Source organism: Paenibacillus aceti (assembly GCF_003614185.1).
Classification (GTDB): Bacteria; Bacillota; Bacilli; order Paenibacillales; family Paenibacillaceae; genus Fontibacillus; species Fontibacillus aceti.
Window position 1 is genome coordinate 3,974,463 of sequence record NZ_KZ987724.1, and the last position, 86,595, is coordinate 4,061,057.

Annotated in this window: 72 protein-coding genes, 1 pseudogene and 3 riboswitches (1 of these 76 cut by a window edge); of the genes and pseudogenes, 21 read left to right on the plus strand and 52 right to left on the minus strand. The window is 49.5% G+C overall.

Going from position 1 to position 86,595, the window contains the following annotated elements:
• Together BFJ94_RS17840 and BFJ94_RS17845 are read left to right on the plus strand one after the other, a co-directional pair.
• Positions 1–21: the 3' end of a helix-turn-helix domain-containing protein gene (locus tag BFJ94_RS17840; RefSeq protein WP_162944263.1), read on the plus strand. It extends 669 nt beyond the left edge of the window; the window shows 21 of its 690 coding nt (coding positions 670–690); its start codon lies off the left edge, out of view; it ends in the stop codon at positions 19–21.
• A 20-nt stretch (positions 22–41) separates the two neighbouring features.
• Positions 42–896, plus strand: coding sequence for an IS3 family transposase (locus BFJ94_RS17845; protein WP_120462979.1), 855 nt, complete (start codon positions 42–44; stop codon positions 894–896).
• Between the two features lie 378 nt (positions 897–1,274).
• On the opposite strand, the gene BFJ94_RS17850 is transcribed toward BFJ94_RS17845, so the two are convergent.
• From BFJ94_RS17850 to BFJ94_RS26330, 15 genes and pseudogenes are all read right to left on the minus strand, one after another.
• Positions 1,275–2,453: an NAD(P)/FAD-dependent oxidoreductase gene (locus BFJ94_RS17850; RefSeq protein ID WP_120463868.1), complete on the minus strand. Its 1,179-nt coding sequence runs from the start codon at positions 2,451–2,453 to the stop codon at positions 1,275–1,277.
• Positions 2,454–2,503: 50 nt separating this feature from the next.
• On the minus strand, positions 2,504–2,944 hold the full coding sequence (locus BFJ94_RS17855; RefSeq protein WP_120463869.1) for a DUF1641 domain-containing protein: 441 nt from the start codon (positions 2,942–2,944) through the stop codon (positions 2,504–2,506).
• Positions 2,945–3,242: 298 nt separating this feature from the next.
• The gene (gltC, locus tag BFJ94_RS17860) at positions 3,243–4,160 is read right to left on the minus strand and encodes a glutamate biosynthesis transcriptional regulator GltC (RefSeq protein ID WP_120463870.1); all 918 of its coding nucleotides are present in this window, start codon (positions 4,158–4,160) and stop codon (positions 3,243–3,245) included.
• A 480-nt stretch (positions 4,161–4,640) separates the two neighbouring features.
• Complete coding sequence (locus tag BFJ94_RS17865) at positions 4,641–4,883, minus strand: hypothetical protein (RefSeq protein WP_120463871.1); 243 nt, start codon at positions 4,881–4,883, stop codon at positions 4,641–4,643.
• A gap of 2 nt (positions 4,884–4,885) precedes the next feature.
• Complete coding sequence (cydC, locus tag BFJ94_RS17870) at positions 4,886–6,676, minus strand: thiol reductant ABC exporter subunit CydC (protein WP_120463872.1); 1,791 nt, start codon at positions 6,674–6,676, stop codon at positions 4,886–4,888.
• The gene (gene cydD, locus BFJ94_RS17875; protein ID WP_120463873.1) at positions 6,673–8,409 is read right to left on the minus strand and encodes a thiol reductant ABC exporter subunit CydD; all 1,737 of its coding nucleotides are present in this window, start codon (positions 8,407–8,409) and stop codon (positions 6,673–6,675) included. Before cydD ends, cydC begins: the two co-directional genes overlap by 4 nt.
• A gap of 2 nt (positions 8,410–8,411) precedes the next feature.
• Positions 8,412–9,425 (minus strand): cytochrome d ubiquinol oxidase subunit II, encoded by a 1,014-nt coding sequence (gene cydB, locus BFJ94_RS17880; protein ID WP_120463874.1) that lies wholly within the window; start codon positions 9,423–9,425, stop codon positions 8,412–8,414.
• Positions 9,415–10,815: a cytochrome ubiquinol oxidase subunit I gene (locus BFJ94_RS17885; protein ID WP_120463875.1), complete on the minus strand. Its 1,401-nt coding sequence runs from the start codon at positions 10,813–10,815 to the stop codon at positions 9,415–9,417. The genes cydB and BFJ94_RS17885 overlap by 11 nt, the downstream gene beginning before the upstream one ends.
• A 234-nt stretch (positions 10,816–11,049) precedes the next feature.
• Positions 11,050–12,708, minus strand: a complete 1,659-nt coding sequence (locus BFJ94_RS17890; protein WP_120463876.1) for a hypothetical protein — start codon at positions 12,706–12,708, stop codon at positions 11,050–11,052.
• Positions 12,701–13,495, minus strand: coding sequence for an ABC transporter ATP-binding protein (locus tag BFJ94_RS17895; RefSeq protein ID WP_120463877.1), 795 nt, complete (start codon positions 13,493–13,495; stop codon positions 12,701–12,703). The genes BFJ94_RS17890 and BFJ94_RS17895 overlap by 8 nt, the downstream gene beginning before the upstream one ends.
• A 244-nt stretch (positions 13,496–13,739) precedes the next feature.
• Complete coding sequence (locus BFJ94_RS17900) at positions 13,740–14,492, minus strand: iron ABC transporter ATP-binding protein (protein WP_120463878.1); 753 nt, start codon at positions 14,490–14,492, stop codon at positions 13,740–13,742.
• Entirely contained in the window at positions 14,489–15,553 is a 1,065-nt protein-coding gene (locus BFJ94_RS17905; RefSeq protein ID WP_120463879.1) for an iron chelate uptake ABC transporter family permease subunit, read from the minus strand. The genes BFJ94_RS17900 and BFJ94_RS17905 overlap by 4 nt, the downstream gene beginning before the upstream one ends.
• The gene (locus tag BFJ94_RS17910; RefSeq protein WP_120463880.1) at positions 15,550–16,566 is read right to left on the minus strand and encodes an ABC transporter permease; all 1,017 of its coding nucleotides are present in this window, start codon (positions 16,564–16,566) and stop codon (positions 15,550–15,552) included. Before BFJ94_RS17910 ends, BFJ94_RS17905 begins: the two co-directional genes overlap by 4 nt.
• A gap of 19 nt (positions 16,567–16,585) precedes the next feature.
• Positions 16,586–17,632 (minus strand): siderophore ABC transporter substrate-binding protein, encoded by a 1,047-nt coding sequence (locus tag BFJ94_RS17915; protein ID WP_120463881.1) that lies wholly within the window; start codon positions 17,630–17,632, stop codon positions 16,586–16,588.
• A 100-nt stretch (positions 17,633–17,732) separates the two neighbouring features.
• Positions 17,733–18,054, minus strand: a pseudogene (locus BFJ94_RS26330) (iron chelate uptake ABC transporter family permease subunit); the annotation flags it as partial.
• A gap of 380 nt (positions 18,055–18,434) precedes the next feature.
• Here BFJ94_RS26330 and BFJ94_RS17925 point away from each other — a divergent pair.
• Complete coding sequence (locus tag BFJ94_RS17925; protein ID WP_120463882.1) at positions 18,435–18,566, plus strand: DUF4023 domain-containing protein; 132 nt, start codon at positions 18,435–18,437, stop codon at positions 18,564–18,566.
• Between the two features lie 159 nt (positions 18,567–18,725).
• Positions 18,726–18,899 carry a hypothetical protein gene (locus BFJ94_RS25445; RefSeq protein ID WP_162944323.1) on the plus strand — a complete coding sequence of 58 codons (174 nt, stop codon included), beginning with the start codon at positions 18,726–18,728 and terminating at the stop codon, positions 18,897–18,899.
• An 84-nt stretch (positions 18,900–18,983) separates the two neighbouring features.
• Here BFJ94_RS25445 and BFJ94_RS26090 read toward each other — a convergent pair whose 3' ends face one another.
• The 3 genes from BFJ94_RS26090 to BFJ94_RS17935 are packed head-to-tail and all read right to left on the minus strand — an operon-like array spanning position 18,984 to position 20,657.
• Entirely contained in the window at positions 18,984–19,394 is a 411-nt protein-coding gene (locus tag BFJ94_RS26090) for a DUF6081 family protein (RefSeq protein ID WP_268238212.1), read from the minus strand.
• The gene (locus BFJ94_RS26095) at positions 19,369–19,710 is read right to left on the minus strand and encodes a DUF6081 family protein (RefSeq protein ID WP_268238211.1); all 342 of its coding nucleotides are present in this window, start codon (positions 19,708–19,710) and stop codon (positions 19,369–19,371) included. The genes BFJ94_RS26090 and BFJ94_RS26095 overlap by 26 nt, the downstream gene beginning before the upstream one ends.
• Positions 19,711–19,730: 20 nt before the next feature.
• The gene (locus tag BFJ94_RS17935; RefSeq protein WP_120463883.1) at positions 19,731–20,657 is read right to left on the minus strand and encodes a prenyltransferase; all 927 of its coding nucleotides are present in this window, start codon (positions 20,655–20,657) and stop codon (positions 19,731–19,733) included.
• A 242-nt stretch (positions 20,658–20,899) separates the two neighbouring features.
• On the opposite strand from BFJ94_RS17935, the gene BFJ94_RS17940 reads away from it, so the two are divergent.
• Positions 20,900–21,403, plus strand: coding sequence for a hypothetical protein (locus tag BFJ94_RS17940; RefSeq protein WP_120463884.1), 504 nt, complete (start codon positions 20,900–20,902; stop codon positions 21,401–21,403).
• Between the two features lie 43 nt (positions 21,404–21,446).
• Here BFJ94_RS17940 and BFJ94_RS17945 read toward each other — a convergent pair whose 3' ends face one another.
• Positions 21,447–22,397: a 1,4-dihydroxy-2-naphthoate polyprenyltransferase gene (locus tag BFJ94_RS17945; RefSeq protein ID WP_120463885.1), complete on the minus strand. Its 951-nt coding sequence runs from the start codon at positions 22,395–22,397 to the stop codon at positions 21,447–21,449.
• Positions 22,398–22,591: 194 nt separating this feature from the next.
• On the opposite strand from BFJ94_RS17945, the gene BFJ94_RS17950 reads away from it, so the two are divergent.
• Genes BFJ94_RS17950 through BFJ94_RS17960 form a run of 3 tightly spaced genes read left to right on the plus strand, consistent with a single transcriptional unit; the run spans position 22,592 to position 27,734 of the window.
• The gene (locus tag BFJ94_RS17950) at positions 22,592–25,315 is read left to right on the plus strand and encodes a putative bifunctional diguanylate cyclase/phosphodiesterase (RefSeq protein ID WP_120463886.1); all 2,724 of its coding nucleotides are present in this window, start codon (positions 22,592–22,594) and stop codon (positions 25,313–25,315) included.
• 34 nt (positions 25,316–25,349) lie between these two features.
• Complete coding sequence (locus tag BFJ94_RS17955) at positions 25,350–26,366, plus strand: LCP family protein (RefSeq protein ID WP_162944324.1); 1,017 nt, start codon at positions 25,350–25,352, stop codon at positions 26,364–26,366.
• 6 nt (positions 26,367–26,372) lie between these two features.
• Complete coding sequence (locus BFJ94_RS17960) at positions 26,373–27,734, plus strand: glycosyl hydrolase family 28-related protein (RefSeq protein WP_120463888.1); 1,362 nt, start codon at positions 26,373–26,375, stop codon at positions 27,732–27,734.
• 618 nt (positions 27,735–28,352) lie between these two features.
• On the opposite strand, the gene BFJ94_RS17965 is transcribed toward BFJ94_RS17960, so the two are convergent.
• The 13 genes from BFJ94_RS17965 to BFJ94_RS18025 form a co-directional block, all read right to left on the minus strand.
• On the minus strand, positions 28,353–29,771 hold the full coding sequence (locus BFJ94_RS17965; protein WP_120463889.1) for a sugar transferase: 1,419 nt from the start codon (positions 29,769–29,771) through the stop codon (positions 28,353–28,355).
• A 3-nt stretch (positions 29,772–29,774) separates the two neighbouring features.
• Positions 29,775–30,893, minus strand: coding sequence for a glycosyltransferase (locus BFJ94_RS17970; RefSeq protein WP_120463890.1), 1,119 nt, complete (start codon positions 30,891–30,893; stop codon positions 29,775–29,777).
• Positions 30,859–32,142, minus strand: a complete 1,284-nt coding sequence (locus BFJ94_RS17975) for an O-antigen ligase family protein (RefSeq protein ID WP_120463891.1) — start codon at positions 32,140–32,142, stop codon at positions 30,859–30,861. The genes BFJ94_RS17970 and BFJ94_RS17975 overlap by 35 nt, the downstream gene beginning before the upstream one ends.
• On the minus strand, positions 32,139–33,224 hold the full coding sequence (locus BFJ94_RS17980; protein ID WP_120463892.1) for a glycosyltransferase: 1,086 nt from the start codon (positions 33,222–33,224) through the stop codon (positions 32,139–32,141). Before BFJ94_RS17980 ends, BFJ94_RS17975 begins: the two co-directional genes overlap by 4 nt.
• A gap of 21 nt (positions 33,225–33,245) precedes the next feature.
• Positions 33,246–34,622, minus strand: coding sequence for a polysaccharide deacetylase family protein (locus BFJ94_RS17985; protein WP_120463893.1), 1,377 nt, complete (start codon positions 34,620–34,622; stop codon positions 33,246–33,248).
• Positions 34,623–34,625: 3 nt separating this feature from the next.
• Positions 34,626–35,939, minus strand: coding sequence for a lipopolysaccharide biosynthesis protein (locus tag BFJ94_RS17990; RefSeq protein ID WP_120463894.1), 1,314 nt, complete (start codon positions 35,937–35,939; stop codon positions 34,626–34,628).
• A 9-nt stretch (positions 35,940–35,948) separates the two neighbouring features.
• Positions 35,949–37,076 (minus strand): DegT/DnrJ/EryC1/StrS family aminotransferase, encoded by a 1,128-nt coding sequence (locus BFJ94_RS17995; RefSeq protein WP_120465296.1) that lies wholly within the window; start codon positions 37,074–37,076, stop codon positions 35,949–35,951.
• Between the two features lie 6 nt (positions 37,077–37,082).
• The gene (locus tag BFJ94_RS18000) at positions 37,083–37,667 is read right to left on the minus strand and encodes an acyltransferase (RefSeq protein WP_120463895.1); all 585 of its coding nucleotides are present in this window, start codon (positions 37,665–37,667) and stop codon (positions 37,083–37,085) included.
• A 48-nt stretch (positions 37,668–37,715) separates the two neighbouring features.
• A complete protein-coding gene (locus BFJ94_RS18005; RefSeq protein ID WP_120463896.1) occupies positions 37,716–39,053 on the minus strand; it encodes a nucleotide sugar dehydrogenase in 1,338 nt (445 codons plus the stop codon).
• A gap of 23 nt (positions 39,054–39,076) precedes the next feature.
• The gene (locus BFJ94_RS18010) at positions 39,077–40,084 is read right to left on the minus strand and encodes a Gfo/Idh/MocA family protein (RefSeq protein ID WP_120463897.1); all 1,008 of its coding nucleotides are present in this window, start codon (positions 40,082–40,084) and stop codon (positions 39,077–39,079) included.
• Between the two features lie 40 nt (positions 40,085–40,124).
• The gene (locus BFJ94_RS18015; RefSeq protein ID WP_268238210.1) at positions 40,125–40,766 is read right to left on the minus strand and encodes a YveK family protein; all 642 of its coding nucleotides are present in this window, start codon (positions 40,764–40,766) and stop codon (positions 40,125–40,127) included.
• A 507-nt stretch (positions 40,767–41,273) separates the two neighbouring features.
• Positions 41,274–42,683, minus strand: a complete 1,410-nt coding sequence (locus BFJ94_RS18020) for a glycosyl hydrolase family 28-related protein (protein WP_162944326.1) — start codon at positions 42,681–42,683, stop codon at positions 41,274–41,276.
• 68 nt (positions 42,684–42,751) lie between these two features.
• Positions 42,752–42,842, minus strand: a riboswitch (cyclic di-GMP riboswitch).
• Positions 42,843–42,996: 154 nt separating this feature from the next.
• The gene (locus BFJ94_RS18025) at positions 42,997–44,169 is read right to left on the minus strand and encodes a glycosyltransferase family 4 protein (protein WP_120463900.1); all 1,173 of its coding nucleotides are present in this window, start codon (positions 44,167–44,169) and stop codon (positions 42,997–42,999) included.
• 230 nt (positions 44,170–44,399) lie between these two features.
• Here BFJ94_RS18025 and BFJ94_RS18030 point away from each other — a divergent pair, with 230 nt between their 5' ends.
• Genes BFJ94_RS18030 through BFJ94_RS18040 form a run of 3 tightly spaced genes read left to right on the plus strand, consistent with a single transcriptional unit; the run spans position 44,400 to position 47,670 of the window.
• Positions 44,400–45,332 carry a GNAT family N-acetyltransferase gene (locus tag BFJ94_RS18030; protein ID WP_162944327.1) on the plus strand — a complete coding sequence of 311 codons (933 nt, stop codon included), beginning with the start codon at positions 44,400–44,402 and terminating at the stop codon, positions 45,330–45,332.
• A 21-nt stretch (positions 45,333–45,353) separates the two neighbouring features.
• The gene (locus BFJ94_RS18035) at positions 45,354–46,733 is read left to right on the plus strand and encodes an NAD-dependent epimerase/dehydratase family protein (RefSeq protein WP_120463902.1); all 1,380 of its coding nucleotides are present in this window, start codon (positions 45,354–45,356) and stop codon (positions 46,731–46,733) included.
• Between the two features lie 4 nt (positions 46,734–46,737).
• A complete protein-coding gene (locus tag BFJ94_RS18040; RefSeq protein ID WP_120463903.1) occupies positions 46,738–47,670 on the plus strand; it encodes a GNAT family N-acetyltransferase in 933 nt (310 codons plus the stop codon).
• Positions 47,671–47,747: 77 nt separating this feature from the next.
• On the opposite strand, the gene BFJ94_RS18045 is transcribed toward BFJ94_RS18040, so the two are convergent.
• Together BFJ94_RS18045 and BFJ94_RS18050 are read right to left on the minus strand one after the other, a co-directional pair.
• Entirely contained in the window at positions 47,748–49,133 is a 1,386-nt protein-coding gene (locus BFJ94_RS18045; protein ID WP_120463904.1) for a sensor domain-containing diguanylate cyclase, read from the minus strand.
• A 240-nt stretch (positions 49,134–49,373) separates the two neighbouring features.
• Complete coding sequence (locus BFJ94_RS18050) at positions 49,374–49,895, minus strand: hypothetical protein (RefSeq protein ID WP_120463905.1); 522 nt, start codon at positions 49,893–49,895, stop codon at positions 49,374–49,376.
• Positions 49,896–50,105: 210 nt separating this feature from the next.
• On the opposite strand from BFJ94_RS18050, the gene BFJ94_RS18060 reads away from it, so the two are divergent.
• Both BFJ94_RS18060 and ald read left to right on the plus strand, forming a co-directional pair.
• Entirely contained in the window at positions 50,106–50,852 is a 747-nt protein-coding gene (locus tag BFJ94_RS18060) for an SDR family NAD(P)-dependent oxidoreductase (RefSeq protein WP_120463907.1), read from the plus strand.
• A gap of 236 nt (positions 50,853–51,088) precedes the next feature.
• Entirely contained in the window at positions 51,089–52,207 is a 1,119-nt protein-coding gene (gene ald / locus BFJ94_RS18070; RefSeq protein ID WP_120463909.1) for an alanine dehydrogenase, read from the plus strand.
• A 199-nt stretch (positions 52,208–52,406) separates the two neighbouring features.
• On the opposite strand, the gene BFJ94_RS18075 is transcribed toward ald, so the two are convergent.
• The 4 genes from BFJ94_RS18075 to BFJ94_RS18090 form a co-directional block, all read right to left on the minus strand.
• Entirely contained in the window at positions 52,407–53,015 is a 609-nt protein-coding gene (locus BFJ94_RS18075; RefSeq protein ID WP_120463910.1) for an alpha/beta hydrolase, read from the minus strand.
• The gene (locus BFJ94_RS18080; RefSeq protein WP_120463911.1) at positions 53,015–53,959 is read right to left on the minus strand and encodes a ring-cleaving dioxygenase; all 945 of its coding nucleotides are present in this window, start codon (positions 53,957–53,959) and stop codon (positions 53,015–53,017) included. The genes BFJ94_RS18075 and BFJ94_RS18080 overlap by 1 nt, the downstream gene beginning before the upstream one ends.
• A gap of 111 nt (positions 53,960–54,070) precedes the next feature.
• On the minus strand, positions 54,071–54,469 hold the full coding sequence (locus BFJ94_RS18085; protein WP_120463912.1) for a DoxX family protein: 399 nt from the start codon (positions 54,467–54,469) through the stop codon (positions 54,071–54,073).
• 100 nt (positions 54,470–54,569) lie between these two features.
• Positions 54,570–55,010 carry a MarR family winged helix-turn-helix transcriptional regulator gene (locus BFJ94_RS18090; protein ID WP_120463913.1) on the minus strand — a complete coding sequence of 147 codons (441 nt, stop codon included), beginning with the start codon at positions 55,008–55,010 and terminating at the stop codon, positions 54,570–54,572.
• Positions 55,011–55,757: 747 nt separating this feature from the next.
• Between BFJ94_RS18090 and BFJ94_RS18095 the strand changes: the two genes are divergently transcribed.
• Entirely contained in the window at positions 55,758–56,963 is a 1,206-nt protein-coding gene (locus BFJ94_RS18095) for an MFS transporter (protein ID WP_120463914.1), read from the plus strand.
• 97 nt (positions 56,964–57,060) lie between these two features.
• Here the strand turns inward: BFJ94_RS18095 and BFJ94_RS18100 are convergent, their stop codons facing one another.
• The 5 genes from BFJ94_RS18100 to BFJ94_RS18120 form a co-directional block, all read right to left on the minus strand.
• Entirely contained in the window at positions 57,061–59,583 is a 2,523-nt protein-coding gene (locus BFJ94_RS18100; RefSeq protein WP_120463915.1) for an ABC transporter permease, read from the minus strand.
• On the minus strand, positions 59,580–60,287 hold the full coding sequence (locus BFJ94_RS18105; protein WP_120463916.1) for an ABC transporter ATP-binding protein: 708 nt from the start codon (positions 60,285–60,287) through the stop codon (positions 59,580–59,582). The genes BFJ94_RS18100 and BFJ94_RS18105 overlap by 4 nt, the downstream gene beginning before the upstream one ends.
• Before the next feature lie 106 nt (positions 60,288–60,393).
• Positions 60,394–61,440: a sensor histidine kinase gene (locus BFJ94_RS18110; protein WP_120463917.1), complete on the minus strand. Its 1,047-nt coding sequence runs from the start codon at positions 61,438–61,440 to the stop codon at positions 60,394–60,396.
• A complete protein-coding gene (locus BFJ94_RS18115; RefSeq protein ID WP_120463918.1) occupies positions 61,437–62,129 on the minus strand; it encodes a response regulator transcription factor in 693 nt (230 codons plus the stop codon). The genes BFJ94_RS18110 and BFJ94_RS18115 overlap by 4 nt, the downstream gene beginning before the upstream one ends.
• A 106-nt stretch (positions 62,130–62,235) precedes the next feature.
• Entirely contained in the window at positions 62,236–63,846 is a 1,611-nt protein-coding gene (locus tag BFJ94_RS18120; RefSeq protein ID WP_120463919.1) for a bifunctional metallophosphatase/5'-nucleotidase, read from the minus strand.
• Positions 63,847–64,393: 547 nt separating this feature from the next.
• Here BFJ94_RS18120 and BFJ94_RS18125 point away from each other — a divergent pair.
• The 4 genes from BFJ94_RS18125 (at position 64,394) to phnE (BFJ94_RS18140) (ending at position 67,867) form a co-directional block, all read left to right on the plus strand.
• Positions 64,394–65,374, plus strand: a complete 981-nt coding sequence (locus BFJ94_RS18125; protein WP_188831433.1) for a phosphate/phosphite/phosphonate ABC transporter substrate-binding protein — start codon at positions 64,394–64,396, stop codon at positions 65,372–65,374.
• 119 nt (positions 65,375–65,493) lie between these two features.
• A complete protein-coding gene (gene phnC / locus BFJ94_RS18130) occupies positions 65,494–66,267 on the plus strand; it encodes a phosphonate ABC transporter ATP-binding protein (protein WP_120463921.1) in 774 nt (257 codons plus the stop codon).
• Entirely contained in the window at positions 66,264–67,067 is an 804-nt protein-coding gene (gene phnE / locus BFJ94_RS18135) for a phosphonate ABC transporter, permease protein PhnE (RefSeq protein ID WP_120463922.1), read from the plus strand. Before phnC ends, phnE (BFJ94_RS18135) begins: the two co-directional genes overlap by 4 nt.
• Positions 67,064–67,867 carry a phosphonate ABC transporter, permease protein PhnE gene (gene phnE / locus BFJ94_RS18140; RefSeq protein ID WP_120463923.1) on the plus strand — a complete coding sequence of 268 codons (804 nt, stop codon included), beginning with the start codon at positions 67,064–67,066 and terminating at the stop codon, positions 67,865–67,867. Before phnE (BFJ94_RS18135) ends, phnE (BFJ94_RS18140) begins: the two co-directional genes overlap by 4 nt.
• Before the next feature lie 91 nt (positions 67,868–67,958).
• On the opposite strand, the gene BFJ94_RS18145 is transcribed toward phnE (BFJ94_RS18140), so the two are convergent.
• The 6 genes from BFJ94_RS18145 to BFJ94_RS18170 all read right to left on the minus strand — a co-directional run bounded on the left by BFJ94_RS18145 (position 67,959) and on the right by BFJ94_RS18170 (position 77,122).
• Positions 67,959–68,951 carry a LacI family DNA-binding transcriptional regulator gene (locus tag BFJ94_RS18145; protein ID WP_120463924.1) on the minus strand — a complete coding sequence of 331 codons (993 nt, stop codon included), beginning with the start codon at positions 68,949–68,951 and terminating at the stop codon, positions 67,959–67,961.
• Positions 68,952–69,038: 87 nt separating this feature from the next.
• The gene (locus BFJ94_RS18150) at positions 69,039–72,401 is read right to left on the minus strand and encodes a GH36-type glycosyl hydrolase domain-containing protein (protein WP_120463925.1); all 3,363 of its coding nucleotides are present in this window, start codon (positions 72,399–72,401) and stop codon (positions 69,039–69,041) included.
• A 123-nt stretch (positions 72,402–72,524) separates the two neighbouring features.
• Positions 72,525–74,132: a type 2 periplasmic-binding domain-containing protein gene (locus tag BFJ94_RS18155; protein WP_120463926.1), complete on the minus strand. Its 1,608-nt coding sequence runs from the start codon at positions 74,130–74,132 to the stop codon at positions 72,525–72,527.
• Positions 74,133–74,461: 329 nt separating this feature from the next.
• Complete coding sequence (locus BFJ94_RS18160; protein ID WP_120463927.1) at positions 74,462–75,364, minus strand: carbohydrate ABC transporter permease; 903 nt, start codon at positions 75,362–75,364, stop codon at positions 74,462–74,464.
• A gap of 19 nt (positions 75,365–75,383) precedes the next feature.
• Positions 75,384–76,343 (minus strand): ABC transporter permease, encoded by a 960-nt coding sequence (locus tag BFJ94_RS18165; RefSeq protein WP_120463928.1) that lies wholly within the window; start codon positions 76,341–76,343, stop codon positions 75,384–75,386.
• Positions 76,344–76,363: 20 nt separating this feature from the next.
• On the minus strand, positions 76,364–77,122 hold the full coding sequence (locus tag BFJ94_RS18170; protein WP_120463929.1) for an alpha/beta hydrolase: 759 nt from the start codon (positions 77,120–77,122) through the stop codon (positions 76,364–76,366).
• 510 nt (positions 77,123–77,632) lie between these two features.
• On the opposite strand from BFJ94_RS18170, the gene BFJ94_RS18175 reads away from it, so the two are divergent.
• Positions 77,633–78,544, plus strand: coding sequence for a serine hydrolase domain-containing protein (locus tag BFJ94_RS18175; protein WP_120463930.1), 912 nt, complete (start codon positions 77,633–77,635; stop codon positions 78,542–78,544).
• Positions 78,545–78,607: 63 nt separating this feature from the next.
• Here the strand turns inward: BFJ94_RS18175 and BFJ94_RS18180 are convergent, their stop codons facing one another.
• Complete coding sequence (locus tag BFJ94_RS18180) at positions 78,608–80,890, minus strand: glycoside hydrolase family 65 protein (RefSeq protein ID WP_120463931.1); 2,283 nt, start codon at positions 80,888–80,890, stop codon at positions 78,608–78,610.
• 111 nt (positions 80,891–81,001) lie between these two features.
• Between BFJ94_RS18180 and BFJ94_RS18185 the strand changes: the two genes are divergently transcribed.
• Complete coding sequence (locus BFJ94_RS18185; RefSeq protein ID WP_120463932.1) at positions 81,002–81,751, plus strand: helix-turn-helix domain-containing protein; 750 nt, start codon at positions 81,002–81,004, stop codon at positions 81,749–81,751.
• Positions 81,752–82,006: 255 nt separating this feature from the next.
• Here the strand turns inward: BFJ94_RS18185 and rlmN are convergent, their stop codons facing one another.
• The gene (gene rlmN, locus BFJ94_RS18190; protein WP_120463933.1) at positions 82,007–83,074 is read right to left on the minus strand and encodes a dual-specificity RNA methyltransferase RlmN; all 1,068 of its coding nucleotides are present in this window, start codon (positions 83,072–83,074) and stop codon (positions 82,007–82,009) included.
• 275 nt (positions 83,075–83,349) lie between these two features.
• Positions 83,350–83,441: riboswitch (cyclic di-GMP riboswitch) on the plus strand.
• A 106-nt stretch (positions 83,442–83,547) separates the two neighbouring features.
• A riboswitch (cyclic di-GMP riboswitch) is annotated at positions 83,548–83,635 on the plus strand.
• A gap of 84 nt (positions 83,636–83,719) precedes the next feature.
• On the opposite strand from rlmN, the gene BFJ94_RS18195 reads away from it, so the two are divergent.
• Positions 83,720–84,385: an anthrax toxin lethal factor-related metalloendopeptidase gene (locus tag BFJ94_RS18195; RefSeq protein WP_120463934.1), complete on the plus strand. Its 666-nt coding sequence runs from the start codon at positions 83,720–83,722 to the stop codon at positions 84,383–84,385.
• A gap of 73 nt (positions 84,386–84,458) precedes the next feature.
• Here the strand turns inward: BFJ94_RS18195 and BFJ94_RS18200 are convergent.
• A partial coding sequence (locus BFJ94_RS18200) for an S-layer homology domain-containing protein (protein WP_205571034.1) occupies positions 84,459–86,595 on the minus strand: 2,137 nt, incomplete at its 5' end.

Genomic DNA, 86,595 nt, shown 5'->3' on the forward strand with positions numbered 1-86,595 from the left:
CGGCGACGAAATACACGTTAACCTTAGTTCGACATGTAGACTTGTATCAAGCCATCCAAGAACTGCACTCGGAGAAAGGCTACGCCATCACAAAGCTGTGTAAGCTAGCTGGAGTCGCTAGGTCTGCCTATTATAAATGGCTGAAATGGAAGCCATCCACCAGAGAACTTGAAATGATTTCACTCGCTAAGGAAGTAAAGCTGCGCTATGACAAGAGAAAAGGAGCACTCGGATACCGTCAAATCCGCACCCAATTAAACCGAAAACTCAAGAAAAATTACAACAAAAAGCGTTACTATCGAATCATGTGTGCTCTTGGATTGAAAGCAGTCATTCGCAGGAAACGACCCAACTATGTGAAAGCTTCAGAAATTCATGTAGCGGAAAATGTAATGAACCGTGAATTTCAAGCAGATGCTCCTAATATGAAGTGGTGTACCGACGTTACAGAATTGAAGTACGGGAACGGTCGTAAAGCCTATCTGAGTGCTATTCTCGATGTATACGATAACTCTATCGTCTCATGGGTGTTAAGCCCCTCCAACAACAATAAACTCGTCATGGATACGGTGAAGAAAGCCTACTGTAAGAATTCGGGGGTCACTCCACTTCTTCATAGCGATAGAGGCTTCCAATATACCTCACATGAGTATAATTGGCTCCATATAAAATACGGATTTATGAAAAGCATGTCTCGTGTAAGCCGATGCTTGGACAACCAACCTATTGAACGATTCTGGGGCACTTACAAATCAGAAAGCTATTATCTTACAAAGCACGATACCTATGAAGACGTCCTCAAAGACGTTAAGGAATATATTCATTATTACAACAACTATCGCTATACAGAGTGTTTGGATGGCTTGTCACCTAACGAATACCGACGTGCTGCATAATGAAAAAAACTCAGCTCGGTTTAACCGAGCTGAGGAATGCAAACTAACTATTTTGTTTTTTACACTGTCTACTTGACAGGGAGCACTTCAAATCACCCCTGGCGGTCCTTTTTGAGATATAAGTGCTGATATGCAACTATTTTCTCCGTTTAGCCTTTAGACAGAACATATAATTGCAATTATACAACTATCCGCGTGGTTTCTGCCCTGATTTGAGTTTATATCCAGAAATAGTTGTACATCTGCATCTATTTCCTGATGGCGAGAACATTCCCCACGGAATAAGTGTATTTCTGCAACTAAGCGCAATCGTATCACTCTCTGAACAGCTCAAAAAAGCTCTGATCCAGACAGAAAGTCCGAATCAGAGCTTCATTTTTAATAAGCCAAAGCGTCCAAAGATTTGATATGAGCCAGATAACGCATATTGCTGGCTTCCTTCATCAAGGTTGCTGGCAATCCGCGCAACGCAGTGTTGTTGCCGCCGATCGTAGCTACCGCATCCTTGCGGCCCAGGCTAGCGAGTGTACCGGAATTCACCGGATGGAATTCTTCGAGATGCTTGCCGATGATATAGGCATAGAGGTTATAGCCAACCAATTCTCCCATTTGCCAAGCATTCTGGGCAGTTGGGGCATATGGACGTCCGTCAGGGCCGAAGCTTACAGCGCTATCACCAACTACGAATACATCCTGGTGGGAAGTAGATTGCAGGTACTCATTAACAGTGGCGCGGCCACGGTTGACTTCCAGGCCTGATTCGCCTACCAGCGGATTTCCTTGAACTCCGCCAGTCCATACGAAGGTGTTAGCTGTAACCTGTGAGCCGTCCTTCAGGTCGATGACGTTACCTTCTACTTTGGTAACCGGGAGACCTGTCAGGAACTTAACGCCGCGTGATTCGAGGCTAGCTGTTGCGCGCTTGATCAAGTCTTCAGGCAATACGGGAAGGATCTTCGGACCTGCTTCAACGAGGAGCAGCTTGATCTCCTTCGGATCAACACCGTATTTCTTGGCAAGGGCAGGGAGTCCGTCAGCGATTTCGCCGACTAGTTCAACCCCTGTTAATCCGCCGCCGCCGATCAGAATCGTAGCGTCTGCTTCATTCTTTGACTTCGCATATTCCGCGATTTTGCTCTCAATATGACGATGGATGCGGTTCGCATCATTGGCGGATTTCAGCACCATGCTATACTGATCTAACCCAGGAATGCCGAAGTAAGCAGTCACGCTACCCAGACCAACGACAAGCGCATCATAGGAAAGTGTTGTTCCATCGGACAGCTTCACTTCTTTATTGTCTACGGAGAATTTCTCAACCTTGGCGATGCGAAGATCGATATCCTTGTCCTTAAAAATCTTATCCAAAGGCAACGCTACAGCGCGCTCAGCGATATTGCCTGCTGCCAGACGGTGCAGCTCAGTAATGATCTGATGCGTTGGAAATTGATTCACTACAGTAACCCGTGCTTCCGATTGTTTCATATATTTGCGAACGGTTAAAGCGCTAAGAACACCGCCATAACCGGCACCTAAGATGACGATATGTTTTGACATGACTCCGTCCTCCGTTCTTGCATATTAGTTTATATTTTTATATAAGAATTTTATTTTTGTTTATTACGTTCCCCAGAGACTTGCAGATAGGCATTAAAGAAACGGAAGATCTTCTGAGCTTCAGGATCTTTAAGCATTTTGAGCAAACCAAATAAACCGATAACTTCCTGGCTCGCATCTGCACGATCCTTGGCTTCGATAACATTGGCGGCGATGTGCTTCACTTTGTCTTTTACAGGTCCCGCAATTTCTTGAATAGCTCCAACCGTATCATTCTTGAGAACCTCATCTGTAGCTACAGACTTGGCAAAATCATAGGATTTCGTCATCACATTAACAAGCTCAGTCAACTTTGGAAGCTGCTGCACCAAGGCCGTCAAGGATTCCTGAACCTCAGGAGTAAGCAGTTGATCGGTAATATCCCGTCCACCCTGATTTGACGATACTTGTGTCTCTTGTTCAGACTTCGTTTCTGTGATCGCTTCTGACATAGCTGATTCTCCTTTGCAATAAGCATAATGCTTGAAATTTGGGGATAGTTTCGAGGCCCCCATAGCCCCCTTACTTAAGAAAAGTTAGTGAAAAACTGAACAATTCCTCACATTGAACACCCAAAATCAATTTTACCACAATTTCAATAAAAAAAGTCATTAAGTTATGAACTTAATGACAAATATCACTGTATTTATTCTGCGTTAATGAATTAGACATATTCCACACCCTAATATCCGGGATTGGAGGAAGTATTTAATGTAGAGAAAGCGAGCGCCTCCCATAACTCAAAACAGCTTAAAGTAGCTCCAAGCCCTCCTCAAAACCGAACATACCAAATTCATTTTTCAGAAACTCATAGAATAGCTTCTCGGTCGGCGGCAGCTCGCGATTGGCCGGAATAATGACACCGACATCCCGGGTTACTACCGGCTCGATCACAGGTAGAGTCATAATCGTCGAAGCCAGATGCTCATTCAGGGCGATCTCCGGCAATACAGTCAACCCCATCCCTGCGCCTACCAGACCTTTGATCGCATCCAGATCATCTCCCTCGAATGCCACCTTCGGCTTAAAGCCCAAGTCAGAGCAAGCGTCCACCACGATTTCCCGCAGAATGAAGCCTTCCGGGAACAGCACGAAATAATCATCCTTCAGTTCGCTAAGTCGGACAGCGTTCCGATCAGCCAGTCTATGATCCGCTGGCAGCATAGCCACGAATTTCTCCTGGAACAGGACCTCGCTCTTGATCAGCGGCTCATGCTGCGGAACCGGGCCTATGATCGCCAGATTCATATCCCCCTTGACCACTGACTCCACCAGTTCCTTATATGAACCATGCTGCAGCTGGAAATGAACCGCCGGATAGCGTTCCCGGAACGCCGATACAACCTTGGGGATCATCTGCGCCGCTAAACTGCTGGGAAAGCCGATGCGCACGGTACCGCGTTCGGGATCAAGATATTCGTTGATCTCCTGCTGCGCATTCTCAATCACCTTCATTAACTGCTCCATATGGGCCAGGAACAGCCGGCCAATGGGCGTGAGCTTCACCTTACGCCCTTCATGAATGAACAGATTAACCCCCAGCTCCGATTCCAGCTTGAAAATTTGCCTACTTACCGCGGATTGCGATACATGCAGCACATAAGAAGCCTCTGTCACATGCTCCAGCTTCGCTACCTCGATAAAGTACTGAATCTGTCTTAGTTCCAAATCCCCTCACCTCCGAATAATTGCCGTCCTGCCTCACTTATATCATGACTCTTCATCCGCTTGATGATGAATGGTTAACCTTCCTGGCTATAATTAATCCCCATTATATCGGCTATACAGTAGAAGTGGAAGCGAATAACCCTTTAATTGATACCGTGCGTGACTTCATCTATTTGGGGTAGTCCACCTTCTAACGAAACTTCAGAACGCTATTTACTCCCAAAAGGGGGCCGCGCAAATCTAACGAAACACCATAGCGCTATTCGAGCCAAATTGAGGTGTTAAGCTACTACTGAGGTCAAATAACGTTACCCTGTTTCGTTACATTTTGTGGAGGCTCTTTTAAGTGCGAATAGCGATACCACGTTTCGTTAGAGTGCGCCGGGAGGGAATTCCTGCAAATATGCAGGAATTCTGCCTGCCCTCCGCCCTCTAATGGTAAATTCCTGCGATAATACAGGCTTTTACTCCGTATAGGCCTCATTTCGGCAAAAACAGCAAAAAAGCCTGCAGATTCGCAAGCTTTTGCTGAGAACAGACCGTTTCGCCTTCAAAAGCCTGCATATTTGCATCTTTCAAGTTCATTCGACGACAGGGCAGCGCGCAAATAAGCCGTAAGCGGAACATCGCTCCACTTACGGCATTTGCGGCATTTGCGGCATTTGCAACACTTACAGGCAGGCACTTACGGCCACTTAATACTTGAAGCCTCAGAAGGCTCATATTCATACCTCTGGCCGATCCAGCCGGTACAGATTGCGATAGCGCGGCTCGCGCTCCATCAATTCAGCATGGGTTCCGCGCATAATGATGCGGCCATGCTCCATGAAGATGATCTCATCCATCTGCTCGGCACCGACCAGATGATGCGTCACCCAGATCAGCGACTTGCCTGCCGTCGCTTGGAAGATCGTGGACAGCAGTGCCCGCTCGGTCCGCGGATCGAGCCCTACCGTCGGCTCATCGAGGATGAGCACCGGCGTATTCTGCAGCAGCACCCGCGCCAGCGCGATACGCTGCCGCTCTCCGCCGGAGAAGCGCTGCCCCGTCTCACGCATCGGCGTGTTCAGCCCCTCTGGAAGCGAGGCGATCAGCTCGCCCATCCGTGCCTGCTCAGCCGCTCGCAGAATCTCCTCCTCGCTCGCCTCCGGGCGGCCCAACAGAATATTGTTCGCCACCGTCGTGTCGAACAGATGCGGGCTTTGGTTCAACACCGAGATAAGCTTCGGGATGTCGTCACCATAGTCAGCGGCGGCGCGGCCGTTAATCATGACAGACCCCTCCGTCGGTGCCAAAGCCCCCTGAATCAGCTTGAGCAGCGTGGATTTCCCCGCCCCGCTGCGACCGATGATGGCGATTCTCGACCCCTGCGGGATATCAAGAGATACGCCATCTACCGAATTCGCTCCGGCTCCGGCTCCGTCTTCGCCATAAGCGAACTTAACCTGATCCAGCTGCAAATGAGCATAGTCAGCTATGGCAGAGGGGACCCCCGCAACTAATGTCCCGGAAGCTCCTCCAGCCGCACTATTACTGTCTCCCGAAGTCTCACCCTGACCCTCCATCCGGGTCAGCCGCTCCAGTGATTCCCTATACTCCGGAATACGCTCGATCGCATCGGATACCGGCAGGAAGGCATCAGCAAGCGGAAATACTACGAGCACAAAAGCTGCGATCAAGGTCGGATCGATGTGACCCGCCGACGACTGACCGCTGGACCAATAGATCATCGCCACAGCAGCAAGCCCCACCACGAGCTGGCTGATCAGCCCTCTCCACCTCGACCATACATGCAGCTTATACTCCTTGCGGGCGACGGCCGCCTCAGCCTGCTCATATTCATCCAGGAAGTCATGATGGCGACCGCTAATGACCCAATCACTGATTCCCATTACTGCATCCGTCAGCTGTTGGTACAGACCGTTGCGGTCACGTTTTACCTCCGCATTGGTCCTTTGGGTCAGCTTCAGTGAAATATAGGGGAGCACGACGACAAGAATCAGAATATACAACGCAGCTAACAGCGCAAACGTCACATCGAACACGCCCAGCGCCACGACAACAACGGCATACAATACAATTGATACCAGGCTCGGGAACACGGTACGGATATAGACGTTCTGAAGCTGCTCGATATCATCGGCAAGCGCTCCAAGAATATCCCCTGTCCGGTAGCGCGAGCGGATGAATAGAGCCTGCGGCTCCAGCACCCGATACAGGCGAACCCGCATCCGTGATAATATGCGCAGCACCGCATCATGGCCGACCAATCGCTCCACATAGTGGATGACAGAACGCCCGATCCCGAACGCCCGCACACCGACAATCGGTACATACACAAGCAGAATGTTGTACGGCATGGTGGATGACTTCGTGATCAGATAACCGGAGGTGAACATCAGCATCGAAGCTGTCAGCAGGGTCAATACACCCAGGATCAAATACAGGGCGAATCGGCCGCTGTACAGCCGAAAATACGGTGTAATCCAACCTCTATCGGATAGACTCTCCCTCATGAAATCCCCTCCTGCTGCGAAACCATCAAATGATAATACGCACCCTGATCCTTCAATAATTGCTCCGGCGTACCATATTCAACAACTCGTCCCTGATCCATCACAATAACCTGATCCATCTCCTGCATCCAGTGCAGACGATGGGTAGCCAATATGACCAATTTATGTGCAAACAGAGGGAGCATTGTCTCCTTTAGTTCGTATTCCGTCTCAATATCCAGATGAGCCGTCGGTTCATCCAGCAGAATGACCGGCCGCTCGCTCAGTAATGCCCGGGCCAAGGCCACGCGCTGCTCCTGACCACCGCTCAGGGGGCGACCGCCACCGCCGATCGGCTCTTCCAGCCCCAGCGGTAATTCAGCAATCAGCCCGCCTAGCCCCGCAGCATCAGCCGCCTTCGCCACATCCTCCATAGATGCCTCCGGCCGATTGAAGCGGATATTGTCCGCCAAGCTGCTGCTGAAGATATACGGCTTCTGTGGAATATACGTGATCAAATCCCTCCACCCGGAGGCGCTTAGATCACCTAATGTACAGCCATTAAGCTCGAATGTCCCGGAGGTCGGACGCAAGAAACCGCCCAATACATCGATCAGCGTCGATTTGCCCGCGCCGCTCTCACCGATAATTCCAATTTTACGGACACCGCTAAAGGTCAGGCTCACATCCTCCAGGGAGGCGCGGCCCGCTTCTTCATACTTCATGCCTACCGAATGGAGAGCCAGCTTGCTCTCCCGATTCCAACTAAAATCAGCATCGGCAGGGACTTCCGCCGCTTTAGCGAATTCCTGCTCGGCTTCACGAATAATACTCTCCATCGCTTCTCCAGCTTCCTTGCCATCCAGCGTCGCATGATAGTCTGCGCCAACCATACGCACCGGCAGGAAATATTCCGGTGCCAGAATCAGCACCGTTAGGCCGGTCAGCAAGGTCATTCTCCCATCGATCAAGCGCAGACCGAGACTGACAGCGACCGAAGCAACCGACAGCATCGTGAAGAAATCGAGCGCGAACGAGGACAGAAAGGCAACACGAAGCGTACGCATCGTCGCCGAACGATAGGAGTTGCTGACTCCGTCGATCGACTCGATATGCGTCTTGCTGCGCCCTAGGAATTTGAGCGTCTCAAGACCTCGCAATGAATCCACAAAGTGATTCGACAGCATTCTGTACGACTCCCATTGCCGATCCATCTGCTTGCGTGCAGCTAGACCGATCAGAATCATGAAGATGATCAGAATCGGCATCGTTACGATCAGAATGATCCCGGAGGTCACATCCAATGTGAATACATAGGCCAAAATCAAAACTGGCGTAAGCCCGGTACCCAGCATCCGCGGCAGGAACAGCTCCAAATATTTACGGAACTTGGCCACGCCCTCCAGAATCAGGGTGACCAGATTGCCCGTGCCTTCCCGGCCGGCAAACCTCGGCCCAAGCTCGAACAGCTTGGACAGCACCTGCTCCCGAAGCGCACTTCCAGTACGCTCAGCAAAGCGGAAGGCGAGCTTCTGCTCGACCAATGCACATAGTTGGCGTACGGTAAAAGCAAACAGGAACAAGCCGACTGTTCCGGCCTGTTCCTGTAGCTTGGCGCCGGCGAACAGAGCGGATACCGCCTCTGCAAGCCATTTTGCCTGCAATATAATCGCTATCGTCTGAATAAAGGTCAAGCCGGCCATTAAGCATAAGACCGGCTTGATTCCTTTGAACTTCATTAATCCTTTACCCATAATTAATACTCCAAATGCTCCTTCTCGTGAACGCGCTTATGGAACACGAAGTAGCTCCAAATTTGATAAGCTAATACGAATGGAAGCAGCGTAAGTGCCACGATCGTCATCACCTTCAACGAATAGTTCCCGGAGGAAGCCGTATAAACGGTCAACGAGAAGGCTTCGTTAATCGAGCTGACCATAACGCGTGGGAATAGTCCCACGAACACGCCAGCGATCGAGAGAGCGATCAAGGTTCCTGTCATGCCGAATGCCCAGCCATCTCTCTGCTTGGACATGAACCATCCAGCCAAGAGGAAGGCAACGAGACCAACGACAGCTAGCAGAACCAGCGGCAAGCCGCGTACTTCAAACACATCTGTCTGGAAGTAAGTCATTACTGCAAAGATGACGAACAAGGCAGCCAGCGGAATTAACATCGTATGAGCCAGCTTACGGGCTCGCTTCTGTAGATCCCCTGTTGTCCGCAGCGAAGCGAACAGCAACCCATGCACCAAACATAACACAACTACTGTAATTCCGCCAACCAGTGTATAGAGGTTGACCATATCGAACAGACCTGCCTTCATCTCCATCTCGCTATCGATCGGCAAGCCCTTGAGCAAGCCGGAGAATACGACACCGAGCAGGAATGGTGGCAACAGGCTACCTAAGAAGATCGCCATATCCCAAGTGTTCTTCCACTTGGTGTTATCCACCTTACCGCGGAACTCAAACGCGACGCCACGGCCGATCAGTGCCAGCAGCAATACGACGAGCGGTGTATAATAGCCGCTGAACATCGTCGCATACCAGTTCGGAAAAGCTGCGAACATCGCGCCACCGGCGGTTAGCAACCAAACTTCATTAGCGTCCCAGAATGGGCCGATCGAATTAATCAACACCCGGCGCTCCATATCATTCTTGGCCAGAAAGCGAGTGCTCATACCAATACCGAAGTCAAAGCCCTCCAGGAAGAAAAAACCGATGAACAATACGGCGACCAACACAAACCAAAGCTCATTAAGAGACATGGTATCCCTCCTTAGAGAATGGATCGATCGAATGGCTATCATCGGTACCCTCCGCATAAGGGCCTTTTTTAATCGTTTTGACGAATAGATAGACCATCGAAGCTGCAAGCACAGTGAAAATAGCGGTAAATGCGATGAGCGAGAACAGGAGCTGCCCTGATGTTACACTTGGCGATACGCTGTCCTTCGTCTGCATCAATCCGAAGACCGTCCACGGCTGACGACCGAATTCTGTCATAACCCATCCTGCCGTGTTCGCAATGAATGGAAGGGAAATTGACCATAACATGAGTCTGTAGAACCAAGTATTTTTATTATCCAGTTTCTTGCGCCATGCCAGATATGCCCCGTACAGTGACAGCACGATCATCAGCGACCCTGCCGCTACCATGATGCGGAAGCTCCAGAATGTAGTGCGCACTGGTGGAATGTAATCCCCAGGACCATAAGTTTGTTCATACTCTGCCTGCAGCTCGTTCATCCCCTTAACTTCACCGGAGAAGCTGCTGTAAGACAGGAAGCTGAGCATATACGGAATTTTGATCTCAAAAGAATTCTCGCCCGTCTTCGGGTCGATATGTGCATAAACCGTCCATGGAGCAGGATCACCGCTCTTGCCCCACAATCCTTCGGAAGCGGCCATCTTCATCGGCTGGGTCTTCACCAGGTACTGAGCCTGTTGGTGACCATACAGCGCCGTCCCGAGGGAAGCGATCAAACCGACGATCACGCCGAGTTTGAATGATTTCTTGAAGAATTCCATATCTTTGCGGCGCAGCATCTTATAAGCGCTGATCCCGGCGATCATGAAAGCGCCTGTAGCAAATGCGCCCAGTACCGTATGCGGGAATTCTACTAACAACTGTCCATTCGTAATCAGAGCGAAGAAGTCATTCATTTCTGCACGCCCATTGACCATTTCAAAACCAACCGGACGTTGCATAAAGGAGTTAGCAGTCAGAATCCAGAAGGCTGATACAGTCGTTCCAATAGCGACGAGCCAAATACATAGCAAGTGAACTCGCTTCGACAATCTCTCCCACCCGAAGATCCACAATCCGATGAACGTGGACTCCATGAAGAAGGCGAATAAAGCTTCCACCGCGAGCGGGGCACCAAATACGTCACCAACAAAACGCGAATAATCGGACCAGTTCATCCCGAACTGGAACTCCTGAATAATCCCGGTAACAACACCGACGGCAAAGTTAATGAGGAACAGCTTCCCCCAGAATTTTGCCATGCGCTTGTATTCTTCTTTTCCCTTGACTACGTACATCGTCTCCATGATTGCAATCAGAAGAGCCAGGCCGATAGACAGCGGAACGAAGAAGAAGTGAAAAATTGTCGTCACCGCAAACTGAAGTCGTGCAAGCACTAACGGATCCATAATTTTTCTTCCCTACTTTCATTCAATTTAACTTAATGTGAATTCTAGCACGGAATTTAGAAAGTGAACGTTCAAAATTTAATAATTTTGTGACGAGAATCACATGATAAAAATCACAAAAATAATTTTAGTGCATAAACGCTGTAGTGGCGCGGGTTTTGGGACTCTCTTCCAAATTGTGAAACTTTTTTGACGGGGCTTGATTTAGGGCAGATTACCTGCCCTTCCCCAAGTTTAATTCTCCACCCGACGAGTCAGTCGCTTGAAGATCTTACGATTCGGATGCCATACCAGGAAATTGAGCAGGATCAGCACCATCGTATACGCATATACCCCATAATTAATAAACGTCATAACAAAATGCAGGACTCCGAAACCACCAAGCAGCAGTATTAACGGAAGAACCCTCAGCCCTTCATTCTGGATCGCATCAAATGGTTGAGAGAAAGGCAAATTTCTATGCAGGAACGCATAGCAGATTACCGTATATAGCAGCAGACTCAGCCCGGCAGTCACCAAATCCAGAATGATACCCGAACCAAAAATGAAACTGAATATTACACTCTGCACAAGGAACAGCGGCAGAATCAGCCGAACAATCGCAGCGATTAGGGCCCCTCTATGAACCTCTTCATAATCGCTGATGGGCAGAGTTTTATAGATCCAGGAGGCTTTATACTTATTGGAATACTGCAGCATCATAATGATTGTGGAGATCATCGCTCCACTGAAATAGATAAACAAATACTTCGGCGATCCCTGTAGCCCCTTCAGTCCATCGTCAAATCCGGAGGTGAACAGAAATAAAAACGGAAATATGATCGAAAAACCGAGGATCGGATACACCTTAAGCTTGAAATCTCGCTCATTTCCCATCAACGACCAGGCTAACCGGAAGAATCCTCTCTCTTGCGAGCCGGAACAGAATATACGGGATAGACCCTGCAGCAGTCTTCCTTTGCCCCTTACAGGTCTGCCACCCGGATCAGCCAGCTTCTGCAAGTGTCGTTCCATCGATGGCATCAGCCGGATATAAATTATAAAGGCCAGCAGCGGAACCGCGATCCCAAACAATGAGAATACGGTGAGGATCGGCTCCCCATTGCGATGCAACAGGCTCTCAAATGGAGCCGCAAACCAGGCCGGAATGATGTAAAGCTGATACCATTTGGGCTGGAATGTGACATGAAAATCGATAAGATTAAACATCCGGATTAATAATTGATACCCTATCGTCATGACGATAGTAAGACCGATCTGAACGTAATTGATAATATCCTTCAGCTTCTCACCATCGAAAAATTTAAGCACGGTAAGATAGACTAGAGCGGTGAGCGCCACGACCAGCAAGTCCATAAAGATCAGTTCAACAGCAAAAATAAGAAAGAAGAGGATTCCATGACGGATCAGTCCGGTAATTAGCGGCACAACAGCGATGGCCCCCGTCAGCATGATCAAGTAAATACATACATGCATCGTCTTGGCCATGGTCAAGGTACGATGATTCACCGGCTTGGTCGCAAGTATATTACGGTCCCGAATATCCAGCAGTACAGATGAGAAATCGGAAATCAATGAGGTCATCACAATGAACATCAGGACCCCGAAGGTCAAGCTCATTTTAAAAAAGTAATTGTCCCCGAGCCACATAAACGCAGAGCAGAATACACCAAAAAGTGCATAGATCCACAGTGATTTTGCAAATTGATTGTGATCCTCTGCATTCTGATCATCGCTTCTCTGTTTGCTTTTCCCCACGATAGTAGGTACTCTCCGCGCATCCATCGTCAGCTTCACCTGCAGTATGCGCCGCATCACGGGATAATCGACACCGAACCTGGAGAATAACCCCCGGAACCGATCCAGCACGCGCAAAGCAATCGGCTCAGTCATGCGCTTCACCTCTTACAATAGCTACAAACTGTTCAGCGATCTGCTTATGTTCATTAAACCCGGTCAATTGATTGAATATTTGCTCCAGCGAGCCTTCCTGGCTCTTCTCCTGTAGCTCTGCGAAGCTACCATCGGCAACGACCCTCCCGTCATCGAGCAGAATGATGCGATTGCTAATCTTCTCGACCACGTCCATCATATGGGAGGAATAGAATATCGTCTTGCCTGAGGCCGCCAGCAATGCGAGAACTTCCTTCACAACCATCACACTGTTCGCATCCAGACCACTCAGCGGCTCATCCAGGAAGAGAATATCCGGATTATGTAACAGGCTGGATATGATCAGGACTTTCTGCCTCATGCCCTTGGAGAAAGAAGCGATCCGATGGTCGAACACTCGTCCCATACCGAAACGATTCATTAACCCCTGCGCCTTACTCTCCGCATCATCCGTAGATAGACCGTATAATTCGCCTATGAAGGTCAGGTACTCCCTGGCCGTAAGCGTATCGTATATCTCGGCGATCTCTGGCACATATCCGATTTTGCGCTTATATTCCACGTCCTCTCCATCTGGGCTCTGGCCCATAATACGGACTTCCCCCGTAAAATCACCGACCAGTCCCAGCATGATTTTGACCGTCGTACTCTTGCCTGCGCCATTGGGTCCAATATACCCGATAATTTGCCCTGGATAGACATCGAGATCAATCCCGTTCAGGACAAATCGATCTCCGTATCGTTTGCGTAAATCCCGAATTGTTATGATCGGCATTACATTGTTCATCGCTTCATCTCCTTCAAAATCGTATTGGAGGGATCGCTCCACTTGGATCATTATGCTAGATTAACGTTCTTGATCCATTCTTGCTTCACTATATCATGACTTCAGATCGTTTCGTAGGAGAGAAATTGCATCATAAAGTTGGTTGTATAGGTATCGTGACCGGGATACAAGCAAAAAAACCACCGACAGTTGTCAGCGGCTCTTCCCGATCTAGTTATCCATTTATTCAAATAGCATTGTATTTCTAATAAATCGCTATTGGCCCATAAGGACCTTCGATAATCTCTATTTTCGTTTCAAAAATATCTGTCAAAATTTCTGGATCCATAACCTCTTCTACTGTTCCAAAAGCGGCAATTTGTCCATTTTTCATAGCACAGATTCTATCGGAATATTTGGCTGCAAAATTGATATCATGCATAACCGTCAGGATTGTTCTTCCAAATTCATCAGCAGCATGCCTCAAATGCTCCATCATTTGAACAGAACGAGCAACATCCAGATTATTCAGCGGCTCATCCAAAAGTACATATTCAGTCTCTTGGCACAAAACCATGGCCACATATGCCCTTTGCCTTTGACCACCAGAGAGCTCATCTAAATATCTATTTTCCAGATCAGTCAGGTCTAAAAAATCGATATATTTAGAAATAATCGCTTCATCCTCTTTAGTTAATCTTCCCTTTGAATAAGGAAAACGTCCAAATCCAGCTAGTTGTCTTACAGTCAACCTTGTTACAAAATGATTTTCTTGTCGCAAAATGGTCACGATTTTTGCTAAGTCTTTTGATTTAGATTCAGAAACATCCATATTAGCTACCCTAATTTGGCCTTCATCTATATTCAAGAGTCTTCCAATCATCAAAAGTGTCGTCGATTTTCCAGCACCATTGGGTCCAATTAAAGAAGTAAAACCGGCCTTTGGTATTTCAATATTCAAAGGCCCTATGCTTACTTTATCGCTATATAACTTTCTAACATTATCAATCTTTATCATAGAGCCCTCTTCCTTAAAATCACAATTAGGAATATTATTCCGCCAAACATCTCAATAATAACTGAAACTACCCCTTGAGCATTGAATACATGATACATTAAAAAGTATGCACCTGTTAGTATCAAAAAACCTATAGCAAGGGCCATAGGAAAAATATATCTGTGATCATAAGTTGGCGCCGCTTGATAACTCAAAGTTGCAACTAAAAAACCAAAGAAAGTAAGTGGTCCAACCAACGCCGTTGAAATGGACATCAGAATAGAAACTAATATAAGCGTATAAATGATACTAGATTGATGTTTAACTCCAAAAGAAGTAGAGACATCCTTACCCAGGGATACCACATTTAATTTTTTGGAATTAGCAAGAAGCAATATTGCCACAATGATTACCATTGGAATTACAATAGGAAAATAGGCAGAATCCGCATTATTGACAGAACCAAACAATCTTGCCTGTAAAATATCAAACTCGGAAGGCGAAAGAAGTCTTCTCATAAAAGTTGACACAGAGCTCAGCCCGGTTCCAATAATAATTCCAACCAAAAGCATAAGTTGCAGATTTCCATACTTTCCAGAAAGCAACCATCCATAAAGGATTAAACTCATTAAAACCATAACGATAACTTGAAATAAAAATGATCCAATACCACTAAAATTGATCAATGCACCAGCACCAAAGAAAAATATTGTACTAGTATGAATTGTTGAATAAAGTGATTCAAAGCCTAAAAGTGAAGGAGTTATGATCCTGTTATTCGTAATCGTTTGGAAAGCAACGGTCGATAAACTCTGACAAATTGCAGCAATAATCATGGCTACCAGGGCTACGATCCTTCTCATAACAACGGGGATAAAAGAAGGTGAATCTACTGGAACCGGATTGTTATAAATTAAAAGTCCATATGAAGAAAGGACGCCCAAAGCAATCAATGTTATCAGCAAAATCCAATAAGTTGTTTCTTCTTTCTTAGAACGAAAGGCTCTAGCTGATCTATTTACATTATGAAGGCTAGAATCGATTCCGACATTTTCAATACGTCTATATTCCAATGCGTTCATCTTAGCCTCCTTGTTTTCCTCTGTCTCAATAATATAGTAATAAATACGACTGCCCCCACTGTTCCAAGGATCAAAGAAACAGGTACTTCAAAAGGCATTATAATGGTTCGAGAAATGATGTCACAAACCGTTATAGTCCCCATACCTATCACACATACCCAAGGCAAATTACTCCTGAGATCATCTCCTCGAAACATGGAAACAATATTGGGTACTATTAGCCCTAGGAAAGGTAAGTTTCCAATAACAGCTGCAACAATTCCGACTGCAATAGAAATAAGAGCGGTACCCAAAAGAACGATTCTATTGTAATTTACCCCAAGACTTGTTGCGACATCTTCCCCTAATCCGGCTAAAGTCAATCGATTAGCAAAAATAAAAATAAGAAAAGTAACTATAACAATTAGCCATAAATATTCATATCTTCCAACTTGGACTGCCGCAAAAGAGCCTACAAACCAATTTTGAATATTTTGCGTCATTTGAAAAAGGAGTCCCATAAAAGTGGAAACTGCAGAAATGACTGCTCCAAGCATCAGTCCAATAATCGGGACAATTAAAGACGAACGGAGCTTAACTCTTCTTAAAAATAAAAAGAAAATCATCGTGCCTATAAAAGAAAAAATAATTGCACCGGTCATTCTTAAAACTAAAGTTGGGGCAGGAAATAATAAATAAACAAGAAGAAGTCCTAAGCCTGACCATTCAATAGTTCCTGTTGTGGTAGGTTCGACAAAACGATTCTGTGTAACAAGTTGCATTACGAGTCCTGCCATAGACATGGCGGCTCCAGTAAGCATTAGTGCCGCTGTTCTTGGAACACGAGTAATGAAAAACATATTTATTCCATCCTCTTGTCCGCGTATATCATAAACTCCAGTAAACAATGATATAATGCCTAAAATAATAACAACTATAATCGTGAATATAAAAGGTTTTGTCCATATTCTATTGTGGTTATAAAGCTGGGGTTGAGAATTTTTCTCAACCCCGGCAATTATATTTTTGGGCACTATGTTATACTCCTTTAGACTACTTAGTTAAAGTCTTTGCAAGGTTCTCAAACAACTCTAAATAAGTTTGGATTGATTCATTGGTGTAAGTGTCATTTGGTGCATAAACGATCTGTCCTTTAGAAACAGCAGTTACCTTTTGAAGAGCAGGTGAATTATCAATAACATCCTTAGCAGGAACGGCATCAGATGCAGAAGATATTGCAGCATCACGATCTAGTACAAAAATCCAATCCGGATTACTTTGTGCAATAGCTTCAACAGAAACCTCATCACCTTGATGATCTGAAGAAGAACCGTCAACTTCTAATGCTGGAGTCCATCCAAAAATTTCATACATCGGTCCCCAAACGCGTCCAGAATGAGGAGCTGAAAAACCAATATTTCCACCAGAAACTACAACACTCATCACTTTATCTGTTCCGTTATAGGCAGACTTAGCATCTTCGATAGCTTTATCGAAATCAGCTATCAATTGTTTAGCTTCTTCATTTTTATCAAAAATTTGCCCTAAAGAAGTCGTAGCATCCTTAAGTCCATTTACTAAGCTTTCTCCAGGGGCATCAGATTTCTCAGAAACATCAAAAGAAAGATCAATCACAGCTGCATTAGGCACTAATTTTTTTATATCTTCATAATAGCTAGCAAATCTTTGACCGACAATTACAAGTTCAGGGTCAGCCGCTGCTATAATTTCAAGATTTGGTTCACGGTGATTTCCGATATTTTGAACAGAATCATCACTTACATATGGTGAATCCCCAGGCATAACATCCTTTGGAACAGCCACTAATTTAATTCCCCAATCCGCTAAAGTTTCAAAAGTTCTATTATCCAAAGCAACTACATTCTTTGGGCTTACAGGAACAGTGACAGTTCCATGGGCATCAGTGATTTCAACCGTTGAAGGTTTCTCAGGCTGACTCGATGACGCAGCAGCTTGATTTGTCGTAGCAGGTTCATTTGCCGCGGCTGGTTTATTATTTGAGGTCGAGCAAGCTGATAAGACTAAAGCAAAAATAGCAAACATGGCAACTGTTAATTTTAAGTAATTAGATTTTCTCATAGATCCTCCTAAGATATAAGCTTAATATTATTGAATTAATGAAATTAATAAATATCTATATTATGTTTTATGTGCTTTTTATGCAGCTGGCCGCTGACTAGTCTTTGAATTTCAGGCGGCTTAGAATTTTCATGAATGTAAATGTACCTACCAAAGAGCATGCAAAAAATACTCGTCTTCAACAGCGACCCCGCTGAATTAACAGTAACAGAGACACCATAATACCGAAGTTGACGGAATCTCCCGTACCCGCCGTAGTCGGGATACAAATTTGTTGCGGGTGAACTGCTGCATAATGAGGCCGACGACGCTCATACTGACACCGGCGATCACGATGCTGATTAATCGGGGAACCCGACTGATCCGCAGAATCTCCCATGTTCACGATCAAACCGGAATATATCCGGCGGTGAGATATCCTTCTTCATCTCTCGTCCTTACTTCCCTTCCCCTGGCCTGGAGGAAGTTCAAGTTAATTCTGCCGGCAAGACAGACGAATTGATAGATCAATAATGATAATCATTATCATTATCATTCAGACTAAATTATACGTGTACCTTTTTCACATTGTCAACCATTTTAAATTTAATTCTCTTATAATTCTTGGAAAAATCGGCTATGACCCTTTCTAGATTCCCCTTGGCCCGGTCGGCTTGAAGCAGCGAAACCCGGCAGCATGAAATGCAGGAAATTGAGGCATAGTAACGTCTGAAGCCACTCTCTAAATGGTGCTTGTTCCAAAAAGTCTGTTTTCAGTGGACTTTTGGGACTACCTCTACTTTCTAAAGGAGGATCGTTGTACATGGACAATACCCATGAATTCGTTGAGAAGCTGCACGACAAGCAGGCCAAGGACGAGGCGGGAAAACGGCGCCAGGGCAAAGGAAATCCCGCAGGCAAGCTGGCCAGCAAGAAACATAGCACGCAGAAATAATGCATCCGCGCTAACGAAACTCCGCAAAATTGCAGGCTTTCTCACCGGGCATGAGTGACTTAAAGTGCAGACCTTGGCACGGTATAAAAACAGACCCTATAGCAGACGCTAACTAGCAATAAGCATTCTTAGCTTTATGATCTGGAGGTGAACCGCAGTATGGCGAAGAAAGATCGGCGGGCTGGCAACGGCAGCAGTAATGGCCAGAATGCTTCAACAGGAAATGGCGGCGAGGGCGGAGCTGGACGGCTCAGCCAGTTCAAGAACCATTCCAAGGATGGCAAGGGGACTTCGGATGGTTTCATCTCGGGAACTGACAAGTTCCGGGGATAGATAGGAATCGTAGTGCAACAGCAAAAAGCCGCTAATCGCAATCAACTGCGAAGCGGCTTGCTTGTGTCTGCTGTACTTGCTTCCTTACTCCTTTATCGTCACCGTTATTGGAGAATACTCGGCAATGACCGTCTGCCCATGTACGGACACACTGCCCTCCGGCGAGATATCCTTCTCCGTCATGATGCCAAGAGCGATGGTGAAACGATTGAACTTGACCGGTACACCACTCTCCCGGCGCACCTCTGCCCCGTTCAGATAGAAGATGACCTCATCCTGGGCACGGTTATAAGTGATTTTATAAGTGTTAAATTCACGGGCCTTGAAGTCCGTATCCTCCTTAAACACACAGAAGTATTTCGTCTTGTCACTATCCGGCACTTTGACGCCGGGGAAGGGCAATACCGCATATACACTGGCATATTTATCATTGCCGGCGAAGAAGTCCAGCGCCGCTCCTGTCGTGAAATCAAGCAGGTTCAGCGATACAGCCATCGTAAAGGTCACCCGGCGTTGTATTCTGTGTACGGGCGCGGATTTGCAGCTCGAAGCTGACCTCGCCTTCCTCCGGTACGACGACATCCTCAACTGAATAATACATATGCTTGGCATTATCGAGAATTTGGACTTGATCGTTCTGACGGCTCAGTGGAGCGCGGACATACAGAATCCCGTTGCGTACAATCACTACAGCCTCGGGCTCACGATACTCCCAGAATGAACCGTCGGGCAGCGGGAAGCCGCCTATTTTCCAGACCTGTCCTTCATTCAGAATCGTATGAAAATCACCAAATACCTTTTGTTCTTCCATTAAGCTCGTCTCGCTTTCTCTTAAAATTGTTGGATAATACCTTGAATCAGCAGAGTTACGATCATGACCAGTCCACAGCGGACCGAGGCCTTCTGCGAAGCCCCCATTAGCGGCAAATAGGCCGTAGAAGGATTATGGTCCTTTAATCTGCCATAGACTTGATATAGCGGCACTGCCGTTAACAATCCGACTAGGGAATAGAGCGGCAATATTCGTACAGCTACACAGAGCACGAGAAAGGCGTAAGCAAGGATCAAGAGCATTTTAGAAAAAGCCAACGCCCTCTTCTCCCCCCACACGACGACCAATGTGTTCTTCCCCGCTTGCTTGTCCGCCTGCCAGTGCAGGAAATGATGGTTAAATAATAGCAATGTCGTCAATAGCCCGATCGGCAGCGACAACAGCACCGAACGCAAGCTCAAATCTCCTGTCTGAACATAATACGAGCCCATAATAGGCATAACGCCAAAGGATAGCAGAATCGCCAGCTCGCTCAGACCTTTCCCCCTGTAACCAAACTGGATCGGTGGGGCTACATAGAAATAAGCGATCAGCCCGCCTAATACCGAGAATATGAGAATAGGCCAACCGCTGAGAATACTTAGCACGATACCGCAAAATACCGCCAGACCAAGCAACGACCAAGTGATGGTAGCGAAGGTCTTCTCGGACATCGTTCCATTCGACAGGAAGCCGGAATTGGTCGAGATGACCTCGGGGGTACGATGGGCAACGTCATCCGCCCCACTGCGATAATCCCATAAATCATTGACCATATTCGAGAACAGATGCGCCGCACCTGCGCCAATTAATGTAATTATGAAAAGCCCCGGATGAAAGACTCCCTTCCATACATAAGCTCCAAGCGCTCCAAGGAATACCGGAACCAGCATGACGGGAATTACTTTGAACCGGGAGGCCTTCTTGAATTTTGTCCATTGGCTCACTAGCCACTTCACGCCCCTTCCACAGTTGCATGTGATATTTATCACACTATCCATTATACACCTTTTCACCAAGAGTGATAGTGGTAAAATCGTTCATCCGACAACTAGACTAAAGTCTAGATTTTTTCTTCCCCCGAGACCGAAGTAGGGCTTGCATTTTTGTGATACGATGTTACCAGATTATATTTTGAGTGTATGTTCAAAAAAACGAACTACCTATCGAAAGGACGGAAATCAATAAAATGAGTAAGAAATCATGGATTGGTCCGCTACTTATCCTGCTCGGGATGTACTTGCTCTTCTTTCGCAGAGAAGCGGTCAGCGCCGGTACCCTGTTCGGGCAATTCTGGCCGACGATGTTCGTGCTGCCCCTCGGCTTGTTCTTCCACTGGATGTACTTCTCTGTAACCAATCGCAGAGCAAGCGGGCTGTTGATCCCAGGCGGCATTCTGTTCACCGTTGGCCTCGTCTGTCAAGTCTCCACTCTGTTCGATAGCTGGCAGTACCTGTGGCCAGGCTTCATCCTTGCTCCAGCCGTCGGACTATTCGAGTTCTACTGGTTCAGTAACCGTAACAAGTACCTGCTTATTCCGATTAACATTCTGGCTGGACTGTCCTTGCTATTCTTCGCTGTTTTCTCGCTAGGGGCACTGTACAACCGTATGATCTTCGGACAACCCGTATTAGCCATCGCCCTCGTGGTCATCGGCGCAGGCATTATGATTGCACCAAAAAAGCGGATCTAGTCTGATCCGCTTTTTTGTATTCTGTACCCCACTAGGGGCAGTGTTAAATTTGGGTCATAAAGATAGCCACGGTTAGAACCGCAATCCTCGCTGCATTCATCATGATGAAATTTTTGACCGCCAATCCGAAGGTGTGCTGCTTCGTCTGCTGCTGTGTGAACCGCTGGATATTCTTATTAATCGGCACTAGCGTAACCAGAACCAGCAGGCAGAGCAGCGGGTTCACCCCCACGAAGAACAGCACGAGCAGATCCACAAAAGCCGCATAATACATCAGCTTGAATAGCACTAGTGCATTCGCCTTCCCGATATAAACCGGCAGCGTGTAGCGTTTGTTCTCAATGTCTTCCTCAATATCGCAAATATTGTTGGCCAGCATAATGTTCGCGATGCCGAGGATCGCCGGAATCGATACCAGAAAGATGAGTATGACTTCAAGCAGATGCACCTGAAGCACAGCGATCCCCCCCTGCAGCGTCAGAGAGGCCAACCGATCCCCGGCCTGGATATACGCTGAGATGAACATGATCACAAAGCCCATGAACAAGCCCGAGAAAATCTCCCCAAGCGGCATTCTCGATATAGGAATCGGCCCGAAGGAATATAGAATTCCGACCGCGAACGAAAGTCCCCCGAGCAGCAAAATAAGCAGGTCTGTCCGCAGGAAAAGTACGATCCCCGCACCAACCGCAATCAGCAGCAAAATGCAGAGCAGCAAGAGAACCCGCGTCGGTTTCATTTTATAGCTCACAATCGGATTATGAACCTCGTAGCCGTAGCCGTGCTTTCGGGCTGCTTTTTTATAGTCATAGTAATTATTCAGCGCTGTCGTCGCCATGTCGAAGCTGAGCAAGGAGAACAACATGAGCAGGAAATGCTCTACATGGAACTCGTGGAATCGAAAGATAGCGTACACGGTACCGAACAGGAACGGGATCATGCTCGCCGTCTTCGTCTTGATTTCTACCAATTGCATAAATTTCTTAATCGCCATTAGATGTCATTCCTTTAAGAGGTTTTGAAAAATATAGGTCTCTCGACAGTTTTCCTGCCTATTCAATCGTTCATACAACAATTTTTCCGAGTAATTTGATGATGATGGAGGATATTTCTGTAAACGTGTAGAAATTAAGTTAGGTGTAAATCTCCTATTTTTCCACTAATTACTGTTCCATAGGGGGCAACTGAATGAAGCAAAGGAGATCAAAGAGCCTGCTTCTCGTCATCACTTACCTGGCTGGCCTCGGACTAGCCCTATATTGCGAGTCGCATGAGCTGCATCTAATTTTCAGCATTTCGTTGTCATTTACGAACGTCATTCTATTACTCATGCTCCGTTGCTTCGGGAATATGTATGGCCTTGCTGCCGCTGTGCTTGCATACGGAATGTCTATAACCATGTGGGATAAGCCCTATATCGTCATTCTATCCCTACTTGAGCTTGTAGCCATCAGCCTGTCCCTAACCTGGAGCAAGAGAGACCGGATGTTACGGACAGACGCCCTGTTCTGGCTGATCATCGGCATCCCTGCGATCTTCCTGACTTATTGGGGCCTATACCATAAGGTTGGCATCGAGCTGTGGCTGCTGATCACGATCTCTGTCACCAACGGGCTGTTCAATGTCATGTTCGCCGACATCATCTGGAAGTACCTGCCCAAGCGTTGGCTCCGGCCGGGAATTTCCTTTCGCAACGAGCCGCTGTTCTTTAGAAAAGTATTATTTCATATTATCATTGTATCGATTGCACTGCCATTCCTGATATTCATTCTGAATAATAGCTGGAGCAGCTATGCTTCAGTATCGCAATATTCCTACAAGCTTGCAACCAGCACAGCCAACTCGATAGTCAAGGAATTGACAGCATTGCGGCAGACGAAGGGCCAGCCGTTATCCTCAGCGGAGTATCAGAGCTATATTCAAGGACTGATGGATCAACCTGTCACAGGCAGCTATTATGAGATTGCGATCACTACCCAGAACGACTCCCTCATCGCCTCCACCCATGAAATGAATCTGTCCGGGAGCTCCCGGCCGTACGGCATCAACTCGCCTCATCGACTGGATCAACCTGATTTCTATCTCCATGTTCCGACCTACAAATCTCGAATCCTGCCGGTTCAAGGATGGTCCGAAGCCTCTTATGTATACAAAATGCCGCTGAATACACTGGACGCATTGCAGTTACTGATCTGCGTTCCGATGAAGCATGATCAGGAGCTGATCTACAAGCATTTCCTGAGCCAGTTCCTGATCCTGTTACTGTTCGTCATCTGCGGCTCGACGATCGGGCAGTGGCTGAATAACCGACTGCTGCGCGGATTGACCCAGCTCGCTACGCTGACCACGGATCTGCCCGATAAGCTGTACACCGTGCAGAAGATCAAATGGCCCGAGAGCTCGATATACGAAATTCGCTCGCTAATCCATAACTTCAAATACATGTCCGGCAACCTGATTCATATGTTCCAGGATTCCCTGAAGAACACGCAATTGCTGGAGGAGCAGACAGCCCAGTTGCTGCAATCGGAGAAGAAGCTGCATCATCTGGCCTATTATGATGAATTGACCGGGCTGCCGAATCGGCTGCATTTCCAGGAATATATCAAGACGCTCGGCCTGGATAAACCTCCTGATCCGCCGCTTGACGAATCCAGCGACTCCCCGGCCTTCGCCGTGATGTTCGCCGACCTGAACCGCTTCAAGCAGGTGAACGACACGCTCGGGCATGCCATCGGCAATGAGCTGCTGCATGATATAGCCCGGCGCTTCACCAGAATTGTATCGGAGCAATGCAAGGTATTCCGGCTTAGCGGGGATGAGTTCCTGTTCATTCTGCATTATGAGCATATTTCCGATGTGCAGCAAATCGCCCAGAAGATCTGCGATATCTGCGAAGAGCCGTTCGAGATTAACGGAAGAGCGCTCTATATGTCGGTCAGCGTCGGCATCAGCGTGTATCCCTTCGATGGAGACGATATCGATATCGTCATGCGCAACGCCGACATTGCGATGTATGTTGCCAAGGAGCAGGGCGATGGACTGTATCATTTCTACGACAGTCTGATTGAAAATCAGCGCGAAGAGAATATGCGGCTGGAGAACGAGCTGAAGAACGCCCTCCTGGAAGAGCAATTCAAGCTCTATTACCAGCCCAAGATCGATGCGATTACCGGTGAGATCATCGGAGCCGAGGCCTTGATCCGTTGGCTGCATCCCGAGCATGGCATGGTCTCACCAGCCAAATTCATCCCGCTTGCCGAGAATTCCGGAGTGATCCTCGACATTGATGAGTGGGTACTGGAGGAAGCCTGTCGTCAGAACAGAAGCTGGCAGCTTCAAGGGATGCCGCATTTTCCGGTCGCTGTCAATATATCGGCCCGTCATTTCTATCAGAGCAATCTCATCCCGACCATTACCCGCATTCTAGAGGAGACCGGACTGGAGCCACGCTATCTCCTGCTGGAAATTACGGAGGGAACACTGATCAAAAATGTGGAATACGGCGTACGGATGATGGAGGATCTGAGGGCGATGGGCATCCATATTTCCATGGATGACTTCGGAACCGGCTATTCTTCGCTTAGCCAGCTGGATCGTCTGCCGATCAGCGAAATGAAGCTCGACCGTTCCTTCATCCAGGGTATAACCCAGGACAGCCGGAAATCATCGATCGTACGCGCTGTAATTGAGCTTGGCCATCATATGGATCTGAGGATCGTAGCCGAAGGGATCGAGTCGCCTGAGGAACTGAAGTATCTGACTAAGCTGGAATGCGATCAGCTCCAGGGTTATCTGTTCAGCAAGCCGCTGCCGGAGCCGAAGTTCACCCGCTTCGTGCTGGAATGGGACAGTACCACTATAAATGCCGTCCAATCCTCCCAGATCAATACTTCAGAAAGCTCGGCTTAAAAAGAATCCATCGGTAAGGGAGGTCTGCTATAGCATGAAATTCGGCCATGTGAGGATCAAGCGGAGGTATGTATATCTGGGAGCAGCCCTGCTGCTCCTTCTCGGGGCGGGCCTCTATATATATTGGCGCTTCGAGCCCTCCGCCCATTTCAAGCGCACCGATATTCCCATACTGGCCACTCCTGAAGCAGATCTGCCTTCAACTGGCCCGCAATCCGGGGTAACAAAGCCTGGGTCCCCCCAGACTCCCGCTAAGGCCAATGATTCATCCCGCCAGCACAGCTTCAATATCTTGATCCTTGGGACGGATGCCCGCAGCCAGGAGCTATCCCGGACTGATGTCATCATGCTCGCTCACGTGAATCCTGACCGCCATACTGTCAATCTGATCTCCATCCCCCGCGACACCCGGGTTCATATCAACGGGGTAGGCTATACCAAGATCAATCATGCCCATGTTCTAGGGGAAATGAACGGCGGCGGCACCCATTCCGGCACTCAGGCTACGATTCAAGCTGTCAGCAATCTGTTCTCGAGTTCCATCAATTATTACATCAAGACCGATTTTGAGGGCTTCGAGCACTTCATCGATACGCTCGGCGGACTGGATGTCTATCTTGAGCAGCCGGTCAAGCTGACTTATGGACATAAGACCTTCCCTGCCGGAGATAATCATCTCAGCGGCGCCGAAGCCCTGGATTTGGTGCGCGAGCGCAAATCGCTGCCTGGAGGGGACACCAGCAGGCAAGCCAATCAGGCTATGGTGCTGAAGGAAATCGTCCGCACTGTCATCAAGCCTCAGAACCTCAAAAGCCTCCCTTCCCTGATCAGTCAGGTAAGAGAGGATATTCTCGACACGAATTTAAGCGACAACGACATGATCAGCCTGGCCTGGATGGTTCAGGAGGTGAAGGAGGACGGGTTCCAGTATGTGCAGTTGCCTGGCTACAACGGCAGAGCGATGGACCCTCTGGTCAAATCCGAGCTGTATTATTGGATGCCGGATATGGAAGAATGGGCTACATCTTCACAACATTTATTGGAGGATTAAAAGAAAATGAAACGATCTGTTCTTCGCAGTAAACTTTTTTCCATGCTACTCATCACGATCATCTGCTCTATCATTCCCGGCAGCGTACTCGCTGCCAAAGATGCCAAGAAGCCAGCCCCCTACAAAATTAATGTGAAGGATGTCGGGGCGATTGGAGACGGGGAGACGAACGATACTAAAGCCTTTATAACCGCTCTGAAGCTGGCAGCAGACAAGCCTGGAGGGGGGACTGTCATCGTTCCCAAGGGACTCTATTTGATAGATTTGGATGAGCCGCTCCGAGTCGGCAGCCATGTCCAGGTTATAGGTCAGGGAAGCCCGGAGCTGAAGTTCGTCAACCTCACCTCCTCTGCCTCCTTTGGCTATGAAGCTTTCTGGGTTGCGGGACAGAATATCGTCATCGATGGTATCCATATTAATGGCAATGAGAATCTGATTCGTGGAATCGGCGTACATACCGGTTCACGGAATGTAACGATAACCAATTCCTCGATCAAGTACATCACCCAGTCCGACAACCCGGCTGATCCGCAGTATCATGCTCTGATCTCCGGAATACTGATCTACGGCAACACGGAGAATATCACGATTAAGCAGACCCGAATCTCTAACATCTCCGCGATCCATAGCAATCCGATTGCCCGGGGTATTCTGGTGTGGAGCGAACCGGAGCAACCCTACGCCCGCAACGTGAAAATTCTCAACAATACCTTCTCCTACATTACCCCTCGTGAAGATGCAGATGCCATCTACTTCGATAAGCCGCCTGCAGGAACTGACAAGTCGAACTCACTTATCCAGGGCAATCGCATCCACCATGTGGCGAAGAGGGGAATCAAAATCGCCGCACCCGGCATTTTGGTCAAGAACAACCATATCACGAACACCTATAACGGAAATAATCCCTATCTTTTCCCGGTACAGGATCGGATTCCGCAGGATATGTTCTCAGCTATCTCTGTCTATGCCAGCCATGTAACGGTGATCAATAATCAGATCGATGGCGTCGGTAGTTATTACTCCGCGATCGAAGCCGATATGGGGAGTCTGGCGAATATCGTGATCGAGAATAACAAGATCTCCAATGGAACCGAAGCCAATCTGGCCGAGACGAACGGAATCCGCCTGGGCAGCATCCGCAACTTCAAGGTGAATAACAATACGATTTCCAATATGCGTTCCGGCATCTTCTCACCGATCAGCCAGGAGCAGGTCGGCAGTATCACAAATAACACCATCTCCAACGTCGAGCACGGAATTCTGTTCCTGGCCCCGACGATACCTTATACCGCATCGAAGGTGAAAGTGCAGAATAATAATATCGACGCGCATCAGGACCATATTCTCTCCTTGGATAACCTGGACTGATCCTGCGGCATTGGGACTTGGAACTTGGGAGTATGAGTTCATTGTAATTCCTGCAAATATGCAGGTATTTAGCAAATACCCCCGACTGAAAGAGTAAATTCCTGCGTAAATGCAGTTTTTTTCTCCAGACTAGCTCGATACCAGCCCAAGTAGGGGATAAGCCTGCACTTTTGCAGGAATTTACTCAAAACAGGGAGTTTCAGGTGTGAAAGCCTGCAGATTTGCAGGCTTTTGCAAAGCCCGGGTGAGTCTCCCGGCGCTGGCGCCGACGCTCTAACGAAACACCATATCGTTATTCCCCCGAAATCAGCACCAACTCAATTCTAACGAAACTGCGTATCGCTATTGGAGTGAAAAACCGCTGTTTGCCCCTTTTCTGCCACAATAGCGATGCCTAGTTTCGTTAGATTTTGAAGTCGCCCCTTTTGCCGCAAATAGCGTTACCTAGTTTCGTTATAATTCAGGGCAGCCTGTGTTGCGCGTTCCCAAAGCCATATACAGAGCAATAAAGCAACGAAATCTGTAATCATAACCACCCGGCTGGTTTTTTTGTTTCCCACGCTTCGCGTGCTCAACAGGCTAAAGCCTACAAAAAAAGCAGCAGCGCATCCCGCGCTGCTACTCACTCACCGCCGCTATTTCAAGCTCGGCGTCCTGCAGATACTGCTTCACATCGACGGGCGCCGCAGCTTCCGTTGTCTCCATACCCTTGGATTGATCACGCCTCAGCACAACCCCGATTGTCTGCACGATAATCTTCAGATCCATGATAGGTGAATAGTTCTTGATATACATCATGTCATATCGTAATTTATCCGAAGGGTTCGTCGTATAATTGGCCATCACCTGGGCCAGTCCGGTCAGCCCCGGCTTCACCATTAATCTGTACGTGTAATGAGGCATCTCCTGCTTGAACTGCTCTATGAAATAGGCCCGCTCCGGCCTCGGCCCGACCAGACTCATCTCGCCGCGCAGCACATTGATCAGCTGTGGAAGCTCATCCAGCCTCGTCGCCCGGATGAATTGCCCAAACCGGGTAATTCTCGCATCACTGGCCCCAGCTAACACAGGCCCCGTATGTTGCTCGGCATTATCCACCATGCTGCGGAACTTCAAAACCTTGAACTCTCGCCCATGCAGTCCTACCCGCTCCTGCGTGAACAGCGCCTTGCCCGGAGAGGTCATAGGGATGATCAGCCACATGAGCAGCATTAACGGCGAGGCCAGGATGAGCAGCAGCGAGGAGATGGCAATATCGATGCATCGCTTCACCGAGCGCTCCCAGAGCGTCAGCTCAGGAGGCATCAGCGAATAGACCATCATATCATCGATCTGCTGCATCTCGGCTTTCATTAAATAGAGCTCATAGAAATCGGGAATCAGCAGCACCTCGATATTCCGCTGTCCAGCAGCCTGAATCAGCTCTGTCTTGACCTGATCGGCAATATCCGGCCCGAACATCAGCACATCGATATCCTCCCATAAGGAAGGCATCTGCTCACGTTCCTCTCCGGTAACGATCAGTACCCGCTGAATGCAGAACCATATTTGTCCCTGGCTTAACACCTTGCGCAGCGTCGTGAGTGAGGATGCCTCAGTATTCATCACGAGCAGCACCCGCTTCTTGCCGAAGCCGCGAATTTGAATGGAGAATAACAGCAAGCGCAGACTGAAGGTCAGCAGCACCTGAGTAAGAAAAGCGATAATGACGACGGTACGAGGCAAGCTGAATGTGCCAAGCCAATAGTTCAGTACAATCAATTCTGCTACGAAGACCACATGCGCGCCGATCAAGTTGAATAGCCACTTCGTCGGCTTCTGCCGCCCGGCGAAATCATATAGATCGAAGAAATAGTATGTAACGGCCGTAAACAGGCCTAACCAAGGTGCATATTGAAAGAAGGATTGCCATTGCTCCTGAGGGACATTCCCCTGAAATTTCAGATTATACGCCAGCAGGTAGCTAACATAAATAAAAAGGCAATCCAGGATTAATACGATAACCTTCGAGCCGCTTAGACGGATTAACTTAATCACTGTTCATACCCCCGGCGATATTCCCTTTAGTTCGTATATTCGAGTCCACTGTGTCACAATAACCTCCATATCGAAGCGTTCACTCACATGCTTACGAGCCTGTTCACCCATAGCTGCAAGCTCTACAGTGGATAATGACATCATTTCCAGCATCCGGTCGCTTAACTGCTGGCTATCCTCTGGCGGAACCAGCAGACCTGATACGCCATCCAGCACAGCTTCCCGATTGCCTCCGACATCGGTCACGACCATCGGCAGGCCGCTGGCCGAAGCCTCCAGCAGCACCATCGGGAAGCCCTCCCATTGCGAGGACATCACATAGGCATCCGCGAAGCGCATCAGCGCCGGAATGTCCTTGCGCAGACCGAGAAGTTTCACTTGATCCTCTATTCCAAGCTCACGGCATTGCTTCTCCAACGCAGGCCGCTCCGGACCCGTACCTGCTACCAGCAGTACGCTACCAGGATATTGCTTCAACACCGCTGTGAACGCCGCGAACAGATTCGGATAGTCTTTCTCCGGCACAAGCCGGCCGACCGCCAGCCATACGAATGAATCAGCAGCTATCCCTAATTCATCGGCTAACCACTCCTTGTCGCGCCCCTGTCCGAAACTCCCCAGCGTAATCCCATTGGGCATAAATTTGATCTTATGTCTCGGAACCACTTTACGCTCAACGTATTGTCTGACCGCTTCCTCACTGACATTGGTCGTCAGCTCACAGAGCGGATCAGTCATACGATAGAGCCATTCTCGTAATTTACCCCCTTCATTTACATTGTGAGCGGTACAGATCAGTACCGGCATCTTCACGAACAGCCTCGTAATTCGGGCCAAAATATTGGCATGAACCAAGTGACTATGCACGACATCAGGCCCGAATTCCTTAATGATCTGCCGCAACCGAAGTATGCCCCGCGGATCGGGCACACCCTTCGCCATTCCAAGCGAACGAACCTCCACCCCCAATTCACCTAGCTCCTCCAGATAAGCCTCCGGCTCGACCATGCTGACAACCAGAGCCTGATGTCCCCTGGACCGGAAGCCTCTGCACAGCTGGACCACCTGATTCTCGGCTCCGGCGTAATTAAGCCCGGTGAGAATGAACAGAATTTTGAGCATGCTCCTCTCTGACCTCCTTATCTTGTTCCGGGGCGAGTGCGCATGCTAAGAAGGCAAGCAGCAGATACTCGAAGTTGAAGCCCATATCCCCGCTTAACAGCGCTGTTCCCAGCGTTTGAATGAGCAATACAGCTAGAGCGATCAAGAAGCGAGCCCTTATGAGAGAGAAAATATAGGCCAGGAACCACAGTCCGAAGCCGATAATCCCCAGCTCACTGGCAATCTCCAGCACGAGATTATGAGGAAAATCCCGGGCTAACGGCGGCGTCACGCTCCCCAAGCCTGCACCGAGGAAAGGATGGTCATTCCATCGTTCTAGCGACTTGGACTGCAAATCGAGTCGGCCGATATAATTGTCATCCCCCGTCAGCTGGCTGCGGTCAAAAAATATCGTAAACCGGCTGCTGCTAATCCATGCCCCCAGCTCTGCCGAATATTGGGCGGCCACAATCCCACCGATACCTATCGCGATAAAAAAGCCAATCACATATCTCTGCAAATGCAAGTGTTTAATCTCACCGCGTCTATATTTCCTGAACAGGACGAAGGCGAGCGCGAGGCCGTTGGCGAGCACGAAGGCAGCGACCGGACCGCGGGATTGCGTAGCGAATGCAGATGCGGTGGCAGCGGCTATCGTAATGATCCTAAGCGGCCAAGGAATCCTGCTGCCCCAAAGGCAGACGGTGATCGTAATCAGCGACAGTCGCGCATTGAAGATCGGGTTGCTGTTTGGCAGCGACAATCTGCCCGGATACAGCTCCGAATATTCACCGAATAGGAGATGCGCCAGCGCAAAGGCCAAGCCGAACAGCGCCAACACCGTCCAGGAGAACCTGCGGTATTTTTTGTAGACAATATAGGCATATAGACCGGGAATCACGGCGCGGATAGCCAATATGACAAGCTTGTTCAGCCCCGCCGATCCTGGCTCCGTCCACATCATGCTGGTTAGACCATAGAGGAACCATAGCCCCCATAGCCACACGCCCTGATCCTTAAGCAGCACCTGCGCCTCTCTTCCTTTGCTGAACCAGGCGATCACCGCTGGCACGAAGGGAACAGCGAGCAGCAGGAATAGAGCATTACCGGGCACCGCTAATTTATAGAAGTATCCGAACATGTCAAAATAAAGGCCGAACCCGATAATATAAGCGGCGTCAAACTTCACGTTGGAGCTCAGCATGTATTGAAGCAGGAACAAGCCTGCAACTGCGAACAGTATCAATAGCAGCACCAAATGCAGACTCATCTCCGGCCGCCTTCCCGAACCATCCGCTCCATGTAGCGCACCCGCTCGGCCTCTTTAACCGCAGTATCCAGATGACTGATCTGGGCCCGTTCTACCCGGGAGCCGCGCCAGGCTGCAACGAAAGCCTCGATTTCCTCCCTGACAGCTGCGATGCTATCCGGCTCGTTCCGCAGTTGAAGGATGAAGGGAACCGGCTCGGGGAAATCGGTATCCTTGTAGCCGATCACCACAGGCAGACCATAAGCCAGATACTCCCTTACCTTAAGCGGAGAAGCTTCCCCCATCTGCTTCCGGTATAAGGCCAGTGTCCCGATGGCGACATCCGCCTGGCGCATCAATGGCTCATATTCACTGCGCATCAGATTCCCATGAAAGACCATATTGTCAGGAGCTGGACCGTCCAGATGGGAGGCGTAAATGCCGACAAGATCGAAATGCCAATCGGGCCGGGCCGCAGCCAGCTTGGCGATCTCATCAACCCCATGCCAGGACTGACCATGCGTACCTATGAAAATAACCCGGATCCCCTCTCTCTTCTCGACCGGAGACGGCTCAACACCGGACAGATCCACCCCGTTCCCGATGATGATCTTATCGCGGACATACTTGCTGAAATGGGCTTCATCCGCCATCTCGGCGCTCACGAACACGAAGCCGGAAGCCGCCTTAAGCACGGCAGACCGGGTCAAACGGTGATACCCGTATCGGAATTTGCCACCAGCCCGCATCTCTGGCAGATCATTCGTATTCACTTCAAGCACCGAAGGAATTTGCCTCAGCAAGGCGGGCAGGCCAGGGTAATACAAATCATACCGATGGTACAGCACATCCGGCTCCCATCGTCTTACCTCGGCCAGCAGTCGGCGAAAGTCTGTAAATCGCCGCAGGCCTCCCCGATAGGACTGCACCTGCAAGGGGATACTCTTAAACTCCCTGTTCCAATCCGGCTCCCAATGGTGTGTATACAAGAACAGGCTCACCTCATGACCAAGCTCGGACCATGCGGTGACCTGGCTGAGCACCTTCTTGAACACACCGCTGCTCGGCCCTTCATTCCAATGAATCAGATAGGCGATCTTCATCTTGTTTCCTTCCTAGTCCCGTTATTTCAGCTCTTCAATACAACGTTGGTATACCTTGCGGTCTAACGTGCGCACCAAGCGACTATTATGCCATAGCAGCGTGAAATCTCCTGCATATTTAACGCATTCCCGATAGTAACGGCCTATCGTAGCGAAGGCCTCTTCCTCGGTTATATGCGGAGTCTCAAGCACCGTCAGCTCCATCACAATCAGCGGACGCTCGCGGAGCTTAAGCGATTGCCCGGTACGCAGATTAAATACCGGGTATTCATAGCAGGTGCCGCAGCGAAAGCCCGGTCGGTCCGCGCATCCCAAGGTGCTATCATACTGCAGACCGGCATCCTCCCAGCCCTGCCATGTATCCGGAGCCTGCCATCTCAGGAAATGCTGGCGTCCTCCCCACTGCTCCTGATGAATTCCGGCCAGTTCAGCCTGCTGTCGCAGCAGATGGAACTCCCGTCTGATCTGCTGGGGAGACAGATACGTACGATAGCTGGGATGCAGGCCGATCTCATGACCGCGTTCATGAATCTGGATCATCAGGTCATGAATCTCGAGATCATCCATCGCATAGTTCCCGTCGACTCCGGGCTCCGTCTGCTCCGTAATAAAGTAGAAGCTGCTGCGCAGTCCCGCTTGTTCACTAAGCCCCATGATCCAGTCGAATGTGTTGAACGGGTCTCGCTCCAGCGTCGCCACCCTTGAGCCGATCATTCTCGCTTTGCGTACCGCAGCTTCTAACTGTCGCCGTTTGAGCACATCGCCAAGGCTCTCCTTGGCGATGCTGAGATTGCTGCGCCGCATGGCGAAGAACGGGTAATCGACATCATGGCTGATCAGCTTGCGGCTCGCGCGCGGCTTCCTGTCCAGCTCCGGCCACAGCGACTCCAGCATCCTCCACAGCAATTCGGTGTATCGGTTCACGATCGGTTCATCGAGGAAGCCCTCCTGATAGGCCAGAGATTGCACGGAGGGGAAGCGATCATGATGGTCACGCTCCTGACTGACCACTTCCTCGTATCGGGTCAGCATGAAGAAGCAACTGCCGAACAAATCCAGGCTGCAATGGATGATCGGCTGCTCCAGCCGCAGCTGCTCCAGCGGAGGCTCACCATGCCCATAAATGACAGGCAGGCGGGTCTCCATGCCCTCCACTTCCAGCCTGGATAACGGCCTTGCCGGAAGGGAGGCAGGCTTAAGCCATTCTGCTTCACTCTTGGACAGCAGCACATCAGCCAGCACAAGCCGATGCTCGCTTCCCCCGGACAAGGTGATCTCTATATCATTGCGATCCTTGAATTCAATCAAATAGTGGATGCCCAGAAATTCTTCGAGCAGCACTCTGCAAATGTACTCCCGTTCTGCAGGTCTGGTTAATGGGCAACTGATCCTAAGCATCTCTTAACCTCCCTGTTCCACTTCCTGTTCAGCGGCGTAATAACGGTATTTCTGCACGGCGGCCCAGGACAGCCCTAGATGGATTAAATAGCCGATAGTAGAGGCGAGGCCGTACACCAATATGCTGGTGCTCGCACTCTGCCCCGTATAATAGGATAAGAGCAAAGCCCCCAGCACGATCAAGACCCGGGCAATCTCCCGGTATAGATGTAGATCCTGCCTCTCCATCACATCGATGGTCGAGCCTACGGAATTCGCCACGAACTGACTCAGATACATAATGCCAAGCAGCCGGACATAATTCCCTGCGTTGGCCCATTCCGCACCGAATAGCGTAGAGAACATCGAAGGGAGCAGAATGACCATGACGAATATAATCGCTAGACCAACCAGAAAAATATTCCGCACCGTTTTGATAAACAACGGATACAGCTTATGTCTGGCATGCAACATGTACTCGGACGATTCCGACAGATACACCTTCGTCACCGATGTGGTAATCAAGGTCATCGGCGAACCGAGGATACGCTGACTGAGAGCGAACCATCCGGCGACCTGCGGACCATAGAAGACGGCTAGCAGAATCGTCGGCAGATAGATGCCGAGACTATTCAGCATATTAGATGCCAGGGACAATTGAGGGAACCGCCGATAGCGGTAGGCGCTCTCCCTGAGATCTTCCCAGCTAACGTGAATCTCCTGATGTTTAACATCCCGGCGCCATAATCTCCACTGCGGGATCAGTCCGCCCAATCGACCCAGCACATCGCCGATAATGAGACCCGAGGGCCCCGGCAGCAGACGGGCCAACGCCAGCTGTGAAGAGACCAGGGTAATACTCTGCGTATATTTGGTGCGCGAAAGTTGTCTGAAATATTTTTTGCGGACGGACCAGCCATTGAGAATTTGATAGAAACCGGCACAGAGCAGGCTGATGATAAAATAAATAAAATACCCTCCGATATCCGCTTCCTTGGTCCATACAGACAATGGGTGAGCGAGGAAGTACACGCCCACTCCGCCCACGACGCTTACCGCGACACAAATCCGCAGGGATAGGCTTAACAGACTGCTGGCCATATGATCCTCTTCTGGCAGGGTGATTGCATTCTCATAGGAGAAGGACACGAGCATAAGCATGATGGAAATGATTGAAGTATACATAGAATACACGCCGTACTCGGAAGGACTGTAGAGGTGGGTGATGAACGGCAATGCGATTAGAATAATAATTTGACTGATTATGGTCCCGCTGGCCAAGACAACAACATTACGAAAAAATCCATCCAGAGATATGCGTCTGATATATTTCCACATAGATTTGATTTATGACAGCGACGCCCTGATTTTGTCAGCGATATATCGTTGGGTGGAGACCTCGATCTGCGGCCAAATCGGCAGAGACAATACCTCAGATGACAGGGACTCAGCGACCGGCATACTTAGATTCATCGACTGATAGACAGGCAATTGATGAACCGGAAGCGGATAATAGATCATCGTGCTGATCCCCTCCGCCAGTAGCTTAGCCTGTAATTCATCCCGCCTGGCGTGCAGAACGCGAATCGTATATTGATGGTAGACATGCTTCGAGTAGTCTTCTTCTACCGGCAGGACGATGCCTTCGATTCCCTCCAGCAGCTGTCGATAACGCTCCGATGCCTGATGACGGCCCTCGTTCCAAATATCGATATACGGGAGCTTCACGCGCAGGATCGCCGCCTGAATCTCATCGAGTCGGGAGTTGAAGCCGATCAGCTCGTTATAATACTTCTTCTTCGAACCATGGGTACGCAGCATCGCTGCAAGCTCCGCTAAACCGGGATCATTCGTCGCGACCAGTCCGCCATCACCATAGGTGCCAAGATTTTTGGACGGAAAAAAAGAGAAGCAGCCCATATCGCCAATCGTTCCGACCTTGCTCCCCTTATATTCGCCGCCAAACGCCTGCGCGACATCTTCTACTACGATCAAATCCCGCTGCTTCGCAAGCTCCATGACAGGGTCCATGTCGATCGACTGGCCGAATAAATGAACCGGAATAATCGCCTTTGTCCGCTCCGTTATGGCTGATTCAAGCAGGGATATGTCCATATTGTACGTACCCGGGTCCACATCGACGAACACAGGCACAGCGCCCACCCGGCTGATCGCCTCAGCCGTAGCGAAGAAGGTGAACGGCGTCGTAATGACCTCATCTCCCTCGCCGATCCCGCAGGCCAGCAGGGCGATCACCAATGCATCAGTGCCGGAATTCAAGGCGATGGCATAATCCACCCCTAGGTATTCCGCGGCTTCGCGTTCGAAGTCTTTGACATTCTGGCCCATAATAAAGGCGCCGCGATCCAGCACCGCTTCAATCGCACTCATAAGCTGCGGCTTCAAGGTTTGAATCTCATGGCTCATGTCCAGTACAGGGATTCTTCTAGGAACAGCTATCTCTCTAGGGTCCATTCTCATCTACACTTCCTTCGCTATTCTTACTGTCTCTTCTATCATTTCATATTTTCGTCCGCATTCCGGACAAGCGGCCACCTGATCACGAAAAGCAAGGGACAGCCCGCACTGGCATACCCATCCGATCTGCCGGGCCGGGACCCCTGCGACCAGGGAATAGGGAAGCACATCCTTGTTCACAACCGCACCGGCTGCAATAAGCGCCCATTCGCCAATCGTCACGCCGCAGACCACGGTGGCATTGGCACCGATGGATGCGCCGTATTTAACAACCGTCTTCTGATAATCATTGCTCGTATTCCGGGGAAAAGCGGAACGCGGTGTGCGCACATTCGTGAATACCATGCTCGGACCGCAGAATACGTAATCCTCCAGCACAACCCCTTCGTATACAGAGACATTGTTCTGAATCTTCACGCCGTTGCCTATGGTCACCTGAGAGGCGACATAGACGTTCTGCCCCAGGCTGCAGGCAGATCCAATGCTGGTTCTGGATGAAATATGTGAGAAATGCCAAATCTTCGTATCTTGCCCGATCCTTGCTCCCTCGTCAACAATCGCCGTTGGATGCACCCAGTATTCGCTCATCGCCTTGTCTCCTGGTTCTATTTTTATAGGGGAATGTAACTCTCTTACTTAAAGTAGATGGTAGTTTTCGGGTTTAGAATGATGGATCATCACATTGCGCGTATCGAACAGACTATGGCAGGTACGGCCGATCAACTCGTAGTCAAAGCGAGTATGATCCGTTGCGATCACGGCGATATCCGCCTCCTGCAGGCGGGATTCTGTCAGCTCGACCGTCTCATAGTTGCGACCGCGATACTTGAAGGAGGTAATGTGAGGATCACTGGCCCACACGGTTGCCCCCCGCTCTTCCAGCAGTTCGATCATCTTCAGCACCGGGGATTCCCGGTAATCGTCGATATCCTTCTTGTAGGCGACACCGAGAATATACACGGTAGACCCGTTAATCGGCTTCTTGTTCAGATTCAGGATCTCTGCGATCTTCTGAACGACAAACTCCGGCATCGCATTGTTAATCTCACCGGCAAGCTCGATCAGGCGGGTATGATAATTGTATTCTCGAGCCTTCCAGGTCAGATAGAAGGGATCGATTGGAATGCAGTGCCCGCCCAGGCCCGGCCCGGGATAGAAGGCCATGAATCCGTAGGGCTTGGTCTTGGCCGCATTGATCACTTCCCATACATTGATGCCCATCCGACTGCATAATACCGCCATCTCATTGGCGAGTGCGATATTGATATGGCGGAAGGTATTTTCATATATTTTCTCCATTTCGGCGACAGCTGGGCTGGACACGGTATGCACCTCACCATCCAGTACATGACGGTACAATTCCATCGCCACCTGCGAGCAGGCTTCCGTTACTCCCCCGACGACCTTGGGGGTATTCTTCGTATTGAAGGATTGATTACCGGGGTCGATGCGTTCAGGGGAGTAGGCCAGGAAGAAGTCCTCGCCGCAGACCAGTCCTGTCGATTCCAGGATCGGCCGGACCAGCTCCTCGGTCGTCCCCGGATATGTCGTACTCTCCAGCACGACAAGCATACCGGGATGCAGATATTTGGCGATCTCGCGCGTAGAATTCTCAACATAGCTCGTATCTGGCTGCTGGTATATATCCAGCGGGGTAGGCACGCATATAGCAACGGTATCCACCTCGGATATAAAAGAATAATCATCCGTCGCCCGCAGTTGGCCCTTATCGACCATCGTCCTTAAATCCTCATCGATCACATCGCCGATATAATTGAATCCACTGTTGACCATGGCCACCTTCTGCTCCTGAACATCGAAGCCGATTACGCGATATCCGGCCTTGGCTTTCTCTACGGCGAGCGGCAGTCCCACATAGCCCAGGCCAATCACACCGATCACCGCCGTCTGATTTCCCAGCTTCTTCAGTAATTCTGCGCTGTGCTCCCGAGTCTTGATCGCTCTTTCGTTCATACAGCTCCTCCCATCCCTTTAGCTTAACTGCTCACCTTGGTTTCCTGACTGGCGATATCGGTGACGAGCCCGACGGCTCTTCGCCCATCCTGTAATGTAATCGTCGGCTCCCGATGCTCCGATAACGCTTGAACCATGTCGGCTATAATGCATTGATGCCCTGGTATGCCGAATGGGTCTTGATCGATCTCTGCTATTATCTGTCTGCTCTCCTCCTCAGTCATGGAGGCGAATTTCCAATGCTTGATCCAGTTGGCCGTCTTGCCGCCGATGACGACATAGCCAGCCTCTCCGAACACGGCCAATGATTCCTCTAAATTATGCTCATACACGGTTGTGCATGCTTCGACCGTCCCTAACAGGCCTTGGTCAAAGCGAAGTACAGCTACTGCGGTATCCTCCGCTTCGATATTTCTGAGTCGGGTATCTACGAACGCCTTCGTCTCTGTGACCGGACCGAACAGCCACAGGAGCAGATCCAGGCTGTGAATAGCCTGATTCATCAGCACCCCGCCATCCATCGCCTTCGTTCCTCGCCATGCCGCCTGATCATAGTAGGTCTGCCCCCGGTTCCAGCGCACTGCAGCACTAACGTGACTGAGCTTGCCGAAGATCCCCTGATCCAGCGCAGCCTTCAACCGCTGCATCGCCGGACGATAGCGGTTGGGATGCACTACTGTCGCTTTGACCTCATTCCTGGCGACTGCGGCTATCATCTGATCCGTGTCTTCCAGGGTCAGTGCCAGCGGCTTCTCGATGACGAGATGCTTCCCCGCATGGGCCGCTGCGACCGCCAAATCCACATGTAAGCCGCTCGGTGTGCAGATGCACACAACGTCGATCATGGGGATCTGCTCCAGCATATCCGTCATTGATGTGAAAACAGGCACCTGCCAAGTTAGGGCCAGCTCAGACAGCCGGGCCTCGTTGGTATCGCATAGAGCGGCCAATGCAGCGCCTTCGGTACGGGCGATCGCCTCGAGATGCTTGCCTGCAATATGCCCGCAGCCAACAATTGAAAAATGGATCATTCCTACTCCTCCGCTTATATCATTTCGTCTATTTTCGGGTTTATATCGATTCAGTTTCGCTATTTATATGACGATGAGAACGTCTGCGAGAACCCCTCCTATGATCTAAATAAAGAACCACGATCAGCCCGGCAAAGAGGCCGATAAAACCACCGATCGCCAGATTAAGCATCTTGCGCGGACTTACCGGAATCGATGCCTCCTCCATATTGGCATAATCCAGTACGATCACATTCGCATTGGGGACGATCACTGTCGATTTCTCGATGAAAGCATTGGCGAAGCTGTTGGCGATATCTACAGCCTGCTGTGGATGCTCATGTCTGGCATATAGCTTAATGACGAGCGTCCCCGGGTCGGTCCTGACACTGATCCGCTTCAGAAGTCCATGCGCCGTCTCCGATGTGTTCAGCTTCAGCTTCGCTTCCGTAGCAATATAGCGGCTCTTGATCGCATTCTCGTATGTCTTCGTCAAGGCCTGGCTGGCCAGGAAATCATTGTATGTCCCTGATTCCGCCGAATCCAGGGTCGCTACCAGACTGGCGCTAGCTTGATATTGCGGTTCGGCCATTGAATTCATCAAAAAAACGCCCCCCACACAGACTAGAAGCGTAATTAAGAAGGCGATCATATGGTTCCGTACGGATTTAAGTAGATGGAAAATATCCAAACGCAATTTCACCCCATATCATGAATTATATGTCAAATAATGAAGAATAGTGTCGAATAGGTAAATTATCATCCTATTGGCACTTTTATATTAACATAAATTGAAAATGTGTGAAGTATTTTTTCATTCATTTTTGTAAATTTTTATGAAAGAGGCATAGGATTGCGCTTTTATCCCTTTGGGGAGTGGTTTGAGCCATGCCAGTGCAATCGTGCTGGAGCAATATAGGTGCTTATATGCAACTAAATGCTCCCTTTATGCGAAGAAAAGGGAATATAACTGCAGTTCTACAACTATTCGGATGAGTTCCCCTGCGATCAGAGCTAAATTTGGAAAATAAGTGTATATCCGCATCTATTTTCGGATTCCAAGCGGATCTCCCCCGGAATAAGTGTATTTCTGCAACTAAGCGGCGGCATATATCGGTGCATTAAGGGGATTATCAGCATTCAAAAAAGAGCCTCCCTGACAGCACTGCTGCTGCCCGGGAAGCCCTCGCATGATCGAAGCTCCTATACGTTAACTAGAGGACATTTCTACAACCTCTACATTTACATTCGACTTGGCCAATAAAATAGGGTCCGACTTACTCTTCACACTATTGTCCTTGACGACGATATCCTTCTGAACACAGTGATCGAGATAGGTGGACAGGTCGATGCCGCCCTTCGTGGTCTGAATGCGATTGTCGGCGATCGAGCCGTTCTCGGCATTATGCCAGGTCCAGATCCCCTTCTCCGCGTTCTCGATCGTGTTGGAGGAAATCGTAAATTGCTTCGTATTTCCCACCCGGATGGCTGTAGTTCCCACCACCCGGCTCTTGGGGCCCATTTTGATCTGATTGCCCTCCACGGTCACATTGCTAACGAGCTGTGAGACGCTCACCTCAATCGCCGCGTAATAGCTTCCATCCCCGCCGATCGTATTGTTACGGATCGTATTGTTAGAGCTGTATACGCTGATGGCGGAATACATATCGGGAGCGGGTTTGCCCTTGTCCTTGCCTTTGTAGAAGTTGTCATTCAGATAGGAGTTGGTGATTCGGTTATTCTCCACAGTTATTCCTTGCGCATATATCTTAATAGCTCGCTTGGCATTGTGGTCGAAGGTATTGCCTGCGATCCGGCTGTTCGTGTTCATGCCCTGGCCCTTATCCAGATTCGAGTCCTCGTAGTAAATGCCATCCCCATCATCCGCCGGACCGATATGGTGAATATGAGAATTAGTAATCGACACCTGCGCTGCCGCCTTCTCACCAGAGCCCCAGGTAGTTGTAACGTAGATCCCTCTTGAAATCAGGCTGCCCGAGGTTAGATTAACGGCCGATATATTCTTCACTTCTGTAGCATCGATCTCGATCTGATTCGTATTCCCATACACGACGATTCCAGATACGACACCGATATAATAATCGCTACCCGGATTACTGTTATGCGTTGCATTCGCGACAATGCTCTTGCTAATCTTCACCTTGCTGCTGCCCCCGCCGATAACGAGCACGCGGTTCACAGCCATATTCCCGTCCAATGAAATATTGCGGATCTCAATCTGACTTCCCGTCGCCCGCATCATTTCCCAGCCGAAGCTACGCTTGCTGGCCTGGATGACCGAGCTTGTCCCATCGCCGATAATCGTCGTATTCCCTTCAACGGTCAACGTCTTCTCCGGGTTCACAGAGTAGGTGCCTGCCGGAAAATAGACCTGCCCCCCGCGGCCAGCCGCTGCATCCAGTGCCTGCTGCACAGCAGCTGTATCATCGGTACTCCCATCTCCTCTGGCCCCATAATCCTTCACATTCAATACTTTGCTGCTAGCGGCAGCCGAGATCGTCGCCACATGGCCAGACAACGGAAAGAGAAGTCCGCAGACTACTATAATCATCAAAACTATGAAAATGAATCTTCTAACCAACAGATTTACCATCATCATCACTCCAAAGGACAAAAAATAGAAGATCCCTCGTCTCAGGACAGGATCTTCTATTTATCCTGAGAACCTTCGGGAACTGGCTGGCATGTGAGGGATGATCTTCACGAAGCCCCTATAGCTTTGCGTCCCGCGCTTTCACGCGGTTTGCCGTTTCGTAGTTCTCTTATTCAATTCAGAGCTTGATAGATTCATAGCTTTCAAGATTATAGTATGCTCTCTAGCATATGTTGGATTAATCATCGTACGGATACGTAAATATTAACATATTATTTCATATTCTGTAAATCTATTAAATCTAAATTCACATCTGCACTCATAGATCCAATCCCTGCCGCTCGCTTAGCACTACCTTGCCTACATCCCATTGCCTAGTCGTATTCGTATATATCGGGATCATCTCGTCAAGCACATAGTCTACAGAATAATGTTCGATCAATCGGCCCCGATTTGCACCGAGATCCGCCCGCAGTTGGGGCTGATTGTACAGCTCCCAGATACGCTCAGCGAATATGGACGCATCATCCAACCCGACCAGGAAACCGTGGACGCCCGGCTCAACCAAATCCCGATTGCCCCGCACATCGGTCGCTACTACAGGTAATCCGGTAGCGATCGCCTCCATAATGTTAACTGGCAGCCCCTCCTGTCTGCTGGAAGAGACGGCGAGATCCGCCAGAGCATAGATCTGCTCCATATCCGAGCGATGACCGAGAAAGGTCACGATATTATCCAGCCCCAGCCGCTCGGCCTGCTCCCGATAATCCGCTTCAAGCTCCCCCTGTCCCGCAAGAAGCAAGCGAAGCTGCGGAATTCGCGCGCTCAACGAGGACACAACCTGTAACAGGTATGACTGATTTTTGCGGCTCGACAGCTCGGCGGCATAGATCAGGACGAACTCATCTGCGCCAATTCCGTGCATGACGCGCAATCTGTCCCTCTCCTGCCGCCCGACCGGCTTATACTTATCGAAGTCAACACCGACACCATGCACGTAAGCAATCGCCTGGGCCTTGAAGCGGCGCTCCAGAGCCCGGTTGTAATCCTCCGTGTTGATCGTGATCAGACAATCGGTATAGCAGGATAGATATTTCTCTACGGGGTAATAGAGTAGCCAGTACAATGGGGAAGCACCCTGGAAGAAATGAAAGCCGTGGGCAGTATAGAGAAGTCTTGTTCCTCGACGGCGCGCCTGCCTGGCCGCGAGGCGGGTCAGCACTCCCCCCATCGGGGTGTGGCAGTGAATAATATCGTAGTCATGCTGGCGGATCAGGCTCTTCAACTGCCGGTACGCCCGCCAATTATCCAGCTTAAGTGGAGATCGATGAATAGGAATGTCGAACTGCTGGTCCACATAGGGAATCTGCTCCACTCCGTTGCTGGCTGCATGAACCTCCCATCCCTGCTCCTGAAACCAGCGCAGATAGGGCAAATGGAACGCCCTTAAATGAGAAACTACTTTAGCGCAGAACAATACTTTTTTGGACAAATGGTATCCACTCCAACCTCGTTTTTATAGTACGATTTCGCGTGGAGTCTAGTTGATTATGACTAGAATATATCAATGTTAATCCATAATTACAATAAAAACCAAGTTGGAACAAAAATTGCATGACTTGCTTTCTAATGTTTGCTATATTGTTCATAGATAATTTCAGAAAAATTTCAGCTCAACATCTACAGTCAACCTCGCCACTTCACTTATTCAGGAGGAGTTGTATGGGAAATTTCCTGCAGGAGAACGAGATGCTGACTCGATGGGCTCAATTCAATCAGGAGAAATGGCGATGCACCGCCGAGATCCTTAAATTCCAGAGGCCTGATTCAGAAGCTTATATCGAGAGCCTGTTCTTCTTCAATCACAAGGGTAAGCTCTTTTTACCACCGCTTAATCCTTTTCATCCTACCCTCTTTCACCCTACACCAACGGACAAGCCTTACCGCATCAATGAGCAATGGCAGCAGCTGGCCTTGCAGATGGTCGATGAAATCGCCAGAAATAGCGGAGCTGCAAGCTTCATTCTTCCGCCGAGCATTACCGACATCCGTCCTTTTCTACGGAGAGGATTCAAAGCCAGTGTCAGATATACATATCAACTCAGCCTGCCCTATTCATCGGAGGATGCCAGCCCCAAAATACGCGGCAGAATCAAGAAAGCGAATCAAACTGGCTACAGAACAGCATTAACGCAGAATATGAGTGAGGTGCACCCCTGTCTGGTTGCGACCGAGGAGAGAAAAGGGTTTCAACATGATCTTACCCTGGAGGATCTTCATCTGCTGCAGGAATTGTTGGGAGAGAGCAATTTCCGCTGCTATGTCTGTTATTCGCCTGAAGGTGAGGCCGTCAGCGTCCATATTGTCATCATTATGGGAAAAGACTGGTCTTTTATCTGGGTAGCCGGGAGCAAGACAGCTCATTTAAAAAACGGCGTAGTTCAGCAGTGCCACCATTATGCCTTCGAGGACCTGAGCCAGCTCGGTATAGAGAGCATTGACATGGCCGGGGCCAATATAGCCTCTGTCGCCGAAGCGAAGTCGGGCTGGGGCGGGGAGCTTGTCCCTTACTACCAGATCCGGCTGCCGATCTTCATGGAAACCTACCGTGCTTGCCGCAATTGGCTGACCTTTAACAAAAAACAGAAAATATAGTATTTTGGGAGGAATCATCTGTTGAAAGTACTTGTCACTGGAGGTTATGGCTTTATCGGCTCTTTTGTCGCGGCCAGATTCTATCAGGAGGGGCATGATGTCATTATTATCGATAATATCTCCACCGGCCATGTGAAGCATGTTGAATTTCCGCACACTTCATACATTATCGATGTCGAGAGCCCCCATTGCGCATCCATATTCACTGAGCATTCTATCGATATCGTCGTCCATTTGGCGGCACAGATCAACATCGTCACTTCTATGGAGGACCCCTATGCGGACACGAAATCGAATATCCTGGGGTTAACTAATATGCTCCAGCTCGCGGCCAAGCACAAGGTCAAGAAATTCATCTTCGCTTCCTCAGCAGCGGTCTACGGCCTGACCGAAGCGATCCCCCTCACCGAGGATCTGCCCTGCAGACCGATCTCAACTTATGGCATTAACAAGCTGCTGGGAGAATATTATTGCAGTAAATGGAGCGAGCTCTATCACCTGGACACGCTATGCTTCCGTTTCGCAAATGTATACGGCCCGCGACAAGGTCTCATCGGCGAAGGCGGCGTCATATCCATCTTCATGGGGCGGATCATCGGCGGTCAGAGCCTGACTCTCTACGGCGATGGTGAACAGACCCGCGACTTCATCTATGTAGAAGATGTAGCCGATGCGATATACACCGCCAGCCAGTCCCCGCTGACAGGGATAATGAATTTATCAACCAACACGGAACACTCGGTCAACACGCTGATCCAGGTATTATCCGGATTACATCCGCTATCAGGTATTCATAGAGCCGAGACACGCTCCGGGGATATATTCCGATCCGTGCTGGACAATAGCTTGCTGCATAGATCGCTGGACTGGAAGCCATGCTTCTCCCTGGAAGAAGGGCTGAGCAGAACTTATGAGTGGTTTGCCTCCTCAGCGGCCCTGCCGACTCCGGTATTTCACAGCGAGGCAGCCGCCACCAGCACACAGCCTAGCCTGAACGAAGCCCATATTGAGAATGAGCTGTTAAATTCCTCCCGATCACGACATATCCGCAGCTTGTACATGAACCAGAATGAGCATTATTTGGAGGGTTCTCCTGTTTTAAAGCCCCAAATCTTCAGGGCCGTCCTCTATTCACGCGAACGAGCCAAACAGAAGTTCAATACTGATTATACGATCCTTGAACTGCTTCATATGCCCCATAACCAACTTGAAGAGCTCCATATTATAGATTCACATTTACGTGAGAACGATTATATCGGGCTCGATGAGACAGAGGCGCCGCAGATTTTATTATCCAATGCCTCATCGACAGAGGCGGCCCATGTCGTCAACCGCCTTGAGCGGCATGGAATAGCTGCCCGAATACGATTCAGTTCAGATCAGGAGGAAGAGGTAGATTAATAGAATGATAGAACCATCCGCGCTAATCCGATGGGCGGAGTATAACCGCCGGAAATGGAAATGCAATGCCGAGTTGCTCCGATTCCAGCCTCCCAAATCCGAGGACCTTTACTGTGACTGTATGCTATTCAGCAAGCATGGTCGTTTTTATTTTCCACCTCAGAATCCTTACCATCCTGTCCTATTCCATTCGACACCGACGAGCAAGCTATACAGGACGAACAAACAGTGGCATGAGGTCGCCGAGTTAATGATCGATCATTTAACGAAGCTAAGGGGTCACGTATCCATCACTCTACCACCGGATATTACCGATATTAGACCCTTCACCTGGAGAGGGTTCCTAGCGGAGATCCGCTATACCTATATTCTAAGTCTCCCTTACTCGATCAACCTGGCCGACAAAGCGATCCGCAATAAGATCAAGAAGGCCCATGCCAACGGCTATCATTCCCAGCCGACGGACAATATGGAGCATGTGTATCAATGCCTGATTGAGACGGAGAAAAGAAAGGGCTTCAACCATCAGATCTCGGTAGCCGACCTGGAGCTGGCAAGAGAGATTTTGGGCGAGGACAGGTTCCGCTGCTATATCTGTTACTCGGAGAGCGGCGAGCCGGTCAGCGCGAACGTGACCCTGCTCTTGGATGCCGACCGGGCTATCGGCTGGGTAGCCGGCACGAAGACAGCTCATCTGTCCAACGGCGTTGTCCAGCAATTACAGCTCCTGGAACTCGAGGATCTCGCTTCCCAAGGGATCAAGTCCTTTGATTTCTGCGGCGCGAATATCGCGTCCATATCAGAGTCAAAGGCGGGCTGGGGCGGAGCCCTGAAGCCTTATTATGTAGTCAGGAAGCCGGTATTCAAGGACATCCTTCGCTCCGGCCGGGATTGGCTGAAGTTCGGACAAAGGCCATCCGGAAGCTCGGATCCATAGCTTCATGAAGTTTTTTAAACGGAAACAAGCCTCTCTCACCATATCTCTGGTGGAAGAGGCTTGAATTGTCTCTAGCTTCATATAGGGGATTGATCGACTGAATATCTGCAGCGCCCTTTTCGCTTCGCTTCATACATCGCTTCATCCGCCTTGCTGATCATCTGCTCCAAATCTCCACATCCGTCTGGAGAGTAGTGGATACCGATGCTGGCTGACGCATGCAGCTGATGCTCGTTGCAATGGAATGGCTCGGACAGGCTGGCATTAATCCGCTCGGCGACCTTCCTGGCCAGATTCTCATCGCTATTCACCAGCAGAATCAGGAACTCATCCCCTCCGAGTCGACAGATCAGGTCACTCTCGCGGATTTGCCGGGATAACCGCCTGGCGATCTCCTGCAGCAGCCGATCTCCCGCATAATGTCCATATGTATCGTTGATGCTCTTGAAATTGTCCAGATCGATGAACATTAACGCTATACTTCCGACGCTTTCATTGATATATTGCTGGAGCCTCATATGAAAAAAAGCGCGATTGGGTAGTCCCGTCAAATCATCATGATAGGCCAGGTACTCCATGCACTCTTCACGCTCTTTGCTATCCGTAATATCAATGATCACCCCTTCGAGCTGGACAAGATGACCGAGCTCATTCAATTGCGGCGTGCCACGAACCTGAACCCAGTAAATTTCCCCATCGATATGGCGCAGTCGGCATTCCAAGAGGACCTCTTTTCTCCGCATAATCATCTCCTTCTGCGAGTGCTGGACTAGCGGTATATCCGCCGGATCAACCAGCTTGAGCAGGGTCCGGAAGTCGGTAAGCGCCTCCGCTGGCAGTCCTGTCAACCGTCTAATCCCTGGCGACAGAATAAGCTGAGAGGAACCGAGGTCATAGACCCAGGCGGTGATATCGATGCTCTCCAGAATATGATTGATGCTCGTAAGTCCGCGCTCGGATTTGCTCCATCGGCCCTTTATGAAATGGATCAGCACCCAGGAGAAGACCACCACATACAGGACGAACATCGCTACGTAAATCATATTATTGTGCTCCGAGCCCGCAGCCATCCCCGCCCGGCGCAAGACAGCGAACCAATAAATCGCGGTGCTTAGATACAGAAGGCTTGAGAATAATACAATGCGGATATCGAGATAGATCAAGCTCACCAAGAGAGCGATACTAAGCAGAATGAAGCTGTACGGACTCAAATAAGCGGCGGATAAGGCTAGGATGAAAACATAGGGGGAGCATACCATGGAAATCATGGTGAGCACGGGATAGCGTCGTCCCAGCACAATCAGAAGCAGCACGCTACCCAAGGCGACACTCACGGGCAAGGGCAAAGCGGAGATATCTCCCCTCGCTATGAAATGGACCCCCAAGGATATAAGATAGAAGCCGCATAATATTTTTAACAATACTTCATTTTTGGAATGAACATCATGCACTCTGCTCATCATTCAATCCACGCTCTCCCAAAAAAATAGTTAAAAAGAACTAGTCCATCTATTTTCCATATTACACCTTCCACATCGATATAGATACCATTTCCTGCGAAATCATCCTCTATTCCTTTCATTCCAGGGTAAGGTCTACCCTCTAATGGAAACTTGTCATGATCCAAGGCCGAGACTTAAGTCCCTGAGCAATAAAAGAAGACCGCAAGCTTGCGGTCTTCTTCCATTTATAGAACCTTGATCTTAAGGAATATATTGCTGAACGATCGAAGTGATCTGTCCATCCTCAATCGTAATATGATACGGGAAGTTGCTAAGATCGATGATGTCACGTTGCCCGAACTTGGTTATCAATTTGTCGAGGCTGATCGGCTCATTCCAGGATATATCGCTATCGATCCCGTTACGATCATAAATTTGCATCAGCACCTCTGCGTGAGCAGCAACAGGATAAGTCACCAGAGTCTCATCATCATTTACGATATAATAATCATCCAATGGCCCGTCGATCCCAGCGTCCGGCTCGTATTTCGCAAAAGCCTCTTTCGCAGCTTCCCCTTCATACCAATCAATCGGGTCCACTACGGCCTGAACGCCATTTCCGTCCGCGCGGAGCTCATGGATGTAGACTGTCTCAGACTGGATGCCAGGCTTGGCAGTATACGGTCTATATGCGGGCTCTGCAGCCTCGGAATTCGATGCCATCGAGGACGACATCACCACAATCAGCAGCAGAGGAATCAGTAATAATGTTAACTTCTTCATGTTCTCATCCCACCCTTTTTCCAGTTCAAAAGAAAATACAACTTTTATTACCTTTATTATATTACCTACACGCAAAAAAGGATCACAACAAAGTTAAAAGGGATGACAAAATCTTAATTCTAAAAAAATTAAAGAAATTTTTTATCATATTTGGTACATTAGTATTAGTTCTTAAGATACATATACAAAATGGTAAAGGAGATCTTCAGCATGAGCAGTAAACAGTCTCATAATAAGGTTGCCCTCATCACAGGGGCCAGCCGGGGAATTGGAAAGGCGATCGCGCTTGAATTTGCCAAGGCCGGCATCCACGTCCTGATCAACTATTACGGTGATGATAAAGAAGCGATTGAGGTCAAGCATCAGGCGGAAGCCTATGGTGTCCAGGCAGAGATATTCCATGGCGATGTCAGCGATCGGCAGCAGGTAGAGCAAATGTTCAAGGAGCTTGACCGTTTATTCGGCCAGATCGATATTCTGGTGAACAATGCCGGCATCGCCAAGACCGCCAAGATCACCGAAATGACCGACGAGGAGTGGGATCAAATGATCCGCATCCATCTATACGGCGCCTTCTACACGTCACGTGAAGCGGCCCGGCGGATGCTGCCGCTCAAATCGGGCAAGATCATCAACGTCACCTCCGATCTGGCCAGCCAGGGGGCAGCGGAGCTATCCCATTACGCTGCGGCCAAAGGCGGAGTAACTGCTCTGACCAAATCTTTGGCCCGCGAGCTGGCTCCCTATATCCTGGTCAATGCTGTAGCGCCCGGCGGGACATTCACAGATGTCCGATCCTCGCTGGAGGAGAGCCATAGCAATTCCCGTTATTTGCTGGGACGGCTGGCATTTCCCCAAGAGATCGCCAAGTCCGTGTTGTTCCTCGCCTCTGATGATGCGAGCATGTTCACCGGACAGGTATTGGGAGCGAATGGCGGTAGTGTGATGAATGGATAGGAAATTTTACGATCACTCACAACAAAATAGGGGACACTGCGCTCCTGTCTATAACACCTCTGAGCCGCTTTGGGAAGCGGTTCCAGGGGTGTTTTTGGTATGGAGTGATTTCCATTTCTTCTCTTTCATTGTAATGGTGTCATGGTTTAACGAGGGAAAGCAAGTATTTGAAACGTTCATAAAATCGTAATAAATTGATAGTGAAAGTTTATTTTATCGGGAAGGATGTATTGAATATGCGTGTTGGAATTCCCAAAGAGATCAAGAACAACGAGAATCGGGTTGGCATTACACCTGCTGGTGTAAAGACGCTTGTAGGTGCCGGACATGAGGTGGCAGTAGAGAGATCTGCCGGAATTGGAAGCGGATTCAACGATGAGGAATACAGAAGCAGCGGCGCCGTCATCATGGATAGTGCTGCGGAAGTATGGGGCTTCGCAGATATGATCATGAAGGTAAAAGAACCGCTCCCCGAGGAATTCGAATTCTTCAGAGAAGGCTTGATTCTGTTCACTTATCTGCACTTGGCTCCCGAACCTGAGTTAACCAAGGTGCTGCTAGCCAAGAAGGTTCACGCTGTCGCGTATGAAACGGTGCAGCTGAACGATGGTACGCTGCCGCTGCTGACCCCCATGAGTGAAGTGGCTGGGCGAATGGCGGTGCAGATCGGAGCGCAGTTCCTCGAGAAGCCTTACGGCGGCAAAGGCGTGCTGCTCGGCGGCGTTCCCGGCGTACAGCAGGCGGAAGTGGTTATCATCGGCGGCGGAGTCGTCGGTACGAATGCTGCTAAGGTAGCGCTCGGGATGGGGGCGCATGTCACCATTCTGGATCTCAATGCTAACCGACTGAGATATCTCGACGATATCTTCGAGAGGAAAGTTGCTACGCTCATGTCCGATGCCTATCATATCGAACAGGCTGTAGCCAAAGCCGATCTTGTCATCGGTGCCGTGCTGATTCCTGGCTCCAGAGCGCCGAAGCTGGTGAAGGATTATATGGTTCAGCAAATGACAGAAGGCTCCGTCATTATCGATGTGGCGATTGACCAGGGCGGCTCGATTGAGACGATCGACCGTGTAACGACACATGCTGAGCCCACTTATGTGAAGCATGGAGTAGTTCATTACGCTGTGGCTAATATGCCGGGGGCGGTAGCTCGCACTTCAACGCTCGCATTGACGAATGTCACTACTCCTTACGCAGTGAAGATTGCCAATCAGGGGCTTGAAGCCTGCGCCAAGCGCTTCTCTGAAGTGGCGAAGGGCATTAACGTATACGATGGACATGTCACCAATCCGGGCGTTGCTGAGAGCCTGGGCTACGAATATATCAAATTCGAAGATTTGGTCCATTAAACACAACATTACACTACGATATAGCATCTATATTTCATAGTTTTCATTACTCCAACCAACTAACTGCCCTCCTTAGAATTTGCAAGCTCAATAGCATCCTAGTTTCTTCCTCACGTTCAAAATCGCGATCTGCTCATCAATGAAGCAAGGACCGCCGACGAATATTCGCCAGCGGTCCTTAGTTTATGCTGAGTTTAATTTATGCAAAATTCCGACGGTACCAGTTAGCTGCAGCATCTACTTCTGTAGGAGACAGCTGATGGCCGAAATGCTCCCAATGCACTTCTACTTGTGCGCCAGCCTCTGTGAACAATTGCTTCAATTCCTCCGTCTCCTTCGCCGGAGAAATCGGATCATTCGTTCCAGCCCCCATGAAGATCGGGACGCCGGCCAGCTCTGGAAGCTCGATACCTCGGCGTGAAACCATAGGATGATGCAATATCGCGCCACGCAAGGTATCTTTATAATGGAATAGCAGCGATCCTGCGATATTCGCGCCATTTGAATAACCAATGGCCACAATATTGCTGCGGTCAAATTGGTACTCGGCAGCCGCCTGATCGAGGAAATCATGGAGTTCCTTCGTGCGGAAGACCAGATCCTCCTCATCGAACACGCCCTCTGCCAAGCGGCGGAAGAAGCGCGGCATGCCATTCTCAAGCACATTTCCTCTTACACTGAGCACTGAGGAACCGGGATTGATCATCTGAGCCAGAGGCAACAGATCGCGTTCATTCCCTCCGGTACCGTGCAAGAGCAGCAGTACCGGAGCGTTGGAATCGGAGCCTTTCTGGAAGATATGCTTCATTATTGGTCCTCCTTCAGCACCCGAACTTCGAAGTTTTCCAGATGCTGTTCGATCAATTCGCGATGCTCTTCGTACCAAGCTGGCAGCATCAGCTTCTCGCCCAATCGCTCCTTCTCTTCATCACGAGTAAAGCCTGGAGGATCTGTAGCGATCTCGAACAATATGCCGCCTGGCTCCCGGAAGTAGAGGGCATTGAAGTATTGACGATCGACAACTGGAGTAGGGTGAAGTCCGCTCGCCGATACCTTGGTGCGCCACTCAGCATGCTCTGCATCATCCTTAGCCCGCCATGCGATATGGTGAACTGTGCCTGCTCCGGCTTTTCCTGCAGGTACAGTACCCATGTTCAGGTCGATGATATTGCCGATTTCGCCAAAGCCTTTGTAACGGGCATAGGCGCCTTCTACACCGACTTTTTCCAGACCGAGTACACTTTCCAGTACGATTGCCGTTTGTTCTGGCATGGTGCTGTACAACACCGCGCCGCCAAATCCCATAATCGCTTTGTCAGCCGGTACCCCGCCGAAGCTCCATGTGCTCTTAGGTCCCTTGCGTTCAACCAACTCAATTTGCAAGCCATCCTTATCTGTGAAATGCAAGGATTTCTCGGAGAATCTGTTTCTTTCCGTGAACGATACGTTGAATTTCTTCAACCGCTCGGTCCAGAAATCCAACGATCCTTCCGGAATGGCATAGGTCGTAATACCAACTTGACCGTTGCCGACAATACCGCGGCGGGATTCCGGCCATGGGAAGAAGGTAATTACTGTTCCCGGATGACCCACTTCATCACCGAAGTAGAGATGATACACCTCTGGAGCGTCGAAATTCACTGTTTTCTTAACCAATCGAAGTCCGAGTATGCCAGAATAGAAATCTGTCGTATCCTGTGCGCTTCTTACAAACGCTGTAATATGATGAATACCTGCTGTTGCTTTCACCATGTGAATCCACTCCTTATTCCTATTTTTATTAGTCTGAGCTATTTAAATTAAACTCATGACTGCCTGGATGCAGACAGCCGGGCGAAATGTTGTTCCGATCGCTTATTCAACTTATAAAATGGCATCCAGTGAATATGCTCCTGCACCGATCATGCTGACACCGATGACGACGGCAATAATCAGCAAGTTCATCTCGTAACCATTCGATGTGTTCCAGTATCCATTCTTACCATGTACGGAAATAATCGCGAACAGCATCGTGATTGCAATCAATCCTCCAGCGATTGGGGTGAACAGCCCTGCTGCAAATAGCAGACCGCCGACAAACTCACCTAGTCCAGCCATCAGAGCCATTAGAACGCCCGGCTTCAAGCCAAGTGAATCCATCCAGCCCCCTGTACCTTTCAAGCCGTAACCGCCGAACCAACCGAATAATTTCTGCGCACCATGCGCGATGAAGGATACCCCTACCACTAATCGGATTATTAATAAACCTAATGCTATACTCACCTTAAAAACTCCTTTTCATGTTAATTTATTTAGTTTAAGAATCTTTGTATTAAGATATATGGCGTGAAAAAAGGGATACTCCCTTCATTTTTTTAATGAGCTATTTATATCCCTCTTGAGCATACTTACCCAACTTCTTCAACAAAGATGCTGCCTGCTGCTGCTCCTCCAAAGTCAATCCAGCTACCGATTGCTCGATGGTATCCACATGATGGGGGAATACTTCTTCAATGAACTTAGCGCCCTCATCTGTTATTTCAGCATAAATACATCGGCGATCCTCCGTAGAAGCATTGCGACGCACAAACCCTTTCTGAACAAGCTTATCTACAACATAAGTTATATTGCCACTGCTCATCAGCACCTTATCGCCAATCCGTTGAATAGGCTGCGCTCCCTTGTGATACAATAACTCAAGTACGCCGAATTCGGTACGGGTTAAGCCATGCTCGCGAATGTTACGGTCACTGATCGCATTTACCCACTGGCTCGCCCGGGATAGAGCAATGAACAAATTCAAGGCAACATCTTTCTTGTTCATATGAGCTTCCTCCTTTCCATTAACCTCGACATAAAGTATCTTGATATAAAGGTAATACAAATGTTTTCATCTGTCAACACCTTCGGTTAAAGTTTTTTGAGATGCTTATATGCCACCTGTTGGTGACGGATCAGTACGTGTGGTCTGATGGATCATCGGTAGTAGTTGGGCGAATGTTCTTACGTAACGAAACTGTGGATAGCTATTGGTGCCAAAAAGAGATTTCTCGAATTCTAACGAAACGTGGTATCGCTATTGGAGCAAATTAGGGGTTAAAAGCCGGGATGCCCTCCTAATAACGATATAGTGTACCGTTAAAATTATTTTATCGTTGTTTTTGAGTAAATAGCGTTCTGTAGTTTCGTTAGAGCTCGGGCCCCGTTGCGTGGGTGTTGGAATGTTGGTGGTAGTGGTACTCGCCAATGGGTGCAACGTGCTCACGCGCGCGCTCATAAGTGCTTATTTACAACTATATTGCTCCATCATGCTCTATATAGTAGAAATAGCTGCTGAAGTGCAATTATTTGGATGAATTCTCCCATTATTAAAGATAAAGTAGGGAAATAGTTGCATGGGTACAGCTATTTTCTGATTCCGAGGCTGAATCCCCTGGGATAAGTGTACTTTTGCAACTATCGACGATATGAAGCGGCAGGGCACTTCCCACGGCCCTTTTTTCGCGTATAATATATAACTGTTCCTATCCGTATTCTAATATATATGAAATAGAAAGGTTGAAAGCTTACTATGAACTCACCACAAGTCATTGCCGCGGAGAGGACGGCTGCTAAGGAGCGATTTCCCATCGCGCTGATCTCCTTAACGGTGGGCGCCTTCGCAATCGGCATGACCGAATTTGTAATAATGGGGCTGCTGCCGAATGTTGCGGAGGATCTGAACGTCACGATCTCATCGGCCGGACAGCTGATTACCGCTTATGCGATGGGCGTAGCCATCGGGGCTCCGATCCTGACGATGCTGACCCATAGACTTCCGCAGAAGCTGCTGCTCTGCTTGCTCATGATCCTGTTTATTCTAGGCAACGGCATCTCCGCCTTCGCCCCTAATTATGGCTTCCTGATGGCCGCACGCATCATAACGGCATTGACGCATGGCACCTTCTTCGGTGTCGGGGCGGTGATCGCCGCCGGGCTTGTCCGACCGGACAGGAAGGCCGGCGCCGTATCGATTATGATGGCTGGACTGACCATCGCCAACATCATCGGCGTACCGTTCGGCACCTTCGTCGGCCAGCATATGGGCTGGCGAGCTTCCTTCGGCGCAATCGCCATTGCCGGAGTGATCGCTTTATCAGGAATCATATTATTCATTCCGAAACGGAAGTCAGAACAAGCCAGCAACATGGGCGCGCAATTGAAAGCCTTGGTACAGCCTAAATTACTGTTCTTCCTGCTGATCTGTGCACTCGGCAACTCCAGCTTATTCACGGTATTCACTTATATCGCACCGATGCTGCAGCAGATCACCGGCTTCGCTGAGCATAGTGTAACCTGGATTCTTGTGCTATTCGGCTGCGGGGTCACCATCGGAAATATCATCGGCGGCAGGCTGGCCGACTGGAAGCTGATGCCTTCCATTCTCGGCACCTATCTGGTTATTTGCGTTCTACTTACCATCTTCACTTTTACCATCCAACAACCGATACTGGCCGTCATCACGATCTTCCTGTGGGGCGCTGCTTCCTTCAGCATTATGCCGGGGCTGCAGATCAAGATTATGAGCCTGGCAGAGGCTGCGCCAGCATTGGCCTCCACTTCAAGCCATTCCGCTGGCAACTTGGGCAATGCCTGTGGCGCTTTTATCGGGGGGCTTGTAATCACCCATTTGGGGCTCCCTTCACTGCCGTGGGTAGGCGCACTGCTCGCCGCTTCGGCTCTGATACTCGGATCGGTCAGTTATATGTTGGAACGTAGGCAGAGCGGAACCGCATAATACCGCATCATCTGATTATTTTACCAAACACATCTAAATGTCTAACGCAAAATAGGGGAGCCCTGTGGTTCATCACAGAGTTCCCCCTTCTCTTCTTCTATTCTACTTCTCTCAACCTAGCCACCACAGTATCCTTCGCAAGCATCCTATAGGCCAGCACTGTAACCACAATGGAGATGATAGCCAAGAGCGGAATCGAAGCTGCGATCGGCAGCACATCCATATGGAAAACCGTAAAAGCGATATTCTCAGCGATCGATTTGATTAATCCATACGTTAACAGCATGCCGAAAGTACCCAGAATCACCGCCGTGAACACTACGACATACAGCCCTTCATAGATCAGCATCTTCCTTAGCTGCTTCTTCGTCATTCCGATGCTCTCCAGAATCGCAAATTCATGCCGCCGGGCGATGATCCCGGTAATCATCGTATTCATGAAATTCATCAGCCCGATCAACCCTATAATGAAGCTAAGACCATACCCAACGGTTTGGAAAATCGTAATAAAGCCCTGCATTTCCGCCTTATAATCATCCCGCGATTTCAAGATCAGTCCAGGAACCGAGTCTGTGTTTGCGCGGATAACCGTATCAGCTAGATCTGCTTGATTCGGGTCGACGTGAAGCGTAGCATTTAGAATGATACTATCTGGCTGCGAAGACTTGGACTCCTGGAGCGGAAGAAATGCTCTAACCCCGGCGATGTCATAAAACTTGACCCCAGCTGCATATAGTGCGTCCAATTTTACCACAGCCATCACTTCATAGCTCTTACCGCTCTGACCCCATTCGATCTTGTCCCCAGGGCGATAGAAGCTCTGCTCGCTTTCATCCAGGATCGCTTCTGAGACCAGCACATACTTGCCCGTCTTGAACTTCTCCCGATCGAACTCGCCCGCTGCAATATCGCTCTGATTCAGCACATCATACCAGCCCTCATCCAACTCATAGACCTGTATGCTCAGCTGTCCTGTCTCCAATAGCGGTGAATACATCGGCATATCGGGATTCTCCTCCTTAGCCAGAGGCTCCAGTAAAGCTCTAACTTCAGCGCTCATCGGCAGAGTATCCGTCTTGAAATACACCTTGTCTACCCGATCTACCCCGGCAATCTGGCTTAGCCCCTGGACGACTTCCTCCGTTAAAGCATAGGTACCATTCTCACTGACCCCTGTTTTTACTTCCATAATCTCGTCCTTCACCACATAATCCCCGGCAATAAAAGAATTCAAATACTTATTCACATTCATGGAAGAGATCAGCGTATAAATCATACTGAACAGGATGAGCCCCAAGGATAAGGAGGCCAGCATCAGAATGACTTTCTTCTTATTGCGCAACAGGTTGCCGAGCGCCATTTTGTATATTTTGGAGCCATGGAGGGTACGCTTGAGACCCCGTCTGCCTGTCTTGCTTACACCGGCGTATTTCACGGCTTCAACTGGCGAGATCCGCGCCGCTATCCTGCCCGGCTTACTGGCCGAGATCCGCACCGTGATATAAGAGAATATCGCTGCGCCGATGAAGATCCACGGGCTTACCGAATACGAAATATCCATCGTCAGATCCGAGAATGAGGTCAGCATCGGAATCAAGAGACAGCCGAGTCCATATCCAAGCCCCAGACCGATCGGCAGCCCGATGATGAATAACAGATTGGCCTGAATGACGATAATTCGCTTGAGCTGCCGCGGCGTCGTTCCAATGGTCTTGAGCAGCCCATAGAACTTAATATCCCTCACCACGGAAATATAGAAAATATTATAAATGAGCAAATATCCGCTCAGCATAATGACCAGAATCAAGGCCACATACGGCAACAAGTTCACCGCATCATCGAACAGGGAGACACTGGAGTAAGCCCAATTCACTCCGGTAGGTGTGTCCAGTCCGGTGTCGGCCAGCACCTTATCGAGCTTTTCGCGAATATTCCAGGAGTTATTGAACATGACATTCAAGCTGATCGTATTCACATAGGTCCCGCTAAGCCGGGTCTGCTCGGGATCAATTTGCGCGACATATTTATCGACAAAACTCGGTGATACGAAGGCTAGTCCAGCCATTGTAAGATATTGATCCGCCTTGTAGTAGCCTGACAATTTAAAGTCCTTACTGATCTTCTGCCCATTAATATCGATTTCCAGGGGAACCGTCGCACCGAGTTCAAGCGGAACCCCGAGCTTCTCGAGCGCCCAGGTGTTCATGACAATCCCATCCTCATCTACAGGCAACCCGCCCTCGATGAACTCAACGAAGCTGTGCTTGGCTGTATTGTCATCAATCGAATTAACTTCGATCGAAGAGGTTTTGAATTCTTCATTCGTAACCCAGCCCACGACGAGAGACATTCCATATTCTTTAATGGATGGGTGCTGCTTAAGCGTATCGGACTCTCCCCGGGTCAAATACTTGAAAGTCCCGTGATAGTCCCCTCCGGCCGTCCTCATCTGCGTCTGTTCCATCGATTGATTCAGACTCACGGTGACTGTGAAAATAGAGGTAATCATCAAGGCAGTCAATACGACCGCTCCGATAATCATCCAGTTCCGCACCGGACTGGCGCGCAGGCTCTTCTTGGCCAGCCCGAATACCGCACGCCGATTATTCGTTCTGATCATGATCTCACCCCGGAGCCTCTAACACCCGCTGCCTCCGACTCATTCACAATCCGTCCGTCCTCAATCCGAATGATCCGATCTGCCGTCTGGGCAATCTCTTCATTATGGGTGATCATCACAATCGTCTGATTGAATTTCTCGCTTAATTGTTTTAGTAGGATCAGCACTTCCTGGCTTGTCTTGCTATCCAGATTCCCGGTCGGTTCATCCGCGAGCACGATCGAGGGCTTGGTTGCCAGCGCCCGGGCGATGGCGACTCTCTGCTGCTGACCGCCAGATAGATTGGATGGGAGATTATGTACCTTCTCCTTCAACCCTAATGTGCTGATGAGCAGTTCTAAATACTCCTGATCCGCTGTTGCTCCATCCAACTCAATCGGCAGCACCATATTCTCATATACATTCAGGATCGGGATCAGATTATAGCTCTGGAACACGAATCCGACCGACCTGCGCCGGAAGATCGTCAGATTCTCGTCATTCATGGCGAATATATCATTGCCATCCACGATCACCTTGCCTTCCGTCGCCCGGTCAAGCCCGCCAAGCATATGCAGGAGCGTACTCTTGCCGCTGCCGCTCGTTCCGACAATCGCCACGAACTCTCCCTGCTCCACGGTGAGGGATACATCGTCCAGCGCTTTTACGGTCATATTTCCTTTTCCGTAGTATTTCTTCAGATGGTCTATTTGCAAGATCGGCATCTCATCATCCCCAATATATAAAGTCTGTACCCCGTCGTACAAACTAAATATAGCAAACGAATCTGTCAGGCCCGTGACGCAAATATAACGGAATTGACAGAATCGTCTATACCTTGGCTTGGCCGTCCGCAAGTAAGAATACAGAGAAGGTGGTTCCTTGCCCCGGCTTGGAGGCCGCCTTGATATATCCTCCCTGCGCGCTAAGGATCTCCCGGGCCAGATACAGCCCGATGCCTACGCCTTCAAAAGACGCGGTACGCTTGCAGCGATAGAAGCGCTTGAAAACACTATGAAGCTCATCCTCTTCAATCCCTATTCCCGTATCGGCAATATCAATCCGCACGAATAATTCATAGGCAGCCACCGAGATGTGAATCCTGCCGCCGGGTTCGCTGTATTTTACCGCATTATCGAGAAGATTGAATAAGACCTCACTCGTCCACTTCGGATCATGATGCGCATGAATCGCTGTATCACAGTCTATCGTAATCGAGATTCCCTTCTGCTCCGCCTGCCTGTAGATTTGCGATATCCCCCTCGTGATTGTATCGATCACAGATGTGCTGTCCGGATGCATGGCGATAATCCCTGTCTCCAAGCGGGACATCTTGATCAAGGATTGGATCAGCCAGTCCAATTTGTCGGCCTGCGTACGAATCTGTTTCACCCACTGCTGTGTGTCCCCCTCTAATCCCGATTGCTCCGCCAGCAATTGGCTATAGAGCACGATGTTGGACAACGGGGTCTTCGTCTGATGGGAGATATCGGAGATCAGCTCCTTGATCTTATTCTTCTCCGCTTCGATTTTCCGTTCATGGTGGAAGGAGAGATCGATGTAGCGGATCAGTTTATTTTCCAGGGAAGACAGGTTGGTCTCGCTATAGCCCGTTACTCTCGCCTGCCCGCGAATCGCCCCCTCGACGATCTGATCCAGCGTATCAACGATGTTCGCCATTCGCCTGCGCATCACTCCAAGCCACAAGACGCATATGAGCGCGAACAGGAACACGAACAGGACGGAGGGCCACAAGTACCTCTCCGCCTGGCCTGTAATAGACATCATCCAACCCGTATAACCCAATACAAGCGATAAAGCCGTCACTGCGAAAATAATATAGCTCCTGTTAAAATGTCCCGCATCTGCACTCCTCATCTCACACCCCCGCTTTCCGCGGCCCATACATACCCGAGTCCGTAGACCGTCTTAATATATTCCGGAGCGGAGGGCTTATCCTCAAGCTTGGCGCGAAGCCGCTTAATCGTCACGGTAAGAGCGTTCTCGTCCACGAAGTCGGCCTCGCCTGACCATACCTGATCCATCAGCTGCTCACGGGTCAAGATTTGGCCGGGATGATTCACCAGCGTCCGCAGCAGCTTGCACTCCGTCCTGCTCAGGGCAAGAGCCTGACCGCGCTTGCGGAATTCCAGTCTGTCGAAAGCAAGCTCGATGTCCCCATAGACCCGTCTTTCCGGCTCCAACGGCTCCAGCCTTCTTAATACAGCCATGACCCGGGCGCGCAGAACCATCAGACTGAAGGGCTTCGTAATATAATCATCCCCGCCCAGCTCCAGTCCGGTGACAATATCGATCTCCAGATCATTAGCAGTCAGAAAAATAATAGGCACCCGCGATTCCCGGCGTATCCGCTCGCACAGATCCAGCCCGCTACCATCGGGAAGGTTAATGTCCAGCAAGACGAGGTCCAGCTTCTCCGCCGCTAACAGCCGCCCAGCCTCAGCCACATCATAGGCCTGAAGAAGGGTCACTCCTTCATTGGCCAGCGTTAATGCGATCCCTTTGTTCAGACTTCTATCATCCTCAACTACCAGTATCGTTGTCATATCAGGGCTCTCCCGTACCATAGATTTGTTAACTCTATTCTATAATACACTTGCTCTGATCGGGCAACATCTAGGTAAGCTGATGGGCATGAGGTGTTTTTTACGACTACGAATTGGACGCTTTGCTGGCTTGCTGAACCCGTACCCTCCAGTTATTATTGCAATTGGCCTGAATGACGCGATGCTCCGTAATATATTCAGTTACCAGATCGGCCATATCGATCGTGATCTCCCGGACAACCGGCTTGCCGTGGTACATCTCATAATCCCCGCCGCCACCAGCGCGATAGCTGTTCATCACGACATCCAGCTCCTGCTCATCAGTTAGGGCTGTTCCCTTGTAGTTCAGCTTCACCACCCGCTCCCCTACAGGACGGGAAATATCCAACTCATATTCAATGCCTTCCCACATGTCATAGTTATAATGCTGCGGCTTAGGCTCCAGGTACGCTGGATTAACCTGTAGCTCGCCGTCCGCCCCAAGCTGCCAGTAATTCGCTGTCTGCTCCAGCGCAGCCCGAACGTCCCGACCTGTCAGTCTTAATACAGCCAGCGTATTCGGATATATGAAATTAGCAAGCACATCGCGGCGTGTAATTTCCCCCTGGAAGCCCTGTGACTGCTCATTCAACAGCGCCGTATTGGACACCTCTGCCCCACTGGCCTCCATCTGTACCCGATTGATGAACTCGATGAAAGGATGATCCCCCAAGCGGCAAGCCAGCACCCCCGGCACTCTCATATCGCCCTGTACCATTCCGATCGGCTCATCCAGCCAGGCTTGCGTCTCTTGTTCAATCTCAAGGCATAAATCAAGCACCTGCTGATCCGGCTCTACCGACTCATCCAGCAAGAGCAATTCGGCTCGCTTATCCGTCAGCTCCCAGCCCCCGCTCTCTCCCCGGATGAAGCTGACGCTGATTCGGCCCAGAGCCTGACCCAGGCAGCCAGGCTGCACGACCGTTACTCCATTCACTTCTCCAGCCAGGCTACGATGCTGATGACCCGTGATCAGGATATCGATTCCCTCAACTTCAGTGCACATCGCATAAGCTTGATTTTCCCCGGTTAGACGCTCCACTGGTTCCCCCGTCCACAGATCCCGCTCGAACCCGCCATGATAGGCTACCACCAATAGATCCGGCCGTTCCTCACGGCGAATCATCGGCACCCAGAAGCGTACCGTCTCCAGTGCGTCAGCGAACTCCAACCCCGTAATATGTCGGGGATTCTCCCAATTCGGGATATAGTGGGTAGTTACGCCCAGCACAGCGATCTTCAGCCCGTTATCCAGCAGCTTCGTAATATAAGGCTGACCGAATGCCGGCTTCCCTACCCCCTTGATGGTAATTCCGGCCGAGAGCCACGGAAAATGGGAGTCTTCAATCACCTGGTATAAAGTGCTCAAGCCATAATTGAACTCATGATTGCCGGGAACCGCCGCATCATATTCGAGCAGATTCAGCACCTCGATCGTCGGATGAACGCCCTGCTTATTCTTGACGAAATAAGCCGATAACGGTGTTCCCTGGATCAGATCACCATTATCCAATAGGAGCAGGTCGGGATGTGTCTCCCGCTCCCGTCGGATTAATGTGGCGAGCTTGGCCAAACCAAATTGGCACTCGTCCTGCGCGCGGTAATCTGTCGGATAGATATGTCCGTGAATATCGCTGGATACTAGCATCTCCCATGTCAGCTCATGTCTCTTTTCCATTCAATGAACACTCCCTTTGCAGCTATTTCTATTGATTCTATCAGGCGAAATGCAGATTTATATTAAATGCGTATAAAGCGGCTCGAAAACTGCAAATATGCAGGCTTTTGAAAAGGATAGGCAAGCCTCCCCGAGCTCTAACGAAACTCTATATCGTTATTTTCGCAAAATCAGCACCTGTTCCAATCTAACGAAACTCCAGAGCACTATTTCGATGGGAATCCACCATTTAGTCCCTAATTTGTCTTAATAGCGATATCCTGTTTCGTTAGATTCTGAAATCGCCCCTTATGAGGCAAATAGCGGTACCTAGTTTCGTTACAGTCAGGGATTAGGGTGACGCCTCTGTTTCGCGTTCTCAAGCCACACATGGATCAACAACCTTCTGTTATTTGCAGGCTCGTCCGGGACATAGGCAATGCGAACTTCCTTTAATTTACATACATTTATCATTCCACTGACGATCCGTTAATAAATGAGCATTATAGTTAAGCCAGCACCAAAAAATAGAAGCTGATGGAGGTCATCTCGCTTGAAAAAATTCGCTATGCTCGTTCTACCTTTATTCCTATCTATCGCCGTTCTCGGAGGCTGCGGACAGAACTCCGCTTCCATTAACAATACCGACGGCAAAGCGGCAGCAAACTCCAGTCAAACTAACAAACCTGATGCATCTGCAGATAATACTAAAAAAGATACCGGCTATGTTCCGACTACACTTACTGTACAATTCGTTCCTTCCCAAAATGCAGACACGCTCGAAGCCAAAGCCAAGCCGCTTGAGAAGCTGCTGTCTGACAAAGTCGGCGTTCCCGTCAAAGTCAGCGTCTCTACGGATTACAACACCATCATCGAAGCGATGGCCTCCAAGAAGGTTGATGTAGGCTTCCTTCCGCCAACGGCTTATGTTCTCGCTAAAGAGAAGGGTGCAGCAGAGGTGATCCTGCAGGCTCAACGCTTCGGCGTGGAGGATGAGACTGGCGCTCCTACTACAGAACTGGTTGATTTCTACAAATCGATGATTATCGTCAAGAAGGATTCCAGCATTCAATCGCTCGCTGATCTGAAGGGCAAGAAGATCGCTTATCAGAATGTAACCTCCTCCGCCGGGTTCGTATGGCCTGCTGGCAAATTGATGGAGGCGGGTCTCGATCCGCTGAAGGATGTAGAGGCTATTACCGTTAAAGGGCATGACCAAGGCGTTCTTGCTGTACTGAATGGCGATGTGGATGCCGCAGCTATTTTCCAGGATGCACGCAACACTGTGAAGAAGGACTATCCGTCCGTCTTCGAAGATACCCGTGTCCTCACTTATACGGAGAATATCCCGAACGACACGATCAGTGTCCGCTCAGATATGAGTCCGGAATGGGTAGAGAAGCTGCAGAATGCCTTCATTGAAATTGGCAAGGACGAAGAAGGACATAAGATTATTTCTGAAATTTACACCCATGAAGGCTATGTAAAATCCGATGACAGTCATTTCGATATCGTGCGGGATTATGGGGAAAAGGTAAAAACAGAATAATTCCCGGTCCCTAGCTCTAATAAGTGTTCAGATATACGCATCCACCTCTACGCCAGCCGGAGTGCTTCCGCACTGCAGCTGGCCTCTTCTATTTCATGATTATAAAGGGGACTCGCCAAGTGATCGAATTACGAAATGTAACCAAAACATACCCGAACGGAACCAAAGGCCTGAGCCAAATCAATCTGACGATAGAAAAAGGGGAATTCATCGCAATCGTCGGCTTGTCCGGCGCCGGAAAGTCTACGCTGCTGCGTTCCATTAATCGGCTGCATGACATTACAGAGGGAGAAATCCTTATCGACGGGAAGTCTATTACGAAGGCTAAGGGAAAAGAGCTCCGCATGATCCGCCGCAATATCGGTATGATCTTCCAGAGCTTCAATCTGGTCAAGCGTACGACCGTACTGCGCAATGTGCTGGCCGGCCGGGTCGGCTACCATTCCGTTCCCCGCACCCTCCTCGGTATGTTCCCCAAGGAGGATATGGAACTGGCTTTTCAAGCGCTCGACCGGGTTAATATTGTGCAAAAGGCTTATAGCCGCGCTGATGAATTGTCCGGCGGCCAGCAGCAGCGCGTCGCCATCGCCCGTGTTCTGGCCCAGGAGGCCAAAGTGATCCTGGCCGATGAGCCTGTCGCCTCGCTCGATCCGCTGACGACGAAGCAGGTGATGGACGATCTGAAGCGGATCAATACGGAGCTTGAGATCACCACGATCGTCAACCTGCACTTCATCGACCTAGCCCGCCAGTATGCGACCCGCATCATCGGCCTGCAGGCAGGCGAGGTCGTCTTCGACGGCCCGGTATCCGAAGCGACCGACGAGCGCTTCGCTGAAATTTACGGCCGGCCGATTCAGCAGGATGAGCTGCTGGAGGAAGCGGCCGTATGAAGGCGCAGTCGGAACTGAGGCAGCAGCCGCTCCGGCCCAAGGCTCCGGTGAAGATCAAGCATTATTTCACCGTGGCGATCGTACTCCTCCTGCTCTGGGGCAGTGCCGTGCAGACCGAAGCGACCTTCGGGGAGCTGATCCAAGGACTGCCGAATATGCTTGATCTGCTGAAGGAAATGTTCCCGCCCAAATGGAGCTATCTCGACAATATCTGGGCAGCGATGCTGGAGACGATCCGCATGGCGCTCCTGGGCACAACATTGGGCGCGATCCTGGCCATTCCCGTCGCCTTGCTGAGCGCCGCTAATATCGCCAAGCGCAAATGGATCTATTATCCGGTTCGCTTCCTGCTGAACCTGGTCCGCACCGTCCCGGATTTGCTGTTGGCCGCTCTCTTCGTCGCTATTTTTGGACTAGGCGCCCTACCCGGAATCTTCGCTCTCGCTATTTTCTCATTGGGACTGATTGCCAAACTGAGCTATGAAGCCCTTGAGACGATCGATCCCGGCCCGCTGGAAGCGATGACGGCCGCCGGAGCGCACCCGATTCAAATCATTAATTACGGTGTTGTTCCACAAATCCGGCCTCATTTCATCTCGTTTGTGCTCTATACCTTCGAGATCAATGTCCGTGCAGCAGCGGTGCTCGGCCTGGTCGGAGCTGGCGGAATCGGTCATTATTACGAGGTCACCCTGGGATTTCTGGAGTACGACAAGACCTGCATAATCATTATCGTGACTTTGGCGGTCGTACTGCTCATCGATTATATTAGCTCGAAGCTGCGGGAGAAACTGATATGACAAAATCATGGAATGAAATGGTACCCAAGCCTAAAAAGAACCGCTATCGTCTACTCATATACTTCGCTCTCATCATCGTCTATGTATGGGCTTTTGCCGGTATCCCTTACTCGGGAATCAAGGAGACCGCTGGACAAGTAAGCCGCTCGATTCTGGCCGGGCTATTCTCGCCGGATTGGGGCTATGTCTATCTACCGGATGGAGAGGACTTGCTGCGGGGGCTGCTGGATACACTGGCCATCTCTATTCTCGGCACCTTCATATCCACCATCATCTGCATCCCTTTCGCCTTCTGGTCAGCCGCTAATATGAGCCGCGGCAAGCTTATTTCCGGCTCTGGCAAAATGCTGCTCAGCCTGATCCGTACCTTCCCGGAGATCGTCATGGCCATCCTGTTCATCAAGGCGGTCGGGCCTGGCTCCTTCGCCGGAGTTCTAGCACTTGGCCTGCACTCGGTCGGCATGCTCGGCAAGCTGTACGCCGATGAAATCGAGAATATCGACAATGGCCCACTCGAAGCGCTTATGGCCGTAGGCGCAAGCCGGCTGCAAATTTTATGGTTCGCCGTCATTCCCCAGGTTCTGCCGGGCTTCCTGTCCTATATGCTCTATCGCTTCGAGATCAATCTCCGCTCCGCGACCATCCTCGGCATCATCGGCGCCGGAGGGATCGGTACACCACTGATCTTCGCGCTGAGCACCCGGAATTGGGACCGCGTAGGTATCATTCTGCTCGGCATCATCGTCATGATTACGGTGATCGATCTGATCTCCGGCACGATCCGCAAGAGATTGGTCTAACTATATAGGATATTCCCCGCCTCAAGCTCCCCGGAATATGAAATGACCCGAACGAATCACTTGTCATGAGTGTTTCTCCTCGGGTCATTGTCTAATTCGTATATGGTTTGCCTTGCCTCACGCCTCGTCCGACCGATTCTCCACTAATCAGCGTCACATAGATTCGTTCATGTTCGACTGATTCACCGGAAATGAGCTTGATCAGTTGTTCCGCTGCTAGCGCTCCCCACTTCCGTTTGGAGTAGTCGATCGTGGCCAGCCGTGGCTGCATATACCGGGCCAGCTCGATATTATCGAAGCCGATGAGATGAATATGCTCGCCAATTCTGTAATCGGTGTCCGACAGCCGATTGCAGAGCCCGATGGCCATCTCGTCATTCAGGCAGAAGACAGCGACCGGCTCTGTATATTCCTGAATGATCCGCTCGGCAGCCAGTTCACCGCCGCTCTTCTTGAAATTTCCGGAGAGCTCGATCCATTCCACATCCTCGGCCCGATTAGCTACCAGATGAACAGCCTTCATCCGCTGATTGGAATCGAAGGAATCCTCGGGGCCAGCCACGACATAGATCTTCTTATGGCCTTGCTCGACGAGATACTCAGAAGCCAGCGTTGCTCCCGCCTTATTGTCGAGCAGCACCTGATTGATATTAGCATGCGCCAGCTCCCGGTCCAATACGACGATCTTATGATTACGCTCCGCGTATTTGAGTAGCTCTTTACTGGAGAAGGTATGGTCGAGAATGATCGCTCCATCGATCATCCGTTCCGGCAGCATGCGATGGGACTGTTCGCCACTGCAGACGATCAAGTCATAGCCCTGTGAGTTGCACACTTCCTTCATACCGTCGAGGAGTTCGCCGTAGACATCTCCTTTGAAATCCGTGAGGAATACACCGATGATACTCGATTGCTTCTTCTTCAGGGTCCTCGCCGCCGCATTAGGGATATAATTAAGCTCATCCGCGATCTTTATGATCCGCGTTCGGGTCTCCTCCGTTACCTTGCTGCTATTATTCAGAGCATAAGAGACGGTGGAGATCGAGACGCCAGCCTTCTTGGCGATGTCTTTGATACTTGTCAATTTATCTGTGCTCCTTCACTTGCTATATGTTGAACTGATATTTGTACGGATTATGGAAAATGGCGGTCTGTGAAGACCGCCTCAGGCTTACATGAAAATGTCGATCGTATTACCTTCATGCTTCATCGCTTGTTCAAAGGACGCTCTGGAAACGCGCACCCCGCCCTGACGATAAGGATTATCCATTCTTACCGTATCTACAGGCTCTCCATTCAGAGTAACGGCATTCACCGAATTACCTGTCATGTGGTAGACGAAGGTGACCTTCCTGCCGTCGTATTGGAAGTCAAAGTGCAAGCCATCCAGCTCCATTGGCAATACCGGGTCAATGACGAGGTCGCCTTGATCCTGACGGATGCCAAGTGCATTGGAGATCAATTGGTTCATATAGATCCCCGGGCCGCTGGAATAGATTCTCCATCCGCCCTTGACTTGAACCTCGCCACGGCGCAGCTTGGCAAAATCCTTCTGAGCATCGTACCTTGTATTGAACTTCCCATCCGAGCTGCTGAAATACGCATTGCTCTGGCGAATTTCCGCATTTGGCACGGCATCCTGAATCCCGACGGGATTGATGAGCTCAAGCCCGCTCCATACATCCTCTGTAGCCCCGAGCTTAGCCATCGCCTCTACGTAGCGGATATGAGCATGCACATATTGAAGCCCTACCTCACGGCCGAAGTTGGCCGCTTGCTCCGCACGTTTGAAATGCGTGCTGACGCCACCAGCATATTGGGCAGGCTGATTCATCAGGCGCACGCCATCCGGGAAGAACAGCTTCTCCTTGATCAGATCATAGAGCGATTCCGCGCGCTGCGGATCGATGAGCTCCGCAATCATGCTCCGGGTCATCGGCAGCAAGCGATACTGGATGCCCGTCTCCGTATCTGAAGGATGCAGCAGCAGCTTGGCCTTGGCCGGGTCCTCCAGGTAGAGGAAGCCTGGAATCACATCGGTCTGGAGCATATAGCGATAGTAATCCTGTCTGATCCTGCCGCTCATCTCCTCAAGCTCTTCAGCCATATCCGGCTGTGCCGACATCAGCGCCTTCGCCAATTGATTCAGCGCCTGATAAGTCAGGGCGACTGTCCAGCTGCTGACCATATATTTCTTCAGCTGTCCGTTGGCTGGCTGCAGTGTATCATCCCAATCCCCGTCTCCATAGGACGATAGATAGGTATCATGCAAGAAGTGACTACGGATATAGTCGAGCTCCCGGTTCACATGATCCAGCACACTGTAGGCCTGCTCAGTAAACTGGAAGCTTCCCTTCACCGTATAAGGGACAGATGCATCCAAAATACTGTAATCCTGCGTAGCCAGCAGATAATCGCTAAGCACCTTCAGCGGCCAGACGATAATATCACCGTGGCTCTCCTCCTGCTGGATCGATGCATAACGGTCGAACATGAACCACTGCGGCCAATTGCCGTCATCCTCGTATTGATGGCTGTAGACGGTCAGCAGAATATCGCGCACCTGCTCGAACTTCTGTGTAGCCATGAAGTATTCCGTAGGGCCCTGGCATACATCCCGGGTTCCCCAAGCGGCTCCACCGTATTGCTCCAGACCATGCGGCACCGAATAATGCACCAGCATATTATGCGTATACCACCAGGACAGGGCATTGAACTTGAACAGCCCCTCACCTTCCTGGCGATCGGCATCCGTCAGACGGAATCCGTTCATGACTTCTCTCAGGAAGCCGCGGTAAGCTTCGATCTCCGTCTCTGCATCCGTCATCGCCTCCATAGCGATCTCTTCTCCGTCTAGCAGTCCTTGCACCGTTAGCGTCCAGTCGCTCGTAGAGCCAAGCTGCATGACGACTAGAGATGCCGCGCCGGAAGGAATCCCGTCGGCCAGCATCGCCTCGTCACCGATCTCTAGCTCTGCCCCGCGAACACTCATCCGATATTGCAGCTTCGGATAAGCCTGGGCGCGGATCTCGTCCTGGCCGCCATAGAAAGTGAGCACGCCATCGTTCAACGTCATTTGGGTCGGAGCTCCGTACTCATTTACATCCATCGTAATCTGATTCGTCACCAGGAACCTATAATTCCTGCCGCTCTCGGATTTCACATGCATGCGCACGACCGGAGCTGCCGTTGCGGTATAGTTAGTGATGACCAGAACATCGTCTGCCAGCTTATAATACCAGCGCACATAGTTGAAGCCCATCTCGAACAATGACGGCATCGTCAGCAGCCGATACTTGCCTGCTAATTCCACATAGATCCGCTGTCCGGCTGTCTTCGGCACATTGAGGGCGTTACGGGCATTGCTCATCATTTTATTGAAATTCGTATTGCCGACCACCAGATGAGAGTTAAATATCCCATACATATAAGAGGTGGTTGTAACCACATTGGCCCCGAGCTCCACATTGTTGCCACTCATCAGAATATGACCGTGCGGACGCTCTACGAGCAGCTCCTTCTCCTTCAGCACAACATGCTCATAGGTGTCTGTGAAGAAAGCGAGCAGCTTCCCGTCCTTACGTTCCTCCTGATGTCTGATCCGTTGAGGGAAGCGAGCTTCGACCTCTTCCTCTGTCAACGAGAGACCCTGCAGTGGGGTAGTAAATTCTGTTCTGAAACGCACAGGCTGAAGCGGCTTCAGATCCGCAGACGCTGGCTGCGAGATATAATCCTGCCACGCCGCAGCAATCTCCTCTTTATATTCCAACTCCGTCACAGCGGCCGCATGATCTGCCTTGAAGAGACCATAGAAAGCAAAGCGCGCTTCGCCATCCAACGAGACCAACTCCGACTGGAGCGCTGTATATGCGAATTCATATTGATAAATCTCATTAGCCAGCCTAGGCTTGCTCAAGCTGGACGGTACATTCGTCTCCTTATAGGAGAGTCCAAAAAAATGAAATCCATCTGTAGAAAATCCAGTCGCACGGGTTAGAGAGCCCTGCTGCAAATACGGAAATCCTCCACTCTGTGGCATATTCTGTCTGGAGCAGACAACATAGCCATAGTCCTCATCCTCAAACACGGAATGATCGATATATTGCGATAAATAAGCTTCATTGCTTCGTACAGCTCCAATATCGGCATTACCGATATCCTGCCCGTATACGACGTCGATGGTGATGCCCTTACCCCGAACTGTCACATCCCAGAACCAGATGCCCTGAGCTGACAACGAGAAGATGACCCGGTATTCTACTCCAGCGGCAGCTCCTTCCCATACCATACGATCCCCGCCCGCGCTTACTTTACTTCCCGAATGAATACCTAGCAGCGGGTAAAAGGAAATACCTGATTCGCTATGAATACGCAAGTATAAATTGTTAATGGACCCTTCTACAGGGCTAGTCATAAGCTGATTAATCATGGTTGGACCGCTAACAGCCTGGTGTAAATCTCCGCTCTCCCAAAAAGTAAAGCACAGATTACCGGACTGAATACTATATTTCGATTCTGTAATGGTGGCTGCCATATTCTATCTATTCCTCCTATCCCTTATGAAAAGAAACCCGGCTGCATCCTATCCTGCATGCCGGGTTCCATCGACTCGGACTGCGGATTAACGCCTCAGTCCAAATCCGTTAGAAGCGGTATCCTACTTATTCAAATTGTTCAGCTCATCCAGAACCGGTTGAACCAAGGATTGCTTGCTTTCAACCCATTTCTTCCAGTTAGCTTCCAGATCACCCGGCTGCAAAATCAAGTTAGCATATTCGTTCTGATATTCGAACGACGCTTGGCTCTTCGCCTTGGAGTCATACAATTGTACATCCCAATCGTAGGTAGCCAGCTGACCGCCCTCTACTCCCAGCTTCGCTTTGTCTTGATAAAACTTCACAGCTCTATCACGGTATTCCTTCTTGATTGCTGGATTGATAACGCTGAAGTCATCGCCAAGAACGTACAAGCCTTCAAACCGGGCTGGATATTTATCTTCCAGAGAAGTTCCTTCAGGAAGCAAGCTCACCAGTTCTTTGTTATCATCATATTTCCAGTCTGTGCCTTCAAAGCCCATATTCAATAGCAATTGGCCTTCCTTACTTGTCGAGTAATCGATCAGATCCATAATGCGCTCGAATTTCTCTTTGCTAATATCCGGAGAGAAGATCAACGATGACCAGAAGTTAGGCATTTCCAGGTTGCGGTACTTACCGTCATCCCCAAGAACGATAGCGGTTTGAACAAGCTCGTCGCTGTCTACCCCGAGATTTTTCTTCATTTGCGTATCCATATCTTTTCTGTATGACGCCAGGCCGCCAAGGCTTGTAATAGCCCCTACGCCCTTCACTCTGAAGTTATCGTTGCCTTCATTGTTCTTCCAAGTGTAGAACTCTGGATTTAAGAGGCCTTCCTTGTAAGCTTGTTGCATCAATTTAAGCCCCGTCAGCGTCTCAGGGTCCGCAGGGCCCCAATGGTACTGGCCGTCTTCGCCTTTGTAAAATGGAGAATCCGTCATGGCATGCACGCTGTTTGGCATGATGATGTTTGTCATCGCGTCAGCTGCATTGTATGAGATCGGAACGAGCTTGGAGCCCAGCTTGCCAGGATCCTTCTCTTTTACCAATCTTGCATATTCCATCAATTCACTAGTTGTATAAGCATCCTTCAGTTCAAAGCCAACAGCCTCTGCCCAATCTTTACGCAGTGCGATAACACCGATCTGATTCGTAAGCGGGTCCGCAGGTTTATTCTCGAAGTATATTGGTTTTGGCAGAATGTAAGTCCCACCCGTCAGCTCTTCCAGCTTGTCTCCAAGTCCTGTCAGCTTGTAAGCAGCCGCAACATTCGGCCAACGCTCTTTCCAATCATCCGGGAATTTATAGAGAAGTCCTTGATCTACATAATTCATGAAATCGCCGTGCACATAGTTCCAGCTTGCTACATCAGGAAGGTCGCCGGAGTTGATCCAGAGGCGCAGCTTCTCAGCCCAGGAATCCCATTGTACATAGCTGTAATCCCATTCGATATTGAACTTATCCGTCCAGAACTTGTGGAACTCGTTGTCCATCTGGCCGTCCTTGATCTCAGTCAACTGTGCAGTGGAAATTTTCAGCTTATCTTTGTATCCACCGTTTTCATCCTTGGCATTGCCTCCAGCATTGGACGCATTATCCTGCTTCGAGGAGCATGCCGTCAGCATCATCGTTAGTGCAAGTACGACGGCCAGAAGAGGTTTTACTGATAACTTTTTGTTCGTTTTCATACTTTACCCCCGTGTCAATAAGATTTTTTTGAAAATCTTGTTCAAGAAGTTCAGTTTTCAGCACCGAGAAGGTTGGATGAAGCTAGGGCTCGAGGAGCGCAGCGTACATAGTTGGTACGTGAGCACCGGAGGGCCCGGCTGAATTCAAGATTCGATGCCGAATTAGCTTCCTGATCTACTTCGTGTTAGATATAGAATTTATAAGTTATCAGCAGAGCTGATGGAATTCTATATCGCAAGAAAACCTACCTCTGAATCGCGGTCGCTCATCCTTGGATTGTCTTCGATCGGTTCTTCTTATCAAAAGTGAACTAAAAATCTATTGGTTATCAGGTCTTGATTGCCCCTGTTAACACCCCTTTGGCGAAGTGCTTCTGCAGCAGCGGGAAGAAGCACATAATCGGCAGCATCGATACAAAGACCGAGGCCATCTTCATGCCTGTGGAGAAGCCCGATTTGGCCAAGGCATCCACACTGGCAGCGTTAGAGACGTTCGTGGTAGATTCTACAATGATGGTCCGCAAGACGTTCTGCAGCGGGAGCTGCTCCGCTTTACGCAGGAAGATCATCGCATCATACCACCCATTCCAGAAGGATACACCGTAGAACAATGTAATGGTCGCCATAATCGGAGCGGCCAGTGGCAGCACGATGGAGAAGAGTATTTTCCATTCCCCCGCCCCATCGAGTCTTGCCGATTCCATCAGCGATTCCGGCAGCCCCTGGAAGTAGTTCATCATCAGTATCATATTGAAGGCACTGAAGCTTCCTACCAAGATGACGGACCAGAGCGATCCAGTCAGGTGGAGCGACTTCATCACCAGGTATAGCGGAACGATCCCCCCGTTGAATATCATCGTGAACAGGACGATGAAGAAGATACCCTTCTTGCCGGGAAACTTATTCCGGCTTAGACCGTAGGCCATCGTACTCGTCAGGAACAAGCTGAGCGGCAGGCCAACGAGCAAGATCTTGAACGTGTTCAGGAAGCCCCCGAGAAGTCTTCCATCCTGGAATAGCGCCCGATAAGCATCCAGCGTAGGCTGCTTCGGCCACATCAACAGGGGATGATCCGCATATTCCTTCTGGGTCGCGAACGATATCATAATGACGTTCCAGAAAGGAATGATGATCATCAAGGACAATACCGTCAACAGCACCAGTAGAAAATAATCCAGAAACGTCATTTTTCCGACCCGAAATTTATGTCGTTTCGCAGCTTTTGTACTCATCTATCACTACACTCCTTTCCTAACGGAATAATCCGTCTCCACCCATCATTTTTGCAATCCGGTCCGCAGACAGCAGCAGAATCATGTTGACCAGTGACCGGAACAAGCTGACCGCCGTAGAGAACGAGAAATCCGTTGAAGACTGGAACGTAATCCGGTAAATATACACGTCCAGTACCTGAGATACGTTCTGCGTAGCTGCATTCGCCAGGTTGAAAATCTGATCGAAGCCGGCTGACATCAGACCGCCCACGTTCAGAATGAACATGACCGTAACGGTCGGCAGAATGTTCGGAAGCGTAATTTTGAAAATTTGTTGCATCCGTGATGCCCCGTCGATCTGCGCTGATTCATATTGGTCCTGATCGATCCCGGAGATCGCCGCCAGGAAGATGATCGCTCCCCATCCGGTTGACTTCCAGATATCTGTAAGGATCAGCATCGGCAGGAACATTCTCTCCGAGCCCAGGAAATTGATCGTCGACAGCCCCAGCATCGAGAGCGCACTATTCAGCAGCCCGTCATAAGACAGAACATTGATCACGATCCCGGACACGATAATCCATGACAAGAATTGCGGGAAAGTAAATACCGTCTGGAATACTTTCTTCATCTTACCCATCCGCAGCTCATTCAGTAGAAGAGCAAGCAGAATGGGGAACGGAAATGAGATCAAGAACTTGATGATGTTGACGTATAAGGTTCTCCAGATCGCTTCGATAAAAGTAGGATCACGAAAAACATATTTAAAGTTCTCCCATCCCACCCACGGGCTTCCCCAGATCCCCATGTTTGCTTTGTAATGCTTGAAGGCCAGCGATAAGCCGCCCATCGGCATATAAGCAAATACAAATAACCAGATCAAGCCGGGCAGGAGCAGCGTATAGGTCATCCGGTGCTTCCAGATTTCCAAGAACCAGGACCGTGGTTTAGATGGAGTATTTATTTTTTTGTCAGGCCCTATGGCAGCAGGTTTCAAAATGCATCCCCTCACTCTACTTATTTCTTCTCATCGAACAGGAACTCAAAGGCGGTCTTGAGATGCTTCTCCCAGAAGAGCCAGTCATGGGTTCCCGGGCCTTCCACATACTCGAAGTCAAACCGGGTAGCACGCATATGATCCGCGAACTCCCGATTCATCCCGATAAAAGGATCCTCCGTACCGCAGCAGCAGAGCAGAGCCGGAAGTCGCCCGCCCTCCTTGATCCTCTTTGCCGCAAGTGCATATAAATCCTGATCCGGCTTCACGAGCAGCTCCGTTCCAAAGACAGCCTTCATCTCTCGATCCATCCCCGGCTCCATATTCGGATCACGAAGTCTCTGCTGGATATCCGTCACTCCTGACAGCGATACTGCCTTGGCATAGCGATCCGGATAAGTAAGAGCCACCTTCAGGGCACCGTATCCGCCCATGGACAGTCCCGCGACAAAGGTGCGCTGCGGGTCTTCGTTCAGCTTGAACAGCCGGGCACAGAAATCAGGAAGCTCCTCGGTAATGTAATGGAAGTAATCAAGGCCATACTCCATATCGGTGTAATAGCTGCGATTCACTTGCGGCATAATGACCGTGCAGCCGTATTTGGCCGCATACAGCTCGACCGTTGTCAGGCGATGCCAGGTGCTCGCATTGTCCCCTGCGCCATGCAGCAGATACAAGATGTTATCTGAAGGAGCTCCGCTATCAACCGGGGAGATCACATGAATGCTGGTTGTCATCCGCAAGGTTGGTGATCCTGTGTCTATAGTGATGTGCGCCATATGTAACCCCTTTCATCAATATTTGATTAAACCGCTTCGTGAGCCAAACGATCACTAATTGTATACTGAATGGTAGCAAAAATAAATACAGTAATACGAAACGTTTCCCACTTGTCTCATGGCCTTTAGGAAATAGAATGAAATCTTCTGCTTCCTTCTGCATTCTTGCTGACATAGCCCATCATACGCATAATCCGGCTTATATGAATACAGGAATTTTAAGGATATGTAAGCGATTAATTCGAATCGTTTCGATAACATCATATTCCTGATTACGTGACATGTCAATAAATTTTTTTGTGATATTTTTGGCATAAGCTGGTCGGCTCACCCTCCTTATAAATCGTACTTTCCCTTGATTTGACTAGGCAATCGCATCATCCTTCTCAAATTGGGAAACGCTTGCAAAACGAGTGTTGACAGCTAGATAAAAATGTAATAAATTCTTCTTTAATAGCATTTATATGAAACGTTTCTATTCAAATTGATTCAGAAAGAAGGTTTTCTTCTATGCCTATATCATTGGGTGGATTTGTTACTCGCATTAGCGAGCAAGAGTTAAAGGTATGGTCGGCACGGGTGCTTCAGCATGGGAAGCTGGCAGCGCAGTGGGATCTGACGAAGGACGAGCGGCGTATCCAGCATTCCATCAGCAAATCCTTCACAAGCATGGCGGCAGGACTAGCCATCGCCGAAGGCAAGCTGTCATTGCAGACGAAACTGAAGGATGTCTTCCCGCAATATGTTAAGGAAGATCCGGCGCTTGACCCGGCTATGCGCCCTGGCGATATCACGCTGTATGACCTGCTGCGCATGACCTCAGGGCATGACAATCCACCACTTACCGCTCAAGAAAGACCCGTACTAGAGGAGAAGGATTGGGTGAAATATTATATGTCCCTGCCACTAGACAGAGCTCCAGGGGAGCTGTTCACCTATAGCAGTGGAGACACCTTCATCATCTCGGCATTGATCCAGGCGGTGACAGGCCAGACCGTGAAGGATTATTTAACCCCGCGCTTATTCGAGCCGCTAGGTATCCACGATGTATATTGGGAGACCTCCCCACTCGGAATAACGCTCGGCTGTGCTGGTCTGGTTATTAGCAATGAGGAGCTTAGCCGGTTTGGCCAATTTCTGCTCCAAAGAGGGGAATGGCAGGGACAGCAGCTTGTCCCGGCGGACTGGATCGACTTCGCTACGCGCAAGCAGATCGATAATCTGGGCAGCGTGGATTGGAGCCAGGGATATGGCTGCCAGTTCTGGATGTGCACCCATGATGCTTATCGCGGTGACGGAGCCTATGGGCAATTCTGCATTATCCTTCCTGATCAAGATGCGGTGATCGCCATCAATAGCCAAGAGGAGCGTATGCAGGAAATCCTGGATATCGTGTGGGCGGAAATTTGGCCGCAATTATAAATGCAGGATATAAAAAATGGTGATCAGGAATCGCTTCCTGAATCACCATTTTCATTTATTTTCCTATAGGAGTGAACGTTTCACCATCTGCCCCGGCTCCAGACGTACTTCCTCATTATAGAGCTTCATCTCGATGGCTTCCCCTTCTATAAGTTCAAGCGTCACATTCTCTCTGTCAATCGACACGCCGATGAGACGACCGCGGAAATTCAGGCGGAAGGCGTACTTCTGCCAATCCTGCGGAATAGCCGGTGTAAGGGAGAGCCCGCTCTCCTTCAAACGCATGCCCGCGAAGCCGTATACGATGGACATCCAAGTTCCGCCCATATTGGCCATGTGCAGGCCATCTTTCGTATTGCCATGAGTGTTATCAAGATCCAGGCGCGCTGTCTCGATGAAATATCGATAGGCCTTCTCCATATTGCCGATCTTTGAAGCCATGATGCTGAAGATACAGGATGACAATGAAGAGTCATGCGTCGTGATTCCTTCATAGTAATCATATGAACGCTTGATCGTCTCTTCGCTCTGCTCATCCTCGAGCAGGAAGTGAGCCAGCACAGTATCCGCCTGCTTACATACCTGATAACGATAGATCGTCAACGGATGATAATGCAGCAAGAGCGGATACTTCTCTTTCGGTGTATTGTCGAAATCCCATACCGCCTTGCGCAAGAAGGTGTCGTCCTGCGGATTGATACCTAGCGCTTCATCATATGGCAGCAGCATCGCATCGGCCGCCTTCGACCAAGTAGTCATCTCCTCCTCGGTCACTCCGAGCCGTACACAGAGAGCCTTGAAGCCTGCGGCATTATAATCCCTCAGGATTGCGCAGCTCTTGGCCGCCCATTTCAAATTATGCTTGGCCATCACATTCGTGTAATAGTTGTTGTTCACGCAGCAAGTATATTCATCCGGGCCTGTGACCTCATCGATATGGAAGGCTCCGTTATAATAGTGGCCGATCTCAGCCCATAGACGAGCTGTCTCAATGAGCACCTCGGCACCGTAGGACAGGAGGAAGCCCTTATCCTGCTCCGCGAGATAATACTGGATATAGCTATAGGCGATATCCGCGCTAATATGGTACTGCGCCGTTCCCGACGGGAAGAATGAAGAGCATTCCGTACCTGCTATCGTACGCCATGGGAATAACGCTCCCTGCTTATGCCCCATCTCGCGCGCCCTTGCTCTGGCCTGATCGAGCGCAGAATAGCGATACAATAAGAGCTGACGGGCAATATCCGGCTGCGTCATCAGAAAGACCGGGAACATATAGATTTCCGTATCCCAGAAGTAATGGCCCTCATAGCCCTCACCACTCAGTCCTTTGGCAGAGATATTGCTATGCTCATCGCGGCCTGCGGATTGCAGCAGCTGGAACAGATTGAAGCGGATTCCCTCCTGCAGCTGAGCATCGTTCTCGATAATAACGTCAGCCGATTTCCAGTAATCCTGCAGATACTTCGCCTGCTCGGCGAGTAGATCCTCAAAGGAAACACTGCGTAAAGTCTCCTGTAGCTTCAAGCCTTGCTCAACGATCGCTTCGCCATGGCGCAAATTATCGGTATATATATTGTACTTCGTTAAGCTGACAGGTTGGGTCAATGAGAAGGTCGCTGTACAAGTAATTTGTCCCGCTCCATCCTCCAATTGAACGTCAGCATCCACATCTAGATTATGCTGTGCCGCACAGGCTGCACGCAGCTTGGAAGCCATCGTCTCATCGACGATATATCCAATACCGCCCTGGATTCCTGTATCAACCACCGTCATCCGTTCGGCATGTCCGGCACCGACGCGGGGATCATTGGCATTGGTATAGTTCGTTACCTTACCGTTCACGGTAGAGACTACTCGCACTGGGCCATTATAATTCACCGGCTCCATCCGCACATGAATCGCGAATAGTTCCCGGCGTGTGAAGGATACAAGGCGGCGGAAGGTCAATTTGATCTCTTTTCCCGCTGGAGATCTCCACTGCACCATTCTCTCCGCATAACCTTTATCCATATGCAAATTGCGCTCATGAGCCGTAATCGTCCCTTGATCTAGCCGGAACGGCTCTTCCTCATCGCCTAGGTAGATCAGAATCGTCTGGGCATCGATATTGTTAACGAGCTTCTGCTGTGTATCAGGAAAGGCGAATAATTTCTCGCCGTAAGGGATTTCAATAACGTCGTGAAAAGCGTTCAGATAGGTGCCGCGAATCGAGGTCATATCCGCCCCATAGCCTTCTTCAAAGTTGCCGCGCACCCCCAAGTAACCGTTTCCGAGTGCAAAAATACTTTCCATATTCAGCAAGTCTTGCTGTGAGAGTTCAGAATTCGATATTTTCCAGGTCATGATCTGCACTTCCTTCCTAAACAGGTTATGCTTGAATTTTAGTGCGAAATAAGGTTATGTTATACTAAAATATCAAGGTTTTTATCAATATTTTTAGGTGGTGGACAAATCGTGAAAAAGCCGTCACGTTCGGAAAATCAACCTCCGTACTATGTATCTTCCCGTATGCAATATTTGCGTGACAATTTCATTCATCCCCCCTTTGATTATGAGCATGAAATGCTGGAGGCGATCCGCTTCGGCGACGAGAACAGAGCGATGGACATGCTGCGCAAAATCAATGAGCTGGAGGCCGCGGTACTGGCCACCTATCCGCTTCGTTCCAAGAAGAATGCCCTGATCGCGTCCTGCACTTTATATACCCGGGCGATTATCAAGGGTGGCATCGACCCGGAGGTTGCCTTTCATTTGAGTGATACGATGATACTGGAGATTGAGAAAATAGGAGATGTCGAGCGGCTGATGCATTTTGAATATGAAATGCTGGTTCAGTTCGTCGCGATGGTCCGTTCCGAGAAGGCGGAGCTGCCCTACTCACATATCGTGAATCTGGCGATTCATTATATCCGTGAGCATATCTTCGAGGAGCTATCCCTGCAGAAGATTGCCGATGTGCTCCAGGTTCATCCCAGCTATCTGTCCGATCGCTTCAAGCGGGAAACCAGCTCCTCCATCACCACTTTCATCAATCGGCGAAAGATCGAAGAGTCCAAGCATTTGCTGACCCACACCAACCAATCGATCTCTGAAATCGCCTTTACATTCAAATTCTGCAACCAGAGTTATTATACGCAATTATTCAGAAATTTCACGGGCATGACCCCGGGCAAATTCCGCGCCGGTGGCGTGAATAGATCGTGATCCTATTGGCGAAATTCCTGCATATTTGCAGGCTTTGGCGAAGCCTGGGCTGTGCAGTGTGATCTAACGATGCGCCAACGAAACGTGGTATCGCTATTCACGCCAAAAAGGGCCACCGAAAAGTGTAACGAAACTGGATAACGCTATTTCGCCAAAATAGCCGCTTAAAGCGATCGTTTAGCGCAAATAGCGATATGGTGTTTCGTTAGATTCGATCAGCCCTTGTTTTTGAGTAAATAACGATACAGTGTTTCGTTAGAGATTCTGCGCCTGCTTCATCTGCTTACTTCTAAGCTGCCCACAGGCGGCATCGATGTCTGTGCCATGCTCCATACGGACGCTGCAGCTGAATTCCCGCTTCTTCAACACATCATAAAAAGCTAGCACCGCCTCTTTATCACTGCGCTGGTACTGGCTATGCTCATCGACCGGATTGTAAGGAATCAGGTTCACATTGACGTATGCTCTGCGGCTATCCAGCAATTCAGCCAATTCCTCTGCATGCTCCCGCCCGTCGTTAACCTCCCGCAGCAGAATATACTCGATCGTGATCCGCTGGTTCGTCCGCTGCAAATAGTAATCTATCGCTTCCATCAGCTTCTCAATCGGAATGCCCCGATTGATCTTCATGATTCGTGTTCGCAGCTCATTATTCGGAGCATGAAGGGAGATCGCCAGATTTACCCGCAGATTGAGATCGGCAAACTCCCTAATTTTGTAAGCTAAGCCGCTGGTGGAGACCGTAATATGTCGTGGGCCAATCGCCAGTCCCTTGTGATCCGTCATGATCCTCAGGAAATTAACGACATTGTCAAAATTGTCGAACGGCTCGCCAATCCCCATCACGACGATATGACTGACCAGTTCCTCGCGCCCGACCTGATCGAGGTACAACTGCACCTTCATTATCTGCTCCACGATCTCGCCCGCCGACAGATCCCGGCTCTTCTTGAGCAATCCGCTCGCGCAGAAGCTGCAGCCAATATTGCAGCCCACCTGAGTCGTTACGCACACCGACAAGCCGAACTTATGCCGCATCAGCACCGTCTCGATCAGGCTTCCGTCCTGCAATTTGAACAGAAATTTCACCGTCCCGTCCTTGGACTCCTGCCGCGTATGCTCGGTCATCGTCTGCATCGTCATCCGGCTTCTTAACAGCTGCACACACGGCTCCGGGACATCAGCCATCTCCGAAATGGCCTTGACCCGCTTACGATACAAGTTATCCCATACAAGCTGAGCTCTCGATTTCTTCTCGCCTTGCTCTTCCAGCCAAGCGCCCAACTGTTCTAATGTAAATCCATAAATGGATGTAGTATTCATGCTTGATCCTCTTTTCAACACTGTAGAATAGCCTCTATCCCGCAACCCGGCAGAGGATGTAATCTGTACTATTGTCCCAAATTTTTAATATTAACACAAGTGCCATACCGCGCTTGCAGGCGCTTGCTGCCTCCCAAGTTTCCCATCTGCCCAACAGTTCCCAAATTCACCCCATCCAGAAGCTTGTTTTGCTAGAAAAGAGTTGACTATTCTACCTATTCGATTTATTTTAATAGTAGATAGATTCATAATTTTTCCAATTATATTAATCTACTAATCGATCAAGGCAAACCCTTCGAAAGACGGGGACGCAAAGCTATAGGGGCTTCGTGAAGGTCACTCCTTCATATGCCTGCCAGCTGCCGATATAGAAGCGCAAACGCCATTTCGCGTGATTTTTCGTCCTTCTTACTCGGTAAGAGGGATTTTTTTGTTCTATGAAAATAACTGTTTGAACTAACTTGCTATTTTCATATTGCTCAGGGCAAACCCTTCGAAAGATGGGGGCGCAAAGCTATAGGGGCTAACGCGGACTCACCGCTAAGTCAGCCAGCTGCCGATATGGGAGTTAAATGGAGACTTCATTCATTGCTTCCGGCTCGGTGAATAACTGCGGATTTCTAGAAGATGAATGGAGGGACTCAAATGAGACTGCTGAAGCGCATTTCACTAATGCTTCTGACTTCCCTGCTGCTTATCATGAGTTTTACGCTCGGGCCTAATTATGCCCGTGCCGATAATAGCTTGCTGAAGGACATCGTTGTATTCCCCCAAGGAGACTATGACAAGCTTGAAGCAGACAGAATGCTGGATCATCTTGAACTCATTCCTGCTACTCTGCTGCAAGGACTGAAGGATAATAGTGTTCAGATCAAGCTCATTACTGGCAAAATCACGGATGAACCAGAATTCTCACAATATAAAGGAATCACTCCCCGAGGTTGGGAGAATTCCGGACTCACCTGGGACGATATTCCTGGCGTAAGCTCCAATATTGTGATTGTCAGAATCGGCCACAGTGACAAAGGCAAGGGGCATAACAGCCAGAACCTGGAGCTGCACGAGACGTTCCATGCAATCGATCGCCTCGTTCTGAATAACATCAGCTCTTCCATAAGGTTTGAGGAAATATGGAAGAGAGAAGCCAACGTAAACTACAAAGGTGATAATTATGTATCCACCTATTCCACAGAATATTTTGCAGAAGCAGCAACGTTATATTTGTTTAATGCTGAGACGCAAGCCCAGCTTAAGAAGGACATGCCGTTAACTTATGAATTTATGAAGGACTTATTCTCTAAATATCTATAAAAGAATTCAAGAGGCTCCCGCCCCGGCATACTAAAGTCCGGTCAGGAGCCTCATCTTATGAATTGCTTACCGTTTAAGGCTCGATTCTATGCGGCTTAAGTTGGTCCCAGGCCTCATATCCGTCGGCATTTCGTGAATAATCATGATTATTCGTCGCCTCAATGACATCCTCATAGAACCAGCTTGTCGCTGGGTTATCTGGCCATTTCTTGGCATCCTTATGGATTCCATCTTCCTTCACTTTGCGATTCAATACACTATTGATGAAGGACATCGCCTCCGCTCTGGTAATGTACTGATTCGGTCTAAAGGTTCCATCCGTATAACCCTTGATCCAGCCTTTGTTACCGGCCGAAAGAATATACTTCTCAGCCCAATGTCCACTAATATCCGTGAACAATCCGCTCTCCCGCTCATCAAGCTTATCGAATCTGGCAGCTATCGCCGCAAATTCAGCGCGGGTAATCGATTGACCCGGTTTGAACACTCCATCTGGGTAGCCGGTAATAATGCCGGCATTGGTCATCGTCGAAATATGCTTATTGGACCAGCGCGTGCTTTTCACATCATCATATGAATTCGTAGTTGAGTAATAGTTGGCTCGGCTCTCGCCTTCCATCAAGCGGTAGAAGATCGCCGCTACCTCTTCGCGACTGATATTATTCTGCGGCTTCACCATACCGTCTGGATAGCCCTGAATATAATCGAAGTGATTCTCGGTATCCAGCTTTGGTGGTAATGGCGGCAATGGAGGTACTATTGGTGGCGGAGGCGAAGGTGGGGTATAAGATGTGTAAGAGCCTCCTGGGCTAGGGCCGCTAGTCGAATTCTTCGTATAGTAGAAAATATACTCTTGCGATTCGCTATCTCCGATTTGATACGTATCACTTGACTTCGTCGGAGTGTACCCAGAGACGCTCACCGCCGTTAGAGTAAGAGTATCGCCCACCTTGCCCTTGACGGTTGTCGGGTTAGCAAGCTGATGATTAGTGCCCTGCTCAAGGTATTTCACGGTTACCGTCTGTTCAGCTGGCTCAGGAGTTTTCTTGTTGTAGTAGAAAATATAGCTCTGCTCCAGTTCAGCGGAGAAAGTGTATTCTACGCTCTCCAGTTCTGGTACATAGACTGCATCTGTTACTGTCGGAGCTTTAGGTAGTAAGGTGATCACCTTACCTTCGCTTCCGTATACCGCATCTGTGACTGCCACGGGTTCTCCGCTTGCCCGATCAAGATACTGAATCGTCAGCTTCAGATTCTCCTCAGGTTCACTCTTCTTGTAGTAGATTGTATAGTCCTGCACCACTTCATCTGTGATCTTATAGGAATGGTTCAGCTGCACCGGAACATATACCGTATCGGTTACCGTAATGTTCTCTGCTGTCCAGCTTAGAGTATCCCCGATCTTGCCTGAGTGAATCTCTGTGTCCTTCAGGACAGCTCCCGTACCTTCCTCCAAGTGGTGGAGGGTTACTGAGCGTTCCTCGATCGGCTGTTCATCTTGAACATAGTAGAAAATGTACTCATTTTCTCCGGCTTTCACGGTATACGTGTCTTCCGCTTTCTCAGGTGTATAGCCTGGAATGGATACGGCCTCTAACTTCACTACTTCTCCCGTCTTTCCTGCTACGGAAGTCGGTGAAGATAGCTCTTTTTCCGTACCCTTCTCCAGATACTTCACCGTAACGGTTTGTTCATTCGCCGTGTAGTAGAAGATATACTCATTTCCTTCAGCCTTCACCGTGTACGTGTCTTCCGCTTTCTCTGGTGTATAGCCTGGAATGGATACGGCCTCTAACTTCACTACTTCTCCCGTCTTTCCTGCTACGGAAGTCGGTGAAGATAGCTCTTTTTCCGTACCCTTCTCCAGATACTTCACCGTGACAGTTTGCTCATTCGCCGTGTAGTAGAAAATGTACTCATTTTCTCCGGCTTTCACGGTATACGTATCTTTCACTTTCTCTGGAGTATAGCCCGGAACCGATACCGCCTCTAGATTCACTACTTCTCCCGTTTTTCCTGCTACGGAGATCGGAGAAGATAGCTCTTTTTCCGTACCCTTCTCCAGATACTTCACAACCACGGTTTGTTCGTTCGCCGTGTAGTAGAAGATATACTCGTTATTGTCTTTGTTTTCCACTAGATAACTGTATTCTGTAGGCTCTTCTGGGGTATAGCCCGGAATTGACTTCGCTTCAAGCTCGATATGCTGG

What these genes read in the sequence shown, in the direction of transcription:
- BFJ94_RS17850 (WP_120463868.1), bottom strand. Translation starts at nt 2,453, where the DNA reads ATGTCAAAACATATCGTCATCTTAGGTGCCGGTTATGGCGGTGTTCTT.
- BFJ94_RS17855 (WP_120463869.1), bottom strand. Translation starts at nt 2,944, where the DNA reads ATGTCAGAAGCGATCACAGAAACGAAGTCTGAACAAGAGACACAAGTA.
- BFJ94_RS17865 (WP_120463871.1), bottom strand. Translation starts at nt 4,883, where the DNA reads ATGAGCCTTCTGAGGCTTCAAGTATTAAGTGGCCGTAAGTGCCTGCCT.
- cydC (WP_120463872.1), bottom strand. Translation starts at nt 6,676, where the DNA reads ATGAGGGAGAGTCTATCCGATAGAGGTTGGATTACACCGTATTTTCGG.
- cydD (WP_120463873.1), bottom strand. Translation starts at nt 8,409, where the DNA reads ATGGGTAAAGGATTAATGAAGTTCAAAGGAATCAAGCCGGTCTTATGC.
- cydB (WP_120463874.1), bottom strand. Translation starts at nt 9,425, where the DNA reads ATGTCTCTTAATGAGCTTTGGTTTGTGTTGGTCGCCGTATTGTTCATC.
- BFJ94_RS17885 (WP_120463875.1), bottom strand. Translation starts at nt 10,815, where the DNA reads ATGGATCCGTTAGTGCTTGCACGACTTCAGTTTGCGGTGACGACAATT.
- BFJ94_RS17890 (WP_120463876.1), bottom strand. Translation starts at nt 12,708, where the DNA reads ATGACTGAGCCGATTGCTTTGCGCGTGCTGGATCGGTTCCGGGGGTTA.
- BFJ94_RS17895 (WP_120463877.1), bottom strand. Translation starts at nt 13,495, where the DNA reads ATGAACAATGTAATGCCGATCATAACAATTCGGGATTTACGCAAACGA.
- BFJ94_RS17900 (WP_120463878.1), bottom strand. Translation starts at nt 14,492, where the DNA reads ATGATAAAGATTGATAATGTTAGAAAGTTATATAGCGATAAAGTAAGC.
- BFJ94_RS17905 (WP_120463879.1), bottom strand. Translation starts at nt 15,553, where the DNA reads ATGAACGCATTGGAATATAGACGTATTGAAAATGTCGGAATCGATTCT.
- BFJ94_RS17915 (WP_120463881.1), bottom strand. Translation starts at nt 17,632, where the DNA reads ATGAGAAAATCTAATTACTTAAAATTAACAGTTGCCATGTTTGCTATT.
- BFJ94_RS17925 (WP_120463882.1), top strand. Translation starts at nt 18,435, where the DNA reads ATGGACAATACCCATGAATTCGTTGAGAAGCTGCACGACAAGCAGGCC.
- BFJ94_RS25445 (WP_162944323.1), top strand. Translation starts at nt 18,726, where the DNA reads ATGGCGAAGAAAGATCGGCGGGCTGGCAACGGCAGCAGTAATGGCCAG.
- BFJ94_RS26090 (WP_268238212.1), bottom strand. Translation starts at nt 19,394, where the DNA reads ATGGCTGTATCGCTGAACCTGCTTGATTTCACGACAGGAGCGGCGCTG.
- BFJ94_RS26095 (WP_268238211.1), bottom strand. Translation starts at nt 19,710, where the DNA reads ATGGAAGAACAAAAGGTATTTGGTGATTTTCATACGATTCTGAATGAA.
- BFJ94_RS17940 (WP_120463884.1), top strand. Translation starts at nt 20,900, where the DNA reads ATGAGTAAGAAATCATGGATTGGTCCGCTACTTATCCTGCTCGGGATG.
- BFJ94_RS17945 (WP_120463885.1), bottom strand. Translation starts at nt 22,397, where the DNA reads ATGGCGATTAAGAAATTTATGCAATTGGTAGAAATCAAGACGAAGACG.
- BFJ94_RS17950 (WP_120463886.1), top strand. Translation starts at nt 22,592, where the DNA reads ATGAAGCAAAGGAGATCAAAGAGCCTGCTTCTCGTCATCACTTACCTG.
- BFJ94_RS17955 (WP_162944324.1), top strand. Translation starts at nt 25,350, where the DNA reads ATGAAATTCGGCCATGTGAGGATCAAGCGGAGGTATGTATATCTGGGA.
- BFJ94_RS17960 (WP_120463888.1), top strand. Translation starts at nt 26,373, where the DNA reads ATGAAACGATCTGTTCTTCGCAGTAAACTTTTTTCCATGCTACTCATC.
- BFJ94_RS17970 (WP_120463890.1), bottom strand. Translation starts at nt 30,893, where the DNA reads ATGCTCAAAATTCTGTTCATTCTCACCGGGCTTAATTACGCCGGAGCC.
- BFJ94_RS17975 (WP_120463891.1), bottom strand. Translation starts at nt 32,142, where the DNA reads ATGAGTCTGCATTTGGTGCTGCTATTGATACTGTTCGCAGTTGCAGGC.
- BFJ94_RS17980 (WP_120463892.1), bottom strand. Translation starts at nt 33,224, where the DNA reads ATGAAGATCGCCTATCTGATTCATTGGAATGAAGGGCCGAGCAGCGGT.
- BFJ94_RS17985 (WP_120463893.1), bottom strand. Translation starts at nt 34,622, where the DNA reads ATGCTTAGGATCAGTTGCCCATTAACCAGACCTGCAGAACGGGAGTAC.
- BFJ94_RS17990 (WP_120463894.1), bottom strand. Translation starts at nt 35,939, where the DNA reads ATGTGGAAATATATCAGACGCATATCTCTGGATGGATTTTTTCGTAAT.
- BFJ94_RS17995 (WP_120465296.1), bottom strand. Translation starts at nt 37,076, where the DNA reads ATGGACCCTAGAGAGATAGCTGTTCCTAGAAGAATCCCTGTACTGGAC.
- BFJ94_RS18000 (WP_120463895.1), bottom strand. Translation starts at nt 37,667, where the DNA reads ATGAGCGAATACTGGGTGCATCCAACGGCGATTGTTGACGAGGGAGCA.
- BFJ94_RS18005 (WP_120463896.1), bottom strand. Translation starts at nt 39,053, where the DNA reads ATGAACGAAAGAGCGATCAAGACTCGGGAGCACAGCGCAGAATTACTG.
- BFJ94_RS18010 (WP_120463897.1), bottom strand. Translation starts at nt 40,084, where the DNA reads ATGATCCATTTTTCAATTGTTGGCTGCGGGCATATTGCAGGCAAGCAT.
- BFJ94_RS18020 (WP_162944326.1), bottom strand. Translation starts at nt 42,683, where the DNA reads ATGATGATGGTAAATCTGTTGGTTAGAAGATTCATTTTCATAGTTTTG.
- BFJ94_RS18030 (WP_162944327.1), top strand. Translation starts at nt 44,400, where the DNA reads ATGGGAAATTTCCTGCAGGAGAACGAGATGCTGACTCGATGGGCTCAA.
- BFJ94_RS18040 (WP_120463903.1), top strand. Translation starts at nt 46,738, where the DNA reads ATGATAGAACCATCCGCGCTAATCCGATGGGCGGAGTATAACCGCCGG.
- BFJ94_RS18045 (WP_120463904.1), bottom strand. Translation starts at nt 49,133, where the DNA reads ATGATGAGCAGAGTGCATGATGTTCATTCCAAAAATGAAGTATTGTTA.
- BFJ94_RS18050 (WP_120463905.1), bottom strand. Translation starts at nt 49,895, where the DNA reads ATGAAGAAGTTAACATTATTACTGATTCCTCTGCTGCTGATTGTGGTG.
- BFJ94_RS18060 (WP_120463907.1), top strand. Translation starts at nt 50,106, where the DNA reads ATGAGCAGTAAACAGTCTCATAATAAGGTTGCCCTCATCACAGGGGCC.
- ald (WP_120463909.1), top strand. Translation starts at nt 51,089, where the DNA reads ATGCGTGTTGGAATTCCCAAAGAGATCAAGAACAACGAGAATCGGGTT.
- BFJ94_RS18075 (WP_120463910.1), bottom strand. Translation starts at nt 53,015, where the DNA reads ATGAAGCATATCTTCCAGAAAGGCTCCGATTCCAACGCTCCGGTACTG.
- BFJ94_RS18080 (WP_120463911.1), bottom strand. Translation starts at nt 53,959, where the DNA reads ATGGTGAAAGCAACAGCAGGTATTCATCATATTACAGCGTTTGTAAGA.
- BFJ94_RS18090 (WP_120463913.1), bottom strand. Translation starts at nt 55,010, where the DNA reads ATGAACAAGAAAGATGTTGCCTTGAATTTGTTCATTGCTCTATCCCGG.
- BFJ94_RS18095 (WP_120463914.1), top strand. Translation starts at nt 55,758, where the DNA reads ATGAACTCACCACAAGTCATTGCCGCGGAGAGGACGGCTGCTAAGGAG.
- BFJ94_RS18100 (WP_120463915.1), bottom strand. Translation starts at nt 59,583, where the DNA reads ATGATCAGAACGAATAATCGGCGTGCGGTATTCGGGCTGGCCAAGAAG.
- BFJ94_RS18105 (WP_120463916.1), bottom strand. Translation starts at nt 60,287, where the DNA reads ATGCCGATCTTGCAAATAGACCATCTGAAGAAATACTACGGAAAAGGA.
- BFJ94_RS18110 (WP_120463917.1), bottom strand. Translation starts at nt 61,440, where the DNA reads ATGAGGAGTGCAGATGCGGGACATTTTAACAGGAGCTATATTATTTTC.
- BFJ94_RS18115 (WP_120463918.1), bottom strand. Translation starts at nt 62,129, where the DNA reads ATGACAACGATACTGGTAGTTGAGGATGATAGAAGTCTGAACAAAGGG.
- BFJ94_RS18120 (WP_120463919.1), bottom strand. Translation starts at nt 63,846, where the DNA reads ATGGAAAAGAGACATGAGCTGACATGGGAGATGCTAGTATCCAGCGAT.
- BFJ94_RS18125 (WP_188831433.1), top strand. Translation starts at nt 64,394, where the DNA reads ATGCTCGTTCTACCTTTATTCCTATCTATCGCCGTTCTCGGAGGCTGC.
- phnE (WP_120463922.1), top strand. Translation starts at nt 66,264, where the DNA reads ATGAAGGCGCAGTCGGAACTGAGGCAGCAGCCGCTCCGGCCCAAGGCT.
- phnE (WP_120463923.1), top strand. Translation starts at nt 67,064, where the DNA reads ATGACAAAATCATGGAATGAAATGGTACCCAAGCCTAAAAAGAACCGC.
- BFJ94_RS18150 (WP_120463925.1), bottom strand. Translation starts at nt 72,401, where the DNA reads ATGGCAGCCACCATTACAGAATCGAAATATAGTATTCAGTCCGGTAAT.
- BFJ94_RS18155 (WP_120463926.1), bottom strand. Translation starts at nt 74,132, where the DNA reads ATGAAAACGAACAAAAAGTTATCAGTAAAACCTCTTCTGGCCGTCGTA.
- BFJ94_RS18160 (WP_120463927.1), bottom strand. Translation starts at nt 75,364, where the DNA reads ATGAGTACAAAAGCTGCGAAACGACATAAATTTCGGGTCGGAAAAATG.
- BFJ94_RS18170 (WP_120463929.1), bottom strand. Translation starts at nt 77,122, where the DNA reads ATGGCGCACATCACTATAGACACAGGATCACCAACCTTGCGGATGACA.
- BFJ94_RS18175 (WP_120463930.1), top strand. Translation starts at nt 77,633, where the DNA reads ATGCCTATATCATTGGGTGGATTTGTTACTCGCATTAGCGAGCAAGAG.
- BFJ94_RS18180 (WP_120463931.1), bottom strand. Translation starts at nt 80,890, where the DNA reads ATGACCTGGAAAATATCGAATTCTGAACTCTCACAGCAAGACTTGCTG.
- rlmN (WP_120463933.1), bottom strand. Translation starts at nt 83,074, where the DNA reads ATGAATACTACATCCATTTATGGATTTACATTAGAACAGTTGGGCGCT.
- BFJ94_RS18195 (WP_120463934.1), top strand. Translation starts at nt 83,720, where the DNA reads ATGAGACTGCTGAAGCGCATTTCACTAATGCTTCTGACTTCCCTGCTG.